Here is a 115,343-nt window from a genome sequence, read left to right on the forward strand (position 1 = left end):
GAAAAGAAGGTTAGCAAATCCTATTTTGACAAGGACGGAGCAGAAATCATTGTAGAAAACTTCGTCACTGGGGACATTATTTTAAACTATGAGGGTGTTACAAATATTTTTAAAAACAGAACGGAGTTCGTGGTTTATTATCTCAAGCACAAGGGCTACAATAACTGCAGGTTATTCTTTAATTCCCTGTCTATTCCATTTTTTGTGTCGAATGCGTTGCCTGCAGATGAAAATCGTAAATGCGATATTTTGTTTTGGCAGGAAACAATTGGTGGCGAAATCCCTGGAAATATGCAGCTGATTCTTGATAACAAGGTTGGCAGATGTAAGAGGATAGCAGTGCAAAACAGTGTTTCCTACGATAAGCTGAAAAAGCTTAGTGGCGCTGAAAAAATCATATTTAAGCTAGGTTACATCTATCCATTTGAAAAACCAAACCTGGGGAGAAAGGAAGCGTTGATTTGTACCAACACTGAAAACGTGGAAAAGCTAAAGGAGGTCGTTGCGGCACTGCCAGAAGTGAAGTTTCATGTGGCGGCCCTTACGGAAATGTCCCAAAAGCTTCTCAGCCACGAAAGATACGATAACGTTATCATGTATCCTAATATAAAAATGTCTACATTACACACTTTGTTTGTTCAATGCGATTATTATTTGGACATAAATCATGAGGGGGAAATTGTAAACGCAACGAGACAAGCTTTCATACAAAATCAGTTGATTTTAGCATTTAATGAAACATCTCACGGAGCTTTTTATACGGCACCTGAAAATCGCTTTGATTCTAAGGATTTTAGAAAACTGATATATCGCCTAAAAGATTTACTCAATGATAAAGATAAGTTGAAAAAAGCTGTTGAAAGCCAGCAAAAATGGGCGTTGACAGCGAATTCAGATGATTATGATATTAATTGAAAACGGAAACTAATGTCAGACAGTAGGGTTTTACATGAAAAGTGCACAAAAAACTCTACTGTTTTTTTATACTTTGTATAGTATTTTTTGTTTGATATGGTCTGTTAAGTGTGTTTAAATAGTAGAGGACCGTCTGAAACCCCGTTTAAAACAGCGGTCTGAAGAATAATGTTTTTATATAGTAGGAGGATTATGTAATGGCTAACAAATGGGTTTATATGTTTAGTGAAGGTGACATGTCTATGCGCAACCTTCTCGGCGGAAAGGGCGCAAACCTTGCAGAAATGACAAGTATTGGACTTCCTGTTCCACAGGGCTTCACAATTACTACAGAGGCTTGTACACAGTATTACGAGGATGGTCGTAAGATTAACGACGAAATCATGGCTCAGGCTATGGAAGGGGTTAAGAAAATGGAGGAAATCAACGGCAAGAAGTTCGGTGACCTCAAGAATCCACTTCTCGTTTCTGTTCGTTCAGGTGCTCGTGCATCTATGCCAGGTATGATGGATACAATCCTTAACCTCGGTCTTAATGATGAAGTAGTTGCAGCTATGATCGCTGGTAACCCAGATCCAGCTTTCGAGCGTTTCGTATATGATTCATACAGAAGATTTATTCAGATGTTCTCAGATGTAGTTATGGAAGTAGGTAAGAAGTACTTCGAGCAGCTCATCGATGAGATGAAGGAAAAGAAGGGTGTTAAGTTTGACGTAGACCTTACAGCTGCTGACCTTAAGGAACTTGCAGAGCAGTTCAAGGCAGAGTACAAGAAACAGCTTGGTTCTGATTTCCCTTCAGATCCAGTAGAGCAGTTAAAGCTCGCTATCGAGGCAGTATTCCGTTCATGGGACAACCCTCGTGCAAACGTTTACAGAAGAGATAACGATATCCCTTATTCATGGGGTACAGCAGTTAACGTAATGCCTATGGTATTCGGTAACTTAAATAACGAGTCTGGTACTGGTGTTGCATTCACTCGTGATCCAGCTACAGGCGAGAACAAGCTTATGGGTGAGTTCCTTGTTAACGCACAGGGCGAGGACGTAGTTGCTGGTGTTCGTACACCAATGCCAATCGCTGAGATGGAGCAGCAGTTCCCAGAAGCATACGCAGAGTTCATCAAGGTATGTGATACTCTTGAGAATCACTACCATGATATGCAGGATATGGAGTTCACAGTAGAGAACAAGAAGCTTTACATGCTCCAGTGCCGTAACGGTAAGAGAACAGCTCCAGCTGCTCTTAAGATTGCTTGCGACCTTGTTGATGAGGGACACAAGACTCCAGAAGAGGCTGTAGCAATGATCGACCCACGTAACCTTGACACACTTCTTCACCCACAGTTCGAACCAGCTGCTCTTAAGGCTGCAACTCCACTTGGCAAGGGTCTTGGTGCATCTCCAGGTGCTGCATGCGGTAAGGTTGTATTTACAGCTGATGACGCAGAGGCATGGGCTGCTAGAGGAGAGAAGGTAGTTCTTGTACGTCTTGAGACATCTCCAGAAGATATCACAGGTATGAAGGTTGCTCAGGGTATCCTTACAGTTCGTGGTGGTATGACATCACACGCTGCCGTTGTTGCTCGTGGTATGGGTACATGCTGTGTATCTGGTTGCGGCGACATCGCTATGGATGAGGAGAACAAGAAGTTCACTCTTGCAGGCACTACATTTACAGAGGGTTCTGAAATCTCTATCGATGGTACAACAGGTAACATCTACGCTGGTATCATCCCAACAGTTGATGCTACAATCGCTGGTGAGTTCGGCCGTGTAATGGCTTGGGCTGATCAGTTCAGAAGACTTAAGGTTAGAACAAATGCAGATACTCCAGCTGATGCTAAGAAGGCTAGAGAGCTTGGTGCAGAAGGTATCGGTCTTTGCCGTACAGAGCACATGTTCTTCGAGGCTGATAGAATCGCTGCATTCCGTGAGATGATCTGCTCAGATACAGAGGAAGAAAGAGAAGTTGCTCTTGATAAGATTCTTCCTTACCAGCAGGGAGACTTCAAGGCTCTTTACGAAGCACTTGAGGGATGCCCAGTTACAATCAGATTCCTTGATCCACCTCTTCACGAATTCGTTCCTACAGAGGATGCTGATATCGAGAAGCTTGCAAAGGCTAAGAATAAGTCAGTAGAGGAAATCAGAAACATCTGCGAGTCACTCCACGAGTTCAACCCAATGATGGGTCACAGAGGATGCCGTCTTGCAGTTACATATCCTTCAATTGCTAAGATGCAGACAAAGGCTGTTATTCGTGCAGCACTTGAAGTACAGAAGGCTCATCCAGATTGGAATGTTAAGCCTGAAATCATGATTCCACTTGTATGTGAGGTTAAGGAGCTTAAGTATGTTAAGGATATTGTTGTAGAGACAGCTGACGCTGAAATCGCTGCAGCAGGCGCTAAGCTCGAGTACGAAGTTGGTACAATGATCGAGATCCCACGTGCAGCTCTTACAGCTGACGAAATCGCTAAGGAAGCTGACTTCTTCTGCTTCGGTACAAACGACCTTACACAGATGACATTCGGATTCTCTCGTGATGATGCTGGTAAGTTCTTAAATGCTTACTATGACACAAAGATCTTCGAGAACGATCCATTTGCTAAGCTTGACCAGACAGGTGTTGGTAAGCTTATGGAGACAGCTATCAAGCTTGGTAAGCCAGTAAATCCAAACCTTCACGTAGGTATCTGCGGTGAGCACGGTGGAGACCCATCTTCAGTAGAGTTCTGCCACAAGATTGGTCTTGACTATGTAAGCTGCAGCCCATTTAGAGTTCCAATCGCCCGCCTCGCCGCTGCGCAAGCTGCAATAGCAAATAAGTAATACACAATTACTTGATAGTGTAGCATAATATGTATTTATAAAGCCCCAATGTTCCTGGATACAGGGATTTGGGGCTTTTTGTGTAGCGTTATTATCATAAATTACGGTAAAGATATGTAAATCTGATATTTATTCCGTAGAAAATAATTGGTTACATAGTAATATCGAATATTTAGAGGGGATATATTACCCGCAATAGTTTTCATTGTGGATTAAGATGGGAGAGATAATACACACAGTGGGATATTTTTAAAAATTCTTACGGAAAAAAATAATCAGTAGAGAGTATATTCCGTAAAATTAATGAAAAGGTAAGTTGGGGATGAGTTTGCAAAAGGGGGATTGCTTAATAGAGTAGTAGAAAAATGGATAAAAAATAGAAAAAATGCTGCATAGAATCCTGATAAAGAGAATTTGTTTCTATTAGAACAGATACTATATGAGATGCGTAAAGATGTGGGATTCACGTCATTCCTTTACCGTTAGGTCTTAGCAGGTGGAGGAATGGCGTATTTTTTGAAAAAATGTCGGTTCCGCAGGTCATATGTGTTATTCTTATTGTAGTTGGAATTGCAGGACTAAAACTTTTGGAAAAGGAATAATAAAACTATGGACTATCAATTACTACCTGTTGATGAAGCAGACTTACCGATATTTAAACATGACATGCAGGAAGCTTTTCAATTAGGAGCAGCTGCATGGGAAGAGAATTTGGATGAAGAAATTCTGCCAGAGTCACATATAAATAAATCATTGAGCGCTAAGGGCTCCATAGCATATAAAGCTGTTGTTGGTGGAGAACTTTTGGGCGGAGCCATTGTTGTGATTAATGGTGAGCACGGAGATTTGGATTTCCTTTATGTAAAGAGTGGAACACAAAGTAAAGGTATAGGCCGAATGATTTGGAATGCAATTGAAGAAAAGCATCCGGAGGTTATTCTTTGGGAGACTTGTACGCCTTATTTTGACACCAGAAATCTGCATTTCTATATTAATCGCTGTGGCTTTTCTGCAGTGGAGTTTTACAATCCAAAACACATTTCGCCAAATGCTCCAGAGGGAGATGATGGCTCGGATTTATTCTTTAGATTTGAGAAGAGGATGAAGTAGAACTGATTTAATTGATGATTCAAAGTGAATAATGAGGTGCGATTTTGCCAAACGAAAGTGGAACATGGATTATGTATGGTGTGGACTGGGATGATCCAGAATGCCTACATACAGTGGATGAAGCAATTGAATATATTAATGAAGTTGGTTTTTTGCCGCTTTTCAAGAATGATATTCCAGGATTTTCGCTAGAGGAACACACGGTTCCAGAGTACTGGTGGTCAGAAGACCCTGAAGTGGATCCTTGGGCGTGGCGTGAGATAATTGCCCGCCGTGGAGATGTAGCTTATGGCAAGTTTTTTGATAAGAAAGCAGGCTTTATTTCAAAAGAGTGGATGCCATACTTTGTGAATTATCGCAGGGATGGCTATGATTTTGATGCTCTTTGGGAAGATGGTAAGGCATCCTTGAGGCAGAAGAAAATCATGGATTTGTATGCCGAAGAACTGATGGATGAAGAGTACTATTCCAATGAGATAAAACAGAAAGCTGGCTTTGTAAAAGGCGGAGAGAAAGGCTTCGATGGAACCATTACATCTCTTCAAATGCAGATGTATTTGTGTATGAGGGATTTTCGCAGGCGTAAAAACAAAAAGGGTGATGAGTATGGCTGGCCAATTGCTGTTTATGCAACGCCAGAGCATCTATGGGGGTATGACTATGTGACTTCAGCATATAAGGAAGAACCGGATGATTCCGCAATGCGAATTTCCAAACATCTGATGGAGTTTTATCCAATAGCGACCACCGACCAGATTAACAATATCATCGGATTAAAACCAGGCCAGCGGAAGACGCCTGTTAAGATGGCAATACTATAGCTTGAACATACAATGGGCCAGTACATGGTGTACTGGTCTATTAGTATAATTATTTTTAGTAATGTATAGGTTTTCTCTGTTTGTCCCGTAATAAGTAATCGCCACTGAACTACAAGTTCAATGACAAGAGAGAGAGGATGGTTAATAATAGAACATAAAAGATTCCCTTTTGCGGTAATAATTTGGGATTGACTGGAAATCATGTTTTTGCGGTGCAGTATGTGTTGATGGAGGGAAAGATTATCTGCGACGTTGCGGTTATCTAGAGGACTACGAAGATTTGAGTGTAGTGGAGGAAGATAATTCGAAGTAGAGTTTATAAGCGTAAAACGATAGAATAAAAGTTAGATATATGAGGAGCTTATACAATGAAAAATGAAATAGTTTTATTTGAAACTAAGGATCAGGAGGTAAAGTTAGCTGTTTCTCTTGAAAATGATACAGCTTGGCTAAGCGCTAATCAAATGGCATTGCTTTTTGATAGAGATGAAAAAACTATTCGCAAGCATATTAATAATGTTTTTGCTGAGAATGAATTGAATAGAGAGAACAACACGCAAAAAATGCGTGTTGATGGGGTTAAACAAAAAGTTCCATTTTATACGTTGGATGTAATCATTTCGGTAGGATATAGAGTAAAGTCTCAGCGTGGAACTGAGTTTAGACAGTGGGCCAATAGAGTTTTGAAGCAATATATTCTTAAGGGCTATGCAATTAATGAAAAGAGGCTGGCAGCCTTAAATAAGACAGTGGAAATTCAGTCAAAGATTATTGCAAATACTTTGGAGCTTGAAGAAGCAGAAGTTTTAAGAGCAGTCAATCTATATACTGACGCGTTAGTTCTTTTAGACCAGTACGATCATCAGTCATTAAAGAAACCAAATGGAAACAAGCCTGTTTATCGAATCACATATGAAGATTGTAGAAATATGATTAATCATATGGAGGATAGTTTTAGTTCAGATGTATTTGGTGTTGAAAAAGAAACTGGAAAAGTAGAAGGTATTCTTGCGGCAGTATATCAAGATGTATTTGGTGGCGAGGTATATCCATCACTAGAAGAAAAGGCAGCAAATCTTTTGTACTTTATGATAAAGGATCATCCTTTTGCTGATGGATGTAAGAGAATAGCAGCATCGCTTTTTCTAGAGTTTTTGGACAAGAACGAAGCATTAATACGAGATGGGCAAAAAGTAATTAGCGATGGAGCGCTCGTTGCTATTACGCTTATGATTGCAGAATCAAATCCAGAAGAAAAAGATATTATGACAACATTAGTTATGAATTTATTGAAGCTGTAGATAAATTTGAATTCTCGTGATAAACCCTACTACCTGAGCTCAGAAAAATCGAGCTCAGGTAATATTTGTTTAGTATAGATTATATTCTGGAAGTATAGATGACTTGGAGGAGATTTTGATGAAATACTATATTAGTGATTTACATTTGTTTCATAATGCGGCTATTAGATTTGATAATCGACCATTTGACAATATTTCAACCATGCATGAATACATACATACAAATTGGAATAATAAAATAACAAATGGAGATACCGTTTATATTCTAGGGGATGTGAGTTTACGTGGTCAGAAGGATAATCTGATAGCTTATGTCTCAACTTTGAAAGGGCAAAAGGTTCTTGTTAAAGGAAATCATGATGATGTATCAGATTACAGATATCAGCAATTGTTTTCGGAAATATGTGATTACAAAGAAGTGCATGATTCATTTGATGGAAAAAATTATGACCTAGTGTTAAGCCATTATCCAATATTTAGTTGGAAAAATATGGGGCGAGGATGGATACATTTGTATGGTCACACCCATAATAGCATTGAGAATGAAATGTATCTGAAGGCACTTAGTGATATGAAGATTAAATGTGGTCATTTACATGACACTCATCCAGTGGCAATCAATGTAGGTTGCATGAAGCCATGGATGGGGTATGAACCTAGGACGTTAAGGGAGATTCTTGAGGGGATAAAATAATGTTTGTAGACAAAGGCTGATAGATAGCTATAGTAGATAAGTTCACCAAATGATAACAAGAGCCTAAAGCTAGAACTATCTCACTGAAAGTGTTAAACTAACACCAATTAGAAATAACTACACATATTGAACTAGAAGTGTAGTTTAATTTAAAGACAAGGGGGATTTGAAAATGGATGTAAAGGACATTATTACAAAAGTAGCGGGAAACAAGGAACTTTTAGACAAGTTTAAAGCTGCTGATGTTAAGCAAGCAAAGAAATTATTAGACAAAGCTGGTGTTAAGGTTGATGAATCTGATGTCAAGAAGGTCAAGGAAGCTCTTGCAGATGGAAAGCTTGATATGAAAGAAATCAAGGGTATTGCTGGTGGCCTTTTTAAATAACATTTGGGGGACGAGATGGAAGATTTGAAAGCAGGGGAATTAAACATGTCAGTATCTGCTGTTTGCAGAAATGAGCAAGGGGACAAGTATGCCTTTGTCACCTTTAACGATGGCGTTAGAACAGCTGAAGGAAAAATCCCTGACTGCAAAATAATTAAGAATGATGGTTTCGCAGAAATCGAAGTGCAGCAGCTGGAACGATATTTGAAGGAACATCTTACAGAGCTTAAAAAGATGGCTGCTTCTATTGATATATTTTCTGCTTTTAAGGGTGAATAAGTTAGAGAATCGAGAATAATGACAGACAAAACAATTGCTAGAATCAGAAAATTTACAGAAAAATATTGAAATTGAATCATAAAAATCGACAGTTTATGGGGGAGTATTATGATTTTTATAATTGAAGGCATAGTCTTATGTGCACTGTTTACCTTGATGGTTTACATCATGTCTAGAAATCCGATTAAGACATTGTACAACTATCCGCCGAAGATTCAGGAACGCGTAATGTCATTAGATGAATATAAGGACCAGGTTCCTACTCAGAAGAATAAGGTGGTAGCAAAGGTAGGTGCGTCACTTTTATTTGTGGTGATTCTTGCTTTGATCCTAAGATTTATCAATGGATATACAACGTTCTTGCAGGCATTTGGATATGGATTTTTGCTTTGGACTATCGTAAATGCGTATGATGCAATTGTGCTGGATATCATATGGTTTTGTCATGATCCGCAGTTCGTATTCAAAGGCACTGAGGACATGGTGGACGAGTATCACAACTATTGGTTCCATATCAAAGGATTTTTTATTGGCGAAGGGCTGGCGATAGTGGTGTGTGCCCTGGCGGGGGTAGTTGTATCACTGATGCCATATGACGGAATTGAGCAGACAGCAAACGTACCTGACACTGTAGAAGTGCAGGAGGCTATTATTGAAGAAGATTCAGAGGAAGAGATAGGGATGATATTACAAATTGATGGAAAAGAAATACCAGTTACTTGGGAAGATAATGCATCTGTGGATGCTTTGCGTGAACTTGCAGCTGATGGCCTGGAAATCCAGATGTCGATGTATGGTGGATTTGAGCAGGTGGGCTCTATCGGCCAGAGTATTGCCAGAGATGATAAGCAGACCACTACAAGTGCAGGTGATATTGTGCTCTATTCAGGCAATCAGATTGTTGTATTCTATGGCTCTAATTCATGGGCATACACCAGGCTTGGCAAAATCAATTTGTCAGAGGAAGAGCTGACAGAGTTATTAGGTAATGGGGACGTGACATTGAAATTAGCTCAATAAGAATGACGTGAAGCATAAAGCAGAATATGAAGAAATTATGCAAATTGGGAATACGTGATGAGAATTGAGACAGAACGATTGGAAATAACTGAAATGACCTTGGATATGGCCATGGATGTTCATAAGAATTCTTTGGATGAGGATATTCGGAGATTTGTGCCGGATGAAGTGTTTGAAACGGTTGATGACGCCAGGGAGACGATTGAGTTTATCATATCACAGTATGGTTCTACAGATGGTCCATTGGTTTATGCTGTTATAGCTAAATCAGAAAATCGGAATATCGGCTATGTGCAGTTGGTGCCAATCAGCGATGGAAAGTGGGAAATTGGCTATCATATTGCAAAAGCCTATACCAGAAACGGATATGCGACGGAAGCGGTAACGGCATTTCTTCCGGTGATAACAGATTATGTTGGCGTGACAGAAGTATATGGTATTCGTCTTCAGGAGAATATTGCATCTGGCCGTGTGCTGGAAAAATGTGGATTTGAAACCTTTTTTACAGGTGAGGGACCTTATCATGACGGTGTATTTCCAATTACTAAAAGTATTTGGAAGAAATTTTGAAGCAGGAACTTCCAAAACTAAAAAAGAAAGAGCTGGAGATAGTTCGTAAATACGTTAAAGAATATGAGGATGTTAGATAAATAGCAGGAGGCACTTCGGTGCCTCCTGTCTGATTACTTTACATATTCTGCAATGGCACGGCTGATAAATGCAGCAGTACCATCTCCACCGGCCTTATCGATGTTTGTTTTGAACTCGCCATCTGCAGAGTACATCTTACCAAGACCTGCAAGGATTTCATTGGTGCATTCATAAAAGTTTTTTGTGATGTAGTTCTGGATGTCCTTTACCATGGCCTGAGACTCGGCAGATTTAGGGTCAGAATCCTTAAGCTTGCCACATTTCTCGAATAGCTTCATGAAATCACCCCAAAGCTTTTTCTCATCATCCTTAGAACGAGAAGCTGACTTCTGTTCATATTCTGAAAAAGCCTTGCTGTCTCCCCATTGCTCTTTAGCTTTTCTTGTGTATTCTTCTAACTTACTAGTATCAAATGCTGTAAAATCCATAATATTATTTCCTCCGTTTTGTATTCCACGGGCGAAATCTATAAGGTCTTCCAGATGTTCCTTTTTCATTGTAAGAAGCTCAATCTGTTGTTCCAAGGCCTTTTTCTTATCAAAATCAGGTCGCGTAACAATTTCCTTAATTTCTTTTAACGGGAATTCCAGCTCTCTGAATAATAAAATCTGTTGCAAACGTTCCATTGCTGCATCGTCATACAGTCGATACCCTGATTCGGTGTACTCTGCCGGCTTTAATAGTCCAATCGAATCATAGTATTGCAGTGTGCGTATACTCACTCCTGCTAGTTTGCTTACTTCATTTACTGTCATCATTGTTTTTCCCTCCGTGGTAATTATACAATAAACTATGACGTAACGTTAGGGTCAACAGTTATTTTGAAATATTTTATTCGGGCCAAGCCCCCCGGCGCCAGACTGAGCTTGGTTCTTTTTGTGTGGGGCGGGCAGTGCCGGCGATGGTTTTGGAATTTGCACTGCCCTGAGCAGAGATTATTACAGCGCTACAGTGCTTTTGTTTGTTAGCGCTGTAACAAGATATTTCAAATTACAGTGCAGATGAGATTTTATTAAAAAAACTGTAATTAAAAATCGAGTATTACAGTATTGTGTTAGGAAACACAAATAATACTGTAATATCGAGAAAAGAATTACAGTATTATTTTTGATATTGAAAATCATACTGTAATCCTTACTGTATATTTACAGTGCAAATAACCGTTATGGGTGAAGAAGCAAAAATTTCAGAATTATATAAAGACTACTGGGATTATGTGATCGAGAAAAACATAGAAGGTCTCAGAAGTCTTATGTCTTCAGACTATTGTCTTTATCATATGACTGGTGTGAAGCAGTCTGCTGATGAATTTATCGAGGGATTAAAGAATGGTACCTTCAATTACTATTCAGCTGAGCATGATGACATTGTAGTAAGTGTTTATGGTGATGAGGCAACCATGATAGGAAAAAGTAGAGTAGTTGCTGCGGTTTACGGTGGAGGTAAGGGAAGCTGGAGATTGCAGGGCGACTTTACTCTTAGAAAAGAAAATGGAAACTGGAAGTTTACAAGTTCCAGAGCATCAACATATTAAGGAGGATTTAGACATTCTTGATTTTAAGCTTACAGATAAAGAAATGGCAGAAATCGCAAAGCTTGATAAGAATGAAAGATACTATCACAGAACGGATGAGCAGCTGGTTCAGTTTGCAGGATGGAAACCTGATTTTGAAAAATAAGATACATTTCATTTATAATATATACATAACCTGAAAAAAGTATTTAGAAACATTAGACGAATACTATCTTAGCGATTTAGAATTTAGATATGCAATGCTTGGAACAAGAAATATGGATTATGGACGAGCGTATGAAAATATAGTTGCATTAGAATTGCTTAGAAGGGGCTACGAGATTTATGTTGGTAAGCTGTATCAGAAGGAGATAAACTATGATTAAAATTTATGGATTACACACATGCCCATATTGTGACTTTCTACAGCCACAGATTCAAGGAAAAGAAGATCAGTATAAATACATTGATATAGGCCAGCATGTTCAGTATATGCACGAGTTCATGGATTTACGAGATAATCGCCCAGAGTTTGATCATTCAAAGGAGATTGGCGATATAGGAATCCCTTGTTTTGTATTCGAGGATGGTAGGGTCAGTCTTAATCCGGCTGATGCAGGGCTGGTTGAATATGATGGTGCATCTTCGTGTTCTATTGAGGATCATCTTGCTGGTAAAAAGGGTTGCTAATAATATAGAGGAGTATAAAATGCTCTTAGAATTCTTTATTTCGCAAAAAAAGAAAAATAGGTAGTATTCATTTGCCCAAGTGGGGATATATTTATAAAATATAATCAAGAAAACACAAAAGGACCTGGACAAAAGGTCAAGTGGATATTGATTATTAGGAGGATTTGCCATGACTTTTTTATTCTTTTTATTATTTTTAATTGTGTTTGGAAAGATGATTGGATTTGCCTTTAGGGCTACTTGGGGCCTGTTCAAAGTACTAATGTATATTGTATTTCTTCCTTTGATTTTAGTGGGAATGGTGTTTGGTGGTTTACTATACCTGGCATTTCCAATTTTGCTTATTGTTGGAATAGTTTCATTGGTTGCGACGGATTAAGTTTATCAGGAGAGAGTATGATATGAATGAAGTAGAAACAAGAGAAATCAGAGAAGCAATCGAGGCTGCGGATAATGCGTTAGTGCATCTTCGCTCAGCCAGAAAGTATCTGGATAGTGCAGGCAACTGGGGATTGCTAGATATGTTTGGCGGCGGATTGATTTCAGGAATAATGAAGCACAGCAAAATGGGTGATGCAGAGCGTGAGATTGATAACGCTAGGTATGCCCTCCAGAGATTTAGCAAAGAACTGAGAGATGTCAGCGGATATAGTTCTGTTCACATTAATGATTTTCTCACCTTTGCAGATTTCTTTTTTGATGGATTTGTAGCTGACATTCTGGTACAGTCGCAGATTAGTGATGGCAAGAAGCAGTGTGATGATGCTATCAGAAGAGTCGAGGGTATCAAAGCGGAGCTTCAGAATAAGTTAAGGTTCTAGTAATCAAAGGACACAAACATGGGACAGATAAACAGAGACGACATGCTGGAGCTGACACGCAGATTCACATCAGCTCGCAGCAACCTAGTTAGAATTGCAGGTGCGTATATAGATGAGGAAGGCTATATAGACGGCACATTTAATACAAGCTTCCTGAGTCTTAAGGGAGCGGAAAAGAACAGATGCCTGGATATCGCAAAGACGATACCATTTGCAAAGCCAAATGAGGAGTTGATTCAGTATAAAATCCCTGGGCTGGGGCCAGGTTCTATCTGGCAGATGATATATGCAATTCGTGAATGCGAATTGAAGAATGATGCTCTGATGCTAAATCTATACGAGCTGATTGCAGAGAAATATCCTAAGGGAAGACCCTATGCCATATATGTATACTATGGGGCTTACGATGTGCCAATCAAGGGCAGCGACAAGTCTTATCAGGATGAATCAGAAGAGGTTTATAAGTATCTGATAATGGCGATTTCCCCAGTGGATGAGGAGCAGGTGCCTCATTCGCCGGAGGCGGGATTCCTATATCCAGCATTTACAAATAGAAGCACAGATATAAATCATGTGAATTTCTATAGCCAGGATTATGAGGAAGCCAGAGAGCTGATGAAATTCTTAGATATTTTGTAGGGGGCCACTCGCTGACGCGAGCTTTGTTCGGTTAAACTCCGGAAAAGCTGCAAATAATACTGGAGCCATGCAAACCTCTAAAAAATGCATCCCAAATAGCAATTTTATAGATTTGGGATGAATGCTAATGGAGGCTATTTTGAACTTATGCAACCCAAATGTGATTTTTTTGATTTTGGGATGTATAGCTTTAGAGCGGATTATACAGAAATGCATCCCAAAGGCAATTTTGGGGATTTTGGGATGCATGAGTTATCAGATGATTTTCGGTACAATGCATCCCAAATGTAATTTTTGCTATTTGGGATGAAAAAGTATTTAACACTATGCAACCCAAATGTGGGTTTTTATTCTATGGGATGCATACCTATAAAAATTTAAATTTTTACAGTAATCAGGTTACATCCCAATGTTGATATTTTATTGCTGAGGATGCATTTTTAGCTACTTGCCGAGAAGAAATCGATAACTTCGGATTTGTAGACCTAATTGAATATTGAACTGTACATAGAGCAATTATCGAAAGATAAACTGCTCTTTATTGTTTCCATATTTTAATTGTCGTAAAGAATAAGTAATATCGTGGAATCGTAAATTGTAAATCGAAATGGTTGCATTTCGATTTACAATTTACGATTTTATTCTAACACCAAGAGAGTTTTTGGATATAATTAAATAACATGACAAAGAGTAGGACTTACAGATTAAAAATCTGTAGGTCCTTATTTTTGGAAAAATTTTTGGATTTTACCTTGCGCGATATAGCCTCACTGGAAAATTGGTAGCACCAATGCATTAACTATAAGATAAGAAAGGGAGGATAATGACTTATGGTAGTGCAAATCCGCACCAAAAACACATAACTTGACAAGAAACTAATCTATTCTGTGCAAATTTGTACCAATATGAACTTTCGAAAGCATCAACTTTGGTTGGTGCTTTCTTTTTTGAAAAGAAGTACAATACCCTTATACAAAACATAATTAAGGGGGCAATAATGACAGAAAAGATTAAAGTATTTAAGCACAACAGTATTTGTATAGATGTTGAAGGCAGGGCAGTTTATGTGGATCCATTTGAAATGGATGAAACACCACATGATGCTGCATTTATATTAGTTACCCATGACCATTATGATCACTTTTCGCCAGAAGCCATTGAAAAGGTCGCTAATAAGAATACAGTGTTAGTTGTTCCTGAAAAAATGAAAAGCAAGGCAGCTGAAGTTGCAGTAGTGGTGGGCAAGATTGAATATGTTAATCCTGGTGCAAGCTATGAAGTAGAAGGATTACAGTTTGAAACTGTTGCTGCGTACAATATTTTAAAACCATTTCATCCAAAGAGTGCTGGTTGGGTTGGCTACATCATTTCTGTAGATGGAAAACGTATTTACGTAGCGGGAGATACTGATGCTACTAAAGAGGCTAAAGCCGTAAACTGCGATATTGCCCTAGTGCCAGTTGGCGGAACTTATACTATGGATGCAAAGAAGGCAGCTGAACTAATCAATACAATTGCACCAGAAGTGGCTATTCCTGTTCATTATGGTCTGATAACTGGAACTTCTAAGAATGCGGGAGAAGAGTTTTCTAGGTTAGTAAAGTCGCCTGTAAAGGTTGAAGTAAGGATATAGGAGGGGCTTCATGAAATTCATTGATAAGGATAATGAGATTTTTAAGGAAGAGTAGAGGCTTATGTTTTTTATAATGGGAATTACTGATGGTCGCAAAGACTTTGATTTTAGTCAGACCGTAATATGCGATAGCTGTGGAAAGTACGGAAGATATCAGGTGTTCATGCTCTATACAGTCTTATCGCTTTTCTTTATACCTACATTCAAATGGAATAGAAGATATTATGTTCAGATGAGTTGTTGCGGTACAGTCTATGAACTTAATCCTGAGATAGGGAAGCGTATAGCTTCAGGAGAAGAGTATCAAATCAAACCACAGGATTTAACCAAAGTGAGTCAGGGCAGAGGTTTCTTTAAGCGTTGCAATAATTGTGGCTATGAGACGGCGGAAGATTTTGATTATTGCCCAAAGTGTGGTTTGAGGTTTTAGAGAGGAAATTGCTACAGAAGGATGACGAATAAAATAAGCCCCATAAATTTAGTGTTTATGCTATAATTTTACTAGCGTTTTACTCAATAAATTCACAGGGGAAAATATATTGGGAAAATTAGTAAGGGACAAGATTCCTCAGATAATTAAGGACGATGGGAAGCGCCCTATAATTAGGACTTTATCCACTGAGGAATACTTAAAGGAATTAGACATAAAACTTAATGAGGAAGTGGCAGAATACCAGGCGGACAAATCCATAGAGGAGATGGCCGATGTACTAGAGGTACTAAATGCTATATGTGTAGCTAGAGGCTATTCTTTAGAGGAGCTAGAAAAGGTTCGTAAAGAGAAGTGCGAAGCTAGAGGAGCTTTTAAAGAACGTATCTATTGGGAGGGTAATCGCTGATGGTTCTGCCTTATTCTGATGAACTTCATATAGAATATCTTAGTAGACTTTTTGATAATACCAGTGAATGCTACAAATTCTTCTGGTTCAAAGCAATCCTTGAAAAGGTAATTGCTGGCACCAATGAAATATCATTCGAAGAGCTTGTGGATGATATGATAGCGAATGCTTGGTATATGGTTACAGAGTACTGTCTGAACCTAGGGCCAAAGGACACACTGGAAGATGTTGTAAAGCTCATCCAAAAGAAAAATCCTAGCTTTAAATCTAGCATCAAAAAGTCCGACCTTTTAGCTTATCTATCCGAAACAAAAGATAAAGAAATCATTTCAAAGAAGAGGACATTGATACTCAATGTACCTTATCGTCTTCAGGCTCCTTTTATGCCAGGAATAAAAGGTAAGGCCTGGGATGTTCCAAAAGATAATCTTGTGGAAAATATTAATAATCACAGTCATATTATGTATTACTTCTTGGGAATTAATGGCCTGTCATCGCGAATTATTGTGAAGGATGAATGGGTTAACTATTTCGTGAAAAATCAAGAGATAATACGAGGCTGGCTGGAGTACAATATGATTCTCTATCTGCAAAGAAGAAATCCAAACGTGCCTGGCATAGCAGACAAATTATATCCACCACAGGAAAGAAAACTGGATGATGTTAAGAAATACTGGAAGCTGATTTTGACGGTTTCTCCAGAGCCAGTGAAGGAGATTTATGGCGAAACCATTCTTACTGCGAAGGATATTTCTATAGATCATTTTGTGCCATGGTCGTATGTGGCACATGATGAGATGTGGAATCTGAATCCTACCACGAAAAGCATCAACAGTTCGAAGAGCAATAATCTGCCAGACTGGAATACTTATTTTAAACGCCTGGCAATGCTAGAGTATCAGTCATACAGAATGATGCGCGAGCATGATGCGGTGCATAAAGAGTTTGAGAAATGCGCAAAGAAGCATTTCAATGATGATAGATTAAGATATCGTATATACGAATCAGATATCGAATACGAACGATTTGAAAAGGAACTGGAGGCTGTGATACTTCCGGTTTATAAGTCCGCTCAGAACTGTGGGTTCGGGGAGTGGAGGTATACGGAGAATGGCGTATTTTAATATATGGAGGTTTTTATATGAAATGGATTTATCTATTGATTGCCGGAGTGTTGGAAATCACCTGGGCTGTGGCAATGAAAATGTCTAACGGATTTACGGTATTGATTCCATCTATTATCACAGGAGTAGGTTACATAGCCAGCGCAGTGTTTTTAGCCATTGCTCTAAGACAATTGCCTTTGGGTACTGCCTATGCCATGTGGACTGGAATGGGAATACTTGGAACGACGCTGCTTGGCGTATTTCTTTTTCATGAAAAGCTGTCGGTTCCACAGGTCATATGTGTTATTCTTATTGTAGTTGGAATTGCAGGACTTAAGATTCTTGCAAAAGAATGAAGAGTAGGAGAAGAACATGTTTGAACTTATATTTTTTGTCCCGGTATTGATAGTTGCCGGTGTCTGGGGATTTTTTCTTTTGAATTTTGCTAAAAATAATCGAAGTATTCTGGATGATGACATCCTAAGCGCAAATGAAAAGCAGCGTAAAGAAGCTGAGAGCAGCATGCGCGTGATTCGACTGATGACACCTGTATTAGTAATCGTGGTGGCTATAGCTGTTATTTTTCTGGTGAATGCATATCATCCATTTATAAAAGTCAGTGTAGAAGGTGTAGCGCTGATTGCAGGGGGACTTTTCTCCACTTACCTGGGCTGGGCACTTGGGATGATTTTCAGAGGACTCAAGGATCAGATGAGTGAAAAAGATTCCAAACTCTGTTCAAGAGTATTTATGATTTCTTTTATGGGCACAGGGATTATTTTGGTTGCGAGTGGTGTCATAGCTTGCATTCCTCAGCTTGCAGCATATTTTTAAAGCATTGTTCTGATTCAGTCATCAGTAAGTAGTTTCTCAGCAATCTGAATCTCAAAAGTTTTATCAGGGTTCTGCTTACAAAGTCCCCATCTGGTTTTTGCTCTTTTATTTATGGCCCATGATACGATGACACCAGGAATGGTACAAAAATACAAATACCTTCACTCACGTTATGATTAATGGTGAACATGAAGATTTGGATTTCCTTTATGTGAAGAGTGGTACACAAAGTAAAGGAATAGGCCAAAGGATTTGGAATGCTATTGAAGAAAAGCATCCGGGCAGATATGACACTTCATTAGCAACCAATAGTTGCGTGTAATATGAATATCTTCTTACTATAATATTAGTAAAGGAGGGATTTCCATGAATACGAAAGATGTTTTGTTTGAGCTTAGAACAAAGAATAATATGTCTCAGGATGAGTTGGCTGAAAAGGTTTTTGTGACCCGTCAGGCAGTTTCACGTTGGGAAAATGGTGATACAGTCCCAAATACTGAGACCTTAAAATTGTTGTCTAATCTTTATAATGTTTCAATAAACACTCTGCTTGGTTCGCCCCACAAGCTGATATGTCAGTGTTGTGGTATGCCTTTGGAGGATTCCATTATCGGAAAAAACAAAGACGGCTCTTTGAATGAAGATTACTGTAAATGGTGCTATGCTGATGGGACTTATACTTACAGTGATATGAATACTCTTATTGAAGTATGCATTCCAAACATGGTTAATGAGAACTTTACAGAGGAGCAGGCTCGTGAATATTTGAAACAGGAACTGCCTAAGCTTGATTATTGGAAAAGATACGAAGAGCTTAGTGATGATGGACAGTTTGAGGAATTTAAAAACCAGTTGATAGAGGAGATTAATGATCTTCATATTGAAGGGCTGCCAAGGGTAGAAAAGCTGTATACACTGGTGGGCAGTTATGTTAATCTGGAATATCCATTGCCAAACGGGACAAAGGTGAAATTTTTAGACGATGGTGTAACTTATCTTGGAACCCAGCTTGAGTCAGAGTTTGGAGGAGATAGATGCTTCGGTATTCTTGCAAGTATGGATTTCATAATGGTTTGTACATATGAGGCAGAGGGGGCAAATCCAGAACTTGTTCTTTATAAGAAAAGATGATTAGAACAAATCTAAATAGAATAACCCAAAAGCAAAATCATAAAAGGACTGCAAAAAATCGCAGTCCTTTTTGCTTAGAAAATTTTTAAAATATTTTCTTTTTCATATATGAGATGTGATAAGCTAATAAGGTAATAATGCTAACAAGTTGCAGTTGGCAGAAGATTAGGAGGATAACCATGAGCATTACAGTAAATTTACGTTATAAAGGAAAAGATGGGGCTGCAAAAAGATTTGCGGAGGAGATGGTCAGCAGTGGAACTGTTGATAAAATTCGCAGTGAGGCAGGAAATCTCAGATATGAGTATTATCAGTCGCTGGATGACCCTGAGACAATACTTTTAATAGACAGCTGGGAGGACCAGGAATCAATAGATGTTCACCATGCGTCACCTATGATGAAAACAATTATGGAGCTTCGTGAAAAGTACGACCTTCACATGACTGTAGAAAGGTATAAATCAGATGACAGTATGCCTGAGAGTGACGCAGATTTTATAAGAAAATAAATGCAAATGAGGAGGAGTGATTTGATGGAAAAAATAGTACAGACAGCAGGAAGAAATCAGCTTGGAGAATTCGCACCAGAGTTCGCACATTTTAACGATGATGTGTTATTCGGCGAGAATTGGAATAATCAGGATATTGATCTAAAGACTAGAAGCATTATCACAGTTGTTGCTCTTATGGCTCAGGGAATCACCGACAGCAGCCTTAAGTATCACATTGAAAATGCAAAAAATCATGGCGTATCACAAAAGGAAATGGCAGCCGTTATTACCCATGTGGCATTTTATGCAGGCTGGCCTAAGGCGTGGGCAGTGTTTAATCTTGCCAAAGAAGTTTATGAATAAAAGTCAGGCCCGTAAAATCCTGGGATTGGATGGAACGGAAGATGAAAAGGAAGTAAAAAAGAAATATAGAAAGCTGATGCACGCCCATCATCCCGACAGCAGTGGGTCTGATGATAGCGAGGCTGCAGCCAAAATTAATACAGCCTACGAGCTGATTATGAAGGGCTTTGATGGACCCGAGCAGAAAAAATCTACCGTCAAAAGAAGTCCCAAGGCGAAGACTTGGAATGCTAAAGAAAATAAGAATGCATACTGCGTCCGCCCTATTTTTCATGAGGTGGAGGATTATGACGGAAATAGCATTGGCACCATCGAAATCGCTAGAGGAAAATATGTATGGTCAAAGGATGAGGAGTTTTCCTTATTCCTAAAGAGTCTCTATGAAACCAGCAAGGAGCTCTTGGATAACGTCAGACCATCACTTTTCTTTGAAGTGCCAGATGTTATCAAGCAAAAATATCTTGCGGACATCACTTATCTTTTGACGGGGCAGTTTATAGACAGTTCGCTGACGTTGAAGGAGCTGGGCGTTTTGGACATTGATGCTTACAAGATTGATGCTATGTTGGAGCTTGATACAAACGCCACCACACCAAAGGTGGGCAGCACTCTTTATCCAGCAGCCGTATCCAATCACAGATTGTACCTGAGAAACAAGAGCGGCCAGATTATCGGCTATCTCAGCTTCAAAGATGATAGACTTTACTATGTAATCATCCCGCTTTTAGAGCAGAAGAAGGCTCAGGTGAAGATGGTTGTTGCCGACAATTCGTTGAAATCCAGAACTAGAAAAAAGTATGTGGATTTGGATTTGTGGATTAGGCTTTTGGAAACTGAGACATCGGAAATAGAAAGTACTAATCGTAGGATAGATGAGTTGTTGAAGAAATATGCTAAGGAAGGATTATAGAGGAACCGCGCGTATAAAAAGTCTGTTACCGGGAGTTTTATACGCGAATTATATTATTAAAATTTGTTTGCGCATATAAGAATCATTTTATCTCTTAATTTTATATGCGCAAAATCAATAGAAACATGGAATTAGGGCTAATTTGCGCATATAATAAATGAAAAATATCTCATTTTATACGTGCGTCACTCCGGAATAGTGGTTTTTACGCGTATAAAAATAGGGTATTTCATCATTTTTATATGTAAAGCAATCAAATATTGACTTTACTAGGATGCTAGGTAAGGATGAATAGGGGGATTATAATATGTGGAAGATGGATTACGATGCAGCTGCATCACATTGGATAGCGCGAGATAAGGATTCTGTTCATATGGAGGAGGTAGCATTAAAGGAAAAAATAGAGGCTTTTATCGGCGGGCATAATACCTGTGCGCTGGCAACTGCTTCAAAGGAATCTGTGCGTAACACACCGATTGAATATAATTATGTGGATGGATGCTTTTATTTTTTCTCTGAAGGTGGATTAAAGTTTAAGGGACTGAAAGAGAATAAGAATGTGGGCATGGCCATTTTTGAACCTTACGGTGGATTTGGACAGCTGAAAAGCTTGCAGGTGCAGGGCGCCGCATCTATGGTGGAGCCTTTTTCAGAAGAGTATCTGAAGCTGATGGAGCACAAAAAGATTCCAGTGGAGGCTATGAAAAAATTGCCTCAGGCGATGAACCTGATTAAGGTGGTGCCAGTGGCTTACGACTATTTGGATTCTGATTTAAAGAAAGAGGGGTTTGGTAGTAGGCAGCATTTAATTAAAAAATGAAATACTAAAAAAGACAGAATCTAGCGATTTGAGGTATTATCTAATGATTGTTTATGATGGATTAAAAAGTGATTTTTTACACAGTTGTGAAAGCGATTCTATAGCGATAGAAATCGAAGAAAACATTCTTTCAAAAATGGGGAGACATACACCAAAGGCAGAATTTCGTTCATGGGAAAACTCTTTGAATTATATGTATAAGGTTTTGAATGATAACGAAATACCTAATGATGCCGGTATTGCTATAGAATTTAATATTCCGCAAACATCCAAGCGAGTTGACTTTATTATTTCTGGTTTTGATGAAGCCAATGAGCCTAATATGGTAATTGTTGAGCTTAAACAGTGGGAAGAGTTGAACGCTCTTGAAGGAGTAGATGCATTAGTTGAAACATATACTGGTGGAGCGGTTCGTAAAGTTGTGCATCCATCATATCAGGCATGGAGCTACGCTCAATTAATATTAGATTACAATGCATCAGTGCAGGATAGAAGAGTAAAGCTACATCCATGTGCTTGTTTGCATAATTATATAAGACATCCTAATGATCCATTGGATGAAAATCAATATCAGGATTATCTAGAGGAGGCACCTGCATTTACTAAAGGGCATGCTTCTGATTTGAGAAAATTCATCAAAAAATCGATAGTTCATGGTGATAATAAAGATATTCTTTATTTGGTTGACCACGGCAAAATCCGCCCATCCAAAAGCTTACAAAATGCGATTGCTTCAATGCTTAAAGGAAATCGTGAGTTTATTATGATTGATGAGCAGAAGGTTGCATATGAGGAAATTTTAAAGCTCTCATTACTTTCACAGAAAGATTACAAGAAGCGTACGATTATTGTTAAAGGTGGCCCTGGAACAGGTAAGTCTGTTATAGCAATTAATCTTCTTGCTGAGCTTACCGCAAGAGATCAAATGGTACAGTATGTTTCTAAGAATAGTGCGCCGAGACAGGTCTATTTGAAAAAACTTAAAGGTGTCATGCGAAAGAGCAGTGTAGATAATATGTTCAAAGGTTCTGGAACATATACTGAGACAGGGTTAAATGTTGCTCATACTTTGCTTGTTGATGAAGCACATCGTTTGAATGAAAAATCAGGCATGTTTCATAACATGGGAGAAAACCAAATTAAAGAAATCATTCATTCTGCTTATTGTAGTGTTTTCTTTATTGATGAAAGTCAACGAGTAACTATGGATGATATAGGCTCTGTAAAAGAAATAGAAAAATGGGCAGATGAGGAAGGCTCTGAAGTATCATATTTGGAGCTTCAATCTCAATTTAGATGTAATGGTTCAGATGGATATCTTGCATGGATTGATGATGTTTTAGATATTAGACAAACTGCTAATTATGATTTAGAGGGGATAGATTATGATATAAGGATTATGGATTCCCCTACTGAAATGTGGAAGCTTGTTAAGGATAAAAATGAACTAGCAAATCGTGCTAGAGTATTGGCCGGATATTGTTGGGACTGGCTCAAATCTGAACAGAATAATACCAATTATCACGATATAAAAATTGGTGATTTTGAAATGAGTTGGAACCTTGGAAGTGGAGAACCTTTTGCAGTGAGTGAAACATCGGTAAATGAGGCTGGATGTATACATACATCTCAAGGTTTGGAATTTGACTATGTAGGTGTAATTATCGGTGATGATTTGCGTTATGAAGATGGTAAAGTAGTAACTGATTTTACCAGAAGAGCACGAACTGATCAGTCGCTTAAAGGAATAAAAAAACTATACAAGGAAAATCCAGAATTAGCCAAAAAGCGTGCTGATGAGATAATAAAAAATACATATAGAACTTTACTCACTAGAGGAATGAAAGGGTGCTATATATATTGTACAGATAAAAATATGGAAGAATATTTGAAGAAAAGATTGGAGATTTGCGGTGAGAGACGAAACAATACAACGAATTAGAAAGTTCACTGAAGACCGAGACTGGGACCAGTTCCACGCTCCAGCGCACTTAGCAAAATCTATAGTTATAGAAGCGGCTGAGCTACTTGAGTGCTTCCAGTGGGATGATGATAAGTACGACGTGGAGCATGTTAAGGAAGAGCTTGCAGATGTTATGGTTTATTGCCAAAACTTAGCAGATAAGCTTGGCGTTGATCCTGATGAAATTATCAATAAGAAGATGGACCAGAATGAGGCTAAGTATCCAGTGGCAAAGGCAAAGGGGAAGGCTGATAAGTACGATAAATTGTAATCTATTTTATGGGCAAGTGTGTAGGTTTTAATTGCACCTTTGCACTGCAGAAGTGCAAATATTGCACCATACGGGATGTCGAGGTGCAATAATTGCACTTTTATATTTACGAAAAGTGCAAAACGATGGTATAATCTTTTTAGGAGGAATAGATTATGGTTGATTCTTTAAAAGAGATAAGACAATCAATAGGCTATACACAACGCCAGGCAGCTGATTATTTAAAAGTATCACTGCGCTCATACAAATCTTATGAAAATGAACCAGATAAGGCTAGTACGGTAAAATACATGTATCTAGTAGATACACTCGGAAAACTTAATACTATTGACGAGACTCATGGAATATTAGATTTAGATTCTATTAAAGATAAATGTGCAAAAGTCTTTAGTGATTATCAAATAGAGTATTGCTATCTTTTTGGTTCGTATGCAAAAGGAAAGGCTAAGGATGATAGTGATATAGATTTGCTTATTTCATCAACTGTGAAGGGGCTAAAATTCTATGGCTTAGTCGAAAAGTTGAATACGACCTTGAAGAAGAAAATTGATTTACTGGATATGAATCAGTTGGTGGCTAATCCAGAATTACTAAATGAAATATTAAAGGATGGAGTCAAAATATATGGATAATGTTAAATTTGATTCATATTATAAATGAAGCAAAGCAAGCCATTCTTATAGATTAGCTACAGGGGTTTTCTGTAGCACTTTTATTATGGGAGACATTAACATGAAATACATCATCAAGAAAATTCAAGAAGCCGACTTTGGCTGCGAGGAACGCCCAGGTGGCTGTGGAGCAATGGATTTAATTCGTATATGCGATAGCGAAGGGCGTGAGCTAGAAATGGAAGTGCCAGATGCAGACTTACTGGCACAGAACATAAACGAAGGTGATTGGGTATACTTCGACAAAGATAACAATATTTATAAGGAAATTTAGAACATGAACATTCAAATATTAGAGGAGGGTAAAACTATGAGCAGAAAAGATTTTGGGGCAAAACCACTTAGCTATCCACAGCCAGTGTGGATTATCGCAACTTATGATGAGAACGGTGTTCCTAACGCGATGAATGCGGCTTGGGGTGGCATCAGTGAAGCTAACGAGGTTTCGGTTTGCTTGTCGGTAGGACATAAGACTTGCAAGAATTTCGAGAAGACTGGCGCTTTCACAATCAGCATGGCTGACGCTGACCATGTGGCAGCATGCGATTATGTAGGTATCGCATCGGGCAACAAGGACGAGGACAAGTTTGCCAAGGCGCACTTTACAGCCACAAAGAGCGCCCGCGTGAACGCACCTATTATTAATGAGCTTGCTGTTTGCCTGGAATGCAAGGTAAAGAGCTTCGACCATGACAGCTGTATTCTAAAGGGCGAGATTGTCAATGTCAGCGTTGACGAATCGGCTCTTACAGATGGCAAAGTGGATGTCAGCAAGGTTAAGCCTATCACCTTTGACCCATTCAACAACACTTACCATGTGGTTGGCGAGAAGGTCGGCGATGCCTGGGGTAGCGGCAAGAGTTTGATGTAATTTTACAGAAGGATTGAACATGGATTTACAACGATTAGACGAACACCAAATAACAAAGCTCTATCAAGAGCACATGGTTATAGATTTCCCTAAGGATGAGCTAAAGCCACTGAAAATGATTTTGCAATCGGTGCAGGATGGCTTTTATGATTGCTTGGGACTTTTTGAAAAAGAAGAGATGGTAGGCTACACCTTTATGGTAAAGATAGAAAACAGCTATCTTATAGATTACATAGCGATTTTCCCAGAGCACAGAAATAAAGGCGTAGGCGCCAATCTTCTTACTTTAATAGATGATTATCTTGGCGATGCAGATAGAATCATAGGAGAGGTAGAAGACCCTGCCTATACAGATGATGAGGCGCAAAAAACTCTTCAGACCAGACGCTTGGGATTTTATCTACGCAACAATTGCTATGATACGGATTTGCGTGTGGAATGCTTTGGAGTCAAATACATCATCCTTGAAGCCGGCAAGAAAAAGTGCCGCAATAAGGATGATGTATGGGACTTATATTCACGATTCTATAAGAAATTTCTTACGGCCGAAAGATTCGAGAAAAATATTTGGCGAATATAATAGCAGAATATATAGAGCTGCAAAAAACTGAAAGTATGAACTTATAATGAACTTTGCGTTTGGAGACTAGATTGTGAATCCCGTTATGATAATATTGTATATGGCTTTAGTGCCCAATAATATTTACACGAGGAGAAACAGTATGAAAAATAAGGGAATTGCATTAATTATTTGCTCTATGCTATTACTTTCAGCATGTGGCGCAGATAAAGCTGATAATGCGCAGGAGACAAAAACAACCGAAACCCAGGCGACAGAAAACACAGCAGAAAATACCGCGGCAGGAGAAAAGATTTCAAACAAACTTTTTGAAATTACCATGCCTGCAGATTTAGAGGGCGTCTACGTATCGGATGTTAAGGATGATCAGATTACTATCTATCACAAAGAATCAAAAGATGCTGGTTTTGATGGAATGGTATTTACGATTTGGGCAAGACCACTTCCATCCGAATTTGCTGGTGGACCTTATACAAAAAAGGGCGAATTGACAGATGCAGATGGTAAGCGTTACGAAGTAGTACTTGGCCAAGCCACAGAAGTTCAGTGGGATTACGAAAAATATACCGAGATGCCAGATGACTTCCAAAAGTTGTATGATTCAACCGAGGACATTCTTGCTGGTATGACAGGCGTAGACGGTGCAACATTTGAATACCTTGCAGGTACAAAGGGCGAAGACCTTTATGGAAATATCATTTTAAATTATAAGAAGGCATTTGAAGAGGGTTGGGATGCAAATTTATTTGAACAGAATAGCATGAGCCCAGAATTTTATAGCCTTGGTCAGGATAGCCTTTCAAATATCGGCTTTGCATATTACGACACTGACAAAGATGGAATAGATGAACTTTTTGTTGGAAGTCTTATGGATGACGAGCTGAAGGGGTCTATTTACGACATATATACAATGGTTGACGGCCTTCCTACTCACGTAATTTCAGGTACAGCTAGAAATAGATTTTATATTTATGATGGCGGTATGATTGTAAATGAATACTCAAGCGGTGCGCTGGAAAATGGCAAGCTTGTTTATTGCCTGGAGCCAAATTCAACAGAAATGGTTTACCAATGGGGAACCAAGATTGATGCATACGAAAATGAAGATCAGCCTTGGTTTACAAGCTACACAGAGGATGAATGGGAAAACGTATCGGAAGATGAATTCCAGTCACGTGAGGCGGCATCAGAAGATTATACAAAGTTAGATTTCAAGCCTTTGTCAGAGCTTTAATTATGCCAACTCTTTCTTCCAGGCTACAGCGCCACATCTTGCACAACCGTATTTACGATAATTTCTTGTGAAACGACTATCGCGTTTACGATATATGGTGGCACCACAGTTTTCACAGGTAAAAATGTATTTGATGGCCATAGAATGTTGTGATGTATATTCTTCAACACCTTTTTCTGCACCGGTGGTAACGCGCTTGATGTTATAACCATAGACCTGATTCATAACTTCCGCGTAATACTTCCATCTGCCAGTATGCTTCATGCATCCTTTGCAGGTGTGAAGTATTTCGTGGATGATAGTTTCCTTGCAGGCCATTTCGGAGATTCTATCATCAATAAGTAGCTTCTCAGCAATCTGAATTTCAAAAGTCTTATCTGGATTTTGCTTGCAAAGTCCCCATCTTGTTTTAGCTCTTTTATTTATAGTCCATGTTACGATGACACCTGGCTTTATGCCGATGCGTGTCACTTCTTGTAGTGATTCATTTATTAGTTTCTCAAAGTTTTTCATGGGGATTATTTTAGCAGAGGCAGATAATTACTTCAAATCTAAACGCGCAAGTATTAAAATAGAAAGAAGTAGAAAGAAGTGAGAAGTTCACTATTTAGGAGGCAGAATGGATTTTAAAGGAGAATGGGCAAAAAGCAGGGATGAGCTGGTTCAGGCCATAAGGAGCCTAGGCTTTCCAGATGAGCTTGGAGAGCAGATTGCAAAGATGCTGGGTAGTCCAAAGGCAATGGAAAGGATGATGGCATATCTTTATAATGTAAAGCCTAATTCAGCCGAGCTTATAGTGGATGAGGCTCTTGCTATTTGTAGCGATATAGACAGATGGCGAGAAAAGAAGGCCAGCGAAGCCGCCAATGCCAAGTATAATGAAATGCTATACTTTGGGTTTGATTCGGATGAAGACTATGAATGATTTTTGTAGCTGGATATAATAAAAGAAATTCTTTATTTATTGATAATATAAAGATCGGGAGAAATGTATGGCCAACATTGAGGAAGTAAAACTTGGATTACAGACAGCATATATAGATGGAAATGTAGTCTCTAATCTTGCATATAGACCACAGTTTGTATCTAACAATTATAAAGAAGGAAAGAAGGTTATCTCATCCATAGAGGATGAGCTTTCTGCATGTGATAGTTTTCAAATAAGCGTCGCATTTATTACGATGGCTGGAATTGCACCATTACTTCAAATCCTAAAAGAACTTCAAGAGAAGAATATTCCGGGTAAAATCCTTACAACAAACTATCTTAACTTTAGCGAGCCTAAGGCTCTAAAAAAACTTAATGAATTTAGCAATATAGAAATTCGTATGTATGATGTGAATGCTGCTGAAGAAGGATTCCATACTAAAGGATATATCTTTAAGAAGGATGAAATATATAGAATAATAATTGGCAGTTCTAATATTACAAAGTTTGCCCTTACAAGTAACAAAGAGTGGAATACTAAAATCGTATCTACGGAACAGGGTGAAGTTGCGCAGGAGATAGTTGCGGAATTTAACGATTTATGGAATTCCCAGTATGCTTTGAATTTTGACGAGTTTTATGAAAACTATACACAAGCATATAAGATTGTTAAAGAGCAACAAAGGATTGCCAAACAAAATGAAGTTACATCAATTGAGAGTTATAAGTTAAAGCCAAATAGTATGCAGGTAGGCTTTATCACAAATCTTAAGAAGATTGTTGATGCTAATGAAAATCGTGCATTACTGATTTCTGCCACTGGAACTGGTAAGACCTACGCTTCAGCATTTGCTATGAGAGAAATGAGATTCAAAAGGGTTTTGTTTCTTGTTCATAGAGGACAACTAGCTAGACAGACAGAAAAATCATATAAGAGAATTTTTGGAAAAACTATTACAACAGGAATAATAGGTGCGGGACATTCTGTTGATGAAAATAAAGACAAAGACTATATATTTGCAATGATTCAGACTATGAGCAAGGATGAGTCACTTCAGCAATTTGCACCCGATGCCTTTGACTGCATAATATTTGATGAAGCTCATCACGCAGCTGCGGATTCATATAAGAAAGTTATGGATTATTTTACGCCTAGTTTATGGCTTGGAATGACAGCTACACCTGACAAAAGAGATGATAATATTGAGGGGCGTAATATATATGAAATCTTTAATTACCAAATTGCTTATGAAATAAGATTACAGCAGGCTATGGAAGAAAATCTTTTATGCCCATTTCATTATTTTGGAATAAAAGATATTTCTATCATTGGCGATGATGAATCTGCACATAGAGATTTTAGTGTTTTAACAAGTGATGAACGAGTTAAGCATATTATTGAGCAGACTCAGTATTATGGTTTCAGTGGTGATAAGGTAAAAGGATTAATCTTTTGCAGCGGAATAGAAGAGTCTAAAACGTTGTCTGCAAAGTTTAATCAGATGATTAATCCTGATACAGGGCGAAAATATAGAACTATCGCATTAAATGGTGATGCAAGTGAGGATGCGCGACAAGAGGCGTTTGAGAGATTGGCTATGGATGAGTCCGATGCCACAGAGGATATACAACCACTTGATTATATCTTTTCTTACGAAATCTTAAATGAAGGTGTAGATATTGTAGAAGTAAATCAGGTCGTAATGCTTCGCCCTACACAATCACCTATAGTGTTTATCCAACAGCTTGGACGAGGCCTTAGAAAAGCAGCGGGAAAGGAATACGTTGTAATTATTGATTTCATTGGAAATTATAATAATAACTTTATGATTCCGATAGCTCTTTCTGGTGACCGTACTTATAACAAGGATAATATTCGTAGATACGTTATGGAAGGTGGTAGAGTAATTCCAGGTGCGTCCACTGTTCATTTTGATGAGATAAGTAGAAAGAGAATCTTTGATTCTGTTGATAAAGCTAATTTTAGTGACATTAAGTTAATAAAAGAAAATTATACAAATTTAAAGAATAAACTTGGTCACATTCCAGCACTAAAAGATTTTGACGATTATGGTGAGATGGATGTGCTCAGAATATTTGATAATAATAGTTTAGGTTCCTATTATAAATTCTTGGTTAAGTACGAAAAGGAATATACAATACGTCTTTCCGATAAGGAAGAGAAGATGATTGAATTTGTTTCGAAAAAATTGGCAAATGGAAAGAGAATCCAGGAGCTTAGACTATTAAAACGTATGCTTGCATATATTAATAATGAGCCATTGAGACACCTTATGCATGGGTTGGCTGAAGATTTAAAGCATGATTATGGTAAAAATCTTTCAAAAGACCAAGCTGAAAACATAGTTAATGTAATGACCAATGAGTTTCCTTCTGGCTCAGGAAAGCAGACGTATTCTGATTGTGTTTTTCTGGAAAAGGATGAGTCTGATTATATGCCAAGTGCTTCTTTCATGGAAATGCTTAAGAATAAAGAGTTTTATAACATACTCAAAGAACTTATTGATTTTGGAATAAGTAGATATGAGAGGGACTACAGTAAGTCATATTTAGATACAGATCTTGTACTTTATCAGAAGTATACATATGAAGATGTTTGTAGATTGCTTAATTGGGAAAATAATGAGGTCCCAACAAATATTGGTGGATATAAATTTAATCAGAAAACAAATACTTTCCCTGTTTTTATAAATTATGAGAAAGATGATGACATAAGTGATACTACAAAGTATGAGGACCGTTTTACAAGTAATAAAACATTGATAGCAATATCGAAGTCAGGACGTAAAATTGCATCGAATGATGTTCAAAACTTTCTTAACAGTAAAGAACTTGGTATACGGGTTGAACTGTTTGTTAGAAAGAATAAAGATGACAAAGGTTCGAAGGAATTCTATTATTTAGGTCGAATGACACCTAGCGGTTATGCAAAAGAATTTACAATGGCTAACACGAAGAAAACTGCAGTTGAAATCGAATGGATATTAGATGAACCTGTTAGAGATGATGTATATGACTATATAGTGAGTGTTTAAAAGGAGAACTGTTTATGAAAACAATAAGAGTAGTTGCAGCAGTAATTAAAGCTGAGAATGAACAAAACAAACCAATAATCTTTGCTACTCAGCGAGGCTATGGAGATTACAAAGATGGCTGGGAATTTCCAGGCGGAAAAATAGAAGAAGGCGAGACTCCACAGGAAGCGCTTAAACGTGAAATCATGGAGGAGCTTGATACAGAAATTAGTGTTGGAGAGCTGATTGATACTATCGAGTACGATTATCCAACTTTCCACCTTTCAATGGACTGCTTCTGGTCAGAAATCGTTAGCGGAGATTTAGTCCTTAAAGAGCATGAGGCTGCAAAGTGGCTTACCAAGGAGCAACTTGGAGATGTTGACTGGCTTCCAGCCGATATTACATTGATTGATAAAATTGATGAAGCTATATAGTTATGTAGGGATTTTAAAATGAAAGAATTAGTAAGATACCACATGGTCTTCACTGGTCGTGTACAGGGAGTTGGATTTAGATATAAGGCAAATTATATTGCAGACCAATATCGCCTGACAGGGTACGTGAAAAATGAATACGATGGTTCAGTCACTGTAGAAATCCAGGGCTCAGAGCAGGAAATCTATATGTTTTTGAAATCCTTGGCAAATGATAGATACATTGATATTTATGATTTGAGGAAGGCAAAGATTCCTGTGGAAGAGGATGAGAGAGGATTTGTGGTGCAGTACTAAATTATGTGAGGTCATTATGGTAAAACAAATAGTAAAAGATCAAATCTTCCTACAACAAAAGAGCGAGCCAGCCACAGAGGCGGACGCCCAGGTGATTGTAGATTTGATGGACACATTAAAAGCAAATTTAGATAGATGCGTTGGCATGGCGGCGAATATGATTGGCGTGAAAAAGCAAATCATTGTGGTAGCGGCTGGGCCATTCGTCTTTCCAATGGTAAATCCTGTGATTACCAAAAAGAGCGGCAAATATGAGACCGAGGAAAGCTGCTTATCACTAGATGGCGTTAGGCCATGTGTCAGATACGACGAAATCGAAGTAGATTATCTGGACCAGAACTTCCAGCCTAAGCATGGAAGATATAGCGGATTTACAGCTCAGATTATTCAGCACGAAATTCAGCATTTCAGTGGAGAGCTGATTTAGCATAAGGAGGCGTAATTTTGCCCGTACTATTAGATTTATTATTAACCTTCGCTAAAATCGGTATGTTCACCTTTGGTGGAGGTTACGCCATGATTCCTCTTATCGAGAATACATGCGTGGAAAAGAAAAAGTGGATAACACATGATGAGATGATGACGGTTGTGGTAATTGCAGAGTCCACACCAGGACCAATTGCAATCAACTGCTCTACCTTCATTGGATACAAAAAAGGCAAATTGCCAGGCGCCATTGTTTCCACAATAGGGATGGTGCTGCCATCTTTCATAATCATTTATTTAATTTCAAGATTCTTGAATCAATTCCTTGAAATCACCTGGGTGGTAAATGCATTCAAGGGAATCAAAATCGCAGTAGGAATTCTTATCGTTGATGCGGCCATCAAAATGATTAAGAAAATGAAGAAGACACCAGTGCAGATTGTGCTGGTTAGCGTTTCAATCATTTTAATGCTCGCCATAAATCTGTTTGCACTTAACATCTCATCGATGGTATTAATGCTTGCATTTGCCATTGTGGGAGTGGGAGTGTTCGCTGTGGAAGATATTCTGAAAGGGGAGAGTACAAAGAGATGATATTTTTAGATCTTTTTATTGGCTTCCTTGAAGTAGGATTATTTTCATTTGGAGGTGCCTATGCAGCCATCCCTCTTATCAGGGATGTGGTAATGGCCCACGGTTGGCTGGATGATGATATGCTAGCCTACATGATTGCCATTAGCGAAAGCACCCCTGGGCCAATCATGGTAAACATGGCTACTTATGTGGGAAGTGAAAAGGGCGGAGTGCTAGGCGCGGCCATAGCTACAATAACCGTTGTGCTGCCAGCCTTTTTTATCATTCTGCTTATCATGGTAGTCATGAGCAAAATCCTTGAAAACAAATATGTAAAGGCTGGGCTTACTGGGCTAAAGGCCTGCATTATCGGAATCATCCTGGTAACTGGCCTTAGTATGATTGCAAATAACTGCGGATTAACAGATGCAGCCAATCCAGACATGTTGACCATTGGATTGACTATTGCTATCGCTTTTATCTACTTCGGCTCAAGGAAGTTTTTGAATAAATCTATTAATCCGATTTTGTTAATCTGTTTATCGGCAGTGGTTGGCGTTGTAGCCTATGGCTTGTAGCTTTGATTACCTACTAAAATGCTTCTCAGCAAATCCCATAGGCTGGACGCACTCCAGCGTGCCCACGTAATTATTATCTTTATCTCTGACAGCCATGTATCTAATCAGCACAGGCTGATTGTCGCGGCTGCTCCATACGTCAACGGAATTTCTATTTCCAGCGCGGAAATCTTCAATGATGGAACGCACCATAGGCTCGAACTTAGGTGGGTGGCAAGTGAAAACCTCTCTGTCTAATGCCATAAGCGGGCGTTTGAACAGCTTCATGTCGTCCCCGTCGTTGAAGTATTTATTGACATTGTTCACATCCACAAAAGTTAGCTCCATTGGAATGGTGTTTAGCATGGCATCCAGCTGAATTCCGGTAAGACTGCCGGAAGGAAGATTAATCACTTCCTCGCACTGAGCCATTTCAGCCATCTTTTTCTTAGGAGTAGCCTTTTCCCAGGCAGGGCGTTTTTCAATGAGGCACTGCTTGTAATCATCCAAATCTCTGGCAATATCCTGCCATTCTTCCTCAGTAAAATTCTTAGCGCAAAGAGGATAGATGATATTTTCTTCCTTATAAATCATTTCCTCGGCCTTTGTGACAACCGCATTCAGACGCTGATTCCAAGCCTCATCCTCTAAAAGAGATGGGAAATCCTTGGCGCTGTTAGATAGCACTTTCATCTCGTCACGAATCTCACCATCCACGGTCCACATAACATCTGTTGGCCCAGCAAATCTGTATTTTAGCTTAAGAAGAGGATACAGCAAATCACCCTTTTCGGCGTAATGAACAGCAATCTCTCTAGCCTTATCCAGCGTCTCCACCAGATTACCGCGAGTTTCCATGGCCTGGCGCAACTCGCCGAGTACCGCTAAAATCGCTTCATTTTCCAAAGCAAAAATATTAAGAGGATGATTTTCAATCTGCTTTAGGCTAAGGTACTGCTCATCAGCACCATCCTGCCTTTTCAGTGGCGCAGCCTTAATTCCAGAGCCGATTCCCATGCCGAAGCTTTCATTTTTTAGAGTCTCTTTTATGTTCTTTTCCATGCGTTCCATCCTTTACTATAAACGTGTCCTTGTCAAAATCTATTATTCCATCATCCCTCATTTTCGATAGCTCGCGGATCATTGCGCTGCGGTTCACCGACAAATATTCCGCCAAAGCCACTCGCGAAAGAGGGGAGCTTACATATTTTGATTTCTGCTCGAAAGCCAGCTGGGAGATGTAGGCTAACAGCTTTTCCCTGATGCTGCCCTTGGAGAGAATTTCTATCTTATTAATAAATTTCTGATTCTTACAACCCAGCAAATGAAACAGGTTTGTGACAATCTGCCCGTGAAAAGCACAGGCATTTGGACAGGTGTGAATGATGTTGGCAGCGGCCAAAAACAAAACCTTAGAATCTTGCGCGGCCTTGAATATAACCGATGAGGAAATATCCTTTTGCACCGCGAAGCTTTCGCCGAACAATTCCCCAGGCCCGTAGAAAGTGAACAGGGAGCTGTTGCCCCAAATATCTTCCTTTATCATATGAACGCTTCCGCTCAGCACAATCCCAACGTAGGGGATGCTGTCCGTTTCCATATAAATGGTCTGTTCCCTTTGGTAATCCTTTTTGAAGGAGCGGATGCATCCTAGCAGCTTGTCCAGGTCTGCCTCCTTAATGTTTTCAAAAAGCTCCACTTTGTTATAGCTGATTTCTTTTTCCATAGATTTCACCTTCCAATCATATACTACCTTAATCATACGATGGAAGGAGTTGCATTTGCAACTATTTTGACTTTGGGATTGGTATATAGTGCTTGCAGAATCAAAAAACACGTTTCAAAGGAGTCAAACAATGGAAAATAAGATGTTTTGTTATCAATGTCAGGAAACAGCTGGATGTGCAGGTTGCACAATGTCTGGCGTATGTGGAAAGAAGCCTGAGGTGGCCAATTTGCAGGATTTACTTGTATACGTAACAAAGGGAATTTCCGCAGTAACCACAGCACTTCGCGCTGAGGGCAAGGCCGTGGCAGAGGATGTTAATCATCTAATATCAGTGAACTTATTCACAACAATCACAAATGCAAACTTCGATTATGATGCCATAGCTGCAAAAATCGAAGAGACTCTTTCTATTAAAGAAGAGTTATTGGGCCAGCTTAGTGCTGAGGCTCGCGCTAATCTTCCAGAGGCTGCTATGTACAATGGCGCCAAGGCAGATTTTGACGAGAAGGCAAAAACAGTAGGCGTTCTTTCGACAGAAAATGAAGACATTCGTTCATTAAGAGAGCTCATTACCTACGGTCTCAAGGGACTTGCTGCATATTCAAAGCATGCAAATGCACTTCTTAAGGATAATGTGGAGGTGGATGCATTCCTTCAGAAGGCCCTCGCCGCAACTCTTGATGACAGTCTTTCTGTAGATGATTTGGTGGCCCTCACATTGGAAACTGGAAAATACGGTGTGGATGGAATGGCTCTTCTTGACGAGGCCAACACATCTGCCTACGGAAATCCTGAAATCACACAGGTTAACATCGGTGTAAGAAACAATCCAGGAATCCTTATTTCAGGTCATGACCTGAAGGATTTGGAGATGCTTTTGGAGCAGACCAAGGGCACAGGGGTTGATGTGTACACTCATTCTGAGATGTTGCCTGCCCATTATTATCCATTCTTCAAAAAGTACGATAACTTTGCTGGAAATTACGGAAACGCATGGTGGAAGCAGAAGGAGGAGTTTGCCAGCTTCAACGGCCCAATCCTTATGACTACAAACTGCATCGTTCCACCTGCTGATTCTTACAAGGATAGAATGTTCACAACTGGCGCGGCAGGTTACCCTGGCTGCAAGCACATCGACGGAAAATATGGTGAGGTAAAAGATTTTTCAGAAATCATCGAGATGGCAAAGAATTGCCAGGCACCAACAGAAATCGAAACCGGTACAATCACTGGCGGCTTCGCTCATGAGCAGGTATTCGCTTTAGCAGATAAAGTAGTTGACGCTGTAAAATCTGGCGCTATCAAGAAGTTCGTTGTAATGGCAGGCTGCGACGGCCGTGCTAAAAGCAGAAGCTATTATACAGAATTTGCCCAGGCCCTTCCAAAGGATACGGTCATCCTCACAGCAGGCTGCGCAAAGTACAAATACAACAAGCTTGATTTAGGCGACATCGGCGGAATCCCAAGAGTGTTAGACGCTGGTCAGTGCAACGATTCATATTCACTAGCCCTCATCGCCCTCAAGCTTAAGGAAGTATTCGAGCTGGATGACGTCAACGACCTTCCAATTGTTTACAACATTTCGTGGTACGAGCAGAAGGCGGTAATCGTTCTTCTTGCACTGCTTTATTTAGGCGTAAAGAACATCCATCTTGGACCAACACTTCCAGCATTTCTTTCGCCAAACGTGGCTAATGTGTTGGTTGAAAACTTCGGCATTGCCGGCATTACTAATGTTGAAGATGACATTAAGTCGTTGATTGGTTAGCACTAAGCTTGCTTGATTCCAGTAGAGGCCCAGAGTGGGCCTCTATTTTTGTTGTCATTGTTACTAAAAAATTCACAAAAACTCCCTTGACTTGGAGTTAGCTCCAAGGTGTATAGTGAAACCATGGAGGGCAAAGTCATGACAATTAAGGAAGTCTGTGAGAAATATAATTTAACAGCAGATACCCTAAGGTATTACGAAAGAGTTGGTGTAATTCCTGCGGTTTCCAGAACTGCCGGAGGTATCAGAGATTACACTGAAGTGGATCTTGGCTGGGTTGAGAATGCAGTTTGCATGCGTGATGCAGGTTTACCAGTTGAAATGCTGATTGAATACGTGAAGCTTTTTCAGGAGGGCGATTCTACAATCGACGCTAGAACTAATCTTCTAAAGGAAGCCAAAGAGCAAATCTTAGAGACTAGAAAAAAATATGATATGGCTCTTGAAAAACTAGAGTATAAGATTGGCCGCTACGAGGTGGCCCAGAAAACGGGAAAGTTAACATGGGAGTAAGGAGGAACGACAATGATAAATAAAGAAGAACTTACATTAGTGACAGAATGGGACAAGACATTCCCTAAGAGCAATAAGGTGGAGCATAGCAAGGTGACATTTGTGAATCGATATGGCATCACACTTGCGGCAGATATGTATGTGCCAAAGAATGCTACAGGAAAGCTTCCTGCCGTCGCAGTTTCAGGACCTTTTGGTGCAGTGAAGGAGCAGTGCTCTGGATTGTATGCCCAGGAGATGGCAGAAAGAGGTTTCCTTACAATTGCCTTCGATCCATCCTTCACAGGTGAGAGCGGTGGCAACGTTAGATACATGGCATCCCCTGACATCAATACAGAGGATTTTATGGCAGCAGTTGATTTCCTTTCACTTAATGAAAAAGTAGACCCTGAAAGAATCGGCATAATCGGTATTTGCGGCTGGGGTGGAATGGCCATCAACACAGCAGCTCTTGATACTAGAATCAAAGCTACAGCAGCAATGACTATGTACGATATGACAAGAGTAAATGCCAATGGATATTTTGATTCGGCAGATTCTGAGGAAGCCCGCTACGAGGCAAAGAAGGCTATGTGTGCTCAGCGTTTGGAAGATTTGAAAAATGGCGATTATAAGTTAGGCGGTGGAGTGGTAGATCCACTTCCAGAGGATGCACCATTCTTCGTGGCAGATTATTATGATTATTACAAGACTGAACGAGGCTATCACAAGCGTTCACTTAATTCCAACGGCGGTTGGAACGTAATCGGCTGCGAATCTTTCGTCAATCAGCCTATCCTCAAGTACTCTAACGAAATTAGAAGCGCAGTCCTCCTAGTTCATGGTGAAAAAGCCCATTCTTGCTATTTCTCAAAGGATGCTTATGCAAACATGATTAAGGACAGCAAATACACAGATAACAAGGAACTTATGCTCATCCCTGACGCAGTTCATACCGACTTGTATGACGGCGGCGAGAAGAAGGTTATCCCATTTGATAAGCTTGAAAGCTTCTTTATGGAGTATTTGAAGTAAGACAAATACCTACTAGCTACACAGAAAAAATCTTTCACAGATAGTAGTCAAAAATCAACTGACTACTATCTGTGATTAAAAGATAGTATCTAGATAGTAGCCATGCACAAATGCCTTACTATCTATAGTCATAAAAACTCTCACAGATAGTAACCCAGTCAACACCCGTTACTATCTGCAGGACTAAAAGTCTCAATAGGTAGTAACCTGCCGAGAAACCCTTACTATCTAAACGCCTAAAATCCCCCGCAGATAGTAGCCCACTAACAAAACACTACCTCCCAGCATTGCAAATTCTATTCTAGATAGTAGTCGATTCACAAAATCCCATCCCATTATCTAAAAATTTCATTAAATATTACAGATGTTACAAAAAAATTAAGAAAAAATTTTTTATTCATTGCAAAATAAGCATTTTTAGGGGTTCGGCAAGGGTGCTGTAGCACGCTAATTTAGTAGCGTTACAGCACATAATGCCACACTGCTATTTCGATGGAAAAATTGCCACAAAAATGACATATAGCCGTTGCTAGATGTCATTTTTTTTGTTAGACTACCGACCTTGTGAAAGAGAGGTAGTTATTTTTATGAGAGGATTCAATTCAAATGACATTCGATCGGGCCGCCTGGCCTGTAGTTTAACTTTAATCGCATCACTATTATTAATTAGATATTGCTACTGCTACATACGAAGCTACGCAATGCCACTTGAGGTAAACGAAACTCAGGTAGAAGAGACAATAACTATTGAAGACATTGAAATTATTAACGGAATGAATGAAGCTGCTGAAGAAATCATTGAAAGTGATAAGGCAGCATATGAAGAGGCTGAGGCAGCCCAGGAACAGGTTGAAAGAACTGAATATGATATACCAAGTAGTTTCGTAAATCCTGTAACTGGAAAGACCGTAAGCTATAAAGGTGGAAAAACCATCGAGCGCTCTAGCAGGATTACATATGGTGAGGCAGGCGAAATCAATAGATTAGCAACTCCTGACCAAGACGGTTTTATGAAATTGGATAACAGATATTTAATAGCTGTTGGTAGTAGATTTGATACTGAACCAGGCCAGTACATGGATTTGGTTCTTGAAAATGGTATGGTAATACAATGTATCATGGGTGACCTTAAAGCCGACCAGGATACAGATAGCACTAACACATTTACTTATCATTCTAGATGCTGCTCAGAGTTTATTATAGATAAAAATACAATACGTTCAGACATATATCAGCGTGGAAATGCCTCATTAAAAATGAGCATGTGGGACTCACCGGTAGTAACCATTGTTGTATATGAAGATTTTTACGAAGAGGCCTAAGGCCTCTTTTTAAATTTATTGCTAAATTATAACAATGAGGGTATAATAGCAAGAGTTTTTGTTTTGAAGGAGTATAACATGAGAATAGCAGTTACATATGAGAATGGTCAGGTGTTCCAGCATTTTGGACATACAGAACAGTTTAAGATTTACGAAGTAGAAGAGGGCAAGGTAGTATCATCCCAGGTTATCGGTTCTGACGGACAGGGACACGGTGCTTTAGCAGGTCTTCTTAGCAATAATTCAATCGATGTACTTATTTGCGGAGGCATTGGCGGTGGAGCTCAGGCTGCACTTACAGAACACGGTATTGAACTTTGCGCTGGCGCATCTGGAGATGTTGATGCAGCAGTAGAAGCATACCTTAAGGGTGAGCTTATCAACACAGGCGTTAACTGCGATCATCACGGTGAGGGCCATACATGTGGCGACCACGAAGAAGGTCACAGCTGTGGCGGTCACTCTGGTTGTGGCGGATGCCATTCTAAGCCTGCATTCGAGGGCAAGAACGTTGGCAAGACATGCCGTACACACTACAGAGGTACATTTAACGATGGTACACAGTTTGATTCATCATACGACAGAGGCGAACCACTTGAATTCGTTTGTGGTGCAGGCATGATGATTAAGGGCTTTGACAAGGCTGTAGCTAACATGGAAGTTGGCGAGAAGGTTGATGTTCATCTTATGCCAGAAGAAGCTTACGGAATGCGTGACGAGAACGCAGTCGTTACAATGGAAATTGCAGAGCTTCCAGGCTCAGAGGAGCTTGTTGAAGGTCAGCAGGTATATTTACAGGATCCATACGGCAGACCATTCCCTGTAAAGGTTGTGGCCAAGGATGATACTAACATTACTTTTGATGCTAATCATGAGATGGCAGGAAAAGAACTTAATTTCACAATTGAACTTGTAGAAGTAATCTAAAAAAAGACCTCTAATCCTTCGGGATTAGAGGTCTAACCATTTCTGTATTGCGACAGCTACACCGTCGTTATCATTGTATCCATCTCTGCAGGCAATCACTGCTTAATTCGTCAATCACTAGTTCTCCACATAATACACTCTTTTAGAGCTTCCAGAGGAATCGTCGCCTGTTTCTTTGGCTTCTTGTAAAAGAGCCTTAAAATCTGCGATATCGCGGCCGGAATCATAAGGTGTAACATATACGGCATATACTACATGATTATTGTCCGTATTTAGTATCATCGCCACATGGGCGTAGTACCGTTTTTCCTCCATAGTTCCGGTGTAGGTGTACAGAAATGTTTTGATGCCATCTATATAGGTAGTTTCTGATGACAGCCTTTTAGCATCTGGCACCATGGAAACAGCCAATTCATCAATCTTTTCGTACAGGACGGATTCACTTAGAAAGTAGGATACCCACAGATGGTCTAATGCTTCATTTCCTAATATAATAGTAGAATTTTCTGAAATGGTTAGTGATTCAGATTGCTCATAATTAGAAGGAATTGCAAAGGTTATGCCGCCAGTGCTATAGGATACAGCATCCTCCATGGATATAGAGGTTGAAGTTACCGCTTCAACTCCAGAATCTGCCGATGGGTTATTACCAGATTTTTTCGACAGTCTATAATATAGAAGAAAGACAATCAAAATAGATATAGCTATGATGACCAACAACATAATAGTAGCGAACCTAGAGTGAACTCTTTCATTATCTTCAAATACCTGTTTATTTACTGTATTACTCAATAGGATAATCCTCCTTTATATATAGTATATTTTCTTTGTAAATTATCAGTGAATAATCTGTGAAAACAAATTATTATCAGATAATATCTGATATATTTTAAATTAGCTTTATAGTCAATTTTCTTAATTGGAGGAGAACCTGAACGATGGATGGGACTAAGAAAAGGGGAACATTAAAAACTACATTAGTGGCAGTCATTCTTACTGCGGTAATCGTCACTGCAGGCATCATTACATTGTTTTCGATTTTTAATACAATCAAGACAAATAATGAATCCACAGAGGCTTACAGTTCTCGTTTATTGGAGGATGTAGAAAATCAGCTTAGATATGAGACTGAGGAAGCTATGAGTATCTGCCAGGTTATGTATGCCAGATATCAGGCAGGGGAAATGTCTCTAGAACAGGCTAAGAAGGAATCTGCAGATATTATCAGAGAGCTTCGTTATAACGAGGGTAATGGATATTTCTGGGTTGATACCTCTGAGGGTGTTAACGTTGTTCTTCTTGGACGTGATACAGAAGGTCAGTCACGTTGGGATTTAACAGATTCCAGCGGAAACAAATTCATCCAGCAGATGATTCAAAACGGTTTGCAAGAAGGCGGTGGATATACACATCTTATGTTTGCAAAGCCAAATGAAACAGAAGAACTTCCAAAGATTAACTATACAGCATACTATGAGCCATTCGACTGGGTAATGGGTACAGGTGTGTGGATTGATGATTTGGAGGCACTTGAGACGGAATTCGTTGCTCATCAGCACCAGGCTCTGATTGCAAGTGTGGTACAGACAATTATTGTTCTTATCGTACTTATAGCAGTAGGTGCGTTTATAGCCTTCTACTTTGGCTCAAGAATTACTCAGCCAATCGCTCTTGCTACAAATCAGATGGTAAGAATGTCCAACAGTGATTTTACCGAAACTGACGAAATAGCAGAGGTAAGAAAGCTTGTAACCCATAATAATGAAATCGGCGCTATTTCTGAAGCCCTTGATTTGATGCATTCTAATATAAGAAATCTTATGCTTCAGATTTCCGATACTACATCATCTGTTGCAGCAGCATCTGAAGAGCTTTCAGCATCAGCTACACAGTCGGCAGAAGCCAGTGAAATGGTTGCTACATCTTGTACAAATGTTGCAACATCCTGCTCAGGACAGATTAATGCGGTTTCAGGTGCTAGTAATGAAACAGATTCCTTCGTTACTAACATGGAGAACTTCAAGGAAGCTATCAATCGTTCAGGTGATATGATTAAGGCTACAAATGAAGCAGCTATCAATGGCGCTGCTGATATGACAAATGCAACTGAGATGATGAATACCATCAGAGAGTCAGTGGAAAATACAGCAAATGTTGTTGAGGACCTTGGCGAGAGTCTTAAGAGCATCGATGAATTCGTTGTTACTGTTGCAGAAATTGCCAGCCAGACTAACCTGCTTTCTCTTAACGCTTCAATCGAGGCTGCAAGAGCAGGTGAGATGGGTAAAGGCTTCGCAGTTGTTGCCAGCGAGATTTCAAAGCTTGCTGACGAATCTAACCAGGCAGCACAGAAGATTAACGAGCTTATTGCAGGTATCATGAAGAATTCTCAGGAAGCTGTTACAGCTATGCGTCAAGGCGCAGAAGAGGTTGTTAACGGTTCTGACCTTGTTAACGAGGCCGGTGAAACCTTTAACAACATCGTTAATATGGTTAACTCTATTTCAGAGGAATCAAACACAATGAGTTCTATCGTAGATCAGCTCTCAGGTGGAACAGATACAATTGCTAAGAACATACATGAAATCGAGCAGATGAGTATTGCAGTAGCAGATGAGACATCTAACGTTTCTGCAGCATCAGAGCAGCAGACAGCATCTTCTTATGAGGTTGCTCAGGCATCTGACAGATTGGCAGGAAATGCACAGGAGCTTCAGGACTTTGTTGCAAGATTCTCTCTATAATACTCCATTCTAAAAAAAACTAGACTAAGGAGCAAAAAGTATGGATTGGATTGGTGTTAATGTTTTCGTGTGCATATTGGGATTGGCGCTTTTGGCGGGGCTTCCGGCTTTCTTTGGCTGGAAGAACACTATGCAACAAACTAAGGAGCAGTATGCTAATACCTTAAAGGAGCTGGCCAAGCTTGATAAGCAGTACATGCCTCACACTAATCAGCTTAACAAAAATCTTAATACCATTAATTATTGGTTGAAGACAGGGAAGGACCCAACCGAATCCGATGAGGAAGCGGAGAAAGCTGAGAAGGAGGACAGATTTTTCAAAGGTCTGATGAATCCAGTGGAAGCCAAGAAATGGAAGGACGCAGTAAAAAAGGCTAAGCAGGAGGATTTGGAAGATTTGGATATTAAGTCCATCCGAGTGAATGAATTTGATGTGAAGGATATGGAACCATGTGATGTTGGACAGACAGATATGAAGTTCTATTATTCTGATGACTTTGGCGAAAACATTTACTATTGCATCAATCCTGACGCAGTATCAAAGCGATTATATAGGCATTTGGTATTTTTCACTACAGCCAGAACTACAAATATACCTCTTGTTTATCCATACAAATATGAGGGAGCACAGATGCTTTCTCTTTACACACATCCAGCCCAAACCGTATGGTTTTTACAGAACTGGAAGCTGATAAGAGAGGGCTTAGAGTCGGGTAAGATAGAAGTGCCAGAAATTGATGAATCCGTAACCGACGAATTTGATTTATAAATAATTAGAGCCAACAGGTAATGTAACCTGTTGGCTCGTTTTTTTAATTAACCTTCTACAGAGTAGTTAGGAGCTTCCTTTGTGATATGAATATCATGTGGATGAGATTCCTTAAGGGATGCAGCAGAAATCTTAACGAACTTGCCGCGCTCCTGAAGCTCTGGAATAGTAGGGCAACCACAGTAACCCATACCAGAACGGATACCACCGACAAGCTGGAAGATAACGTCCTCAAGGCTTCCCTTGTAAGCAACACGTCCTTCAACACCTTCTGGAACAAGCTTCTTGGCACCTTCCTGGAAGTAACGGTCCTTAGAACCATTCTCCATAGCTGCAAGACTTCCCATACCACGGTAAACCTTGTACTTACGTCCCTGATAAAGCTCGAATGAACCAGGAGCTTCGTCACAACCTGCGAACATTGAACCCATCATACATACTGAACCACCAGCAGCAAGAGCTTTTGTCATATCACCAGAATACTTGATACCACCATCAGCAATGATTGGAATACCGTATTCCTTAGCTGTCTCGTAGCATTCCATGATTGCAGAAATCTGAGGAACACCGATACCAGCAACAACACGTGTAGTACAGATAGAACCAGGTCCGATACCAACCTTAACAGCGTCAGCACCAGCCTCGATAAGAGCCTTTGTAGCAGCGCCTGTAGCGATGTTACCAGCGATAACCTGTAAATCAGGATAAGCAGCCTTAACTTTCTTAACTGCCTCGATGATGTTCTTTGAATGACCGTGAGCTGAGTCCATAACGATAACGTCAACCTGAGCGTTAACTAAAGCCTCAACACGCTCCATCATATTTCCTGTAATACCAACGCCGGCACCACAGAGAAGTCTTCCCTGATCATCCTTAGCAGCGTTAGGGTATTTAATCTGCTTTTCAATATCTTTAATAGTAATAAGACCCTTGAGCTTGAAGTTGTCATCAACAATAGGAAGCTTTTCTTTACGAGATCTACCAAGAATCTCTTTAGCTTCTTCTAATGAAATACCTTCCTTAGCTGTAACAAGGCCTTCTGAAGTCATTGATTCGCTTATTTTTTTAGAAAAGTCAGTTTCGAATTTAAGGTCACGATTAGTGATGATACCAATGAGTGTGCCGTCTTCCTTTGTAATAGGTACGCCAGAAATTCTGAATTTTGCCATTAATTCGTTTGCTTCTGCAAGAGTGTTGTCAGGTCCTAAGAAGAATGGGTCAGTGATAACGCCGTTCTCAGAACGTTTTACCTTGTCAACTTCTTCAGCCTGCTGTTCGATTGACATGTTCTTGTGGATAATACCAATTCCACCTTGACGAGCCATTGCGATTGCCATGCGGGATTCAGTAACTGTATCCATAGCGGCACTCATCATAGGAATGTTAAGCTTAATTTTTTTAGTAAGATTTGTGTGAAGATCAATAAGATTTGGAGTTACTTCCGAATACTGTGGAACCAGTAAGACGTCGTCGAAAGTAATGCCATCACCAATAATCGATGCCATAGGGGTAACCTCGCTTTCTTTGTTTGACAGTAAATTTTTTAAAATTATATTTAACAAAAAGGACTATGTCAATGAAAAGCTGAAAGATAAAAGTGACAATATTTTTGCAATAAACAGAGAATTTTTTGACATGTATACCGTGAGAAGACAAGTGTCCGCAACAGACGAAATATCAAGTGTAAAAGTACTCAAAAGTGGCGAGATTGTTAATTTTTTAGCAATATTATACAACAAAACAAAATTATTTAACAAATTTGTACTCGAAAATGAACAGAAAACCACCCTTGGTCAGTTGAAAAAATTTTTCAATAGTTCTATCATTAAACTACGACATTGTGGGACGGTCATCCGGTTTGTAAAAAATGCCCGTTCTAGTAACTATAAATGTCCTAGTTAATAAGGAGGATTTAGAAATGCCAAGAGCAAAACAGTCTATGGATGGAAACCAGGCTGCAGCACACGTAGCTTATGCATTTACAGATGTTGCTGCAATTTATCCTATTACACCATCCAGCCCAATGGCCGATTTCGTTGACCAGTGGTCAGCAGCAGGCCTAGAGAATATTTTTGGAAATCAGGTAAAGGTTGTAGAGATGGAGTCTGAGGCAGGTGCTGCAGGTGCCGTTCACGGTTCACTTGGTGCAGGTGCACTCACAACTACATTCACAGCTTCACAGGGTCTTCTTCTTATGATCCCTAATATGTACAAGATTGCTGCAGAGCAGCTTCCTTGTGTATTCGATGTATCAGCTCGTACAGTTGCTACACAGTCACTTAACATCTTTGGTGATCACTCAGATGTTTACGCTTGTCGTCAGACAGGTTTCGCTATGTTATGCGAGACAAATCCACAGGAAGTTATGGATCTTGCTCCAGTAGCTCACTTAGCTGCTATCGAGGGTAAGGTACCAGTTCTTAACTTCTTTGATGGTTTCCGTACTTCTCACGAAATCCAGAAGATCGAGAAGTGGGATTATGCAGATCTTAAAGAAATGGTTAACATGGATGCTGTTAACGAGTTCAGAGCACACGCTCTTAACCCAGAGCACCCAACAATGCGTGGTTCACACGAAAACGGAGACGTTTTCTTCCAGCATAGAGAAGCTTGCAACACAGCTTATGATAACTTCCCAGCAGTTGTTCAGAAGTACATGGACAAGGTTAACGCAAAGCTTGGTACAGATTACAAGCTTTTCAACTACTATGGTGCTGCTGACGCTGACAGAATCATCATCGCTATGGGTTCTATCAACGACGTTGCAGAAGAAGTTATCGATTACTTAAACGCACACGGAGAGAAGGTTGGTGTACTTAAGGTACGTCTTTACAGACCATGGTCTTCAGAGGCATTCCTTTCAGCACTTCCTAAGACAGTTAAGAAGATCGCTATCCTTGATAGAACAAAGGAGCCAGGTGCTCTTGCTGATCCTCTTTACCTTGATGTTGCTACAACACTTCGTGAAGCAGGTCTTAACGACATCGTTATCTGCGGTGGTAGATACGGTCTTGGTTCTAAGGATACTCCACCTTCATCAGTATTCGCTGTATACAAGGAATTAGAGAAGGATGCTCCAAAGAGCCGTTTCACAATCGGTATCGTTGATGATGTTACAAACCTTTCACTTCCAGAGGTTAAGCCAGCTCCTATTACATCAGCTCCTGGTACTAAGGAGTGCAAGTTCTGGGGTCTTGGTGGTGATGGTACTGTAGGTGCTAACAAGAACTCTACAAAGATCATCGGTGACCATACAGATAAGTACATCCAGGCATACTTCCAGTATGATTCAAAGAAGACTGGTGGTGTTACAATTTCTCACCTTCGTTTTGGTGATAACCCAATCAAGTCTCCTTACTATATTAACCAGGCTGACTTCGTTGCTTGCCACAACCCAGCATACGTTACACAGGGTATGAAGATGGTTCAGGATGTTAAGCCAGGCGGAGTATTCATGATCAACTGCCAGTGGTCAGATGAGGAGCTCGAGCAGCACCTTAACGCTGAGGCAAAGAAGTACATCGCTGACAACAACATTCAGCTTTACACAATTAACGCTATCGACAAGGCTATCGAAATCGGTATGGGTAAGCGTACAAACACAATCCTTCAGTCAGCTTTCTTCAAGCTTGCTGATGTAATGCCTATCGACCAGGCTGTTGAGTACATGAAGGCAGCTGCTAAGAAGTCATACGGCAAGAAGGGTGACGATGTTGTTCAGATGAACTACAACGCTATCGATGCCGGTGTTGATGCAGTACATAAGGTAAACGTTCCAGATTCATGGAAGAATCCTACTCCAGACGCTCCTAAGGCTGAGCTTGAGGGTCGTCCAGAGCTTGTTAAGATGGTTAAGAATCTCCTTGAGCCTATCTCTAAGATGGATGGTGATTCACTTCCAGTTTCTGCATTCACAGAGAACCCTAACGGACAGTTTGAGCTTGGTGCTTCTGCATACGAGAAGCGTGGTACAGCCGTAACAGTTCCTACATGGGATGAGACAAAGTGTATCCAGTGTAACCAGTGTGCGTTCGTATGTTCACATGCTACAATCCGTCCATTCCTTCTTACAGAGGATGAGGTTAAGGCAGCTCCAGCAAACATCAAGCTTGCTGATACAAAGCCAAAGGCTTCTGACCTTAAGTACACAATGTCAGTTTCTCCACTTGACTGTATGGGATGTGGTGAGTGTACAACTGTATGTCCAGTTGGTGCTATCACAATGGTTCCACAGGCAGAAGAAGCAGACGAGCAGCCAGTATTCAACTACTTAGTAGCTAATGTTGGACGTAAGGAAGCAGCAGGTTCTGACCTTACAGTTAAGGGCTCACAGTTCAATCAGCCACTCCTTGAGTTCTCAGGATCATGTGCAGGTTGTGCTGAGACTTCATACGCTAGACTTATTACACAGCTCTTTGGTGAGCATATGTATATTTCAAACGCTACAGGATGTTCTTCAATTTGGGGTGGTCCTGCAGCTACATCACCATTCACAGTAAACAAGGATTCTAAGAAGGGTCCAGCATGGTGTAACTCACTCTTCGAGGACAACGCTCAGCATGGTATGGGTATGGAAGTAGGACAGAAGTACTTACGTGACCGTGCTATCGAGGCTGCTTCAAAGGCAGCAGAGGCTGGTTCAGCTGATCTTAAGGCTGCATTCGCTAAGTTCGAAGAGACAGTTAACTCTACAAGAGAGAATGGCCCAGCAGCAGATGCTCTTATCGCTGCACTTGAGAAGGACGGCTCAGCAGATGCTAAGGCTGCACTTGCTCTTAAGGATTACCTCGCTAAGAAGTCTGTATGGATCTTCGGTGGTGACGGTTGGGCATACGATATCGGATTCGGCGGTCTTGATCACGTACTTGCATCTGGCGAGAACGTAAACGTTATGGTATTCGATACAGAGATGTACTCTAACACAGGTGGACAGGCATCTAAGGCTTCTAACATCGGTGAAGTTTGTCAGTTCGCTGCATCAGGTAAAGAGGTTTCTAAGAAGTCTCTTTCTGAAATCGCTATGTCATACGGTTATGTATATGTAGCACAGATCGCTCTTGGTGCTAACATGGCACAGGCTGTTAAGGTTCTTGCTGAAGCAGAAGCTTACAACGGCCCATCACTTATCATCGGATACGCTCCATGTGAGCTCCACGGTGTTAAGGGTGGTATGAACCACTGCCAGGATGAGATGAAGAAGGCTGTTGAAGCTGGTTACTGGAACCTCTTCTCATTCAACCCAGACCTTAAGAAGGAAGGAAAGAATCCATTCACACTTACTTCTAAGGAAGGTGACTACAGCAAGTATCAGGACTTCCTTGCAAACGAGACACGTTACTCACGTTTGAAGAAGGCATTCCCAGAGCGTGCTGATAGACTCTTCGCACTCAACGAGGAGACAGCTAAGGAGAGATATGCACATCTCAAGAAGCTTGTTGACTTATACTCATAAGATTGAGTAAATATAAGGCTCAGACCAAATGGTCTGAGCCTTTTTTATGTTGCGCTCTTGTGGTTGATTTGGTAAAATAATACTAAATGTAGTGGTACTAAATAAATTTTCAGGGAGGATTTTATGAAGTGTCCATTTTGTGGTAGCAATGATACCAGTGTAATCGATTCAAGACCGGCAGATGATAATACAAGCATTAGACGTCGTCGTTCATGTCCGGAGTGTGGTAAGCGCTTTACAACTTATGAAAAGGTAGAAACTATTCCGCTTATCGTTATAAAAAAAGATAATAATCGTGAGCCATACGACAGAACTAAAATTGAAAAGGGCGTTCTTATTGCATGCAGAAAACGACCGGTTTCTGCATCCCAGATTTCGAAGGTTGTTGATGAGATAGAAACTGAGATTTTCTCTCTCGAAGAAAAAGAAATACCTAGTACAAAAATTGGCGAAATAGTTATGGAACATCTTGAAACAGTAGATCCAGTTGCATATGTACGTTTCGCATCAGTTTATCGAGAGTTCAAGGATGTAAATACATTCATGGACGAATTAAAACGAGTTTTAGATAAATAATCTTAATTCGTTAGGGAGGGTTAAATATTTGCCTTTATTTACGATATAAATAATGAAGGTAAATATGGAGAGAGTTTTATGAATATATCAGGTATTCGCCCATCGACGGGGTTTTATGATCAAAATTTTACAAGAATTAACAGTGATTTCGGTTTGAATGTTAAGGGAACAGCAGGAATTGGGGATTCAGTAACAGAGGATAAGATATACACTGTTGATATTTCTGAAGACGCTATACAACAAGAGGCAAGAAAGGACCAGACCTTTGGTTCTTACGATTATGCCAGTCAATACAAGCCTGAAGAACATCAGCTAAAAGGAGTCGATAGTGACATTAGTAAGTTAGATGTTGAAAAGGCTATTAATGATATGAAAAAGGATACTGCTATCCATCGTTATCAGTACTTTGTGCACAACAAGAATTCAGTAGATGGATCTTTTGGAACAACAAGAGGTACTGAGGATTTTTCATTATAAATTTTTAAAAGTATACTAAGCCTGGGTCACTTGACCTGGGCTTTTTGTGGGGGCGTGGTTTTCATGCTCCTATTTTTGTGATAAAATCGACTCTATGAGTAAAAGAAATTTATATCCAACAGATTATGTAGATAGTACATATGCTATCGATTTTAAAAAATTATATGAGCAGGGCTACAGAGGAGTAATCTTTGATGTGGATAACACGCTTGTACCACATAATGCTCCTGCGGATGACAGAGCAAAGGCTCTTTTTAAGGAGTTACACGAAATAGGCTTTCAGGCCCTTCTTTTGTCTAACAACAAGGAGCCTCGTGTTAAGACATTTAAGGAGGCTGTTGAGTACTGTACTTATATTTATAAGGCAGGAAAACCAGGTGTAGCTGGCTACAAAAAGGCTATGGCACAGATGGGTACAGACGAAACAAACACCATCTTTGTAGGTGACCAGATTCTTACAGATGTATGGGGCGCAAACCGTGCCGGAATCCGTTCAGTAATGGTAAAGCCAGTTAAAAAGTGGCACGAGGAAATCCAAATCATCATAAAGAGATTCATAGAAGCCTTTATTTTACTTGGCTACAAGGTATATAAGACTTACGGAAAGGACATTAATAAGGTACCTCTTAAATAGAGGGGAAGGAGATAAAAATGAAGATTGTAATTGCAAATGACCATGCAGCAACAGATTTAAAATTCGAAATTAAGGAGTATATCGAAAGCCTTGGACATGAGGTAATCAACATCGGTACAGATTCACATGAAAGCTGTCATTACCCTGAATATGGTAAGAAGGCAGCAGATATGGTTGCTTCTGGTGAAGTAGATTGTGGTGTACTTATTTGTGGAACAGGCGTAGGTATTTCGCTTGCAGCAAACAAGGTAAAGGGAATCAGATGTGGAGTTTGCTCTGATACAGCAACAGCTCGTCTTATCAAGCAGCACAATAATGCTAACATGATTGCATTTGGAGCAAGAATTGTTGGTTCGGAACTGGCAAAGGATATCGTGAAATCCTTCTTAGAAGCTGAGTTTGAGGGTGGCGGAAGACATCAGCAGAGAATTGATATGATTTCAGCTATTGAAAATGGAGATTAAGTCTGATATAATTTGTCAGTCTGCGAAGTATTCGTACATAAAAGACTTTTTAGTCTACCTATATATATTTTAGAGGAGGATTATTAGTAAATGAACGTACAGGTAGAAAATCTTGAGAAGAACATGGCAAAGCTTACAATCACAGTTGATGCAGCTGAGCTAGAAAAGGCTATTACAAAGGCTTATAACAAGCAGAAGAACAGCATTTCTGTTCCTGGTTTTAGAAAGGGTAAGGTTCCTCAGCACATGATCGAGAAGATGTATGGAGCAGAGATTTTCTATGAGGACGCTGCTAATATCATCATGCAGGATACTTATCCAGCAGCTTATGATGAGTCTAAGCTTGATATCGTATCACAGCCTAAGATTGACATCACACAGCTTGAAAAGGGTAAGGATTTCATCTACACAGCAGAAGTTGCTGTTAAGCCAGAAGTTAAGCTTGGTAAGTACAAGGGCGTATCTGTAACAAAGGTTGATTCAAAGGTTACAGCTACAGAAGTTAACAACACAATCAAGGCTGAGCTTGAAAGAAACGCTCGCATGGTTGCAAAGACAGGTAAGGCATCTAAGGGTGATACAGCTACTATCGATTTCGAAGGCTTCATTGACGGTGTTGCATTCGAAGGTGGTAAGGGAGAGAACTATGATCTTGAACTTGGTTCAGGTTCATTCATTCCTGGTTTCGAAGATCAGCTTATCGGTCACAAGGCTGGTGAGGATGTTGAAGTTGAAGTTACATTCCCAGAGAACTATCAGGCAGAAGATCTTGCTGGTAAGCCAGCTGTATTCAAGTGCCACATCCACGAAGTAAAGGGTAAGGATGTTCCAAAGCTTGATGAGGAATATGTATCAGATCATACAGAGTTCGAAACAGTAGAAGAATACAAGGCTTCTGTTAAGGAACGTCTTGAGAACAATAAGAAGGCTGAAGGCCGTCGTGCACAGGAAGACGAAGCAATCGCTAAGATCGTTGAGGATTCAGAGATGGAAATCCCAGACGCTATGCTTGATTACCAGGTAGAGAACATGATCAACGATTTCGCTAACAACATGGCACAGCAGGGTCTTTCACTTCAGCAGTACATGCAGTTTACAGGCATGACAATGGATGCATTCCGTGATCAGGTTCGTCCAGATGCTCTTAACCGTACACAGTCTTCACTTGTACTTGAAGCTATTGCAAAGGCTGAGAAGATCGAAGCAACTGACGCTGATGTTGATGCTAAGCTTGAAGAGCTTTCTAAGCAGTACGGCATGGAACTTGAGCAAATCAAGAATCTTGTTGGCGAGAACGAGAAGGAGTCTATGAAGAAGGATATCGCTATCGAAAAGGCTATCCAGCTTATCATGGATAACGTTAAGGAAACAGCTAAGAAGAAGGCTACAAAGAAGGCTGAAGATGCAGAAGGCGCTGAAGCTGAAGAAAAGCCAGCTAAGAAGACTACAAAGAAGACAACAAAGAAAGCTTCTACAGAAGAGTAATAAGTGTTAAGATTTTATTAACTTTTTGTAAAATCAAAGACAGAGACTCTCAAAATATATATAATAAATATCGAAGTCACACACTAGCCTGGGCTTATGCTCGGGCTTAGTGTCTATTTAAAACACACTATATTTTTGCTACAGGAGGACAAAATAATGGCAACAATTCCTTATGTCATTGAACAGAATTCTCGCGGCGAGCGTTCTTATGATATTTATTCTAGATTATTAAAGGATCGTATTATTTTCTTAGGTGAGGAAGTTAACGAAACAACAGCATCTCTTACAGTTGCTCAGCTTCTTTTCCTTGAATCAGAGGATCCAAGCAAGGATATTCACCTTTACATCAATAGCCCAGGTGGTAGCGTAACAGCTGGTATGGCTATTTATGATACTATGCAGTACATCAAATGTGATGTTTCAACTATTTGTATTGGTATGGCAGCATCAATGGGTGCATTCCTTCTTGCAGGTGGTCAGAAGGGTAAGAGATTTGCTCTTCCAAACGCAGAGGTTATGATTCACCAGCCACTTGGCGGTGCTAAGGGACAGGCAACAGAAATCGAAATCGCTGCTAAGAACATCTTAAAGACAAGAGAAAAGTTAAACCGTATGCTTGCTGAAAACACAGGTAAGCCATACGAGCAGGTTTGTGCAGATACAGAGCGTGATCATTGGCTTGATGCTAAGGAAGCACTTGATTATGGTCTTATTGATGAAATTATTACAAAGAAAAATTAGTTAATATCCGATATATACTTTATAGGGGACTATTAATTAGAGAGTTTATGAGGTAATTATGGCAAGAAACGATGATAAAATTCGTTGCTCTTTCTGCGGAAAGACACAAAATCAGGTTCGCAAGCTTATCGCAGGCCCTAACGGGGCATTCATCTGTGATGAGTGTGTTGATATCTGCCAGGAAATAATTGTTGAGGAGCTAGAGGATTTTGGCCCACAGGAGGATTCAGATTCAATCGAAATCAACCTACAGAAGCCAGAGGATATGAAAGCATTCCTTGACGAATATGTTATCGGACAGGATGAAGCAAAGAAGGTTTTGTCAGTAGCTGTATACAATCACTACAAGCGTATCATGGCAAACCCAGATGATATTGATGTTGAGCTTCAGAAGAGTAACGTTCTTATGCTTGGCCCAACAGGTTCAGGTAAGACACTCCTTGCACAGACACTTGCTAGAGTGCTTGGTGTTCCATTTGCAATCGCAGATGCAACAACACTTACTGAGGCAGGATATGTTGGTGAGGACGTTGAAAACATCTTACTTAAGCTTATTCAGGCAGCAGATTTTGATATCAAGAAGGCAGAAATCGGAATTATCTATATTGATGAGATAGATAAAATTACAAAGAAGTCAGAAAATGTTTCAATCACTCGTGATGTTTCTGGTGAGGGTGTTCAGCAGGCACTTCTTAAGATTATAGAAGGAACTGTAGCTAATGTTCCACCACAGGGCGGACGTAAGCATCCACAGCAGGAAACAATTGCAATCGATACAAAGAACATCTTATTTATCTGTGGCGGCGCATTTGAAGGATTAGACAAAATCATTTCTCAGCGTACAGATGTTAGCCAAATCGGTTTTGGCGCTGATATTAAGGATAAGAACAAGCAGAAGGTAGATGATTTACTTCAGCAGGTTCTTCCTCAGGATTTCATCAAATTTGGTCTTATTCCAGAATTTATTGGCCGTGTGCCTATCAATGTATCTCTTAAAGAGCTTACAGAAGATGATATGATTAGAATCCTTAGAGAGCCTAAGAATTCACTTACAAAGCAGTACGAAGCTCTCTTTAAGATGGATGGCGTTAAGCTTCATTTCGATGACGATGCACTTCGTGAAATCGCTAAGAAGTCAATCGAAAGAAAGACAGGTGCTCGTGGTCTTCGTGCAATCGTAGAGAACGTTATGATGGATTACATGTATCATGTACCATCAGACGAATCAATTACAGAGATTACAGTTACTAAGGAAATGGTTGATGACAACTTGCTTCTTATTGACAAGGAAGACGAAGGCAGCGTTGTCTCAATCGAAGACAAGAAGGAAAAGAGTGCGTAATGGTTATCAGATCATGTAATCTTGAAACAGTATGTGGTCCTACATCAGATTTGCCTAAGAACGACCTTCCAGAGGTTGCTTTCGCAGGCAAATCTAACGTAGGTAAATCATCACTTATAAATGCGGTTATGAACCGCAAAGCTCTTGCAAGAGTATCAGCACAGCCGGGTAAGACTCAGACAATAAATTTCTACAATATTAACGATGAAATTTATGTAGTAGATTTGCCGGGCTATGGTTTTGCAAAGGCTTCTGAAAAGGAACGAGAAAGATGGGGGAAAATGATTGAAACATATCTGAACACATCAGATATGATTCGTGCAGTTTTCCTACTTGTTGATATAAGACATGCTCCATCTGCTAATGATAAACAGATGTATGAATGGATGGATTATGTTGGATACGACCCAATCGTTATTGCTACTAAGGCTGACAAAATTAAGCGTAGCCAGCTTGATAAGCAAATCAAAATTTTACGTGAGGGCTTAGGTGCCAGCAAGGAAACTATTATTGTTCCATTTTCGTCGCAGACTAAGCAGGGGCTCGACACAATCCAGGATTTTTTGGATCAGGTAATCGAAAACGAAGCTAGTCTGACAGACGTAGAGGACTTAGATTAATGAAAAATAAATTTTTATTTGTGCTGCTATTGCTTATATCAATTAGTGTTGTTAGCTTTTGCAGCACATTTTTTTATGTTAAATATAATAAAGAGGAAGTGGCAGAGGCGAATATGCTTGTTTTGACAAGCTGTAATCCGGTTTATCTTGCTACTGTTAATGTGGTAGGGGATATTGACGGAATAACTGTGGAAAACTTATCCCAGCCAACCACTGGATGTTTACATGACTACACACTTACAACAGAGGATATGAAGAATCTGGCCTCTGCTGATGTTTTAGTTGTAAATGGTGGTGGAATGGAAGGATATCTTGAGGATGTTATTGCAGCGTATCCAAATCTTACCATCATAGATACCTTCGAAGCTGTAGAGGATACATATCCTATTATTGCTGAAGAAGAACATGAAGATGAACACGAAGAAGAGCATGTTCATGGTGAAGAGGAAGAAGAGCATCATCATCACGGCGAATTCAACAGCCACATTTGGATGAGCGAAGATATTTATTCAGGTCAGATAATAGCTATTGCTGAAGGACTTGCAGGTATCGATGAAGGTCATGCTAAAGAATTCAAAGCTAATGCAAATAACTTTAATGATATTATGAAATCTCATATCGATAAGAGTGGACTTGATGAGATATTAGCTGGCGAGAATGTTGCAATTCTTCATGAGGCTTTCGCTTACACAGCACAGTCATTAGGAGCAAATGTTGTTGCTACTATGGATTTGGACGAAGAGCGTCAGGTTAGTGCTGGAGAGGTTAGCAGCTTTATTGATACAATTAACAAAAACAATGTAAAGGTTGTTTTTGCTGAATATGATTATGGCCATGCTATGGGTAAGCTTATTGAAGAACAGACCGATGCTAAGGTAGTATATCTAGAGACATTGGTTCATGGCACTTATGATGAGGACGATTATATCACGGTGCTTAGTAAAAACTATGCTTTAATTCAGAATAGTTTATAAGTAACACAAGCAAAGTAGGGAAAGACAAAACATGAAAAAAATAATTCCATGTGGATTCCACTGTATAAAAATTAAAGACTTGGGTGTCAGCTTCGGTGACCAGCAGGTATTAGAGAATATTAATCTGCACATTCACTGTGGACAGATTTCTGCTGTTATTGGTCGAAATGGAGCAGGCAAATCTACTTTTGTAAGAGCTATCCTTGATGAAGTTCCTCATACAGGAGAGATTTTGTTTAAAAACAAGATGGACAATACCATCCAGGGATTGCGTATAGGATATGTTCCACAGACAGTTAACATAGATAGAACAACACCACTTTCTGTATACGACATGTTCCAAAGCTTCACTGGCAAATTACCAATTCTTGTTAAAACTAAAAAAGAGCATGACCATGTAAAGGAAGCTTTAGCAGAGTTTGATGTTGAACATCTTATTGACCAGCCAGTTGGAACACTTTCAGGTGGTCAGCTCCAGAGGGTACTTCTTGCTATGGCTGTTCATGACACACCAAACCTGTTGCTTTTGGATGAGCCAGTTTCTGGAATTGATAAAAACGGTATGGATGCCTTCTATGAGAAGATGCAATATCTTAAGGAGACACACGACCTTGCAATCATCCTGGTAAGTCACGATTTGGATTACGTATATAAATATGCAGACAATGTTATTCTTATAGACAAAACTGTTACAGCAGCTGGAAAGCCAAAGCATGTATTTGAATCAGATGCATTCAAGAATGTCTTTGGAAAGGGCGCTACAGGTGAAGTGGAGGTGAATGCAAATGTTTAATGAAATGTTTTCTTACGCCTTCATGGTAAGAGCTACCATTGCAATCTTACTTATTTCACCTTTGTTTGGAATGGTCGGTACAATGATTGTCCAAAAAAGGATGGCTTATTTTAGTGATGCTTTAGGACATTCTGCCCTTACAGGTATTGCGGCAGGTGTTATTATGGGCATTGGCAACACTACAGTTTCCATGATAATCTTTGGTATATGCTTTGCCCTACTTCTAAATTATATCAGCCGAAAGGGCCTTAGCTCTTCAGATACACTGATTTCTGTTTTTGCCAGCTGCGCAACAGCACTTGGTTTGGCAATCTTATCTAGAGGTGGCAGCTTTGCTAATTATTCTGCCATATTAGTAGGAGATATTTTATCTATTACTTTCACAGAAATCATAGAGCTTATAGTTTTGTTTGGAATAATCCTGGTGTTCTGGTGCTTCAGCATTAACAGACTTACAGCTATCAGCATCCATGCTACATTGGCTAAAAGCCGAAGCATTTCAGTTAGAATTATGGAAGATGCATTTGCAGTGCTTATTGCGTTGCTTGTTATGCTTTCTATTAAATGGGTTGGTATCCTTTTGATAAATGCATTGCTTATTCTTCCAGCGGCCAGCAGTCGTAACATATCCGATAATTTTAGAGAATATACTTATTTCTCAATAATATTTAGTATTTTCTCTGGAATAGTAGGCTTGTTTGTGTCATATTTCACTGATATGGCAACAGGCCCAATGATTGTAATAATAGCTAGTGTGATCTATTTTGCCACATATATTTATGGAAAAGATAGATAAAAAAATCTAGACAGAATTTGATTTTGAGTATATAATGGCCTTACTATCAAAGTTAATTCGTTAGTCGATTCGGCTTTTTATTCCACGAAGTTATTATTAAGAATCATTAAGGAGATTTGAATGAGAGAAAAATATGAGAGCTTGTCAGTAACGATTTTACGCGATTTAGCAAAAGCTAGGGGCATAAAGGGTACATCTGCAATGAAAAAAGCCGATTTAGTAGAGGCTATGCTTGCTCAGGATGAAATTGATAAGCAAAATAGTGTTGAAAATGAGGAATCAGCTCCAAAGGTTGTTAAAGAAGAAAAGGTAGAAAAGGCTGAAAAAGCTGAAAAAGCTGTCAGAGCTGAAAGACCACGTAGGGGAGAAAAAACAGATCGTGCGGAAATCCCTACAGACATTCCACTTGATAATCTTATGCCTGCAAGTGGTATTTTAGAAGTTATGGGTGATGGATTCGGATTTATCCGTTGCGATAACTACATGCCAGGTACTGATGACGTTTATGTTTCTCAGTCTCAGATAAAGAAGTTTAATCTTAAGACAGGTGATATCATTGTTGGAAAGAAGCGTTTCAATAATCCAACAGATAAATTCGCTGCTCTTATGATTATCGATACAATCAATGGTTACACACCAGAAGCAGCTACAAGAAGACCTAATTTCGAAGATTTAACACCAATCTTCCCAAATGAAAGAATCAGATTAGAAAGACAGCGCAGCTCCGTAGCAATGCGTATTGTTGATTTAGTTAGCCCTATCGGTAAGGGACAGCGTGGTATGATTGTTTCTCAGCCTAAGGCTGGTAAAACAACTCTTTTAAAGGAAGTAGCTACATCAGTTAATTATTCACATCCAGATATGCATCTTATTATTCTTCTGATTGACGAACGTCCAGAAGAAGTTACAGATATGAAGGATACTATGAGAAACAGCAAGAATGTAGAAGTTATCTATTCTACATTTGATGAGAGTCCAGAGCATCACAAGCGTGTTTCAGAAATGGTTATCGAGCGCGCAAAGCGTCTTGTAGAGCATGGACAGGATGTTATGATTCTTTTGGATTCAATCACACGTCTTGCACGTGCATACAACCTTACAGTACAGCCATCTGGTCGTACTCTTTCAGGTGGTTTGGATCCAGCAGCTCTTCACATGCCAAAGAAGTTTTTTGGTGCAGCTAGAAACATGCGTGAAGGTGGCTCTCTTACAATCCTTGCTACAGCACTTGTAGATACAGGTTCTAAGATGGATGACGTTGTATTCGAGGAATTCAAGGGAACAGGTAACATGGAACTTATCCTCGATAGAAAGCTTTCAGAAAAGAGAATCTTCCCTGCAATCGATATTACAGGTTCAGGTACTCGTAGAGAAGACTTACTTCTTTCAAGAAAAGAGCTTGATGCCATGGAAATCATGCGCAAGGCAATTAATGGCGCAAGAAAAGAGGATGCCGTTGAGACAATCCTTAATATGTTTGCCCATACAAAGAATAATGATGAATATATCGATATGATTATTCGAAAGAGGGTAATTTAGCCCTTACTTAAAGTTTTAAAAGTGAGGAATATCATGGCAGAACCAAATTTAATATATAAAATTACTATACTAGAATTATTGCATCGTAGTGGTTTCCCACTTAGTAATAGTCAGATAACAGATTTCTTCTTAGAAGGAAATTTAACAGATTATTTTACAGCACAGCAAGCTATCAGTGATGATGAAGAGGCAAATTTAATTGTCTCAAAGACAAATCATAACAATACAACATATTCTATTACAGATGATGGACAAAAGACATTGGAGTTGTTCAAGGAAAAGATATCTCCAGCTTTGTCTAAGGATATTAACAAATACCTTAAGGTTAATTCTATCTCCATGAAGGAGGAGAATTCCTATAAGGCAACATATTTCAAGGCTGATAGAGGTGGATTTGTCGTACAGCTTCGTATTACAGAAAATGATATACCTACATTAGATTTAAGCTTCCACGTAGGTTCAAAGGAGCAGGCAGAAACACTTTGTAACAATTGGAAGGTTAAAAGCGATGAGGTTTACGCTTCAATAATGGATATACTTATGGGCTAATCGCCTAAGTATATACGGGGTGAGCTATGAAATCGGTGAAGACTAAAATGATGCTTTTAACAGTATCATTAGTGTTGTTTGTGGAAATAACATTATTAATAATAGTCGCATTTATGACAAGAGGTATCTTTGAAAAACAAGATACTGTCATATCTGCGGCTTATTTTTTTGTTCCATTTATCGTAGTTTTTATTTTAGGGCTGATATATGGTGCATTTGTTGCCAGGGGGCTAATTAGGGTTATTGATGAACAGACAAAGGCTGCCAATGCAGCAAACAAAGCAAAGAGTACGTTCCTTGCAAATATGTCTCATGAGGTTAGAACCCCAATTAACGCCATTCTTGGAATGGACGAAATGATTATAAGAGAAAGCAATGATGAGCAGATAGTAGAGTATGCCACTAATATTAAACAGGCAGGAAAATCTCTGTTGGCGCAGGTTAATGGGATTTTAGATTATTCCAAGCTTGAAGAAGGCAAGATGGAAATCTTTGATGTGGAGTACGATCTGGCCACAATGGTTAATACTCTTATCAGTAGTTCATCTACAAGGGCAAAGTCGAAAGGCCTTAATTTTAAGGTAAACATTGATGAAAATCTTCCTATGACATTACTTGGCGATGACGTAAGACTGGGGCAGATTATTGCAAATCTTCTTACAAATGCCGTGAAGTACACCGAGGCTGGTGAAGTGGGCTTGTCTATGGTGGAAAAAGGTAGAGACGACAGCGCTGTGGAAATAGAGGTTACAGTTAAGGATACTGGAAGAGGAATTCCAGAGGATGAAATAGAAAATTTATATGTTACCTTTAAAAGAATTGATGAGGAGCATAACAGAAATATCGAAGGAACTGGACTAGGAATTCCAATTGTTATAGATCTTTTGCACCTGATGGGTAGTGAGCTTGAAGTTAAAAGCACATACGGTGTTGGCTCCGCTTTTTCATTTGTCATTAAACAAGGCATTGTAAATAACGAACCTATAGGAGACTACAAAAAACGAATTAAACGAAGCTATAGAAGGCGCAATAAATATACCTTCCCTTCAATGCCGGAAGCTGAAATTTTGGTTGTAGATGATTATGAAATGAATCTGATGGTGGCAAAGAATCTGATGAAGGTGTATGACTTTGTTCCAGATATTGCGCAGTCAGGACGAGAGGCAATAACAAGAGCGGAAGAGAAGGAATATGATGTGATTTTCATGGATCACATGATGCCTGATTTAGATGGCTTGCAGACGCTTGATATTATAAAAGAGCGGGGCTATCTTGGTCCAAAGACTAAGGTAATTGCACTTACAGCAAATGCAATTGCTGGCGCAAAGGAATATTACATCTCAAAGGGCTTCGACGATTATCTTACAAAGCCAATAGATGCTGAAGCATTGGAAGATATGCTGCTTAAATATATGCCTAAGAGAAAGGTACTTAGTAAAGCAATAAGTGATGTTAAGCATGACAGGACATTAACATCAAACGATGATGAAAGACAGGCTCTTATAAAGATTTTTGTATCTACAATAGATGAAAGTGCAAAAAAGCTGGATGAGTTCAAGGAAAAATCAGATATAAAGAATTACACAATAAAGGTTCACGGACTAAAAAGTACAGCTCGTCTAATAGGAGAAATGTCTATTTCCAAAAAAGCAGAAGCTTTGGAAAAGGCAGGAAATGCTGGGGATTGGGATTATATCGAAAAGCATCATAAAGAGCTTATAGACGAATATCTAAGTATTAGAAATAGCTACGAGGGACAAAAGGCGGCGAAAAAGCCATTAGACCAAAGTGATTTAAAGGATGCGCTTTATTCTATTATAGAAATGGCAAATGTGTGTGATTTTACATCCACGGAAATGGTATTAAATACATTGGCAGATTACGAGATACCTGAGGGATTGGATGAAAAGCTTAAGGAAATCAGAGCACTTTTAGATAAGCTTGATTATGAGGCTGTGGCTAGCCTTGCAACACAAATGCTAGAAGGATAATTTGGAGGACTGACTATGGATTTATTTAAATCGCAGGCTGAGAAAAGCAAGGTTGCTATTGTAAGCTCTAAGGATAGCTTCTCTGTAATGGGAATCAAGAAAAAATTAGATGAAGCGGGCTATGAGGGAATCTCTGTAAGACCGAGCATATTTCAGCTTGAGGATGCAGTGGATGAGTCTGACCCAATTATTTATTATCTTGATGATGATATTTATACAGTTCGAGGCGAAGATTTTATGAAGGAGCTTAAAAATCTTTGCTTAGAGCAGCAGAGAATGGTAATATTGGTTGGAGCTAAGGCTGAATATGAAAGCGCCATGGAAATCATTCCAAAGTCGGCGATAGTGGATTGGTTCTCACGTCCGGTTGATATGGATGCATTGTTAAAAACAATCGAAAGTACTATTAATGGGGAAATAGCCCCTGCCAGAAGGCATCATATTTTGATCGTAGATGATGATGTGACCTACATGCGCATGATGCATGAATGGATGAAGGAACGCTACCAGATTACAATGCTGGATTCAGGAAGCAAGGCTATTCACTGGCTTATAGAAAATCAGGATGTGGATTTGATTTTGCTGGATTATGAGATGCCTTCTATGGACGGTCCTACAGTTTTTCGAATGCTAAAGGAAGATGCTGAGACTAGAAATATTCCTGTTATGTTCCTTACAGGCAAAAATGATAGAGATTTAGTTGTTAAAGCAGTGGATATGAGACCAGAGGATTATATCCTAAAAAGCATTCCTAAAAAGGATTTGATGGATAAATTGGAGGACTTCTTTAAGCGCTATAAGGAAAAAATGGTAAAATTGACAGAAAGTGATTAAGAATACTTGATATTTTAATATTGCCATGCTATACTAGTGAAGCTGTTAATCGGGATGAAATACGAGTACCTCGTATTTAAACGGCATTATTACTTACAGTTGGAAATTGTAAAGTTTATTAAGTGAGAGGTGAATAAGATGAGACAGGGTATCCATCCAGATTACTATCAGGCTACAGTTACTTGCAACTGCGGTAACACATTTGTAACAGGTTCTACAAAGGAGAGCATCCACGTAGAAATTTGCTCAAAGTGCCATCCATTCTACACAGGCCAGCAGAAAGCTACACAGGCTCGTGGACGTATTGACAAGTTCAATAAGAAGTACGGCATTGACGCAAAGTAGTTTGTTATTTGGACTCTTAAGGGTTGAGATTCGTCTCAGCCCTTTATTACGTTAAACGGAGAATAAAATGAAGTATTCGGGTATTGGTGGACAGGCAGTTATGGAAGGCGTTATGATGCGAAACGGTGATAAATACGCCGTGGCAGTCAGAAAGCCAGATAAGGACATAGTTGTCGAAGTTAAAAACACAAGAGATATTAATAATATATGGCACAAAATCCCAATCATAAGAGGCATGGTATCCTTTGTGGATTCACTTGTTATCGGGCTTAGTACTCTTATGTATTCTGCCAGCTTTTTTGAGGACGAAGACGAAGTCCCTAAATCTGAGCTTACAGAAGAGGAACTTAAAAAGCGTGAAAAGAAAGAAAAGGCAGAAATGGGTGGTACGCTTTTTGTATCCTTTGTTTTCGCTCTTGCAATCTTTTTTGCATTGCCATATTTTATATCACTAGGCTTAAACAGATTTGGTTTATCTTCAGTGGCTATTACATTTGTGGAAGGAATCATACGTATCGGTATTTTTATCGCTTATGTAGTCATCATTTCCAAAATGGAAGACATCAAACGTACATTTATGTATCATGGTGCTGAACACAAATGTATCAATTGTGTTGAAACAGGTTTACCACTTACAGTGGATAATGTTAGAAAATCTACCCGTTTTCACAAGAGATGTGGAACAAGCTTCATTTTTATTGTTTTTATAATTTCAGTTTTTGTTTTTATGTTTATAACCTTTGATAATGTTTGGCTTAAGCTTGTTTGCAGGCTTATTCTCATACCATTTATCGCAGGTATTTCCTACGAATTCATTAGACTTGCAGGCAGACATGATAACGGTATAGTTAATATTTTTTCAAAGCCAGGTTTATGGCTACAAAAGCTTACTGTTATGGAGCCAGATGATGATATGATAGAAGTTGGAATCACTTCTGTAGAGGCAGTTTTTGATTGGAAGGATTTCCAGGATAAAAATAAGGAGTGTTTTTCAAATGACATATAAGCAAGCACTAGAAAAGGGAACTAAATTATTAGAGTCAGAACGCATTATAGATGCTAAAATAGATGCTTGGTATCTGCTTGCATTTGTTAGTCAGCTTACCAAGGCTAAATATTTTCTTATTCAGAATGATGAAATCGACGAGCTTACTTTGTTCAAATACAAAGAAGCATTACTTAAAAGAGCAGAGCATGTTCCACTTCAGCACATTACTGGTGAGCAGGAGTTTATGGGTATATCCTTCTGGGTTAACGAGCATGTTCTTATTCCACGTCAGGACACAGAAACTCTTGTAGAGGAGGCTCTTAAGGTAACTCCTACTGGCAGTCATGTTTTAGATTTGTGTACTGGCAGCGGATGTGTTATTATCTCTCTTGTTGTTTTAGGACAGGGGATAACTGGAGCAGGAATTGATATTTCCGATGAAGCTCTTGCTGTTGCAAGGGATAATGGGAATAGACTGTGCAGCGGAAGAGTAGATTTTATCAAAGGAAATCTATGGAATCCAGTACTTGGTAAGTACAACACAATCGTTTCTAATCCACCATATATTAGAACAGCAGATATTAAGGATTTAGCAGAAGAAGTAAAAGATCACGAGCCATATATTGCTCTAGATGGAACAGAAGACGGCTTGTATTTCTATAGAGAAATAGTAGGTCATGCGGCAGAATATCTTGCCTCTGATGGCTGGCTATTAGTTGAAATAGGATATGATCAAGGGCCAGATGTATACGCGCTATTTGTGGAAAACGGCTTCAAGGATGTTGAGGTTGTTAAGGATTTGGCCGGAAATAATCGAGTAGTAAAAGGACATCTATAAACAGGAGGTTATTATGTTTGATAGATTAGAAGATTTAGTATTGAGATATGAAGAGGTTATGAACCTTTTATCAGAGCCAGATGTGGCTAATGATAATGCTAGATTCAGAAGCCTTATGAAGGAGCAGGCTGAGCTTGCACCTATCGTTGAAGCATACAAACAGTACAGCGCTCACAAGCAGAACATCGAAGATTCACTTGCCCTTCTTGAGGAAGAGTCAGATGAAGAAATGAAGGAGCTTGCTAAGGAAGAATTAAACGAGTCAAAGGCAGAGGTTGAAAGACTTGAGCAGGAGCTTAAGATTTTACTTCTTCCAAAAGACCCTAATGATGACAAGAACGTTATCGTAGAAATCCGTGCAGGTGCAGGTGGTGAAGAGGCAGCACTTTTTGCAGCTGAAATCTATCGTATGTACGTACATTACGTTGAATCACGTGGATGGAAGGTTGAGCTTCTTGAAGCAGATGAAACAGGTATCGGTGGTATGAAGAACATCGAATTCATGGTTAAGGGAACAGGGGCTTACTCAATCCTTAAATACGAATCTGGTGTACACCGTGTACAGCGTGTTCCAGAGACAGAATCTCAGGGACGTATCCAGACATCTACATGTTCAGTAGCAGTAATGCCTGAGGCAGAGGAAGTAGATGTTCAGATTGATGAAAAGGATATTCGTATCGACGTTATGCGTGCTTCTGGTAACGGTGGTCAGTGTGTCAACACAACAGATTCAGCTGTTCGTCTTACTCACTACCCAACAGGTATTGTTATCTACAGCCAGACTGAAAAGTCACAGCTTCAGAATAAGGAAAAGGCTTTCGCACTCTTACGTGCAAAGTTATACGATTTAGAGCTTCAGAAGCAGCAGGATGCTGAAGCAGCTGAGCGTCGTTCACAGATTGGTACTGGCGACAGAGCTGAAAAGATTCGTACATACAACTTCCCACAGGGACGTGTTACAGATCACAGAATCAACCTTACACTTTACAAGCTTGATAAGATTATGAATGGTGATATTCAGGAAATTCTTGATGCCCTTATTGCAGCAGATCAGGCTGCTAAGCTTGCAAAGATGAACGATAAATAAGATATATAAGTGGGTGGAATAATGAAGCAGATAATAAAGACAGCATTAATAGTTATTTTAGGAAATTTTGCATACGCACTTGCTGTTGCGTTCTTTATAGAGCCGTCAGGACTCATTACTGGCGGTGGAACAGGTCTGGCTTTGTTCTTCCACCGTATGTTTGGTTTTAAGACCGTACATGTTACATTTGTTATAAATACAGTTCTATTTTTTGTTGGCTGGCGCATCATGGGTCGCCGCTTTGCAGCCAACACATTACTCTCAACATTTTGTTTCCCAGTAGAATTACATATAGCCGAGCTTCTTGCAGTTAGGTTCCCACCAACAGACGATATAGTGCTTTGTACAGTTTTTGGTGGAATTATTATTGGAGCTAGCTTGGGAATTGTTATTCGTACTGGTGCATCTACAGGTGGAATGGACATACCACCTATCGTACTCAATAAATTCTTTGGAACTCCAATATCAGGTATGATGTGGGCATTTGATATATGCATACTTGTTTTACAGGCATTATTTGCCAAGCAGAATTTAGTGCTTTATGGCATTTTGATGGTCATTATTTATACTAATGTATTAGATAGAATGCTGATACTTGGTAAGGCAAAGACTCAGATAAAGGTTGTAAGTAAGAAGAGTGAAGAAATCAGAAGAGCAATTCTTCAGGATATTGATAGAGGTGTTACAGTTATGTACGGCCGAACAGGCTATCTTGGAAAGGATACAGAGATAAATCTTTCTATTGTTTCCACTAGAGAATTAGCCAAAACAGAGAAGCTGGTTCACGAAATTGACCCAGAGGCATTTATTATTGTAAGCCGCGTTTCAGAGGTAAAAGGTAGAGGCTTCACAGAACAGAAAAAATATTTGTAAATCTAGGGTTAATTTGCCAAATAGGGTTTACAAAATGGCGTTTTTTGTGTTATGGTTTCTATGGTATATTTCATATACAATTCGAACAATTAATTTCAAATTAAAGATTAAAGAAAGGAGAACAGCTATGGACAAATCAGACAGTCATGGGCGATTATGCTGCGACGAGGCATTTTCATACGGATATGTAGCTGTTCTTTTAGTATAAAGAGCTTAGTTTTCATGTGCGCTAGAGAATGTCATCGTCTTAACATGACATTCTTTTTTTATAGCAGGGTAAAAACATGGAAACAAAAGAGATTTTAGAGGATAACAAAATCCAAGAGATTATCGATTTGCTACGCTCTAATCTAGGTGCCGAGGCTTTAATGGAGGCTCTTGACGATTATCATGAGAATGATATTGCCGAAGCCTACGAGGACTTGGATACAGAGGATCGTAGAAGACTGTTCGGAATTCTAGGTGCCGAGCGTCTATCAGAAATTTTCCCTTATATTGAGGATGTAGGTGAATATTTAGCTGAAATTACACCAGAGCAGGCAGCTGATGTCTTAGAGAACATGGATGCTGATGATGCGGTTGATGCTTTGGAGGACATTGAAGACGAGGAACAAAGAGAGCAGTTAATTGCTTTGATGGATAAGGATGCATCTGCTGATGTACGTCTTATCAATTCCTATGATGAGGATGAAGTAGGTAGCATGATGACTACCAATTTCATCGTAATCAAGTCTAACTATACAGTAAAGCAGGCTATGCGTTCTTTGATTTCACAATCAAAGGATAATGATAATATCAACACCATTTACGTCGAAGACACAGAAAATAAATACTATGGTGCTATCGAGCTTAGAGATTTAATTCTTGCTCGTGATTACACACCACTTGATGACATTATCAGTCACAGCTATCCTAGTGTTAAGGCTGATGCCCTTATTTCAGACACTATCGAAGATTTAAAGGACTACGCAGAGGATTCAATTCCAGTTCTTAATCCTAACGAAGAAATCATCGGTGTTATTACATCTCAGGATATCATCGAAGCCGTTGATGATGAGATGGGTGAAGACTATGCTAAGTTGGCTGGTTTGACAGCAGAAGAGGATTTGAACGAAAGCTTACCTGAAAGTATAAGAAAGCGTATTCCTTGGCTGTTGCTTCTTCTTGGACTTGGACTTGTAACCAGTTCAGTAATCGGCATTTTCGATAAGGTTGTAGCATCAGTAGCTATCGTTGTAGTGTTCCAGTCACTTATTCTTGATATGGCTGGTAACGTTGGAACACAGTCACTGGCTGTTACCATTCGAGTACTTATGGATGAGGAAATATCAGGAATCGAAAAGGCTAAATTCGTTCTTAAGGAAATGCGTGTTGGTGGAACAAACGGTTTCATTTTAGGTGTACTTGCCTTGTTTTTTGTAGCACTTTATTTGCATGCAATGAAGGGGTACATTTGGGTAGCCGCATTTAAGGTTTCAGGAATCGTAGGATTTTCACTTTTTATTGCTATGATAGTATCAAGCTTCATTGGAACCATTATTCCAATTTTCTTCCACAAGATTAAAGTTGACCCAGCTGTAGCTTCTGGTCCACTTATCACTACTGTTAACGATTTAGTTGCAGTTATTACATATTACGGATTGGCTGGTTTATTGCTTGTAGGACATATTTAAGAATCTTTATAAACGGGGGTGCTTATGAAGGTATTAAACTTTGGTTCTCTTAACTTAGATTACACCTATAAGGTATCTCACATCGTTAGAGAGGGTGAGACAATCTTAGCAAATGACGTTAGCATGAATCTTGGCGGCAAGGGCTTCAATCAATCTGTTGCCTTAGCCAGAGCAGGGATTTCATGCTATCATGCAGGCTTGGTTGGTGAAGAGGGGCTAGAGTTTTATGATGCCTGTGAAACCTTCGGCATCAAAACTGACTACATTAAAACAGTTACAGGTAGATGTGGTCATACAGTTATTCAGGTGGATGATAATGGCCAGAACAGTATAGTGCTTTTTGGCGGAGCTAATCTGAAGAACTCAAAGGAATATGTTGATGAGGTCCTTAAGAATTTTGATACTGGGGATATCATTTTACTGCAAAACGAAATAAATGAATTGCCATACATAATAGATCAGGCATTTGCCAAGGGCATGACCATCGTCTTTAACCCATCACCTTATGATGACAGACTAGAAGAGTGCGATTTGGGCAAGGTTTCTGTATTCGTTTTAAATGAAACCGAAGGGCAGCAGATGACAGGAATGACAACACCAGCAACAATAGTGGCAGCGTTAGATGCATTCTTTTCAAATGCCAGAATAATGCTAACACTTGGTGAAGGGGGCTGCATATATCATCATGGAGACGAGGAATTATATCAGCCAGCATTTTCTGTTAAGGCTGTGGACACCACAGCGGCAGGAGATACTTTCACGGGATATTTTGTAGCAGGGTTATGTAGAAAGCAGCCGATGCGGGAAATATTACTTACTGCTTCTAAAGCAGCAGCTCTTACAGTTACTAAACCAGGAGCAGCTCAGTCCATCCCATTTATGTCTGAGGTAGAGCTATTTAATAATGATTGAAAAAGGCCTTCGGGCCTTTTTTTAGTGGTATTTTCAAAACGTTAGACAATATAACAATATAGGGTATTGAATTCACACAATATACATATAAATATACAAAATATTGTAGAACTTAAAGCTCGGTTAGGGTAAAATTATAGTATCAAAGTTAATAAAGGAGCGTGACCCATATGAAGAAAAACTACGTACTAGACACTAACATTTTGATTCATTGTCCTACAGCGCTTTTCGGTTTTGATGATAATAATGTTATTATCACAACCACTACTCTGCAGGAGCTTGATTCAAAGAAAACAGCCTATGCGGAGGTGGGCTATGGCGCCAGAGAGAGTATTCGAAATATTGAATCTGTTGAAGGTGATTATGCCAACGGGGTTACGATGCCAAATGGTGGTACCTTTATAATCGAAAAAGAATCTGAGTATGAAAAGCTGATTCCAGCAGAGTTCACACTTGATAGGCCTGACAATAGAATAATTAATTGTGTGCTAGGAATTTCAAAGAAATCTGAACTTGAAACAATACTTGTAACAAATGATATTTCTATGAGAATCAATGCCACAATGTGTGGCTGTGTTGTTCAGGGCTATCACAATGAAATGATTCTTGATAATGAAAACTATTCAGGCAGAATTGATATAACGCCTGAGGATATAGAAAGTCCATTTAACAAGGGCTTTATTGAAAACGAATTTGGTATTTGCAAAGAGGGAAGTAATTCTGCACTCTATACATTTAAGACTGATGGTTGGCATTTGCTTAAGGATAGAGATTATTACACACCATATTGTCAGCCAAGAAACGTAGGTCAAAGATTTGCTTTATATGCTCTTTTGGCCAGCCCAGATGAATTACCACTGGTTATTTTAAAGGGTAGTGCAGGTACAGCCAAAACCTTCTTGGCATTAGCCGCTGGTTTACAGGGCTATTATCACAATGGCTTTGATAGAATTATGATTACAAGAAGTAATACACTTTCAGATAACGACTTAGGATTTTTACCAGGCGATTTGGAAGAAAAGATGACTCCTCTTATCGCGCCATTTATGGATAACCTGCAGGTTCTTTTAAAGGGACAGAACGAGGAAAAAGAACAGATAAAAATGCAGATTGAGGATATGTTTGAAACAGGTATCATTGAAATCTGTTCACTTGCTTACATGAGAGGACGTTCATTAGTTAATTCATTCATCATAGTTGATGAAGCGCAGAACTGTACTATAGGTCAGATTCTTGAAATTATCACCCGTGCAGGTAAGGGCTCAAAGGTAGTGCTTTTAGGTGATCCAGATCAGATAGATTCACCAAAGCTAGACAGAAAGAATAATGGTCTTACCTTTGCTGCAGAAAGAATGAAGGGCTCAACCCTTTGTGCACAGATTACCTTTGAGGAAAGTGAAACTGTAAGAAGTGCACTTGCTGCGGAGGGCGCAAAACGACTGGTTGTTAAATAGCTTATTTTCTTATTTGTTATAATAAATCCTCCTTTCATCAGGATTCCCTATAGCTCGGGAATCCTGATCTTTTTTAGGAAAATGTAATTCTTATGATTCTTAAGAAATTGTAAAGAATTCTAAAATCTTTACTGTACTACTTGAAATAGTACGGAGTTTATGTATACTGAAAAATGAATTTAAATTGTTTTATTTTTTTGGAGGTTATGTAATGAAAAAAAGAATAGCAATTGCACTAGCTTTAACAATGGCACTTGCAGCCTGCATTGGTTGCGGTAAAAACGGAGAATCAGATAATAAAGATAAAATCATTAACAATACAAAAGAAGAAGGTTCTAACACTCAGACTGACAGTGAGGAAGCAGAAGTATCTGTACCTGAATACGCCATTACATCTGTTTCGGCAGATGGATATGATTATTTTGAGGGTAGCGTAGAATGCATTCAGATAACAGATGGAAAGCATGAAGCTTTAACTAAGGCTATTGATGATTTATTCTCTGGCAGAGTAACTCTTTTCAACGAAGGAGTCGATAGTCAGAACGACGAAGCAAAGCAGATGAATGAAGAGCAAAAAGAATATGCTGACGAGGAAGGCCTTGAGTATGAGCCTATGAAATATTCTGAGACTCAAACGGTTTCAGTAGTTCGTGCTGATGAGAATATCCTTAGCTTTGTAATTGATACATCATACTATAGTGGTGGTGCTCATGGCAGCTCATTGTTAGAAGGCTTTACCTTTGATGTTAATACAGGTGAGCAGCTTTCAATAAGCAATTATGGTGACGAAAGCAAGATTGCAGCTACATCAAAGGACTTTATTTTTAGCACAATAGAGGGTTCTGCTGATATTGCAAGAGATACACTATTTGATGATGATGTAACCTCATATAAGAGTGTAATTGAAGATTATTTCTCAGGGGATACTTTACCGGAGAATTATCTTGACCACACAGGTATCACCTTTATGTTCCAGCAGTATGATATAGCTCCTTATGCAGGCGGAATCGTTAGCTTTACAGTTCCTTATTCTGAGTTTGAAGACTTTAACGAAGCTTACCTTCCAGCAGAAGGATTCTATACAGAGGATTTATCAATTCAGGGCTTCAATGAGAAGTTCGATGTAAATAATGATGGCACTCTTGAGGATGTATGTCTTTTGAATTCTACTTCAGACGATGGTTCCTCTACATACGAGCTTAATGTTGGCGGCGCTACCGTTAGTCGTAAATTAGATGATTATGCTTATGCATCAGGTACATACATCCATGGCAAGGATGGTAACTATATTTTGGTTTCTGTAGAAGGCAAAGTCATTTTATTTGAGGTTTCTAAGGGCATTAGAGAGCTTGGTTACATTGAAACAGACAAGAGCGTAAAGGAAATCAATAACGGTGAAATAGTTCTTGCAGAAATCTCCTATGAAAACGGAGGCATTCAGTGGGGCGAAAGCGAAACTCACAAATATTCTAAGGCAGGATTAGAATAAAATAAATTTTCAATATAATTTTATCTTCAATAGCGTAACACCCTTTTTTCATATTTATGTGGTATATTGACCGTGATATGTGAATATAATCAACAAATATTGACGGGTTAAGCTTATGAATAAGATTGAAGGTAGAAAATATTATATGAGAATACTATTAATTAGTATTCTTGGGGGAGTAGTAGTAAATGTAGGATTGGGGTTTATTACTGATCTATTTGGACTACCTTTATATTTAGATACTATTGGAACTATAGGAGTTGCTAGCGTTGCTGGCGTTTTACCTGCTCTTATAGTTGCAGTATGTACAAATATTGTTTGTGGATTTTATAATCAAGCAACCATATATTTTTCTATAATAAGCATCTTAATAGCAATCATTGCTGGCTCATGGCTTCCTAAGAAAAAACAGGACAGACCAGTTCCAGTAATGGTTACAGTGCTTGTTTTCGCCTTGATAAGTGGCATAATTGGGGCAAGCATTGAAATCATATTGTTTGGAAGTCCCCGATTTAGCCTAATGGCTCGTTTCTCTGATTATTTAACATCTAATTTTATACCAAACTATAATTTTAATTTCATTGTATCGCATATATTGCTAGATATTTTTGACAAAGGCTTATGTGTATTAGTTGCAGTAGGAGTAGTTGGTTTATTGCCAGATGAAGCCTGTGCCAATATTTATAATCTTTGCTGGAAGCAGACACCTATAAGCAAGCAACAATTAAATGATCACGCAAACACAAATCCAAAGAGCGGACGTTTGCAAAAGAGAATTACAGTATTATTGCTTACAGCTGCACTTATTATTACTTTTCTTTTAGTATGGATTAGCTTGAGTATATTCTGGGATTTTGTAACCCACACTGTAGGTACAAGCAGGGCAGAAAACATTTATATGATGAAGCAGTATCTTATAAGAGTGGTTCTGATTTTTTCTGGGTATTTTATTTTCGTTCTATACACTGGTGTATGGATTGCGAAATATTATCTAGTATACCCAATGAATGCGATTGCGTCATGTACCAATAACTTCATGTCTATCGATAACAACGAAAATATCTTAAAAGAAAATGTTGAAAACATGAAGTATATAAATATTAAGACTAACGATGAGCTTGAATATCTGTACAACGTAATCTGTAAAATGGCAGAGGATTCGTATACACAGATGACTGATCTTAAATACCAATCTAAAGCTATTAACCAGATGCAAACTGGTCTTATTATTACAATGGCAGACATGGTTGAAAACCGTGACAAGGATACCGGCCATCACATCCAAAAGACTGCAGATTACGTAAGAATAATTGTGGAGGGACTAAAGGCTAAGGGCTATTATGCAGACAAAATCACTCCTAAATATATCTCTGACGTTGTGTTATCAGCGCCTTTGCATGATATTGGAAAGATTAATATTCCTGATGCTATTTTGAATAAACCTGGAAAGCTTACTGATGAAGAATTTGCAATAATGAAGACCCATGCGGAGGATGGTAGAAAGATTATAGAAAGAGCTATAACTGTTGTTCAAGGTGAGAACTATCTGAAGGAAGCCAGAAATATGGCAGGCTATCATCATGAAAAGTGGGATGGAACAGGCTATCCAGAGGGCTTAAAGGGACAGGTAATCCCTCTTTCAGCAAGAATAATGGCTGTGGCAGATGTTTTTGATGCATTGTCATCAAAAAGAGTTTATAAGGACGCAATGCCTTTTGAGGACGCCCTTGCAATTCTACAAAAAGATGCTGGAACACATTTTGATCCTAAATGTGTAGAAGTATTTATTGATGCTAAGGATGAAGTACGTAAGGTAATGGAAAAATACAAGGATTAAACAAAAGGGTAATTAGTTATGATGGAATTTTTGCAACAATTTCAATTGAGCGTAATGCTGTTTTTTAGTGGCGCTTGTGGAGTGTTGATTATCCTTACACAATCAACAAAAACTCTAACTAAGCGCAGAAAAGCAGCATTACTATACATGCAGATATCAGCGATGATACTTTTGATTGCTGATAGATTCGCTTATCTATATCGCGGCGATGAAAGCCAAACTGGCTATTGGATGGTACGAGTATGCAATTTTTTGGTATATCTACTGTCTTTAACGCTGGCCCATGCATTTAATCAATATTTAATGGAATTATATCGAAATGAAGTCCACCTTGCTAAGCTTCCAAAACGCTTTGCCATAGGAGAGACTTTATTTACACTTGGCGTAATTTTTCTTGGAATTTCGCAGATAACAGGTTGGTACTATACGTTTGATTCATCTAACAGATATCAAAGAGGACCATTTATTGTATTAGCATATATATTCCCGCTATCTATGATAGCACTCCAGTTTTCCGTTAATGTTCAATACAGAAAAAGGATTCGTAGGCGTACTTACGTGCCTCTACTTCTTTTTACTGTACTTCCATTTATAGCATGTGTACTACAATTTTTTTTATACGGCTTATCCCTTACAAACATTACCATGGTCGGCATGGTAGTGCAGCTTTACTTCTCTGAAATTCTTAACATGAATGATTTGCAGGATGCAAAGATTGCAGCAGAGAAGGCCAATACAGCTAAATCCAGATTCTTATCTAATATTTCCCATGAAATCCGTACTCCAATCAACACTATCATGGGAATGAATGAAATGATTTTAAGGGAGGAGCATGAGGCTGTTCCTGAAGCATACTATAACAACATTATGAAGCATGCCAGGGATATAGAATTTGCTTCAGAATCACTTTTATCGCTAATCAATGATGTCCTTGATATATCGCAGATAGAATCGGGAAAAATGCGATTAGTGGAGCAAGAATATGATGTGGAAGAATTTTTAAGAGACATTATTAACATGCTTCGCGTTAGAAGTAACGATAAGGAAATTCGATTTGATGTTGATATCGATGAGACTCTTCCAAGACGCTTATTCGGCGACATGGGAAAGGTTAAGCAAATCGTACTTAATCTTTTGACAAATGCCCTAAAATATACAGATGAAGGCAGATTTGACCTAAAGGTAAAGGTACTTGGCAAGGATGAGGATAGTGTTACAATTCAGTACTCAGTAACTGACACAGGCCAAGGTATAAAGGAAGAGGATATGAAGTACCTTTTCAATGCATTTGAAAGTCTTGAAGAGGTGAAAAATAGTAATATTCAGGGAACAGGTTTGGGACTTGATATTTCAAAGCATTTTGCAGATTTGATGAATGGTGAGCTTACTTGCGAAAGTGAGTATGGCAAAGGCTCTACCTTCACATTTATAGTAAGACAGATTGTTGTAGACCCAACAGAAATCGGATTCTTTGAGGAAAAGGTTGAGGAGACTGAAAAGGGACCATATATTCCTAGATTTGTAGCTCCTGATATTAGCATTCTGGTGGTTGATGACAATCCAATGAATCTGGCTGTAATCAAAGGCTTGTTGGCAAACACAAAGATGTACATTGTTACTGCGGATTCCGGTGAGGAGTGCTTGGTGAAACTGGAGGAAAGCCAGTACAACTTGGTTTTACTTGACCACATGATGCCTGGAATGGATGGCTTGGAAACCTGCAGACGAATCAGAGAAAAATATCCAGACCTTCCGGTAATCGCACTTACAGCTAACTACATTGCAAACGGAAAGGAATACTATATTTCAAAGGGCTTCACAGGATATTTGCCAAAGCCTGTTGATGGTCAGACACTTGAAAACATTATTCGTCTATATCTACCTGATGATGCAGTTATGGATTCTGATGTGGATGCAGTGGCAGAATTTATAAGGCTGCCGCATGGCTATGAATGGCTAAATGATGTAGATGGAATCAATGTTGATGACGGCATCAAATATAGTGGCGGCGCAGAGAGCTTTGTATTTTCATTAAAGCTGTTTTTCGATACAATAGAAGAGAACTCAGAAGTTCTAAATAAAGCTTTTTCAGAAGGCGATATTAAGCTATTCACTATAAAGGTTCACGCACTGAAAAGTTCAGCTAGAATCATCGGTGCTCACGACCTTTCAGAAAAGGCAAAATGGCTGGAAGATGCAGGAAAGAAAAATGATGTAAATTATATCAATGACCATTTCCAAGAAATGCTGGCTGAATATAAAAGCTATGCTGATAGGCTAGCAAAATTTAATCCTTCTGTTGATAATTCAAACAAGGAACCAATCCCAGAGGATGAACTTATGGGGGCGATAGAGGCATTGAAGGAATTAGTGCCTCAAATGGATTTTGATTCAGTTGAAATGGTTGTAAATGATGTAATGGAATACAAATTGCCAGATGAAGAGGAACAGCTCTTTACCGAATTGGCAAAAGCTCTACGAACATTTAACTGGGACAAAATGGAAGAATTGCTAAAGGACAAATAACAGGTTGGAGGATACTATGGAACAGAACAAGATAATGATTATTGGGGCGAAAGAATCATTCATCATAAGAGTTCTTTTAAAGAAGCTAAAGGATGTGGATATCGAGGCATTTTTTGTAACCCTAAATTTAGATGATATTCATGACCACTGGGAGGAGACAGAATTAGTTACCTTCTACATGGAAAAGGAAGACAGATTTACTGATGACATTCGTACATTCCTGGTAGATAAAATGGAGGATGATGATAAACAAATTGTCCTTATAGGGGACCCTGTAGATACTAATGAGGTTGCAGCGAGTATTCCTTCACAATTGATTTATAAGATTCTATCAAGACCACTTGTGTATGATGACTATATTGACTGTATAAACATTTTTAATAAACAGGCTGCGTCAGATGAACTAAAGCGAAGTATTTTGATTGTTGATGATGATCCAAACTATATGAGTCTTGTTCGTGAGTGGCTAAAGGATTCTTACAAGGTTTCTATGGCTACATCTGGACTTCGTGCCATCAAATGGCTGGGCAGTAACAACACTGTGGATTTGATTCTGCTTGATTATGAGATGCCGGTTACTGATGGCCCACAGGTGCTTGAGATGCTTAGGGCTGATGACGACACTAAGAACATCCCTGTAATGTTCTTAACAGGAAGAGATGATAAGGAAAGCGTAATGGCTGTTCTTGCTCTTAATCCACAGGGATATTTTTTGAAAACTATAGGTAAGGATGAGCTTTTAAATAAGCTTAAGGTTTTCTTTATGGGGTAATGAAGCTTTATCAGTAGATTAATGTTAATGGGTTTTACAATTCTTTTATAAATTGCTATGGGAAAAAACAGATGTAGAGTATGTGCGCTTATTGCATTAATATTTGCATTTGCTGTTTCGCCAGCTAATGCAAGCTTTGCTAAGGAAGCCACAGCTATAGAGGGGAAAGTAAACATTGGCGGAGGTTATGCTGCAACGAAACAGCTTGATAATATGGGCTACTATGCTCAAATTTATGATGCCAAAAATGGGCTTCCTACATCTGAGGCTAATTTCATTCTAGGAGCTTCAGATGGCTATATCTGGATTGGCGGATACAGTGGAATAATCAGATATGATGGCTCTTCCTTTGCCAGGTTCACTGACACAGAAGGGTTAACCAGTGGCAGAGGGCTTTTTGAGGACTCCCAAGGCAGAATATGGGTAGGAACAAATGATAATGGAGTAGTGTATTTTAATACTTTTAGAGAACCTATTCATCTTACTACAGATATAGGGCTGCCTTCATCATCTATCCGTACATTTGCCGAGGATAAAGCAGGAAATGTCTTTATAGGTACCACTGAGGGAATAGCTTATGTTGATACAGAGGATAATCTGCTTAAGCTTGATGATGACAGAATTAATAGTGAACGAATCTTAAGGATGGATTCTGGCAGTGATGGCACTATTTATGGCTACACTAAAACAGGAGCTGTCTTTTCTATAAATGATTGTAAGCTTTCTTCTTATTTTGCATGGGGAGAATTGGGAGAGGGCGACATTTCTAATATTTACGCAGACAGACAAAATAACGGAAAAGTTTATATTGGTACCAAATCCGACAGATTGTACTATGGAACCTACGGAGATGAATTGGCAGATATGGAGGAAATCTCTGTAGCTCCATTAAATACAATCAAGTGGATTATGTATGCCTGCAATAGAGTCTGGGTGGCATCTGAAAGCCAGTTTGGATATCTTGATACAGATGGCAGGTTTAATGTGATAGAGGATGTGCCCCTTGATAGCGGCATCGAAATGATGACAGCAGATTATCAAGGCAATATTTGGATTGCTTCTTCACGCCAAGGTGTTATGAAGCTGGTTGCAAATAATTTTAAAAATGTAACAGCATCAGCAGGAATAGATGATGTTGTAGTTAATTCCACATGTATTTACAAGGATTCATTGTATGTTGGAACAAATACAGGGCTTTTGTTCTTACAGGATAAAACGACTTTAGTGGAAACAGATTTAACCAGATATATTGGTGACGCTAAGGTTAGGGATGTTGCAAAGGATTCAAATGGTAATCTGTGGATTTCTACCTTTACCAATAGGCTTGGGGTAGTTTGTCAAAAGGCTGATGGAACTATAGTAGAGTTTACAAGAGCTGAAGGATTGCCTAGCAACGAAGTAAGATGTACAGACGAAGCAGAGGATGGCACAATCGTAGTTGCCACCAATGGTGGAATGGCTGTTATTAAGGACTTTAAGGTGGTAAAAAGTATTGATAGCAGCTCTGGTATCAAAAATACAGTTTTCTTAGATTTGCAGGCTGGCAAAGAGGGTGAAGTTTATATTGCCACAGATGGCGATGGAATTTATGTGGTAAAGGGTGATTACATTACCCAAATTGGAAAAGAAGATGGCCTTACCAGTGATGTTATTAATAGAATCAAGTGGGACGAAAAGAGACAGCTTTATTGGATAATCACATCTAACAGCATTGAATATATGAAGGATGGCAAAATTACCCATGTAAGCACATTCCCTTATAATAACAACGATAATATTTTCTATGACGATAATGATGGCTTGTGGGTATTGGCATCAAATGGTATTTATCTGGTTAAGGCAGAGGAAATGCTTAAGGATGATGTTAAGGATTACAAGCTGTTTACCCTTGCAAATGGTCTTACCAGTATGCCTATTCTATCAGAGTACAGCGATATAGATGAGGATGGTAATCTATATATTTCTGGAATGACAGGGGTTTCTTTAGTCAATATCAATAAGTACATGAATAAGAATATTAATGTTAAGACTGGAGTTACTAGTATTTCCTGTGATGATGTTTTCATCGCTCCTGACTTAGAAGGAGTCTACACTATCCCTGCAGCTACAACACGTATACAGATTACCCCAGCAGTGCTGGATTATTCCATGACCAATCCTCTTGTCAGGGTATATTTGGAAAACAGTGTGGATTCGGGCTTTACTGTCCATAAGGAAGATATATCAATGCTGGAATTCACCAGTATGAGATATGGCAATTACATACTCCACATCCAGGTTTTGGATGAGTCCACATCCGAGGTTCTTAGCGATGATACCTATCAAATAGTAAAGCAGCCAACATTCTTCGAGCTTACAGTTGTAAGAGTTATTCTTTTAATTCTTCTTGCATTGTTTGCAGGTATTGTTGTTTGGCGTGTAATGACCTGGACCGTTATTCGTAGACAGTATATTGAGATTCAGCAGGCTAAGGATGAAGCAGTGCGTGCTAACAGCGCTAAGAGCCGTTTCCTTGCAAATATTTCTCATGAGATTCGTACCCCTATCAACACTATTATGGGTATGGACGAAATGATTCTCAGGGAGAATCCAGAAGGGGTTCCAAGGCCATATCTTATGAGTGTTATTAATAATGCCATGGATATTCGTACAGCAGCTGAGTCTCTTCTTAGTCTTATAAATGAGATACTTGATATTTCAAAGATTGAATCTGGCAAGATGCATTTGGTTGAGCAGGACTACGAGCCTGAGACCCAGCTTCGTGCAATCATTACCATGATTAGAGTCAGAAGCGAGCAGAAGAATTTAAGCTTTGATGTTAACATTGATGAGAATGTCCCAAAGGTTCTATATGGCGATGGAGGCAAGGTTAAGCAGATAGTATTAAATCTTCTAACTAATGCTGTTAAATATACTGAAAAGGGTGGCTTTACACTAACAGTTTTGGTTGAAAGTATTGTTGATGATATCTGCGATGTTAGAATATCAGTTAAAGATACAGGTATAGGTGTTAGAACCGAGGATTTGGAGAAGTTGTTTACTGCATATGAGCGCTTAGATGAAAAGAAGAACAGCGGAATTCAAGGTACAGGCTTAGGACTTGATATCTCACGAAGATTTGCAGAGCTCATGGGCGGAAAGCTATGGTGCGAAAGTGTATACGGCGAAGGTTCAGAGTTTATATTTACCTTCAAACAAAAGATTACTGACCCTACTCCTATTGGCAAATTTAAGGAGAGAATCGAGGAGGCTCCACCTGGATTCTACGCACCACAGTTTATAGCACCTAATGCAAGGATTCTTGTAGTAGACGACAATCCAATGAATCTAAATGTAATCAAAGGATTGCTAAAGCCTACTCAGATTAATATTACAACAGCAGCAAGTGGTGAAGAATGCCTAGCAATCCTTGAAAAAGAAAAGTTCCATATAGTGCTGTTAGATCACCTGATGCCGGGCATGGACGGTATTGAAACAATGGGCAAGATAAAGGCCTTGTATCCTAATCTTCCTGTATACGCCCTTACTGCAAATGCTATGCCTGATGCTGAGCAGTTCTACAAAACAAACGGCTTCTTAGGTTATATAGCAAAGCCTATTGATAGTAAATTCCTTGAGGCTACTATCATGAAGCATATTGGGAATAAAATTATCAAAAAGCCTGCAAGTGAGCAGGTTCAAAACGAACCTCAGGAATTGCCAGCGTACTTACAGTGGGTTAAGGAAGTAGATGCCATTGTGCTGGAGGATGGTATTAGAAACAGTGGTGGAATTGCTGTGTACGAGCATAGCTTAGTTGATTTCTACGATACTATCGATATGAATGCAGACACTATAGAAAAGGCTTTAAATGATAATGATATCAGGCTATACACTGTAAAGGTTCATGCCCTTAAATCTTCTGCAAGAATAGTAGGTGCCATGGAGCTGTCATCCTTAGCAGAGCAGCTAGAGGAAGCGGGCAAAAAGGAAGATTTAACCTTCATCAACAGCAATACACCTAAGCTTTTATCTGACTACAGAAGCTTTAAGGAAATCCTTTCAAGAGTTAAGACTGGTGAGGAAGCTTCTGATTCTGATGCAGCTAAGTCACCTATTGATGCTGACGAACTATCAAGCGCCTACGAAGTCTTGGCAGAGCTTGTATCACAGATGGATTACGACGGCGCCGAAATGGTAATTAAAGAGGTAATGTCATACAAGCTCCCCGACGCCGATGCAGCTAAGTTCAAGGATTTGCAAAAGTACCTAAAGCTCTTCGACTGGGATAAAATGGAAGAGATACTCGGCTAGTTTTATAATTAGCGCTAAGCAGCGCCCCACCTGTGCCGGTGGGGCGCTATTAAAATGCCCCTATTAAACTTGAGGATTTTTTGATATAATACAGTAGTTTAATAGGCAATAAATTAGTTTTATATAGATTAGGAGGCAGCATGAGAATAGGTACAGGTTATGATGTACATAAGCTTGTGGAAGGCCGAGATTTGATTATAGGTGGTGTGAAGATTGAGCATACACTTGGGTTACTTGGTCATTCTGATGCGGATGTACTTTTACATGCAATAGCGGATGCTGTGCTTGGTGCAGCAGGATTAAAGGATATAGGGGCTCATTTCCCAGATACAGACCCTAAATACAAGGGCGCTGATTCCATGAAGCTTTTGGAACAGGTTAGAGAGCTTGTTATGGATGAAGGTTATGTGGTAGGCAATGTAGATGCTACAGTTATAGCCCAGGCTCCAAAGCTTCGCCCTTATATAGAAAAGATGGAAGAAAACGTAGCCAAGTGTCTTGGGATTGATGTAAGTCAGGTTAACATTAAGGCTACTACCGAGGAACACTTAGGCTTTACAGGCCGCGAGGAGGGCATTAGCTCCCAGGCAGTCTGTTTGCTTTACGAGTTTTATGACGGTAGCAACGTAGTATTTGATAGCGGCCGTAGCTGTGAAGGCTGTCCCGGCTGCGCCCGTAAATAAATTATATAAGGTTATTAAGTGAGCAGATTATAGGGTTTTTAAATATGTTTTTCGCAGAGCGCAAGCGTGTCGTTGAATAATATATTTAAAAACCCTATAAGATGCGGACTAAAGGAATGGAGAATAACAATGGCAAATAAATTTACATTTTACAATACTTTAGACAGACAGGTTGAGGAGTTTCACTCTAGAGAAGAGGGAAAGGTTAGCATGTACACATGCGGCCCTACAGTATATCATTTCGCACACATAGGAAATATCCGTACATACATCATGCAGGACGTTTTACTTAAGTCTTTGGAATATGCAGGCTACGAGGTAAAGCGTGTTATGAACATCACTGATGTAGGACATCTTTCTTCAGATGCAGATACAGGTGAGGATAAGATGGTTGCTGGCGCAAAGCGTGAGCACAAGACAGTTATGGAGATTGCAAAGTTCTATACAGATGCATTCTTCAAGGATTTTGATGCAGTTGGAAATAAGCGCCCAGATGTGGTTGAGCCTGCAACTAACTGTATACCAGAGTTTATTCACATGGTAGAGGTTCTTCTTGAGAAGGGCTATGCTTACGTTGCTGGAGGTAATGTATATTTTGATACTAGCAAGCTTGATGATTATTATGTATTTTCATCATCAGTCGAAAAGGAAGCACTTGAAGTAGGTGTTCGTGATGATGTAGAAGAGGACGTTAACAAAAAGAACAAGACTGATTTTGTCCTTTGGTTTACAAAGTCTAAGTTTGAAGACCAGGCTCTTAAGTGGGATAGCCCATGGGGGGTTGGTTACCCAGGATGGCATATTGAGTGCTCATGTATTTCAATGAAGCACTTAGGAGAATACATTGATATTCACTGCGGTGGTGTAGATAATATCTTCCCACATCACACAAATGAAATCGCACAGTCAGAGGCTTACCTTGGCCATGAGTGGTGCAAGTACTGGTTCCACAGCAACCATCTTAACGACCAGTCAGGTAAGATGTCAAAGTCAAAGGGCGCAATCCTTACTGTTTCTGTTCTTCAGGAAAAGGGATACGACCCACTAGTTTATAGATTTTTCTGCTTACAGTCGCATTATCGTAAGCCACTTGTATTTTCTTACGACAATTTGGACAATGCAGCACAGGCATACAACAAGCTTATTAAGCGTGTGGCAGAGCTTAAGGCTGAAGGTGCAGTTGATGAGACAGTTAAGGCTGATTACGAAGCAAAGTTCTTAGAGGCAGTTTCTAACGACCTTAACACATCTATGGCTGTGACTATCCTTTATGATGCATTAAAGGCAGACACAAATGACGCTACAAAGCTTGCTTTAGTAGAAAGCTTTGATAAGGTGCTTTCACTTGATTTAGTTGGTCATGCAAAGGCACTTGCTGATGCTACATCATCAGTAGATGCTGAGCTTGAAGCATATATTAACGACGCTATCGCTCGCCGTGCAGCAGCTAAGAAGGCAAAGGATTTTGCTACAGCTGATGCAATCCGTGATGAGCTTTTAGCCAAAGGTGTTGAAATCAAAGATACTCGTGAGGGAGTAGTATGGCATTTGGTTTAAATGAATATTTGAACGACAAATTTAATATTGAGGCAAAGGATATTCGTACATATTCGCCACTTACCTTAGCGTACATTGGCGATTCTATCTATGATTTGGTTATTCGCTCAATACTTGTAAACAAGGGCAACACCCCTGTAAACAAGCTCCACCAGAGAGCTAGCCAGGTAGTTAAGGCTCAGACACAGGCTGCCATGATTTTGGCGCTTATGGACGAGCTTACTGATGAGGAAAAGGATTGGTATCGACGAGGCCGCAATTCCAAGCCTCATACCAAGGCCAAAAACGCTAGTACCATGGACTATCTGGAGGCCACAGGCTTCGAAGCCGTAATGGGATATCTCTACCTAACCGGCGACATGGACCGTATATGCGAATTAGTTAATCGTGGAATCGAACTGATAGGTCTCGATATTTTGGATTAGTAACTATAGTAAGTTTATTTAGAAAGAGTAAGGCAGTTTCAATAAATTACAGGACAGTATTCAGATAACAATGTATTAGATTTCTGAATGAGACATAAGTCGAATGAAGAATTCTAATTATTGTTAGCATAGAATACTGTATAAATACTTGGATAACTGCCGTAGGTTTTAGAATGGAAGAAAGTAGAATTGTAGAAGGTCGTAATGCAGTATTAGAGGCCTTCAGAAGTGGAAAGACAATTGACAAGCTGTTTGTTTTGGAAGGTTGCAAGGACGGCCCAATCCAGACAATTCTTAGAGAAGCTAAAAAGAGCAAGGATACAGTTATAAGCTTCGTTAAGAAGGAACGCTTAGACCAGCTTTCAGAAACAGGAAAGCATCAGGGCGTTCTAGCTTATGCTGCAAGCTACGATTATGTTGAGCTTGATGAAATCATGGCTCGTGCCAAGGAAAAGGGTGAAGCTCCATTCCTTATTATCTTAGACAATATCGAGGATCCACATAACCTTGGTGCAATCATTCGTACTGCAAATCAGGTTGGCGCTCACGGTGTTGTTATTCCAAAGCACAGAGCAGTTGGCCTTACAGCTACAGTAGCAAAGGCATCGGCAGGAGCTATCAACTATACTCCAGTTGCAAAGGTTACAAACATTTCTAAGACTATGGAAGAGCTTAAAGAGCAGGGCATGTGGTTTGTATGCGCTGATATGGGTGGCACTACAATGTACGACCTTAATCTTACTGGCTCTATTGGTCTTGTAATTGGTAACGAAGGCCATGGTGTTTCTGATTTAGTAAAGAAGAACTGTGACATGGTAGCATCTATTCCTATGTATGGTGATATCGATTCACTTAACGCATCTGTTGCATGTGGTGTTTTAGCATACGAGGTTGTTAGACAAAGAATAAATAGTGCTAAGTAGAGGATTCTATGGATTCAAATTTACAGTATTTGGATTATTCAGATGAAGAATTAGTAAAAAAGTATCAGGATGGCGATCAAGCCATCCTTAACTTTATTTGCGAAAAATATAAGCCATTGGTTTTGAAAAATTCCAAGAAATATTTCCTTGTTGGCGGAGAAAATGAAGATTTAATCCAAGAAGGAATGATTGGACTTTTTAGTGCTATAGGTGACTATGATACCTCCTCTGAGGTAACCTTTTTCCATTTTGCCCAAATGTGTATTGACAGGCAGATGATTAAGGCTATAGAGGCTAGCAATAGAAAAAAGCATTCACCACTGAATGCTTATGTTTCCTTGTATGATGAGGGCGGAGAGGAGCTGGAAGAACCAATATATTTAGCTGATGATCCTGCCAAAATAGTTATTGAAGCAGAAGAGAACATGGATTTAATCGACAGATTAAAGCAGGCTCTTTCCAAGATGGAAAATCAGGTATTCGACCTATATATGCAGGATTTGGACTATAAAGAAATAGCCCTAAGGCTTGGAAAAACAGAAAAATCTATAGATAATACTTTGACTCGTATTAAAGCAAAAGCCAAAAATCTGTAGTATGCCTATTTTATTGAATTGTGAATTATATTAAGCACCTGGTTTAGTTCGTTAGCGTTTATCTGGCCAGGAGCAGAGGCTTTTTCAATAGCTCCAAATGTAATTGCAGAGCCGAAGGCTTCCCCGCTTAATCTGCTTATAAGCCCAGTTGATGCCATTGACATGGTAACTACTGGCTGGTGGGCGTAATTACTTACCATTTCTTCTGTGGCAAAAAGGAGAGTTATAACATCCTTTTGGCTGTTTGGCATAACAGCTATTTTTAAAATATCAGCGCCAAGGTCTTGCATTTTGCAAAGGCGCTTAATTATCTCATCCTTATCAGGAGTTTTTTCAAAATCGTGATTAGACACAATAACTTTAATATCATTTGAATGGGCGTTAAAAAGAATATCCTTTACCACGTCATCACCAGTGAAAAGCTCCACATCGATTAGGTCGATGAGCTTTGTAGCAATAACCTCATTGCTAAGCCTTGCGTAGGCTTCTTTATGGATAGATTTCTCCCCACCTTCTGTAGCTGTACGGAAAGTAAATAAAATAGGTGTGTTGTCTAAAATGTTACGTAATTCTTCTAGAACAGCTTTTACCTTTTCAAATTCAAAAACATCATCAAACCAATCAGCTCGCCATTCAACTATATCGCAAGGAACATCTTTTAGCTTCTTAGCTGATGCTATAATTTCATCCTTTGTGGTGGCTACTATAGGAACACAAATCTTTGGTATACCTTCACCTATATTTACGTTTTTTACTGTTACAGTATTCATAACTTAATTCCCTTCAATTTATAAGTGTCATTTATTATCAAATAGTGTATCATAATCATCAAAAGAGCAAAAGGAGAATGCTATGGAAAGCGTAAAAGCATTAAGAAATGGTAAATCATTCGACTACAACATAGTTCTTATTGGGTTTATGGGGACAGGAAAATCCACAATTGCTGAGTGCTTAAGTAATTGCTTTGATATGAAAAAGGTCGAGATGGACCAGGAGATAGTGAACAGAGAGGGAATGTCCATAGCAGATATTTTCAGCGTTCACGGGGAAGAATATTTTAGAGATGCTGAAACAAATCTATTGAAGGAAATGCAGTCTGAAAAAAATGTTGTAATATCTTGCGGTGGAGGCACTCCGCTTAGAGATGTGAACGTTCAAGAGATGAAGAAAAACGGAAAAGTAGTGCTTCTTACTGCAAAACCAGAAACCATATATGAGCGTGTAAAGGACGATCATGACAGACCGCTTCTTGAAAATAATAAGAGTGCAAAGTTTATAGAGGATATGCTTTTGAAACGACAGGATAAATATTTGGCAGCAGCCGATATAATCGTGGAAACTGATGGAAAAAGCAAGCTAGAAATATGCAAGGATATAGTATCTGCACTTACAGCACTTGAAAAATAAAAGTAAAGTCTGGGTGTTATCTCAATGGATAACACTCAGGCTTTCTGTTTTTATATACGGCAAATTCTTTAAAGCCGCAATCTTCAAGTAAATCTGGAAGTCGGGCAAAATCGGCTGCTACATCTTCTGGTGTGTGGGCATCAGCACCAAGAGTAATAAGCTTTCCGCCCAGTTCATGGTATCGTTTGATGATTGATGGTGCAGGATTTGGGGCATTCATTCCTTTTCTGAATGCAGCTGTGTTTATTTCTAATGCCTTATCAAGCTTTACGATTCTTTCCAAAATAGCATCGATTATTTCAGCATAAGGAAGGTGAGAATTGTGCTTTACTTGCTCAGATGGAGCATATCTAAAGGCGTAATCCAAATGACCAAGAGTATCAAAGTTGGTGAAAGCTGTGATATTTTCAAGAATGCATTCGTAGTATCTTTGTAAGAGCTTTTTTTCATCGTCTCTTTCCCAAAAGCTTTCAAAGTAAGGATCCCACCCATCAACTATATGAGTGCTTCCAATGATGAAATCATAAGGTCTGTCAGAAGCGGCTTTGTTGCATCTGTCAGCAACATGTGGCTGTATGCCTATCTCAAGGCCAGTCAATATGGTGAAATCTTTTGTTGAATTTTCATCTGAAAGAGCCTTAATAGTAGGATAGTAGTCACTAAGATTAAGGTCGAAAAAACCATACTGTTTTGGATAATCAATATCTAAGTGGTCGGTAAAGGTGATACCTGATAATCCTTTTGATTTTGCAGAATTAATCATATCAAGTGGATTGGCATCAGAATCACCTGAAAAGTTACAGTGCATATGATTGTCCCAAAGCATATTTGCCTCCTGAATAAAATTTTTAAATTTTTCCTAATTCTATCACAGGCCTTGATTTAAAACTAGTTTCGAGCCTATTATTGGGAAGAGTTTGAGAAAAATTTAACAATATTTCATTTTGGGGTTGAAATCTATTTAGACATTGTATAAAATGAAGTGCATAAGGGCGCTTTTGTGGCGACCTAAGAAAATTTTAAAAGAATCTTTAGGAGGATTTAAAAAATGGCAGTAAGAGTAGCAATTAACGGTTTTGGCCGTATCGGACGTCTTGCATTCCGTCAGATGTTCGGCGCAGAAGGTTACGAAGTAGTAGCAATCAACGACTTAACTAGCCCAAAGATGTTAGCACATCTTTTAAAGTATGATTCATCACAGGGAAAGTACGAGCATGCAGCTGAGGTTTCTTACACAGATGATTCAATCATCGTTTGCGGTAAGGAAATCAAGATTTATGCATTCCCAGATGCAAACAATTGCCCATGGGGTGACCTTAAGGTTGACGTAGTTCTTGAGTGCTCAGGATTCTACACATCAAAGGAAAAGGCACAGGCTCATATCAACGCTGGTGCTAGAAAGGTTGTTATCTCTGCTCCTGCAGGAAACGATCTTCCTACAATCGTTTACAATACAAACCATGAGACACTTAAGGCTTCTGATACAATCATCTCAGCAGCTTCATGTACAACAAACTGCTTAGCACCTATGGCTGACGCACTTAACAAGTACGCTCCAATCCAGTCTGGTATCATGGTAACAATTCACGCTTACACAGGTGATCAGATGACACTTGATGGCCCACAGAGAAAGGGTGATCTTCGTCGTTCACGTGCAGCAGCAGTTAACATCGTTCCTAACTCAACAGGTGCAGCAAAGGCTATCGGTCTTGTTATCCCTGAGCTTAACGGAAAGCTTATCGGATCTGCTCAGCGTGTTCCTACACCAACAGGTTCTACAACAATCCTTACAGCAGTTGTAAACAAGAAGGACGTTACAGTTGAAGCTATCAACGCAGCTATGAAGGCAGCTTCAAACGAGTCATTCGGTTACAACGAGGATGAAATCGTTTCTTCTGATATCGTAGGTATGAGATTTGGTTCTCTCTTCGATGCTACACAGACAATGGTTTCTAAGATCTCTGATGACCAGTATGAGGTACAGGTTGTTTCTTGGTATGATAACGAGAACAGCTACACATCTCAGATGGTTCGTACAATTAAGTACTTCTCAGAGTTAGCTTAATTCGTTTTTACGAAATACGACTTTAAAAGGGTCCGGTCCTATTGGACCGCGGCCCTTTTTTTTGAATAATGGAGGATTTAAAAATGGCATTAAACAAAAAGACAGTTGATGACATCAACGTAAAGGGTCGCCGTGTTCTTGTTCGTTGCGACTTCAACGTACCACTTAAGGGTGGAGTAATTACAGATGAGACTCGTATTAACGCAGCTCTTCCAACAATCAAGAAGCTTATCGCTGATGGTGGAAAGGTTATCCTTTGCTCACATCTTGGAAAGGTTAAGAATGGTCCTAACGAGGGCGAGTCACTTGCACCAGTTGCAAAGAGCCTTTCAGAGAAGCTTGGTAAGGAAGTAAACTTCGTTTCAGATTACAACGTAACAGGTGAGGCTGCTACAGCTGCTGTTAACGCTATGAACGAAGGTGATGTTGTTCTTCTTCAGAATACTCGTTTCAGAGGCGAAGAGGAGACAAAGAACGGTGAGGCATTCTCTAAGGAGCTTGCTGATCTTGCTGATGATTATGTATGCGATGCTTTCGGTTCATCACACAGAGCTCACGCTTCTGTAGCTGGTGTTACAAAGTTCATCTCAGCTAAGGGTGGTTCTAACGTAGTTGGATACCTTATGCAGAAGGAAATCGATTTCCTTGGAAACGCTGTAGAGAACCCAGTACATCCATTCGTAGCAATCCTTGGTGGTGCTAAGGTTGCTGATAAGCTTAACGTAATCAATAACCTTCTTGAGAAGTGCGATACACTTATCATCGGTGGTGGTATGGCATTCACATTCCTTAAGGCTATGGGATATGAAATCGGTACATCACTTTGCGACGATACAAAGCTTGATTACTGCAAGGATATGCTTGCAAAGGCTAAGGATATGGGTAAGGAAATCCTTCTCCCACTTGACTCTGTTACAATCAGTTCATTCCCTGATCCTATCGATGCTCCAGTTGAGACTAAGACATTCATGAACGAGGATATGCCAGCTGATCAGATGGGTTGCGATATCGGACCTAAGACAGTAGAGCTTTACGCTAGCAAAGTTAAGTCTGCTAAGACAGTTCTTTGGAACGGACCAATGGGTCTTTTCGAGAACCCAGCACTTGCTGCAGGTACAAAGGCAGTTGCTCAGGCACTTGCTGATACAGATGCTACAACAATCATCGGTGGTGGTGATTCAGCAGCAGCTGTTAACCAGCTTGGTTTCGCTGACAAGATGAGCCACATCTCTACAGGTGGTGGAGCATCTCTTGAGTTCCTTGAGGGTAAGGAGCTTCCTGGCGTTTACGCAGCAGACGATAAGTAAATCGTAAAGGCGATATATTTTTATTATTAAAATAATTTTAAATAGCCATGAGTCAGAAATTTAGCAAATACTCTCAAAAGACCTTGATGAGCCATCCCTACTTAGATGGCACGAAAGTGGCATCTTACGTAGGGCAATGAGCGAATAAGAGCGAAAGCGTGTCTGTGAGAGTGTTTGATAAATTGATGGCGAAATGGCGAGAGAAGAGGTAAATTATGGCAAGAAGAAGAATTATTGCCGGCAACTGGAAGATGAACATGACACCTTCTGAGGCTGTAAAGCTTGTTGCTGAGCTTAAGGATTTAGTAAAGAACGATGATGTAGACGTAGTTTACTGCGTACCTGCAATCGACATCGTTCCTGTAGTAGAGGCTGTAAAGGGCACAAACGTTAACGTTGGTGCTGAGAACTTCTACATTGAAGATAAGGGTGCTTTCACAGGTGAAATCTCAGCTCCTATGCTTGTAGATGCTGGTGTTAAGTACGTTATCATGGGTCACTCTGAGAGACGTGACATCTTTGGTGAGAATGATATCCTCATCAACGCAAAGGTTAAGAAGGCATTCGCTGCTGGTCTTACACCAATCCTTTGCTGTGGCGAGTCACTTGCACTTCGCAAGGCTGGCACATACAAGGAGTGGATTGAGCGTCAGATTACTTGGGATCTTTCAGGCGTTACAGCTGACCAGGTTAAGAATCTTGTTATCGCTTATGAGCCAATCTGGGCTATCGGTACAGGTGAGACAGCAACAGCTGATCAGGCTGAAGAAGTTTGTGGATTCATCCGTGAGCTTATCGCTAAGCTTTATGATGGAGCTACAGCAGAGGCTGTTCGTATTCAGTACGGCGGTTCTATGAACGCTTCAAATGCAGCTGAGCTTCTTAGCAAGCCAAACATCGATGGTGGTCTTATCGGTGGTGCTTCACTTAAGCCAGATTTCGGCAAGATTGTTAATGCTTAATAGACTATAAAAAACTCCTAAAGTTTTTATAAATGCATCAGTTTTCTGATGCATTTTTTTTATTTAAATAAGGGCATTTTTATGATATAATTTGCGCTGATGGACTTATGTGTCTATGGAGGATTTTATGAAGCGTAATATTCAGCTATTTTTAATATTATGTATGTGTTCCTTAGCATTATCTGCTTGTAAAAACAAAGAAGAAAAAGTAGATGATAATGACACTACTGAGCAGGTAGCACTTGACGATGTTGAGGTAGAAGATTACACAGTTCTTAACTATAACGAACTTGAGGTTTTAGCTTACGAAGGCGATACAGATGCCATGGTAATGCTTGGACGTATGCTTGAATATGGTGCTGATGATGTTAAACAAAGCTTTACAGAAGCAATTTCTTGGTATCAAATGGCATCTGATTCGGGTAATATAGATGGTACATGTGCTTTAGGTTATTTTTACTTAACAGGTACAGGCGTTGATAAGGACTTGGATAAGGCTTTAGAACTGTTTGATTCAGCTATAGAAGGCGGTTCAGCTAACGCATACGTCGGTAAAGCAAGAGTTCTTCTAGAACAGCTTGATATAGAGCAGTCTGTAGATGAAGATTCTATTACAAACACTGCAAACAATGATAATTCAGAAGCTGATTCAGAAGATGATGAAGCAGTTATTCCAGAAGAAGAAAAAAACATCTATGATTTATTCTATAAAGCACAAATCTCAGGAGATGTGGATGGCGCTTATTATCTTGGCTATGCATACGAAAACGGCATTGGAATTGCAGTAGATTACAAAAAAGCATTTGATTATTATTCTCGTGCAGCTAAATATAACAGCACAGATTTAGCTGATCAGAACGCAATAAACAAAGCAAATGTTGCTCTTGGTCTTTTATATGTAAAGGGCGAAGGCGTAGATGCTGACAGTGAGCAGGCGATAACATTTTTTGAGACAGCTTCAAATAATAACTATGCAAAGGGAAGTTATTATTTAGGTCAGATATATGAAAACGCAGTTGGCGTTGACAGAGATTATGAAAAAGCCATGGAATATTATCTTATGGCAGCTGATTTAGATTATGCACCAGCGCTTAATCAAATCGGTTATATGTATTACAATGGATATGGTGTGGATGTAGATTTTGCATCTGCAGTTTATTATCAAAAGCTTGCAGCTTTGCAGGGTTATGCAATAGCTCAGGTTAATCTTGGTTTTCTATATGAAAACGGATACGGGGTAGAGAGGAATTTGGAAACAGCTTTATCGTATTATGAAATGGCTGCTGATTCGGGTTATGAAGGAGCAATGGAGGCTGTTGTCCGAGTAAAGGCGCAGATCAATGAAGAAATGTAACTATTTATGCTTAGTTATACTTTACGTTAGCGTATTTTTGCTTAATGGATGCGGTAAAAAAATCACAGAGGTTGATACAGTTCACTTAGAAGAGAACCAACCGCAAAAAATCGAAATAGTAGATTTGTCAGATGCTTGGGATACAATCCTTAACAACAGCACTAACGAATTTATTGGAGGTCATCCTGTAGATGAATCATTTCTTGGAATGGTCACTGCAGATTATGGCGAAGAGGTTATCGAAGAAATAGCTAGCTATGCTAATTTCGATACACCAGATATCTGGTATCAGCTTACAGGTAAGAGTATTCATGTCTTATGGTATGAATATTGTGATTTAACAGGACTTCAGCAGTACAACTTTGACAAGACATATGTCTTAGATAAGCAGATTGATGGTGATATAGTTTTAGATTTCACAGGTGATGTATCATTTGCCAATGGAATTGCCACCACTAATTATATGGATCATCAAATGAATGGCATATATGATTGTTTTTCTCAAGATCTTTTGGATGAAATGCAATCAGCTGACATTTTGATGATAAATAATGAATTTTGCTATTCAGATAGAGGCACAGCTCTTGCAGGAAAAGCATACACCTTTAGAGCTAATCCTAACAGAGTATCACTTTTGAGTGATTTGGGTGCAGATATCGTTAGTGTTGCCAATAATCATGTATATGATTACGATGAGATTGGCTTTTTAGATACGCTTGATACTTTAGCAAAGGCTAATATGCCTTATGTTGGAGCAGGTGTTAATTTAGAAGAGGCAAGAAAGCCAGTTTACTTTATTATAGGAGGCAGAAAAATAGCTATTGTTGCTGCCACCCAGATAGAGCGAACATTAAACTATACAAAAGAAGCAACAGGAGTATCTCCTGGTGTTATGAAATGTTTACATCCAGAGGCTTTTTGTGAAACAATCAAAGAGGCTAAGGCTAATGCAGATTATGTTATAGTTTTCCCTCATTGGGGAACAGAAGGAAATGCCTATCATGGTGGTGATCAGGTAGCGCTTGCAAGGGTATTTGTTGAAGCAGGTGCTGATGCTATTATTGGCGGACACACCCACTGCCTTCAGTCAGTGGAATACATTGATAATGTCCCTGTTTTTTACAGCCTTGGTAATTATTGGTTTGCAACCACAGGAAACATGCCATCAACATATGACACTGGTTTGGCACAAATAAGAATTACACCTGAAGGGAATATTGAATCCAAATTCATCCCATGTCAGTTTAATGCTGGAGTTACCAGCATGCTTAATTCGGAAGATATAGCATATAGCAATATCATAGATAGCCTTAATAAAATGTCGATTTCTGCTGTTATCGACGGGGCGGGCAATATTAATAAAAAATAAATAGTTTTTCTAGCAATGCTAGATAATAAGGAGGAATTACTATGAGTAAGAAACCTGTAGTACTTATGGTTCTTGATGGATATGGTCTTAACGACAATCCAAAGGGAAATGCCATTGCAATGGCAAAGACACCTGTTATGGACAAGCTTATGGCTGAATGCCCTTACGTGGCAGGACAAGCTTCTGGAATGTTTGTTGGACTTCCTGATGGTCAGATGGGTAACTCAGAGGTTGGACACATGAACATCGGTGCCGGCCGTATCATATACCAGGATTTAACACGTATCACTAAGGCAATTAGCGATGGTGAATTCTTCGAGAACAAGGTTTTACTTGAAGCTATCGAAAATGCTAAAAAGACTGGCGGAGATATTCATCTTTGGGGTCTTCTTTCAGACGGTGGTGTTCATAGCCACATCGAGCACCTTTACGGAATGCTTGAAATGTGTAAGAAGAACGGTCTTACAAATGTTTTCGTTCACGCTTTCCTTGATGGACGTGATACTCCACCAGCATCTGGTAAGGATTTCTTAGCAACACTTCAGTCGAAGATGGATGAAATCGGAGTTGGTGCTATTGCATCTCTTTCTGGTCGTTACTACGCAATGGACCGTGATAACAACTGGGACCGCGTTGAGAAGGCTTACAATTCCTTAGTTAAGGGCGAAGGCGTTCTTGCAACTTCAGTTCAGGATGCTATGCAGGCTTCTTATGATGATGGAGTTACTGATGAGTTCGTTCTTCCAACAGTTATCACTGATGCAGAAGGCAAGCCACTTTCACTTGTTAAGAATGGCGACTCAGTTGTATTCTTTAACTTCCGTCCAGACCGAGCTCGTGAAATTACTAGAGCATTCTGTGATGACAAGTTTACAGGATTCGATAGAGAATTCCTTGATTTATACTATGCTTGCTTTAAGGATTACGACGAGACAATCCCTAACAAGCACATCGCTTTCGAAAAGGAGAGCATTACAAATACATTCGGCGAGTTCTTAGCTAACAATGGTAAGAAGCAGTTAAGACTTGCAGAAACTGAAAAATACGCACACGTTACATTCTTCTTCAACGGTGGTGTTGAAGAGCCTAATAAGGACGAAGAAAGAATCCTTGTTAATTCACCAAAGGATGTAGCTACATATGACCTTAAGCCTGAAATGTCGGCACCAGAGGTTGGAGCAAAGCTTGTTGAAGCTATTAAGTCTGACAAGTACGATGTAATCGTTATTAACTTTGCTAACCCAGATATGGTTGGTCATACTGGCGTTATAGATGCAGCTGTTGCAGCTGTAGAGCGTGTTGACTCACTTGTAGGAGATGCCGTAGAAGCAATCAAAGAAAAGGATGGAGCATTATTCATCTGTGCTGATCACGGTAATGCTGAGAAGATGATTGATTATGAGACAGGAGAGCCACACACAGCTCACACAACAAATCCTGTTCCATTTATCTTAGTTAACTATGATAGTGACTACACACTCCGTGAGGGCGGCGCACTTTGTGACATCGCTCCTACACTTATCGAGATCATGGGTCTTGAACAGCCAAAGGAGATGACCGGTAAGTCATTATTAATTAAGAAATAAATAGCAATTGCTATTTAAATAAACTAAATAAAAAGAGAGAGGATTTGATTATGAAACCAATTAAAGAAGGAAAAGTAAGAGAAGTATACGATAATGGAGATAGCATTATCATGGTGGCAACAGATCGTATATCTGCATTCGATGTCATTCTTAAGAACAAGATTGTAAACAAGGGTGCAGTGCTTACCCAGATGTCTAAGTTCTGGTTCGATTTAACCAGCGACATCGTTCCAAATCACATGCTTTCAACTGATGTAAAAGACATGCCTGAGTTTTTCCAAAACGAAGAATACAAAGGTAAGTCAATGATGTGCAAGAAGCTTAAGATGCTTCCAATAGAGTGCATCGTCAGAGGTTACATCACAGGCTCTGGCTGGGCTAGCTACAAGGAGAACGGTACAGTTTGTGGCATAAAGCTTCCAGCAGGATTAAAGGAATCTGATAAATTACCTGAGCCTATTTACACTCCTTCTACTAAAGCAGAAATTGGTGATCATGATGAAAATATCTCTTTCGAACGTTCCATAGAGGTTCTTGAAAAGGAATTTCCTGGTCATGGTGAAGAGTACGCCAAGGCTCTTCGCGATAACACAATAGCTCTTTACAAGAAATGTGCTGACTATGCTCTTACAAAGGGCATCATCATTGCAGATACAAAGTTCGAGTTTGGTCTTGATGAGGATGGCAATGTAGTTCTTGCAGACGAAATGCTTACTCCAGATAGCTCACGCTTCTGGCCACTTGAAGGTTACGAAGCAGGACATGGTCAGCCATCATTTGATAAGCAGTTTGTACGTGATTGGCTTAAGGCTAATCCAGATTCTGACTATCTTCTTCCACAGGATGTTATCGATAAGACAATCGATAAGTACTTGGAAGCTTACAAACTACTTACTGGCAAAGCACTCGAAGTGTAAAGCATTTTGGTAAATATATTGAGCTAAATAAAACAAGAATTTTGAGAGTACAGTGAAAACGATGAAAAATTCTTGTTTTATTTGGCGGTATGTATTAGGAGATTTTATGACAGATTTGAATGTAAAGGACATGCCATGGGACGATTTGCATGAGGAGTGCGGCGTCTTTGCCATGTATGATTTTGACGGTGGGGATGTTGCCTCCTCTATTTATTATGGCCTTTTTGCCTTACAGCATAGAGGACAGGAAAGCTGCGGTATAGCAGTATCAGACACAAACGGACCAAAAAGAAATTTCTCTTTAAATAAAGGAATGGGACTTGTAAATGAAGTCTTTGATCAGGATATCTTAGAAAGCATGCATGGTGATATCGGTGTAGGACACACCAGATATTCCACAGCAGGCTCATCTACAAGGGAGAATGCTCAGCCACTTGTTATTTCCTACCTTAAGGGAATTCTTGGAATGGCTCACAACGGAAACCTTATCAATGCCGAAGAGCTTCGTGATGAGCTTTCAAGAACAGGAGCTATTTTCCAAACTACCATAGATTCAGAAACTATAGCATATCTGATTGCAAGAGAGAGACTAAACAGCGCCACAGTTGAGGAAGCTGTTGTTAGAGCATGCGATAAGATTAAGGGTGCATATTCACTTGTTGTTATGAGCCCAAGAAAGCTTATTGCTGTTCGCGATTCTCAGGGATTTAGACCTCTTTGCATCGGAAAAAGAGACAATGCCTATGTGGTTGCCTCTGAAACCTGCGCATTAGACACTGTTGGTGCAACATACATCAGAGATGTGGAGCCTGGAGAGATGATTACAATCTCACCTGAGTTTGGCATTAAATCTGATAAGAGCAGATGTGTTGATAAGAGCAAGCACGGACGCTGCATCTTTGAATACATTTATTTTGCCAGACCAGACAGTATCATTGACGGACAATCTGTTTACGAGTCACGTATCAGAGCTGGCCGTTTCTTAGCACAGGATTTTCCTGTAGATGCTGATTTAGTTGTTGGCGTACCAGAATCTGGTAACGCCGCTGCCCAGGGATATTCATTGGAATCTGGCATTCCATACGGAACCGCCTTCGTTAAAAACAGCTATGTTGGACGTACCTTCATTAAACCAAAGCAGGCTAGTCGCCAGTCATCAGTACAGGTCAAGCTAAATGCATTGCGTGAGGTGGTAAAGGGCAAGCGAATTATTATGATTGATGATTCCATCGTTCGTGGCACCACATCTGACCGCATTGTAAAAATGCTTCGTGATGCAGGCGCCACAGAGGTTCATGTACGTATATCATCACCACCATTCTTGTGGCCATGCTATTTTGGTACAGATGTTCCATGTCGTGAGCAACTAATCGCATACAATCACTCCGTTGAGGAAATCAAAGATATTATCGGAGCTGATTCGTTAGCATACCTTGATTTCAAGCGTTTACCTCAGATGGTAGATGGCCTTGAAATTTGCCATGGCTGCTTCGATGGCACCTACCCTATGGACCCACCAACCACAGATATCCGTGGTGAATACGAAAAGTAAGGAGAATAATATGAGTACAGATAGATACACAAGCCCACTTTCAGAGAGATATGCTAGCAAGGAGATGCAGTACATCTTCAGTCAGGATAAGAAGTTTTCAACATGGCGCAGATTATGGATTGCCCTTGCAGAAACAGAGATGGAGCTTGGACTTTCACAGGATGGAAAGCCAGTTATCACTCAGGATATGATTGATGAGATGAAGCAACATATCGAAGATATTAACTACGATGTAGCTGTAGCCCGTGAGAAGGAAGTAAGACATGATGTAATGAGCCATGTTTACGCTTATGGTAAGCAGTGTCCAAAGGCTGCTGGTATTATTCACCTTGGTGCAACCAGCTGCTATGTTGGTGATAACACAGATATTATTATCATGCGTGATGCACTTCTTCTTATCCGAAAGAAGCTTGTAAATGTTATTGCAGAGCTTGCAAACTTTGCTGACAAATACAAGAACCAGCCAACACTTGCATTTACACATTTCCAGCCAGCACAGCCTACTACAGTAGGTAAGCGTGCAACACTTTGGCTTAACGAATTCGTTATGGACCTTGAGGACCTTGACTATGTTCTTTCAACTCTTAAGCTTTTAGGTTCTAAGGGTACTACAGGTACACAGGCAAGCTTCCTTGAGCTTTTCAACGGTGACAATGATACAATCGACAAGATTGACCCAATGATTGCAGAAAAGATGGGATTTAAGGCCTGCTATCCAGTTTCGGGTCAGACATATTCCAGAAAGGTTGATACAAGAGTTTGTAACATCCTTGCAGGAATTGCAGCAAGTGCTCACAAGATGTCAAATGATATCAGATTATTACAGCACCTTAAGGAAGTTGAGGAGCCATTTGAGAAGAGCCAGATTGGTTCATCAGCTATGGCTTACAAGCGTAACCCTATGAGATCAGAGCGTATCGCATCACTTTCTCGTTACGTTATGATTGATGCTCTTAACCCAGCTATCACATCAGCTACTCAGTGGTTCGAGCGCACTCTTGACGATTCAGCTAACAAGCGTCTTTCTATCGCAGAAGGCTTCTTAGCAACAGATGGTGTACTTGACCTTTGCTTAAATGTTGTTGATGGTCTTGTTGTTTACGATAAGGTTATTACAAAGCGCCTTATGTCTGAGCTTCCATTTATGGCTACAGAAAATATCATGATGGATGCTGTAAAGCTTGGTGGAAACAGACAGGAGCTTCACGAAAAGATTCGTACACTTTCTATGGAGGCAGGCAAGAACGTTAAGGTAGAAGGTAAGGAGAATAACCTTCTTGAGCTTATAGCTGCAGATGATCAGTTCCCAATGGGACTTGAGGAGCTTGAAGCTACTATGGAGCCTAGCCGCTATGTTGGACGTAGCCCACGTCAGGTTGAGGTATACTTGCGTGATGTGATTAACCCAATCCTTGAAGCAAACAAAGATATTCTTGGTATAAAGGCTGAGATTAACGTCTAATTTAATATTATTGCTAATAGAGCGCCCTATCTATACGATAGGGCGTTTTTTGTTCACAGATATTTAAAAATAGAGAATTATAATAAAAATTGTTACGTGTAGGACATTCATTAGGCGAGGTGTTTTTATGAAAAAAATATATGCGGGGTTATTAAGTGGATTGCTTGGATTAAGCATTTGCATTAGTGGTTGTGGCAAGACAAGTGAAGATAGCGTGCAAGAAGATACATCCGCTCAGGGGGAGAATCAGTCTATTACTCTTCTAAATATTAAGGGTGAAATTCAGTCTCAGCTTGAAGCTTTGGCATCTGTTTATGAAACAGAAACAGGGGTAAAGGTTAATGTTATTGGTGTGCCTGCAGGTGTTGATGCTCAGGCCACATTGAAGGGATATTATTTATCAGACCAGATGCCAGATATTATTGCGTGCGAAGCAGCCAGCTTTGCTAACTGGGAAGGACTGCTTGTGGATATGAGCGACCAGGAATGGGCAGGCAGAACAGATGCATCCTATGTGGATCCTACATATGGAACAATCGGCTTCCCTTATACTACGGAAGCTATAGGTCTTGCTTATAATGCAGACATTCTTAACAGGGCTGGAGTTGATCCTGCATCTATAACTAGTCTTGAAGCAATGCAGGCAGCCTTTGAAACCATCAATGCTAATAAGGAGGCCTTAGGGCTTACCGCAGTAGTTGATTATTGCGCTGAACCTGTCAATGTAGGATGGTCCAGTGGTAACCATATTTTTGGCGCTTATTTGGATTCGGGCTTGGCAAGAGATGATACTACTTATATAGATTTATTGAATAATGAAAAGAAGGTTGATGATGCAAGATTTGATAATTACGCAAGAATGATAGGTCTGTTTAATCAGTATTCAGACCCTGCCATTGCTACATCAGGAACCTATGATGAACAGTTATTAGGCTTTGCTTTAGGTAAATATGCATTTATTACTCAGGGCTCATGGATTGGAGCAGCTTTAACAGGAAGCAATTTATCAGATTATGAGGCTGCAGGAAGCTTTGAGGTTGGAATGGTTCCATATGCATTTGAAGATGGCATGAACACCATTTTGACATCAGCACCATCATGGTGGGCTGTATCAAAGGAAGGCAACGTGGAAGCCGCAGAGGCATTTCTTCAGTGGTGTTCTGAGGATGCAGGCCAGAAAATACTGGTAGAAGATGCAGGCTGTGTAAGCCCATTTACCGATTGCAGTTATGTAGCTTCAGACCCATTTGCAAAAACAGTATCTGATTATATTTCACAGGGAAAGACATCTAACTGGCACTGGATGGGTATGGCAGAAGGATTAGGAAATAGTGAAGGTGGTCTTTGTTATTGTTTCTATAGATATGCAAATGGTGAACTTGACGCCGCAGGCTTTAAGAGCGAAATAAATCGAACAATTGAAGAATGGTATGCAAAATTGTAGCGGGGAGGATAGGATTATGAAAAACAAAGCAGACAATGGGGTTTCACCAATCAATTCAATTGTAGTTAGAATATCAGCCCTAAATATAGGTATGTTGGTAGCCTTTTTGGTGGTTATGATTTTTATCATGCGAGCAATGACAACATCCACCACCAGCAGTATTGATATGTTTGGTTCTATGATGTCCCTTACATCTCATGAAGCGGCTTTAAAAACTGATGTAATGTCTTTATACGACCAGGTTACAGGATATATTGCATCTGATGCTACAGAGACAAAAGAAGCTCTGTTACCACAAATCGAAATTGCAGAGCAGAAAATTGAAGATGATATTAGCCAGCTAAATGAAGACTTTGCTCAGTACGATAATGAAAGAGCCACAAATCAGCTTCAGGAAATATCTGGTCAGTATGAAAGAATGATAGAACTAATAGATGCTGCTATAGCTAAATGTGACTCTGGGGATCAGACTAACGCATACAGAATTCTTTTTGATAAAGCAGAGATTCAAAAGGTTGCAATAATCCACTCGACAGAGGTTTTAGATGAAGCCATTTCTGATTCAGCAGAGGATACCAGTAAGTTGATGAATGAGCTGATGAATCAGGGAAAAATAATAGCTGCTATTGGTGCAGTAATTATCATCGTTCTCATCGTTTTGAATTTCCTTGTTAGCTACTTTAGTATCGTTGTCAAAGTTAAAGACATTAGTAAGGAAGTTAACGAAATTATTGATAACATCGAAAAGGGACGTGGTGACCTTACAGCTAGAATAGAAACCAAGACAAAATCAGAGCTTAGCTATATTACAAATGGTATCAACCATTTCATCGAGACTTTACAGGGAATTATGAAGGATGTAAAGGATGGTACAGTTGTACTTACAGCTAGTTCAGAAGAAGTTAGTTCACAACTGAGAATTGCAGATGACAATGTAACCAGCTCGTCAGCAGCATTAGAGCAGCTTTCAGCTAATATGGAATCGGTTGTTGGAATTCTTGACTCTATTAACGAGAGAGTCGAGGATGTTAAGGTTGCAGCTCAGAAGATTACAGATCAGGCAGAATCTGGTTCTAGTACAGCTAACGAAATTAAGCAGGAGGCCGATGACCTTCAGGTTAAGGTTAACACGAAAAAATCTGATGTTGGCGAAAAAATGGCAGCTCTTTCAGATACTCTTGAAAAGTCAGTTAAGGACTCTGAAAAGGTTAGTCAGATTAGCGATTTGACAAATGATATTTTGGATATTGCAAGCCAGACAAATCTCCTTGCACTGAATGCCTCTATCGAAGCAGCCAGAGCAGGTGAGGCAGGAAAGGGCTTTGCTGTTGTTGCAGATGAGATTAGTGCACTTGCAGCAAACTCTCGTCAGACAGCAGCTACAATTCAGGATATCGCCAATGAGGTAACATCAGCTGTAAATACACTTGCAGATAACGCAAAGGATGTATTGGAGTTTATCAACGGCACTGTTATTGGTGATTATGATGAGTTCGTTGATACAGGTGAGAAATATGGACATACTGCAGAAGTAATGAATGAAATGCTTACAGAGTTTACTGAAAAGGCAGATGGCCTAAATGAAATCATGAAGGCTATGGTAGAATCAGTTGAAACAATCACTCAATCTGTACAGGAAAGTTCAGTTGCTATAAATATGAGTGCTGAAAATTCAGCAGAGATTGTGACAGGTATTAAGAAGATATTTAAGGCAATGGATAAGAATACTGAGGTAGCAGAACAACTTAACGATACAACACAAAAATTTACTTCTCTGTAAAAACAGTTGCCTGCAATGTGATACTATTTTAAAATAAAAAAGGCAGTGGGGAGTGTGCATTGCGCACTCCCTTAATTATTTAGATGGGTAATGTAATGAAAAGATTCAGAATAATTTCAGTAGTATTAGTCGCAGTACTAATCGCATTTATATTTGTAGTTCTTCACATGAACAAAAATATCGGGGAAGATATAAGCTCTGATATGGCGTATGATAAATACACTATAAACTTTCTTGATGTATTTGATACCAGCACAGATATCACTGGCTTTGCGGCATCTCAAAATGATTTCAATAAAGAAGCTAATTTAATAAAGGAACAGCTTACATATTATAATAATCTTTATGACATTTATAATGATTATGATGGATTAAACAACATCAAAACAATCAATGACAATGCTGGAATACAGGCTGTAGAGGTTGGACCTGAAATCATTGACCTATTGGAATTTGGTAAGGATATGTATGACCTTACTGATGGCAATGTTAATATCGCTATGGGTTCGGTTCTTAGGATTTGGCACGAATATCGTGAATACGGTATTGCTAATCCTTCAAATGCAAGCTTGCCAGAATTAGCTGAGCTAGAAGCTGCTAAAGAGCATACAGATATTAATAAGGTTATTATCGATAAAGAAGCTATGACTGTGTATCTTGAGGACGCTGATATGTCTCTTGATGTGGGAAGTATCGCAAAGGGATATGCCGTGCAGCAGGTCCTTGAATACTGTAGAAATGAAGGAATGAATAATATTCTTTTTAGCGTTGGAGGAAATATAGCAGGACTTGGTGGCAGAGTTGATGGAACTAATTTTAAAATAGCAATTCAAAATCCAAATCTTGAAAGCGCTGATCCTTATATCGAAAGAGTTGAAATAGAGGATGGACAGTGTGTGGTATCTTCTGGTGATTACCAACGTTATTACGAGGTGGATGGAAAAAGATACTGTCATATAATTAATCCAGACACACTATATCCACCCGAAACATTTGCAGGAGTATCTATCCTTACTGATGATTCAGCGAAAGCAGATGCACTGTCAACAGCACTTTTTAATATGACATTAGAGGAAGGACAAAAGTTTATAGAATCCCTGGATAACGTTGAGGCTATGTGGGTTTACCATGATGGCACAGTAGCTTATTCAAAACATTTCAAGGATTATGTTATAGACTAAATTATTATGAAGAAGAATGATATTATATTGATAATTTGCATATTGGTGGTAGCTGGACTAGTAATTGCTATGACTAGATTCACAAATCAAACTAAGAATGGTGATGAGGCAGTAGCAGTAGTGACTATCGACGGAATTGAATATGCCAGATATCCACTTGATAAAGATGTAACTGAAACAATCGAAATCTCGGATAATAATTATAATGTCATAAGCATTCACGATGGCCAATGTGAAATATCAGATGCCAGCTGCCCAGATCAGATATGTGTTTATCACAATCCGATAGAAAACAATGGGCAAACTATAGTATGCCTCCCAAACAGGCTTGTGGTAACCATAGAAAACGGATCTGATAACGATATAGATGGGGCTACATATTAGGAGGTCACATGAACACTAAAAAAGTTGCTTATTTAGGATTATTTATAGCTCTTGCATTTGTGCTTTCCTATGTGGAGTTTTTGCTACCCCTTAGTATAGGTATTCCAGGTGCTAAAATTGGTCTTGCCAATTTAGTAGTTATGGTTGCACTTTATACAATTGGTAATAAAAATGCATTTTTGCTTTCTTTAGTTCGTGTCATTCTTGTAGGACTTACCTTCGGTAATCTTGCAATGATGATATATTCCATGGCTGGTGCAATGCTTTCCTTTTTGGTAATGATAATTGCCAAGAGAACAAAGCTCTTTTCTATAACTGGAGTCAGTGTTTTAGGCGGTGTATTCCACAATGTTGGGCAGATACTAGTAGCTATGCTTGTACTAGATACAGCAAGTCTTATTTATTATTTACCATTTCTTATTGTAATTGGAACAATTTCAGGTATAGTAATTGGTGTTATATCCGGTATGATAACCGCTAGGGTTGGAAGACTGTTTGATATAAAATAATGTGATAGTTTTTTAGAAAACTTTATTGCATTAAAGTGGTGAATGATGTAAAATCTGTACTAGATTTTTTATCTGAACTACAGAATCTGAAAGGAGATATTGTAATGAAATTTAAAAGTAGTTATTTACAGCGCGTTTATGACGGACTTGAGTCAAGAAACGCAGAACAGAAGGAATTCCTTCAGGCAGTTAGCGAGGTTTTAGAGTCTTTAGAGCCAGTTGTTGCTGCTAATCCTAAGCTTGAGGAGCTTGGCGTTATTGAACGTATCGTTGAGCCAGAGCGTATTATCCAGTTCAGAGTATCATGGGTAGATGACCAGGGCAAGGTTCAGGTCAACCGTGGATACAGAGTTCAGTTTAATTCAGCCATCGGACCATACAAGGGAGGTCTTAGACTTCACCCTTCAGTAAATTTATCAGTTATTAAGTTCTTAGGCTTCGAGCAAATCTTTAAGAACTCACTTACAACACTTCCTATCGGTGGTGGTAAGGGTGGTTCTGATTTCGATCCTAAGGGTAAATCAGATATGGAAATCATGAGATTCTGTCAGTCATTTATGACAGAGCTTGCTAAGCATATTGGTGCTGATACTGATGTACCTGCTGGTGATATCGGTGTTGGTGCTCGCGAAATCGGTTACATGTACGGTCAGTACAAGAGACTTCGCAACGAATTCACAGGTGTACTTACAGGTAAGGGATTATCTTACGGTGGTTCTTTAGCTCGTACACAGGCTACAGGTTACGGCGTATGCTACTTCACACAGGAAATGCTTAAGTCTGCAAAGAATGATTCATTCAAGGGTAAGACAGTAGCAGTTTCAGGTGCTGGTAACGTTGCAATCTACGCTATCGAAAAGGCATATCAGCTTGGCGCTAAGCCAGTTACATGTTCAGATTCTACAGGCTGGATTTATGATCCAGAAGGAATCGATCTTGAACTTCTTAAGGAAGTTAAGGAAGTTAAGAGAGCTCGTCTTACTGAGTACGCTGCAGCTCGTCCATCAGCTGAGTACCACGAGAAGAAGAACGGTGAGCACGGTGTATGGCAGTACAAGGTAGACATTGCTCTTCCATGTGCTACACAAAACGAGCTTAACGAAGAAGATGCTAAGATGCTTATCGCTAACGGTGTAACAGCAGTAGCAGAAGGTGCTAACATGCCTTCTACACCAGAAGCAGTTGCAGCATTCCAGGCTGCTGGCGTGCTCTTTGGACCAGCTAAGGCTGCTAACGCAGGTGGTGTTGCTACATCTGCACTTGAGATGTCACAGAACTCTGAGAGACTCCACTGGACATTTGAGGAAGTTGATTCTAAGCTTAAGGGAATCATGGAAGGAATCTTCCACGCTTGTGATGATGCTTCTAAGAAGTACGGAATGGAAGGCAACTATGTTGCAGGCGCTAACATCGCAGGCTTCGAGAAGGTTGCTGACGCCATGATGGCACAGGGTATTGCGTATTAATTAAATGACGAAAATCTCCTGTTACGGCAACAAGCATTATATTTCTACGCTCGACAACATGTCTCGCTTAAGAAATACAATAGCTTGTTACCTACAGGAGATTTTCTGTTTTTCTAAGTATAAAAAGAGCTAGCTATGAGAAATTATAGCTAGCTCTTTGCTTTACGGTTTAATCTACAACGCGGTCTTCGATAGGAATGTATTTCTTATGTGGACATACAGTCATATAGGCTGGTCTCATAATCTTACCCTTGTGGCAAACCTCTTCCATTCTATGTGCACTCCAGCCGGCGATACGTGCTATGGCAAATATTGGAGTGAATAACTCGCTTGGAATACCAAGCATCTGATAAACAAATCCTGAATAGAAATCCACGTTTGGTGAAACACCCTTATAAATCTTTCGCTCCTCAGCGATAATCTTTGGTGCAAGCTTTGCGACTGTTTCGTAAAGGTTGTATTCCTTTTCCATACCCTTTTCAACAGCAAGCTTTTCCACGAAAGAGTGGAAGGTAAGAGCACGAGGATCTGATATAGAATAAATAGCATGTCCCATACCATAAATAAGGCCCTGTCTATCGAAGGCTTCTCCATGAAGTAGGGCGCGTAAATATTCGCTAACCTCTTCTTCATCATCCCAATCCTTTAAAACGGATTTCATTTCTTCGAACATCTTAACAACCTTAATATTTGCACCACCGTGCTTAGGGCCCTTAAGAGAACCTAATGCTGCAGCAATAGCAGCGTATGTATCTGTACCAGAAGATGAAACCAGGTGAGTGGTAAATGTAGAGTTGTTACCACCACCATGCTCCATATGAAGGATTAAAGCTACATCTAAAAGCTTGGCTTCAAGTGGAGTAAATTTACTGTCTGGTCTTAAGCAATGTAATATGTTTTCTGCTGTAGAATAATCAGGTCTAGGTTGATGAATGATGAGCGATGCATCATTATAGTAATAATCGTAAGCAGCATAACTGTAAACTGAAAGCAGAGGGAAGCAGGCAATAAGCTGTAAGCACTGTCTAAGTACGTTTGGCTCAGATGTATCATCCGCTCTGTCATCATTGGAATATAGAGCAAGAACTGATCTTGCAAGAGAGTTCATCATATCCTTTGATGGACTTTTCATAATCATATCTCTAACAAAGTTTGGTGGAAGAGAACGATAATTTGCTAAAAGAGTTTTGAATTCTTCAAGCTGTTCCGCAGTAGGAAGAGTTCCAAATAATAAAAGGTAAGTACACTCTTCGAAACCGAAGTGTTGTTCTAATGGAATGTTCTTAACTAAATCCTGAACATTGTAGCCTCTATAAAAAAGCTGACCATCGCAAGGCACTTCTTTGCCATCAACAAATTTCTTAGAATTAACTTCTGAAATTTCAGTGATACCAACAAGAACACCTTTACCATTTAAGTCACGCAAACCACGTTTTACGTCGTAGGTGGTATATAATTCGGGGTCTATATATGAGGATTTTTTAGAAAGCTCCGCAAGCTTTTCTAGCTCTGGAGTGATTTCGCTGAAGTTTTCGATTGCCATAACAAATTTCCTCCTTTAACACACTAAAGTGATTTAAAGTATGTTACCATAAACAGTGTAATTGCACAAGTTTTATAGCTGATTATTGTATAAATGTGAAAACAATTTTTTGTTTAAACGATTGACTTTAAAATGTCGAAAAATTAAAATGATACTTAGCGAAAATTAGTTTATACTACCAAATTTGGATTAGAGTGAACTAATAAATAAAAATAGAAAAGTGAGGTATGACAAGATGGCTAATGTTGATTTAACTAAGTATGGCATCACAGGAACAACTAGTATTGTGCATAATCCTTCATATGAGGATCTCTATAAGGCAGAGATGAATCCTTCATTAGAGGGTTATGAGAAAGGTAAAGAGACAGAGCTTGGTGCTGTTAATGTTATGACAGGTATCTATACAGGTCGTTCACCTAAGGACAAGTTTATCGTAGTAGATAAGAATTCTGAGAACACTGTATGGTGGACTTCTGAGGAGTATCCAAATGATAACCACAGAATGAGCGAAGAGACATGGGCAGCAGTTAAGGAAATCGCTAAGAAAGAGCTTTCAAATAAAGATCTTTATGTAGTAGATGCATTCTGCGGTGCTAACAAGGACAGCCGTATGGCAGTTCGTTTCATCGTTGAGGTTGCTTGGCAGGCTCACTTTGTATCAAATATGTTTATTAAGCCTACAGCAGAAGAGCTTGCAAACTTCGAGCCAGATTTCATAGTTTACAACGCTTCTAAGGCTAAGGTAGAAAACTACAAGGAGCTTGGTCTTAACTCTGAGACTTGCGTAGCTTTCAATATCACATCTCGCGAGCAGGTTATCATCAACACATGGTACGGCGGAGAGATGAAGAAGGGTATGTTCTCAATGATGAACTACTTCCTTCCACTTAAGGGTATGGCTTCAATGCACTGCTCAGCTAACTGCGATATGGATGGAAAGCACACAGCAATCTTCTTTGGTCTTTCTGGAACAGGTAAGACTACACTTTCTACAGATCCAAAGCGTCGTCTTATCGGTGATGATGAGCACGGCTGGGATGATAACGGCGTATTCAACTTCGAAGGTGGTTGCTATGCAAAGGTTATCGGTCTTGATAAGGAATCTGAGCCAGATATCTACAATGCAATCAAGAGAGATGCTCTTCTTGAGAACGTAACAGTAGCTGCTGATGGCAAGATTGATTTTGATGACAAGAGCGTTACAGAGAACACTCGTGTATCTTATCCAATCGAGCACATCAACAACATTGCAGCTGAGGTAAATAAGGTTTCTGCTGGCCCTGACGCTGAAAACGTAATCTTCCTTTCAGCTGATGCATTTGGAGTACTTCCTCCAGTATCAATCCTTACACCAGAGCAGACAAAGTACTACTTCCTTTCTGGCTTCACAGCTAAGCTTGCTGGTACAGAAAGAGGTATCACAGAGCCTACACCTACATTCTCTGCTTGCTTCGGTCAGGCATTCCTTGAGCTTCATCCTACAAAGTACGCTGAGGAGCTTGTTAAGAAGATGGAGAAGTCTGGAGCAAAGGCTTACCTTGTTAACACAGGATGGAACGGAACAGGAAAGAGAATCACAATTAAGGATACAAGAGGTATCATCGATGCTATCCTTTCTGGTGATATCAAGAAGGCTCCAACAAAGACAATTCCTATGTTCAACTTTGAAGTTCCTACAGAGCTTCCAGGAGTAGATCCTAAGATTCTTGATCCTAGAGATACATATGCTAACGCTTCTGAGTGGGAAGAGAAGGCTAAGGATCTTGCTGCTAGATTCAACAAGAACTTTGTTAAGTACACTACAAACGAAGCTGGTAAGGCACTTGTTTCTGCAGGTCCACAGTTATAATTTGTAATCTAATTAACGGTTTTAAAGCCCGAAGTGATAAAGACACTTTGGGCTTTATTTGGTAAAAAATGGTTCTTTATTTTATCACAATTATGTAGTAGTATAATTGCAGGTAGTAAATATACCGAGTTTTGGCCTAACCTGGGATGTACGATTTAACTTATCCTTTTTGAACCTACATTTACTTTAAACGGAATGCCTATATTTCTAGTTGGCTGTCAGGCCTTCATTACGCAGAGGAAGACAAAAGATTAGTTGCGGCGATCCACCTAGCTAGAGCTAGGAGTCAATTGATAGGCCCGGCACCTCCGGGTTAGGTTTTGAATGAAATCTATAGGAAGCGCATTAAGCGCTTCTTTTTTTGTTTAATAAAAACTAACCCTCTTTAAGTTGCCTTTCGAATTTGGTAGAATTAGAAACTGAGGAGATTTTTTTATGTGGACTTTTTTAGGTTATGGAAAAACTTATTTAGATAAATGCGGAAGAGATAACATCGGAGCTTACGCTGCACAGACTGCGTATTTTATGATTATGTCAGCTATTCCTGTTATGATGCTTCTTGTTTGGGCGGCAGGCTATGTGCCATCCATAAATGAATACATGAATGAAATAATTTATGATGTTCTGCCAGATACTTTTTCGCCATACATAGCAAGATTTATGGGCCTTATTACACAGGCCTCAGTTGGAATGATTTCCATTTCTATTATCATGGCTATTTGGGCATCTGGAAAAGCCTTCCAGAATCTTATGGTAGGCCTTAATCAGGTAAACAAAATCGAAGAAACCAGAAATTGGTTTTTAAGAAGATTCAAAGCAATTTTTTACACGCTGATTTTGCTATCTGTTATCATTGTAATCATGCTGATGCTTGTATTTACCCAGAAGTTGCAGTACTATGCTAAAAACTATTATGGCTTTCTGGCCTATGTAGTTGGTATCAGACCATTATTTAGATGGCTGTTTGTATTCATATTTCTAGTTATCGTATTTACGTTTTTATTTACGGTGCTTCCTAACAAGCATCTTACATTTTTTAGTCAGCTTCCTGGTGGATTTATATGTGCCACTAGCTGGTATATTTTCAGTTTGATTCTTGCAATATGGGTAAAGATTTTTAATACATATTCTATGTATGGTGCCTTTGCTACCATGATGATGTTTATGTTTTGGTTGTACTTTTGTATGTATTTCATGCTGATGGCAGCAGAAGCAAATGTCTTTTTTGCGGAAGCTTTTGGTCTTGCATGGAAGAAATTTATCGAAAGAATCAAACAGAAGCATCATATAAAGTGGACTGAAAATAATTAGCGTGATATACTAGTTTGAGCTGAAAAGCAATTAACAGGTTTATTATTAGAAAGAAGTTTTATGTTAGTAAAAGATTTTGATTACGAGCTTCCTGAGGAGCTCATCGCTCAGGACCCTCTAGAAAAAAGAAGCAATTCAAGACTTATGGTTTTGGATAAGAATACAGGTGAGACAATTCATAAGCATTTCTATGATATTAAGGAATACCTTAAGCCAGGAGATTGTCTGGTTATCAATAACACAAAGGTTATCCCAGCAAGATTATACGGTGCCAGAGTTGGTACTGGTGGAAAAGTAGAAATTCTCCTATTAAGAAGAATCAGTGACAATCAGTGGGAATGTCTGGTTAAGCCAGGTAAGAAGGCTCGCCCAGGTATGGAAATCTCATTTGGTGATGGACTTTTAATGGGTAAAATCGTCGATATTGTTGACGAAGGAAACAGAATTATAGAATTTAGCTATGATGGCATCTTTGAAGAGATTCTTGATAAGCTTGGAGAAATGCCACTTCCACCATATATTACTCATAAGCTTCAAGATAGAGACAGATATCAGACTGTTTATGCAAAATATGATGGTTCAGCTGCAGCACCAACTGCTGGCTTACATTTTACACCAGAGCTTCTTGAAGAAATTAAAGCTATGGGTGTCAGAATCGCAGAGGTTACTCTTCATGTAGGTCTTGGTACATTCAGACCTGTTAAGGAAGAGGAGGTTCTTGACCACCACATGCATGCAGAATATTACATTCTTAACCAGGAGGCCTGCGATATCATTAACGATACAAAGGCTAAGGGCGGAAGAGTTATTTCTGTTGGTACTACTAGTACTCGTACCTTGGAATCAGCTGCCGAAGCTGGCAAGCCACTTGTTCCAAAGAGCGGATGGACTCAGATTTTTATATACCCAGGCTATGAGTTTAAGGTTATTGATGGACTGATTACTAATTTCCATTTACCACAGTCTACATTGATTATGCTTGTATCAGCCCTTGCAGGTAGAGAACATGTTCTTGCTGCCTATGAAGAGGCTGTTAAAGAAAGATACAGATTCTTCTCCTTTGGAGATGCAATGTTGATTACAGAATTATAGATTTATGTTTAGGGAGGAAGCCATGTTAGATATTATATCTGAATTGAGCACTAAGTTTGAGGCAGAGCTTCAGAATATCAAGAATTCTGAAGAACTTGAAAATATTCGTGTTTCATACTTAGGTAAGAAGGGCAGTGTTACAGCTGCTATGAAGGAAATGGGCAAGCTTTCTGCAGAAGAAAAGAAAGAGTTTGGCCAGAAGATTAACGTTCTTAAAAACACAGTTGCTGAAAAAATAGCTGAGAAGAAGGAAGAGATTGCTGCACTTGAGCTTCAGAAGGAAATTGATAAGGTTCCTGAATTTGATATTTCACTTCCAGAGCATTTTGATCAGGGTAGCTTTCATCCAATCACACTTGTACAGCGTCAGTGCGAGACTATTTTTAAGTCTATGGGCTTTACAGTAGAGGATTATAGCGAGGTTGTTACTGATTACGAATGCTTCGAATCAGTTAACATCCCTAAATATCACCCTGCAAGAGATATGCAGGATACATATTATCTTGAAAATGGACAGCTTCTTAAGTCTCAGACTACAGCTGCTCAGAACGCTATTTACAAGAAATATCGTAAGCAGTTACTTGAAGATGGTACTCCAATTAAGGCTATCTTCCCAGGTCGTTGCTTCAGAAACGAAGCTACAGATGCTTGTCACGAGAACACATTCTTCCAGATGGAAGGTGTTATGGTAGGTAAGGATATTTCTATATCAAACCTTATCTACTTCATGAAGACTATGCTTTCAGAAGTATTTAGAAGAGACATTAAGGTAAGACTTCGTCCAGGTTTCTTCCCATTCGTGGAGCCAGGCTTCGAGCTTGATATCAACTGCCTTAACTGTGGCGGTAAGGGATGTCCTTCATGTAAGCACTCTGGATGGCTTGAGCTTTGCCCATGTGGAATGGTTCATCCTAAGGTTCTTGAAGAGGGCGGTATCGACCCTGACAAATATACAGGTTTTGCTTTCGGACTTGGTCTTACAAGACTTGCAATGATGAAATACGGAATAAAAGACATTCGTGACCTGAACAGCGGAAATCTTTCAAGCCTTGCTCAGTTCACAGATGATGAACAATAAGGGAGGACGCGGTAATGTTTATTTCAATGAATTGGATCTCTGATTTCGTTGACCTTGAAGGTCTCGACAAGATGGAGCTTATAGCTAAGTTCTCTCTTGCAACAGCAGAGGTTGAAAACGATATTTTCCACAAAGGTGAGGATTTATCTGGAGTAGTTGTTGCTGAAATCAAATCAGTAGAGGAACACCCAGAATCTAAGAAGCTTCATCTTTTAAAGGTAGACGCTGGCGATGGTAAGCTTACAGATGTTGTCTGTGGTGCACCAAACGTTCGCGTTGGCATGAAGACAGCATTTGCTAAGGTAGGAGCACAGCTTGGTGATATCACAATCGCTCCAAGACCACTTGCTGGATATGATTCTTTTGGAATGTGCTGTTCTGAAAAGGAAATCGGAATTTCTGATAACAACGACGGTATCATGGACATCACTGAGGATGTAGCAAATGGTACTGATATTAAGGATTTATACGAAATCGATGATATTATCTTCGAAGTAGATAACAAATCACTTACAAACCGTCCTGACCTTTGGGGACACTACGGAATTGCTAGAGAGTTCGCTACAATCGCAAAGCGTCCTCTTAAGGAACTTCCTACACTTGATTTAAGCAAGTACGATAACCTTGAAAAGGTTGACCTTAAAATCGAGGATGAGCTTTGCCAGAGATATTCATCTCTTAAGGTAGAGAACATCGAAAAGAATGTTGCACCAATGAATATGCGTATTCGTTTATTCTACTGCGGCATGAGAGGAATCA

112 protein-coding genes, 1 other RNA gene and 2 pseudogenes (2 of these 115 running past the window's edge) are annotated in these 115,343 nt (G+C 39.4%); 106 read left to right on the forward strand and 9 right to left on the reverse strand.

Annotation, left to right across the window (positions count from 1 at the left end):
• From gtfB to G611_RS15155, 11 genes are all read left to right on the forward strand, one after another.
• A protein-coding gene (gtfB, locus tag G611_RS0104025) for an accessory Sec system glycosylation chaperone GtfB (RefSeq protein WP_081656960.1) crosses the window boundary here: on the forward strand, window positions 1-915 show its 3' portion. It extends 426 nt beyond the left edge of the window; 915 of the gene's 1,341 nt are visible here — the last part of the coding sequence; the start codon falls outside the window, past its left edge; the stop codon is at window positions 913-915.
• A 197-nt stretch (window positions 916-1,112) separates the two neighbouring features.
• The gene (gene ppdK, locus G611_RS0104030; protein ID WP_028242541.1) at window positions 1,113-3,749 is read left to right on the forward strand and encodes a pyruvate, phosphate dikinase; all 2,637 of its coding nucleotides are present in this window, start codon (window positions 1,113-1,115) and stop codon (window positions 3,747-3,749) included.
• A gap of 609 nt (window positions 3,750-4,358) precedes the next feature.
• Window positions 4,359-4,859, forward strand: coding sequence for a GNAT family N-acetyltransferase (locus tag G611_RS0104035; RefSeq protein WP_028242542.1), 501 nt, complete (start codon window positions 4,359-4,361; stop codon window positions 4,857-4,859).
• Between the two features lie 44 nt (window positions 4,860-4,903).
• Window positions 4,904-5,680: a hypothetical protein gene (locus G611_RS13795; protein ID WP_051195051.1), complete on the forward strand. Its 777-nt coding sequence runs from the start codon at window positions 4,904-4,906 to the stop codon at window positions 5,678-5,680.
• 187 nt (window positions 5,681-5,867) lie between these two features.
• Window positions 5,868-5,993, forward strand: coding sequence for a DUF7695 domain-containing protein (locus G611_RS16065; RefSeq protein WP_420329228.1), 126 nt, complete (start codon window positions 5,868-5,870; stop codon window positions 5,991-5,993).
• 55 nt (window positions 5,994-6,048) lie between these two features.
• A complete protein-coding gene (gene rhuM, locus G611_RS0104045; protein ID WP_028242543.1) occupies window positions 6,049-6,981 on the forward strand; it encodes a RhuM family protein in 933 nt (310 codons plus the stop codon).
• 118 nt (window positions 6,982-7,099) lie between these two features.
• On the forward strand, window positions 7,100-7,675 hold the full coding sequence (locus G611_RS13800; RefSeq protein WP_036948073.1) for a metallophosphoesterase family protein: 576 nt from the start codon (window positions 7,100-7,102) through the stop codon (window positions 7,673-7,675).
• Window positions 7,676-7,847: 172 nt separating this feature from the next.
• Entirely contained in the window at window positions 7,848-8,060 is a 213-nt protein-coding gene (locus G611_RS0104055) for a hypothetical protein (protein ID WP_028242544.1), read from the forward strand.
• A 15-nt stretch (window positions 8,061-8,075) separates the two neighbouring features.
• Window positions 8,076-8,339 (forward strand): hypothetical protein, encoded by a 264-nt coding sequence (locus tag G611_RS13805; protein ID WP_036948076.1) that lies wholly within the window; start codon window positions 8,076-8,078, stop codon window positions 8,337-8,339.
• Between the two features lie 108 nt (window positions 8,340-8,447).
• The gene (locus tag G611_RS15950) at window positions 8,448-9,359 is read left to right on the forward strand and encodes a cyclophilin-like fold protein (protein ID WP_242824254.1); all 912 of its coding nucleotides are present in this window, start codon (window positions 8,448-8,450) and stop codon (window positions 9,357-9,359) included.
• Between the two features lie 57 nt (window positions 9,360-9,416).
• The gene (locus tag G611_RS15155; RefSeq protein WP_051195052.1) at window positions 9,417-9,929 is read left to right on the forward strand and encodes a GNAT family N-acetyltransferase; all 513 of its coding nucleotides are present in this window, start codon (window positions 9,417-9,419) and stop codon (window positions 9,927-9,929) included.
• Window positions 9,930-10,042: 113 nt separating this feature from the next.
• Here G611_RS15155 and G611_RS0104085 read toward each other — a convergent pair whose 3' ends face one another.
• On the reverse strand, window positions 10,043-10,768 hold the full coding sequence (locus G611_RS0104085; protein ID WP_028242545.1) for a MerR family transcriptional regulator: 726 nt from the start codon (window positions 10,766-10,768) through the stop codon (window positions 10,043-10,045).
• 407 nt (window positions 10,769-11,175) lie between these two features.
• Between G611_RS0104085 and G611_RS0104090 the strand changes: the two genes are divergently transcribed.
• The 25 genes and pseudogenes from G611_RS0104090 to G611_RS0104215 all read left to right on the forward strand — a co-directional run bounded on the left by G611_RS0104090 (window position 11,176) and on the right by G611_RS0104215 (window position 27,390).
• On the forward strand, window positions 11,176-11,544 hold the full coding sequence (locus G611_RS0104090) for a nuclear transport factor 2 family protein (protein ID WP_028242546.1): 369 nt from the start codon (window positions 11,176-11,178) through the stop codon (window positions 11,542-11,544).
• Window positions 11,501-11,689 (forward strand): hypothetical protein, encoded by a 189-nt coding sequence (locus tag G611_RS0104095; RefSeq protein WP_028242547.1) that lies wholly within the window; start codon window positions 11,501-11,503, stop codon window positions 11,687-11,689. The genes G611_RS0104090 and G611_RS0104095 overlap by 44 nt, the downstream gene beginning before the upstream one ends.
• Window positions 11,690-11,723: 34 nt before the next feature.
• Window positions 11,724-11,903, forward strand: a pseudogene (locus G611_RS15575) (ATP-binding protein); the annotation flags it as partial.
• Window positions 11,902-12,213, forward strand: a complete 312-nt coding sequence (locus G611_RS0104105; protein WP_028242548.1) for a hypothetical protein — start codon at window positions 11,902-11,904, stop codon at window positions 12,211-12,213. The pseudogene G611_RS15575 and the gene G611_RS0104105, both read left to right, overlap by 2 nt.
• 169 nt (window positions 12,214-12,382) lie before the next feature.
• On the forward strand, window positions 12,383-12,592 hold the full coding sequence (locus G611_RS0104110) for a hypothetical protein (RefSeq protein WP_028242549.1): 210 nt from the start codon (window positions 12,383-12,385) through the stop codon (window positions 12,590-12,592).
• A gap of 22 nt (window positions 12,593-12,614) precedes the next feature.
• Window positions 12,615-13,034, forward strand: a complete 420-nt coding sequence (locus G611_RS0104115) for a hypothetical protein (RefSeq protein WP_015549234.1) — start codon at window positions 12,615-12,617, stop codon at window positions 13,032-13,034.
• Window positions 13,035-13,052: 18 nt separating this feature from the next.
• Complete coding sequence (locus G611_RS0104120) at window positions 13,053-13,673, forward strand: DUF4317 family protein (protein WP_028242550.1); 621 nt, start codon at window positions 13,053-13,055, stop codon at window positions 13,671-13,673.
• Window positions 13,674-14,670: 997 nt separating this feature from the next.
• Window positions 14,671-15,306 carry an MBL fold metallo-hydrolase gene (locus G611_RS0104130; RefSeq protein WP_028242551.1) on the forward strand — a complete coding sequence of 212 codons (636 nt, stop codon included), beginning with the start codon at window positions 14,671-14,673 and terminating at the stop codon, window positions 15,304-15,306.
• Window positions 15,307-15,367: 61 nt separating this feature from the next.
• Window positions 15,368-15,736: a zinc ribbon domain-containing protein gene (locus tag G611_RS0104135; protein ID WP_028242552.1), complete on the forward strand. Its 369-nt coding sequence runs from the start codon at window positions 15,368-15,370 to the stop codon at window positions 15,734-15,736.
• A 109-nt stretch (window positions 15,737-15,845) separates the two neighbouring features.
• Window positions 15,846-16,145 (forward strand): nucleoside triphosphate pyrophosphohydrolase, encoded by a 300-nt coding sequence (locus tag G611_RS0104140; RefSeq protein WP_242824255.1) that lies wholly within the window; start codon window positions 15,846-15,848, stop codon window positions 16,143-16,145.
• Window positions 16,145-17,269 (forward strand): HNH endonuclease domain-containing protein, encoded by a 1,125-nt coding sequence (locus tag G611_RS15160; RefSeq protein ID WP_028242554.1) that lies wholly within the window; start codon window positions 16,145-16,147, stop codon window positions 17,267-17,269. The genes G611_RS0104140 and G611_RS15160 overlap by 1 nt, the downstream gene beginning before the upstream one ends.
• A gap of 17 nt (window positions 17,270-17,286) precedes the next feature.
• On the forward strand, window positions 17,287-17,607 hold the full coding sequence (locus G611_RS0104150; protein ID WP_028242555.1) for a DMT family transporter: 321 nt from the start codon (window positions 17,287-17,289) through the stop codon (window positions 17,605-17,607).
• 16 nt (window positions 17,608-17,623) lie between these two features.
• Window positions 17,624-18,085, forward strand: coding sequence for a hypothetical protein (locus tag G611_RS0104155; protein ID WP_028242556.1), 462 nt, complete (start codon window positions 17,624-17,626; stop codon window positions 18,083-18,085).
• Between the two features lie 366 nt (window positions 18,086-18,451).
• Window positions 18,452-19,216 carry a zinc ribbon domain-containing protein gene (locus G611_RS0104160; RefSeq protein ID WP_028242557.1) on the forward strand — a complete coding sequence of 255 codons (765 nt, stop codon included), beginning with the start codon at window positions 18,452-18,454 and terminating at the stop codon, window positions 19,214-19,216.
• A 179-nt stretch (window positions 19,217-19,395) separates the two neighbouring features.
• Window positions 19,396-19,725: a putative quinol monooxygenase gene (locus G611_RS0104165; RefSeq protein ID WP_028242558.1), complete on the forward strand. Its 330-nt coding sequence runs from the start codon at window positions 19,396-19,398 to the stop codon at window positions 19,723-19,725.
• 24 nt (window positions 19,726-19,749) lie between these two features.
• A pseudogene (locus G611_RS0104170) lies at window positions 19,750-20,067 on the forward strand (carboxymuconolactone decarboxylase family protein); the annotation flags it as partial.
• Window positions 20,063-20,980 (forward strand): J domain-containing protein, encoded by a 918-nt coding sequence (locus tag G611_RS13825; protein ID WP_036948081.1) that lies wholly within the window; start codon window positions 20,063-20,065, stop codon window positions 20,978-20,980. The pseudogene G611_RS0104170 and the gene G611_RS13825, both read left to right, overlap by 5 nt.
• Before the next feature lie 307 nt (window positions 20,981-21,287).
• Window positions 21,288-21,800 (forward strand): pyridoxamine 5'-phosphate oxidase family protein, encoded by a 513-nt coding sequence (locus tag G611_RS0104180; RefSeq protein WP_028242560.1) that lies wholly within the window; start codon window positions 21,288-21,290, stop codon window positions 21,798-21,800.
• A gap of 43 nt (window positions 21,801-21,843) precedes the next feature.
• Window positions 21,844-23,742, forward strand: coding sequence for a DUF2075 domain-containing protein (locus tag G611_RS0104185; protein ID WP_028242561.1), 1,899 nt, complete (start codon window positions 21,844-21,846; stop codon window positions 23,740-23,742).
• Window positions 23,714-24,034, forward strand: coding sequence for a nucleotide pyrophosphohydrolase (locus G611_RS0104190; RefSeq protein WP_028242562.1), 321 nt, complete (start codon window positions 23,714-23,716; stop codon window positions 24,032-24,034). The genes G611_RS0104185 and G611_RS0104190 overlap by 29 nt, the downstream gene beginning before the upstream one ends.
• Before the next feature lie 155 nt (window positions 24,035-24,189).
• On the forward strand, window positions 24,190-24,666 hold the full coding sequence (locus G611_RS0104195; RefSeq protein ID WP_028242563.1) for a nucleotidyltransferase domain-containing protein: 477 nt from the start codon (window positions 24,190-24,192) through the stop codon (window positions 24,664-24,666).
• Window positions 24,667-24,766: 100 nt separating this feature from the next.
• Entirely contained in the window at window positions 24,767-24,979 is a 213-nt protein-coding gene (locus G611_RS0104200) for a hypothetical protein (protein WP_028242564.1), read from the forward strand.
• A 36-nt stretch (window positions 24,980-25,015) separates the two neighbouring features.
• Window positions 25,016-25,576, forward strand: coding sequence for a flavin reductase family protein (locus G611_RS0104205; RefSeq protein ID WP_028242565.1), 561 nt, complete (start codon window positions 25,016-25,018; stop codon window positions 25,574-25,576).
• A gap of 19 nt (window positions 25,577-25,595) precedes the next feature.
• Window positions 25,596-26,156 carry a GNAT family N-acetyltransferase gene (locus G611_RS13830; protein WP_051195053.1) on the forward strand — a complete coding sequence of 187 codons (561 nt, stop codon included), beginning with the start codon at window positions 25,596-25,598 and terminating at the stop codon, window positions 26,154-26,156.
• A 142-nt stretch (window positions 26,157-26,298) separates the two neighbouring features.
• Complete coding sequence (locus G611_RS0104215; RefSeq protein WP_028242566.1) at window positions 26,299-27,390, forward strand: hypothetical protein; 1,092 nt, start codon at window positions 26,299-26,301, stop codon at window positions 27,388-27,390.
• Here the strand turns inward: G611_RS0104215 and G611_RS15165 are convergent, their stop codons facing one another.
• Window positions 27,391-27,903 carry a SprT-like domain-containing protein gene (locus G611_RS15165; RefSeq protein WP_051195054.1) on the reverse strand — a complete coding sequence of 171 codons (513 nt, stop codon included), beginning with the start codon at window positions 27,901-27,903 and terminating at the stop codon, window positions 27,391-27,393.
• Window positions 27,904-28,009: 106 nt separating this feature from the next.
• Between G611_RS15165 and G611_RS0104225 the strand changes: the two genes are divergently transcribed.
• The 7 genes from G611_RS0104225 (at window position 28,010) to G611_RS0104255 (ending at window position 33,663) form a co-directional block, all read left to right on the forward strand.
• Window positions 28,010-28,315: a hypothetical protein gene (locus G611_RS0104225; protein WP_028242568.1), complete on the forward strand. Its 306-nt coding sequence runs from the start codon at window positions 28,010-28,012 to the stop codon at window positions 28,313-28,315.
• A gap of 67 nt (window positions 28,316-28,382) precedes the next feature.
• Window positions 28,383-31,373 (forward strand): DUF3427 domain-containing protein, encoded by a 2,991-nt coding sequence (locus G611_RS0104230; RefSeq protein ID WP_028242569.1) that lies wholly within the window; start codon window positions 28,383-28,385, stop codon window positions 31,371-31,373.
• A 14-nt stretch (window positions 31,374-31,387) separates the two neighbouring features.
• Entirely contained in the window at window positions 31,388-31,789 is a 402-nt protein-coding gene (locus G611_RS0104235) for a (deoxy)nucleoside triphosphate pyrophosphohydrolase (RefSeq protein WP_028242570.1), read from the forward strand.
• Window positions 31,790-31,807: 18 nt separating this feature from the next.
• Window positions 31,808-32,086: an acylphosphatase gene (locus G611_RS0104240; RefSeq protein WP_028242571.1), complete on the forward strand. Its 279-nt coding sequence runs from the start codon at window positions 31,808-31,810 to the stop codon at window positions 32,084-32,086.
• A gap of 16 nt (window positions 32,087-32,102) precedes the next feature.
• A complete protein-coding gene (locus G611_RS0104245) occupies window positions 32,103-32,513 on the forward strand; it encodes a peptide deformylase (RefSeq protein ID WP_028242572.1) in 411 nt (136 codons plus the stop codon).
• A 17-nt stretch (window positions 32,514-32,530) separates the two neighbouring features.
• Window positions 32,531-33,106 carry a chromate transporter gene (locus G611_RS0104250; protein WP_028242573.1) on the forward strand — a complete coding sequence of 192 codons (576 nt, stop codon included), beginning with the start codon at window positions 32,531-32,533 and terminating at the stop codon, window positions 33,104-33,106.
• Window positions 33,103-33,663: a chromate transporter gene (locus G611_RS0104255; RefSeq protein ID WP_028242574.1), complete on the forward strand. Its 561-nt coding sequence runs from the start codon at window positions 33,103-33,105 to the stop codon at window positions 33,661-33,663. The genes G611_RS0104250 and G611_RS0104255 overlap by 4 nt, the downstream gene beginning before the upstream one ends.
• Window positions 33,664-33,669: 6 nt before the next feature.
• Here G611_RS0104255 and G611_RS0104260 read toward each other — a convergent pair whose 3' ends face one another.
• Together G611_RS0104260 and G611_RS0104265 are read right to left on the reverse strand one after the other, a co-directional pair.
• Window positions 33,670-34,704 carry a PAS domain-containing protein gene (locus G611_RS0104260; protein ID WP_051195055.1) on the reverse strand — a complete coding sequence of 345 codons (1,035 nt, stop codon included), beginning with the start codon at window positions 34,702-34,704 and terminating at the stop codon, window positions 33,670-33,672.
• The gene (locus G611_RS0104265) at window positions 34,670-35,368 is read right to left on the reverse strand and encodes a Crp/Fnr family transcriptional regulator (protein WP_028242576.1); all 699 of its coding nucleotides are present in this window, start codon (window positions 35,366-35,368) and stop codon (window positions 34,670-34,672) included. The genes G611_RS0104260 and G611_RS0104265 overlap by 35 nt, the downstream gene beginning before the upstream one ends.
• 130 nt (window positions 35,369-35,498) lie before the next feature.
• Here G611_RS0104265 and hcp point away from each other — a divergent pair, with 130 nt between their 5' ends.
• The 5 genes from hcp (at window position 35,499) to G611_RS0104290 (ending at window position 40,915) form a co-directional block, all read left to right on the forward strand.
• Window positions 35,499-37,139 carry a hydroxylamine reductase gene (gene hcp / locus G611_RS0104270; RefSeq protein ID WP_028242577.1) on the forward strand — a complete coding sequence of 547 codons (1,641 nt, stop codon included), beginning with the start codon at window positions 35,499-35,501 and terminating at the stop codon, window positions 37,137-37,139.
• A 138-nt stretch (window positions 37,140-37,277) separates the two neighbouring features.
• Window positions 37,278-37,652, forward strand: coding sequence for a MerR family transcriptional regulator (locus G611_RS0104275; protein ID WP_028242578.1), 375 nt, complete (start codon window positions 37,278-37,280; stop codon window positions 37,650-37,652).
• A 12-nt stretch (window positions 37,653-37,664) separates the two neighbouring features.
• Window positions 37,665-38,666, forward strand: a complete 1,002-nt coding sequence (locus G611_RS0104280; protein WP_028242579.1) for an alpha/beta hydrolase — start codon at window positions 37,665-37,667, stop codon at window positions 38,664-38,666.
• Between the two features lie 587 nt (window positions 38,667-39,253).
• Window positions 39,254-39,988 carry a hypothetical protein gene (locus G611_RS0104285; RefSeq protein WP_155942242.1) on the forward strand — a complete coding sequence of 245 codons (735 nt, stop codon included), beginning with the start codon at window positions 39,254-39,256 and terminating at the stop codon, window positions 39,986-39,988.
• 78 nt (window positions 39,989-40,066) lie between these two features.
• Window positions 40,067-40,915 (forward strand): FKBP-type peptidyl-prolyl cis-trans isomerase, encoded by an 849-nt coding sequence (locus G611_RS0104290; RefSeq protein WP_028242581.1) that lies wholly within the window; start codon window positions 40,067-40,069, stop codon window positions 40,913-40,915.
• A 117-nt stretch (window positions 40,916-41,032) separates the two neighbouring features.
• Here G611_RS0104290 and G611_RS0104295 read toward each other — a convergent pair whose 3' ends face one another.
• Window positions 41,033-41,707, reverse strand: a complete 675-nt coding sequence (locus G611_RS0104295) for a hypothetical protein (protein WP_028242582.1) — start codon at window positions 41,705-41,707, stop codon at window positions 41,033-41,035.
• Between the two features lie 146 nt (window positions 41,708-41,853).
• Between G611_RS0104295 and G611_RS0104300 the strand changes: the two genes are divergently transcribed.
• The gene (locus G611_RS0104300) at window positions 41,854-43,659 is read left to right on the forward strand and encodes a methyl-accepting chemotaxis protein (protein ID WP_028242583.1); all 1,806 of its coding nucleotides are present in this window, start codon (window positions 41,854-41,856) and stop codon (window positions 43,657-43,659) included.
• 40 nt (window positions 43,660-43,699) lie between these two features.
• Window positions 43,700-44,428: a hypothetical protein gene (locus G611_RS0104305; protein ID WP_028242584.1), complete on the forward strand. Its 729-nt coding sequence runs from the start codon at window positions 43,700-43,702 to the stop codon at window positions 44,426-44,428.
• A 47-nt stretch (window positions 44,429-44,475) separates the two neighbouring features.
• Here the strand turns inward: G611_RS0104305 and guaB are convergent, their stop codons facing one another.
• The gene (gene guaB, locus G611_RS0104310) at window positions 44,476-45,933 is read right to left on the reverse strand and encodes an IMP dehydrogenase (protein WP_028242585.1); all 1,458 of its coding nucleotides are present in this window, start codon (window positions 45,931-45,933) and stop codon (window positions 44,476-44,478) included.
• Window positions 45,934-46,346: 413 nt separating this feature from the next.
• Between guaB and nifJ the strand changes: the two genes are divergently transcribed.
• The 34 genes from nifJ to G611_RS0104490 all read left to right on the forward strand — a co-directional run bounded on the left by nifJ (window position 46,347) and on the right by G611_RS0104490 (window position 86,966).
• Window positions 46,347-49,880 (forward strand): pyruvate:ferredoxin (flavodoxin) oxidoreductase, encoded by a 3,534-nt coding sequence (gene nifJ / locus G611_RS0104320; protein ID WP_028242587.1) that lies wholly within the window; start codon window positions 46,347-46,349, stop codon window positions 49,878-49,880.
• Between the two features lie 123 nt (window positions 49,881-50,003).
• A complete protein-coding gene (nrdR, locus tag G611_RS0104325) occupies window positions 50,004-50,456 on the forward strand; it encodes a transcriptional regulator NrdR (protein WP_028242588.1) in 453 nt (150 codons plus the stop codon).
• Window positions 50,457-50,534: 78 nt separating this feature from the next.
• Window positions 50,535-50,933, forward strand: a complete 399-nt coding sequence (locus tag G611_RS0104330; RefSeq protein ID WP_028242589.1) for a hypothetical protein — start codon at window positions 50,535-50,537, stop codon at window positions 50,931-50,933.
• A 94-nt stretch (window positions 50,934-51,027) separates the two neighbouring features.
• Window positions 51,028-51,567 (forward strand): YqeG family HAD IIIA-type phosphatase, encoded by a 540-nt coding sequence (locus tag G611_RS0104335; protein WP_028242590.1) that lies wholly within the window; start codon window positions 51,028-51,030, stop codon window positions 51,565-51,567.
• A 17-nt stretch (window positions 51,568-51,584) separates the two neighbouring features.
• Window positions 51,585-52,031, forward strand: coding sequence for a ribose 5-phosphate isomerase B (gene rpiB, locus G611_RS0104340; protein WP_028242591.1), 447 nt, complete (start codon window positions 51,585-51,587; stop codon window positions 52,029-52,031).
• Between the two features lie 90 nt (window positions 52,032-52,121).
• A complete protein-coding gene (gene tig / locus G611_RS13840) occupies window positions 52,122-53,516 on the forward strand; it encodes a trigger factor (protein ID WP_051195056.1) in 1,395 nt (464 codons plus the stop codon).
• Window positions 53,517-53,672: 156 nt separating this feature from the next.
• The gene (clpP, locus tag G611_RS0104350) at window positions 53,673-54,257 is read left to right on the forward strand and encodes an ATP-dependent Clp endopeptidase proteolytic subunit ClpP (protein ID WP_028242592.1); all 585 of its coding nucleotides are present in this window, start codon (window positions 53,673-53,675) and stop codon (window positions 54,255-54,257) included.
• Window positions 54,258-54,315: 58 nt separating this feature from the next.
• Window positions 54,316-55,599: an ATP-dependent Clp protease ATP-binding subunit ClpX gene (gene clpX, locus G611_RS0104355; RefSeq protein WP_028242593.1), complete on the forward strand. Its 1,284-nt coding sequence runs from the start codon at window positions 54,316-54,318 to the stop codon at window positions 55,597-55,599.
• Window positions 55,599-56,219 carry a ribosome biogenesis GTP-binding protein YihA/YsxC gene (yihA, locus tag G611_RS0104360; RefSeq protein ID WP_028242594.1) on the forward strand — a complete coding sequence of 207 codons (621 nt, stop codon included), beginning with the start codon at window positions 55,599-55,601 and terminating at the stop codon, window positions 56,217-56,219. Before clpX ends, yihA begins: the two co-directional genes overlap by 1 nt.
• Window positions 56,219-57,193 carry a metal ABC transporter substrate-binding protein gene (locus G611_RS0104365; protein WP_028242595.1) on the forward strand — a complete coding sequence of 325 codons (975 nt, stop codon included), beginning with the start codon at window positions 56,219-56,221 and terminating at the stop codon, window positions 57,191-57,193. The genes yihA and G611_RS0104365 overlap by 1 nt, the downstream gene beginning before the upstream one ends.
• A gap of 31 nt (window positions 57,194-57,224) precedes the next feature.
• Window positions 57,225-57,986: a metal ABC transporter ATP-binding protein gene (locus tag G611_RS0104370; RefSeq protein WP_028242596.1), complete on the forward strand. Its 762-nt coding sequence runs from the start codon at window positions 57,225-57,227 to the stop codon at window positions 57,984-57,986.
• Window positions 57,979-58,782 (forward strand): metal ABC transporter permease, encoded by an 804-nt coding sequence (locus G611_RS0104375; RefSeq protein ID WP_051195057.1) that lies wholly within the window; start codon window positions 57,979-57,981, stop codon window positions 58,780-58,782. The genes G611_RS0104370 and G611_RS0104375 overlap by 8 nt, the downstream gene beginning before the upstream one ends.
• A gap of 120 nt (window positions 58,783-58,902) precedes the next feature.
• Window positions 58,903-60,321 carry a transcription termination factor Rho gene (rho, locus tag G611_RS0104380; RefSeq protein ID WP_028242598.1) on the forward strand — a complete coding sequence of 473 codons (1,419 nt, stop codon included), beginning with the start codon at window positions 58,903-58,905 and terminating at the stop codon, window positions 60,319-60,321.
• Between the two features lie 33 nt (window positions 60,322-60,354).
• Entirely contained in the window at window positions 60,355-60,870 is a 516-nt protein-coding gene (locus G611_RS0104385; protein ID WP_028242599.1) for a DUF4364 family protein, read from the forward strand.
• 26 nt (window positions 60,871-60,896) lie between these two features.
• Window positions 60,897-62,861, forward strand: a complete 1,965-nt coding sequence (locus tag G611_RS13845; RefSeq protein WP_081656962.1) for a response regulator — start codon at window positions 60,897-60,899, stop codon at window positions 62,859-62,861.
• Window positions 62,862-62,876: 15 nt separating this feature from the next.
• Window positions 62,877-63,695, forward strand: a complete 819-nt coding sequence (locus G611_RS0104395) for a response regulator (protein WP_028242600.1) — start codon at window positions 62,877-62,879, stop codon at window positions 63,693-63,695.
• Between the two features lie 138 nt (window positions 63,696-63,833).
• Complete coding sequence (rpmE, locus tag G611_RS0104400; protein WP_015550865.1) at window positions 63,834-64,040, forward strand: 50S ribosomal protein L31; 207 nt, start codon at window positions 63,834-63,836, stop codon at window positions 64,038-64,040.
• Window positions 64,041-64,107: 67 nt separating this feature from the next.
• Window positions 64,108-65,046 carry a DUF1385 domain-containing protein gene (locus tag G611_RS0104405; protein WP_028242601.1) on the forward strand — a complete coding sequence of 313 codons (939 nt, stop codon included), beginning with the start codon at window positions 64,108-64,110 and terminating at the stop codon, window positions 65,044-65,046.
• Window positions 65,036-65,866, forward strand: coding sequence for a peptide chain release factor N(5)-glutamine methyltransferase (gene prmC, locus G611_RS0104410; RefSeq protein WP_028242602.1), 831 nt, complete (start codon window positions 65,036-65,038; stop codon window positions 65,864-65,866). Before G611_RS0104405 ends, prmC begins: the two co-directional genes overlap by 11 nt.
• A 13-nt stretch (window positions 65,867-65,879) precedes the next feature.
• Entirely contained in the window at window positions 65,880-66,953 is a 1,074-nt protein-coding gene (prfA, locus tag G611_RS0104415) for a peptide chain release factor 1 (protein WP_028242603.1), read from the forward strand.
• 21 nt (window positions 66,954-66,974) lie between these two features.
• On the forward strand, window positions 66,975-67,826 hold the full coding sequence (locus G611_RS0104420; RefSeq protein ID WP_028242604.1) for a YitT family protein: 852 nt from the start codon (window positions 66,975-66,977) through the stop codon (window positions 67,824-67,826).
• Between the two features lie 284 nt (window positions 67,827-68,110).
• Complete coding sequence (gene mgtE / locus G611_RS0104430; protein ID WP_028242605.1) at window positions 68,111-69,499, forward strand: magnesium transporter; 1,389 nt, start codon at window positions 68,111-68,113, stop codon at window positions 69,497-69,499.
• A 24-nt stretch (window positions 69,500-69,523) separates the two neighbouring features.
• A complete protein-coding gene (locus G611_RS0104435; protein WP_028242606.1) occupies window positions 69,524-70,411 on the forward strand; it encodes a ribokinase in 888 nt (295 codons plus the stop codon).
• Window positions 70,412-70,581: 170 nt separating this feature from the next.
• Window positions 70,582-71,865, forward strand: a complete 1,284-nt coding sequence (locus tag G611_RS0104440; protein ID WP_028242607.1) for a PhoH family protein — start codon at window positions 70,582-70,584, stop codon at window positions 71,863-71,865.
• 211 nt (window positions 71,866-72,076) lie between these two features.
• Window positions 72,077-73,354 carry a DUF3298 and DUF4163 domain-containing protein gene (locus G611_RS0104445; protein WP_028242608.1) on the forward strand — a complete coding sequence of 426 codons (1,278 nt, stop codon included), beginning with the start codon at window positions 72,077-72,079 and terminating at the stop codon, window positions 73,352-73,354.
• A gap of 115 nt (window positions 73,355-73,469) precedes the next feature.
• On the forward strand, window positions 73,470-75,191 hold the full coding sequence (locus tag G611_RS15170) for an HD-GYP domain-containing protein (protein WP_051195059.1): 1,722 nt from the start codon (window positions 73,470-73,472) through the stop codon (window positions 75,189-75,191).
• A gap of 162 nt (window positions 75,192-75,353) precedes the next feature.
• A complete protein-coding gene (locus G611_RS13855; RefSeq protein WP_207636286.1) occupies window positions 75,354-77,717 on the forward strand; it encodes a response regulator in 2,364 nt (787 codons plus the stop codon).
• A gap of 16 nt (window positions 77,718-77,733) precedes the next feature.
• Window positions 77,734-78,489 carry a response regulator gene (locus G611_RS15175; RefSeq protein WP_051195061.1) on the forward strand — a complete coding sequence of 252 codons (756 nt, stop codon included), beginning with the start codon at window positions 77,734-77,736 and terminating at the stop codon, window positions 78,487-78,489.
• A gap of 57 nt (window positions 78,490-78,546) precedes the next feature.
• Window positions 78,547-82,782 carry an ATP-binding protein gene (locus tag G611_RS13865; protein WP_051195062.1) on the forward strand — a complete coding sequence of 1,412 codons (4,236 nt, stop codon included), beginning with the start codon at window positions 78,547-78,549 and terminating at the stop codon, window positions 82,780-82,782.
• A gap of 140 nt (window positions 82,783-82,922) precedes the next feature.
• Window positions 82,923-83,465 (forward strand): 2-C-methyl-D-erythritol 2,4-cyclodiphosphate synthase, encoded by a 543-nt coding sequence (gene ispF / locus G611_RS0104470; RefSeq protein WP_028242609.1) that lies wholly within the window; start codon window positions 82,923-82,925, stop codon window positions 83,463-83,465.
• Between the two features lie 129 nt (window positions 83,466-83,594).
• A complete protein-coding gene (gene cysS, locus G611_RS0104475) occupies window positions 83,595-85,022 on the forward strand; it encodes a cysteine--tRNA ligase (RefSeq protein ID WP_028242610.1) in 1,428 nt (475 codons plus the stop codon).
• The gene (locus tag G611_RS0104480) at window positions 85,007-85,447 is read left to right on the forward strand and encodes a Mini-ribonuclease 3 (RefSeq protein ID WP_028242611.1); all 441 of its coding nucleotides are present in this window, start codon (window positions 85,007-85,009) and stop codon (window positions 85,445-85,447) included. Before cysS ends, G611_RS0104480 begins: the two co-directional genes overlap by 16 nt.
• Before the next feature lie 173 nt (window positions 85,448-85,620).
• Entirely contained in the window at window positions 85,621-86,370 is a 750-nt protein-coding gene (gene rlmB, locus G611_RS0104485; protein WP_028242612.1) for a 23S rRNA (guanosine(2251)-2'-O)-methyltransferase RlmB, read from the forward strand.
• Window positions 86,371-86,378: 8 nt separating this feature from the next.
• Entirely contained in the window at window positions 86,379-86,966 is a 588-nt protein-coding gene (locus tag G611_RS0104490; RefSeq protein ID WP_028242613.1) for a sigma-70 family RNA polymerase sigma factor, read from the forward strand.
• Window positions 86,967-86,971: 5 nt separating this feature from the next.
• Here the strand turns inward: G611_RS0104490 and aroD are convergent, their stop codons facing one another.
• The gene (gene aroD, locus G611_RS0104495; RefSeq protein ID WP_028242614.1) at window positions 86,972-87,736 is read right to left on the reverse strand and encodes a type I 3-dehydroquinate dehydratase; all 765 of its coding nucleotides are present in this window, start codon (window positions 87,734-87,736) and stop codon (window positions 86,972-86,974) included.
• 82 nt (window positions 87,737-87,818) lie between these two features.
• Between aroD and G611_RS13870 the strand changes: the two genes are divergently transcribed.
• Window positions 87,819-88,373 (forward strand): shikimate kinase, encoded by a 555-nt coding sequence (locus G611_RS13870; RefSeq protein ID WP_051195063.1) that lies wholly within the window; start codon window positions 87,819-87,821, stop codon window positions 88,371-88,373.
• Between the two features lie 16 nt (window positions 88,374-88,389).
• Here the strand turns inward: G611_RS13870 and G611_RS0104505 are convergent, their stop codons facing one another.
• On the reverse strand, window positions 88,390-89,199 hold the full coding sequence (locus G611_RS0104505; RefSeq protein ID WP_028242615.1) for a histidinol-phosphatase HisJ family protein: 810 nt from the start codon (window positions 89,197-89,199) through the stop codon (window positions 88,390-88,392).
• Between the two features lie 222 nt (window positions 89,200-89,421).
• On the opposite strand from G611_RS0104505, the gene gap reads away from it, so the two are divergent.
• From gap to gdhA, 15 genes are all read left to right on the forward strand, one after another.
• Window positions 89,422-90,438 carry a type I glyceraldehyde-3-phosphate dehydrogenase gene (gap, locus tag G611_RS0104510; RefSeq protein ID WP_028242616.1) on the forward strand — a complete coding sequence of 339 codons (1,017 nt, stop codon included), beginning with the start codon at window positions 89,422-89,424 and terminating at the stop codon, window positions 90,436-90,438.
• An 83-nt stretch (window positions 90,439-90,521) separates the two neighbouring features.
• Window positions 90,522-91,745 carry a phosphoglycerate kinase gene (locus tag G611_RS0104515; RefSeq protein WP_028242617.1) on the forward strand — a complete coding sequence of 408 codons (1,224 nt, stop codon included), beginning with the start codon at window positions 90,522-90,524 and terminating at the stop codon, window positions 91,743-91,745.
• 215 nt (window positions 91,746-91,960) lie between these two features.
• Window positions 91,961-92,707: a triose-phosphate isomerase gene (gene tpiA / locus G611_RS0104520; protein WP_028242618.1), complete on the forward strand. Its 747-nt coding sequence runs from the start codon at window positions 91,961-91,963 to the stop codon at window positions 92,705-92,707.
• Between the two features lie 127 nt (window positions 92,708-92,834).
• Window positions 92,835-94,061 carry a tetratricopeptide repeat protein gene (locus G611_RS0104525; protein WP_028242619.1) on the forward strand — a complete coding sequence of 409 codons (1,227 nt, stop codon included), beginning with the start codon at window positions 92,835-92,837 and terminating at the stop codon, window positions 94,059-94,061.
• Window positions 94,048-95,430: a CapA family protein gene (locus tag G611_RS13875; RefSeq protein ID WP_051195064.1), complete on the forward strand. Its 1,383-nt coding sequence runs from the start codon at window positions 94,048-94,050 to the stop codon at window positions 95,428-95,430. Before G611_RS0104525 ends, G611_RS13875 begins: the two co-directional genes overlap by 14 nt.
• A gap of 41 nt (window positions 95,431-95,471) precedes the next feature.
• Window positions 95,472-97,016, forward strand: coding sequence for a 2,3-bisphosphoglycerate-independent phosphoglycerate mutase (gene gpmI, locus G611_RS0104535; protein WP_028242620.1), 1,545 nt, complete (start codon window positions 95,472-95,474; stop codon window positions 97,014-97,016).
• A 50-nt stretch (window positions 97,017-97,066) separates the two neighbouring features.
• On the forward strand, window positions 97,067-97,933 hold the full coding sequence (locus tag G611_RS0104540; RefSeq protein WP_028242621.1) for a phosphoribosylaminoimidazolesuccinocarboxamide synthase: 867 nt from the start codon (window positions 97,067-97,069) through the stop codon (window positions 97,931-97,933).
• A gap of 106 nt (window positions 97,934-98,039) precedes the next feature.
• A complete protein-coding gene (gene purF / locus G611_RS0104545) occupies window positions 98,040-99,485 on the forward strand; it encodes an amidophosphoribosyltransferase (protein ID WP_028242622.1) in 1,446 nt (481 codons plus the stop codon).
• A 10-nt stretch (window positions 99,486-99,495) separates the two neighbouring features.
• Window positions 99,496-100,947 (forward strand): adenylosuccinate lyase, encoded by a 1,452-nt coding sequence (gene purB, locus G611_RS0104550; RefSeq protein WP_028242623.1) that lies wholly within the window; start codon window positions 99,496-99,498, stop codon window positions 100,945-100,947.
• A gap of 127 nt (window positions 100,948-101,074) precedes the next feature.
• Entirely contained in the window at window positions 101,075-102,391 is a 1,317-nt protein-coding gene (locus G611_RS0104555) for an ABC transporter substrate-binding protein (RefSeq protein WP_028242624.1), read from the forward strand.
• A gap of 16 nt (window positions 102,392-102,407) precedes the next feature.
• The gene (locus G611_RS0104560) at window positions 102,408-104,171 is read left to right on the forward strand and encodes a methyl-accepting chemotaxis protein (protein ID WP_028242625.1); all 1,764 of its coding nucleotides are present in this window, start codon (window positions 102,408-102,410) and stop codon (window positions 104,169-104,171) included.
• A 95-nt stretch (window positions 104,172-104,266) separates the two neighbouring features.
• The gene (locus tag G611_RS0104565; protein ID WP_028242626.1) at window positions 104,267-105,352 is read left to right on the forward strand and encodes an FAD:protein FMN transferase; all 1,086 of its coding nucleotides are present in this window, start codon (window positions 104,267-104,269) and stop codon (window positions 105,350-105,352) included.
• A gap of 6 nt (window positions 105,353-105,358) precedes the next feature.
• On the forward strand, window positions 105,359-105,736 hold the full coding sequence (locus G611_RS0104570) for a NusG domain II-containing protein (protein WP_028242627.1): 378 nt from the start codon (window positions 105,359-105,361) through the stop codon (window positions 105,734-105,736).
• Between the two features lie 8 nt (window positions 105,737-105,744).
• Window positions 105,745-106,245 (forward strand): Gx transporter family protein, encoded by a 501-nt coding sequence (locus tag G611_RS0104575; RefSeq protein WP_036948098.1) that lies wholly within the window; start codon window positions 105,745-105,747, stop codon window positions 106,243-106,245.
• A 104-nt stretch (window positions 106,246-106,349) separates the two neighbouring features.
• Window positions 106,350-107,711, forward strand: a complete 1,362-nt coding sequence (gene gdhA / locus G611_RS0104580; protein ID WP_028242629.1) for an NADP-specific glutamate dehydrogenase — start codon at window positions 106,350-106,352, stop codon at window positions 107,709-107,711.
• A 169-nt stretch (window positions 107,712-107,880) separates the two neighbouring features.
• On the opposite strand, the gene G611_RS0104585 is transcribed toward gdhA, so the two are convergent.
• A complete protein-coding gene (locus G611_RS0104585) occupies window positions 107,881-109,254 on the reverse strand; it encodes a citrate/2-methylcitrate synthase (RefSeq protein WP_028242630.1) in 1,374 nt (457 codons plus the stop codon).
• Window positions 109,255-109,489: 235 nt separating this feature from the next.
• Between G611_RS0104585 and pckA the strand changes: the two genes are divergently transcribed.
• The 6 genes from pckA to pheT form a co-directional block, all read left to right on the forward strand.
• Complete coding sequence (gene pckA, locus G611_RS0104590; RefSeq protein ID WP_028242631.1) at window positions 109,490-111,103, forward strand: phosphoenolpyruvate carboxykinase (ATP); 1,614 nt, start codon at window positions 109,490-109,492, stop codon at window positions 111,101-111,103.
• A 135-nt stretch (window positions 111,104-111,238) separates the two neighbouring features.
• Window positions 111,239-111,422, forward strand: a non-coding RNA gene (ssrS, locus tag G611_RS15580) — 6S RNA.
• Between the two features lie 116 nt (window positions 111,423-111,538).
• The gene (locus G611_RS0104595; protein ID WP_028242632.1) at window positions 111,539-112,414 is read left to right on the forward strand and encodes a YihY/virulence factor BrkB family protein; all 876 of its coding nucleotides are present in this window, start codon (window positions 111,539-111,541) and stop codon (window positions 112,412-112,414) included.
• A gap of 60 nt (window positions 112,415-112,474) precedes the next feature.
• A complete protein-coding gene (gene queA, locus G611_RS0104600; protein WP_028242633.1) occupies window positions 112,475-113,506 on the forward strand; it encodes a tRNA preQ1(34) S-adenosylmethionine ribosyltransferase-isomerase QueA in 1,032 nt (343 codons plus the stop codon).
• Between the two features lie 22 nt (window positions 113,507-113,528).
• Entirely contained in the window at window positions 113,529-114,584 is a 1,056-nt protein-coding gene (gene pheS / locus G611_RS0104605; protein WP_028242634.1) for a phenylalanine--tRNA ligase subunit alpha, read from the forward strand.
• A 14-nt stretch (window positions 114,585-114,598) separates the two neighbouring features.
• On the forward strand, window positions 114,599-115,343 hold the beginning of the coding sequence (gene pheT / locus G611_RS0104610) for a phenylalanine--tRNA ligase subunit beta (protein ID WP_028242635.1). 1,616 nt of this gene lie beyond the right edge of the window; only the first 745 of its 2,361 coding nucleotides appear in the window; its start codon is at window positions 114,599-114,601; its stop codon lies beyond the right edge, outside the window.

Origin of the sequence: Pseudobutyrivibrio ruminis AD2017 (assembly GCF_000424305.1) — a bacterium.
Taxonomy (GTDB): Bacteria; Bacillota; Clostridia; order Lachnospirales; family Lachnospiraceae; genus Pseudobutyrivibrio; species Pseudobutyrivibrio ruminis_B.

Excerpts from the sequence above, each read along its gene's own strand:
- G611_RS0104205 (WP_028242565.1), top strand. The coding sequence starts at position 25,016 with ATGAGCAGAAAAGATTTTGGGGCAAAACCACTTAGCTATCCACAGCCA.
- purF (WP_028242622.1), top strand. The coding sequence starts at position 98,040 with ATGACAGATTTGAATGTAAAGGACATGCCATGGGACGATTTGCATGAG.
- cysS (WP_028242610.1), top strand. The coding sequence starts at position 83,595 with ATGGCAAATAAATTTACATTTTACAATACTTTAGACAGACAGGTTGAG.
- G611_RS0104505 (WP_028242615.1), bottom strand. The coding sequence starts at position 89,199 with ATGCTTTGGGACAATCATATGCACTGTAACTTTTCAGGTGATTCTGAT.
- G611_RS0104150 (WP_028242555.1), top strand. The coding sequence starts at position 17,287 with ATGAAATGGATTTATCTATTGATTGCCGGAGTGTTGGAAATCACCTGG.
- G611_RS0104490 (WP_028242613.1), top strand. The coding sequence starts at position 86,379 with ATGGATTCAAATTTACAGTATTTGGATTATTCAGATGAAGAATTAGTA.
- G611_RS0104085 (WP_028242545.1), bottom strand. The coding sequence starts at position 10,768 with ATGATGACAGTAAATGAAGTAAGCAAACTAGCAGGAGTGAGTATACGC.
- G611_RS0104185 (WP_028242561.1), top strand. The coding sequence starts at position 21,844 with ATGATTGTTTATGATGGATTAAAAAGTGATTTTTTACACAGTTGTGAA.
- G611_RS0104385 (WP_028242599.1), top strand. The coding sequence starts at position 60,355 with ATGGCAGAACCAAATTTAATATATAAAATTACTATACTAGAATTATTG.
- gpmI (WP_028242620.1), top strand. The coding sequence starts at position 95,472 with ATGAGTAAGAAACCTGTAGTACTTATGGTTCTTGATGGATATGGTCTT.
- ispF (WP_028242609.1), top strand. The coding sequence starts at position 82,923 with ATGAGAATAGGTACAGGTTATGATGTACATAAGCTTGTGGAAGGCCGA.
- G611_RS0104275 (WP_028242578.1), top strand. The coding sequence starts at position 37,278 with ATGACAATTAAGGAAGTCTGTGAGAAATATAATTTAACAGCAGATACC.
- G611_RS0104300 (WP_028242583.1), top strand. The coding sequence starts at position 41,854 with ATGGATGGGACTAAGAAAAGGGGAACATTAAAAACTACATTAGTGGCA.
- G611_RS15155 (WP_051195052.1), top strand. The coding sequence starts at position 9,417 with ATGAGAATTGAGACAGAACGATTGGAAATAACTGAAATGACCTTGGAT.
- G611_RS0104265 (WP_028242576.1), bottom strand. The coding sequence starts at position 35,368 with ATGGAAAAAGAAATCAGCTATAACAAAGTGGAGCTTTTTGAAAACATT.
- G611_RS0104160 (WP_028242557.1), top strand. The coding sequence starts at position 18,452 with ATGAATACGAAAGATGTTTTGTTTGAGCTTAGAACAAAGAATAATATG.
- G611_RS0104055 (WP_028242544.1), top strand. The coding sequence starts at position 7,848 with ATGGATGTAAAGGACATTATTACAAAAGTAGCGGGAAACAAGGAACTT.
- G611_RS0104540 (WP_028242621.1), top strand. The coding sequence starts at position 97,067 with ATGAAACCAATTAAAGAAGGAAAAGTAAGAGAAGTATACGATAATGGA.
- guaB (WP_028242585.1), bottom strand. The coding sequence starts at position 45,933 with ATGGCATCGATTATTGGTGATGGCATTACTTTCGACGACGTCTTACTG.
- G611_RS0104120 (WP_028242550.1), top strand. The coding sequence starts at position 13,053 with ATGGGACAGATAAACAGAGACGACATGCTGGAGCTGACACGCAGATTC.
- G611_RS0104555 (WP_028242624.1), top strand. The coding sequence starts at position 101,075 with ATGAAAAAAATATATGCGGGGTTATTAAGTGGATTGCTTGGATTAAGC.
- G611_RS0104255 (WP_028242574.1), top strand. The coding sequence starts at position 33,103 with ATGATATTTTTAGATCTTTTTATTGGCTTCCTTGAAGTAGGATTATTT.
- G611_RS15950 (WP_242824254.1), top strand. The coding sequence starts at position 8,448 with ATGATTTTTATAATTGAAGGCATAGTCTTATGTGCACTGTTTACCTTG.
- G611_RS13845 (WP_081656962.1), top strand. The coding sequence starts at position 60,897 with ATGAAATCGGTGAAGACTAAAATGATGCTTTTAACAGTATCATTAGTG.
- prfA (WP_028242603.1), top strand. The coding sequence starts at position 65,880 with ATGTTTGATAGATTAGAAGATTTAGTATTGAGATATGAAGAGGTTATG.
- G611_RS0104595 (WP_028242632.1), top strand. The coding sequence starts at position 111,539 with ATGTGGACTTTTTTAGGTTATGGAAAAACTTATTTAGATAAATGCGGA.
- G611_RS15170 (WP_051195059.1), top strand. The coding sequence starts at position 73,470 with ATGAATAAGATTGAAGGTAGAAAATATTATATGAGAATACTATTAATT.
- G611_RS0104290 (WP_028242581.1), top strand. The coding sequence starts at position 40,067 with ATGAGAATAGCAGTTACATATGAGAATGGTCAGGTGTTCCAGCATTTT.
- G611_RS0104525 (WP_028242619.1), top strand. The coding sequence starts at position 92,835 with ATGAAGCGTAATATTCAGCTATTTTTAATATTATGTATGTGTTCCTTA.
- G611_RS0104575 (WP_036948098.1), top strand. The coding sequence starts at position 105,745 with ATGAACACTAAAAAAGTTGCTTATTTAGGATTATTTATAGCTCTTGCA.
- G611_RS0104245 (WP_028242572.1), top strand. The coding sequence starts at position 32,103 with ATGGTAAAACAAATAGTAAAAGATCAAATCTTCCTACAACAAAAGAGC.
- G611_RS0104130 (WP_028242551.1), top strand. The coding sequence starts at position 14,671 with ATGACAGAAAAGATTAAAGTATTTAAGCACAACAGTATTTGTATAGAT.
- rpmE (WP_015550865.1), top strand. The coding sequence starts at position 63,834 with ATGAGACAGGGTATCCATCCAGATTACTATCAGGCTACAGTTACTTGC.
- G611_RS0104215 (WP_028242566.1), top strand. The coding sequence starts at position 26,299 with ATGAAAAATAAGGGAATTGCATTAATTATTTGCTCTATGCTATTACTT.
- G611_RS0104225 (WP_028242568.1), top strand. The coding sequence starts at position 28,010 with ATGGATTTTAAAGGAGAATGGGCAAAAAGCAGGGATGAGCTGGTTCAG.
- G611_RS15165 (WP_051195054.1), bottom strand. The coding sequence starts at position 27,903 with ATGAAAAACTTTGAGAAACTAATAAATGAATCACTACAAGAAGTGACA.
- gdhA (WP_028242629.1), top strand. The coding sequence starts at position 106,350 with ATGAAATTTAAAAGTAGTTATTTACAGCGCGTTTATGACGGACTTGAG.
- rpiB (WP_028242591.1), top strand. The coding sequence starts at position 51,585 with ATGAAGATTGTAATTGCAAATGACCATGCAGCAACAGATTTAAAATTC.
- pckA (WP_028242631.1), top strand. The coding sequence starts at position 109,490 with ATGGCTAATGTTGATTTAACTAAGTATGGCATCACAGGAACAACTAGT.
- tig (WP_051195056.1), top strand. The coding sequence starts at position 52,122 with ATGAACGTACAGGTAGAAAATCTTGAGAAGAACATGGCAAAGCTTACA.
- ppdK (WP_028242541.1), top strand. The coding sequence starts at position 1,113 with ATGGCTAACAAATGGGTTTATATGTTTAGTGAAGGTGACATGTCTATG.
- G611_RS0104095 (WP_028242547.1), top strand. The coding sequence starts at position 11,501 with ATGGAAACTGGAAGTTTACAAGTTCCAGAGCATCAACATATTAAGGAG.
- G611_RS15175 (WP_051195061.1), top strand. The coding sequence starts at position 77,734 with ATGGAACAGAACAAGATAATGATTATTGGGGCGAAAGAATCATTCATC.
- G611_RS0104585 (WP_028242630.1), bottom strand. The coding sequence starts at position 109,254 with ATGGCAATCGAAAACTTCAGCGAAATCACTCCAGAGCTAGAAAAGCTT.
- G611_RS0104570 (WP_028242627.1), top strand. The coding sequence starts at position 105,359 with ATGAAGAAGAATGATATTATATTGATAATTTGCATATTGGTGGTAGCT.
- G611_RS0104135 (WP_028242552.1), top strand. The coding sequence starts at position 15,368 with ATGTTTTTTATAATGGGAATTACTGATGGTCGCAAAGACTTTGATTTT.
- nrdR (WP_028242588.1), top strand. The coding sequence starts at position 50,004 with ATGAAGTGTCCATTTTGTGGTAGCAATGATACCAGTGTAATCGATTCA.
- hcp (WP_028242577.1), top strand. The coding sequence starts at position 35,499 with ATGGAAAATAAGATGTTTTGTTATCAATGTCAGGAAACAGCTGGATGT.
- G611_RS13875 (WP_051195064.1), top strand. The coding sequence starts at position 94,048 with ATGAAGAAATGTAACTATTTATGCTTAGTTATACTTTACGTTAGCGTA.
- G611_RS0104105 (WP_028242548.1), top strand. The coding sequence starts at position 11,902 with ATGATTAAAATTTATGGATTACACACATGCCCATATTGTGACTTTCTA.
- G611_RS0104155 (WP_028242556.1), top strand. The coding sequence starts at position 17,624 with ATGTTTGAACTTATATTTTTTGTCCCGGTATTGATAGTTGCCGGTGTC.
- G611_RS0104195 (WP_028242563.1), top strand. The coding sequence starts at position 24,190 with ATGGTTGATTCTTTAAAAGAGATAAGACAATCAATAGGCTATACACAA.
- G611_RS0104565 (WP_028242626.1), top strand. The coding sequence starts at position 104,267 with ATGAAAAGATTCAGAATAATTTCAGTAGTATTAGTCGCAGTACTAATC.
- G611_RS0104365 (WP_028242595.1), top strand. The coding sequence starts at position 56,219 with ATGAAAAATAAATTTTTATTTGTGCTGCTATTGCTTATATCAATTAGT.
- G611_RS0104335 (WP_028242590.1), top strand. The coding sequence starts at position 51,028 with ATGAGTAAAAGAAATTTATATCCAACAGATTATGTAGATAGTACATAT.
- aroD (WP_028242614.1), bottom strand. The coding sequence starts at position 87,736 with ATGAATACTGTAACAGTAAAAAACGTAAATATAGGTGAAGGTATACCA.
- G611_RS15160 (WP_028242554.1), top strand. The coding sequence starts at position 16,145 with ATGGTTCTGCCTTATTCTGATGAACTTCATATAGAATATCTTAGTAGA.
- G611_RS13865 (WP_051195062.1), top strand. The coding sequence starts at position 78,547 with ATGGGAAAAAACAGATGTAGAGTATGTGCGCTTATTGCATTAATATTT.
- G611_RS13800 (WP_036948073.1), top strand. The coding sequence starts at position 7,100 with ATGAAATACTATATTAGTGATTTACATTTGTTTCATAATGCGGCTATT.
- G611_RS0104280 (WP_028242579.1), top strand. The coding sequence starts at position 37,665 with ATGATAAATAAAGAAGAACTTACATTAGTGACAGAATGGGACAAGACA.
- G611_RS0104440 (WP_028242607.1), top strand. The coding sequence starts at position 70,582 with ATGAAGAAAAACTACGTACTAGACACTAACATTTTGATTCATTGTCCT.
- G611_RS0104560 (WP_028242625.1), top strand. The coding sequence starts at position 102,408 with ATGAAAAACAAAGCAGACAATGGGGTTTCACCAATCAATTCAATTGTA.
- G611_RS13825 (WP_036948081.1), top strand. The coding sequence starts at position 20,063 with ATGAATAAAAGTCAGGCCCGTAAAATCCTGGGATTGGATGGAACGGAA.
- G611_RS0104480 (WP_028242611.1), top strand. The coding sequence starts at position 85,007 with ATGGCATTTGGTTTAAATGAATATTTGAACGACAAATTTAATATTGAG.
- G611_RS0104435 (WP_028242606.1), top strand. The coding sequence starts at position 69,524 with ATGAAGGTATTAAACTTTGGTTCTCTTAACTTAGATTACACCTATAAG.
- G611_RS0104515 (WP_028242617.1), top strand. The coding sequence starts at position 90,522 with ATGGCATTAAACAAAAAGACAGTTGATGACATCAACGTAAAGGGTCGC.
- G611_RS13830 (WP_051195053.1), top strand. The coding sequence starts at position 25,596 with ATGGATTTACAACGATTAGACGAACACCAAATAACAAAGCTCTATCAA.
- G611_RS0104420 (WP_028242604.1), top strand. The coding sequence starts at position 66,975 with ATGAAGCAGATAATAAAGACAGCATTAATAGTTATTTTAGGAAATTTT.
- G611_RS0104200 (WP_028242564.1), top strand. The coding sequence starts at position 24,767 with ATGAAATACATCATCAAGAAAATTCAAGAAGCCGACTTTGGCTGCGAG.
- G611_RS0104260 (WP_051195055.1), bottom strand. The coding sequence starts at position 34,704 with ATGGAAAAGAACATAAAAGAGACTCTAAAAAATGAAAGCTTCGGCATG.
- G611_RS0104110 (WP_028242549.1), top strand. The coding sequence starts at position 12,383 with ATGACTTTTTTATTCTTTTTATTATTTTTAATTGTGTTTGGAAAGATG.
- G611_RS0104395 (WP_028242600.1), top strand. The coding sequence starts at position 62,877 with ATGGATTTATTTAAATCGCAGGCTGAGAAAAGCAAGGTTGCTATTGTA.
- gap (WP_028242616.1), top strand. The coding sequence starts at position 89,422 with ATGGCAGTAAGAGTAGCAATTAACGGTTTTGGCCGTATCGGACGTCTT.
- G611_RS13870 (WP_051195063.1), top strand. The coding sequence starts at position 87,819 with ATGGAAAGCGTAAAAGCATTAAGAAATGGTAAATCATTCGACTACAAC.
- clpP (WP_028242592.1), top strand. The coding sequence starts at position 53,673 with ATGGCAACAATTCCTTATGTCATTGAACAGAATTCTCGCGGCGAGCGT.
- purB (WP_028242623.1), top strand. The coding sequence starts at position 99,496 with ATGAGTACAGATAGATACACAAGCCCACTTTCAGAGAGATATGCTAGC.
- G611_RS0104180 (WP_028242560.1), top strand. The coding sequence starts at position 21,288 with ATGTGGAAGATGGATTACGATGCAGCTGCATCACATTGGATAGCGCGA.
- G611_RS0104375 (WP_051195057.1), top strand. The coding sequence starts at position 57,979 with ATGTTTAATGAAATGTTTTCTTACGCCTTCATGGTAAGAGCTACCATT.
- mgtE (WP_028242605.1), top strand. The coding sequence starts at position 68,111 with ATGGAAACAAAAGAGATTTTAGAGGATAACAAAATCCAAGAGATTATC.
- G611_RS0104305 (WP_028242584.1), top strand. The coding sequence starts at position 43,700 with ATGGATTGGATTGGTGTTAATGTTTTCGTGTGCATATTGGGATTGGCG.
- G611_RS0104090 (WP_028242546.1), top strand. The coding sequence starts at position 11,176 with ATGGGTGAAGAAGCAAAAATTTCAGAATTATATAAAGACTACTGGGAT.
- G611_RS0104240 (WP_028242571.1), top strand. The coding sequence starts at position 31,808 with ATGAAAGAATTAGTAAGATACCACATGGTCTTCACTGGTCGTGTACAG.
- G611_RS0104285 (WP_155942242.1), top strand. The coding sequence starts at position 39,254 with ATGAGAGGATTCAATTCAAATGACATTCGATCGGGCCGCCTGGCCTGT.
- G611_RS0104165 (WP_028242558.1), top strand. The coding sequence starts at position 19,396 with ATGAGCATTACAGTAAATTTACGTTATAAAGGAAAAGATGGGGCTGCA.
- G611_RS0104230 (WP_028242569.1), top strand. The coding sequence starts at position 28,383 with ATGGCCAACATTGAGGAAGTAAAACTTGGATTACAGACAGCATATATA.
- queA (WP_028242633.1), top strand. The coding sequence starts at position 112,475 with ATGTTAGTAAAAGATTTTGATTACGAGCTTCCTGAGGAGCTCATCGCT.
- rlmB (WP_028242612.1), top strand. The coding sequence starts at position 85,621 with ATGGAAGAAAGTAGAATTGTAGAAGGTCGTAATGCAGTATTAGAGGCC.
- G611_RS0104235 (WP_028242570.1), top strand. The coding sequence starts at position 31,388 with ATGAAAACAATAAGAGTAGTTGCAGCAGTAATTAAAGCTGAGAATGAA.
- clpX (WP_028242593.1), top strand. The coding sequence starts at position 54,316 with ATGGCAAGAAACGATGATAAAATTCGTTGCTCTTTCTGCGGAAAGACA.
- G611_RS0104115 (WP_015549234.1), top strand. The coding sequence starts at position 12,615 with ATGAATGAAGTAGAAACAAGAGAAATCAGAGAAGCAATCGAGGCTGCG.
- pheS (WP_028242634.1), top strand. The coding sequence starts at position 113,529 with ATGTTAGATATTATATCTGAATTGAGCACTAAGTTTGAGGCAGAGCTT.
- G611_RS13855 (WP_207636286.1), top strand. The coding sequence starts at position 75,354 with ATGATACTTTTGATTGCTGATAGATTCGCTTATCTATATCGCGGCGAT.
- G611_RS0104370 (WP_028242596.1), top strand. The coding sequence starts at position 57,225 with ATGAAAAAAATAATTCCATGTGGATTCCACTGTATAAAAATTAAAGAC.
- G611_RS0104035 (WP_028242542.1), top strand. The coding sequence starts at position 4,359 with ATGGACTATCAATTACTACCTGTTGATGAAGCAGACTTACCGATATTT.
- rho (WP_028242598.1), top strand. The coding sequence starts at position 58,903 with ATGAGAGAAAAATATGAGAGCTTGTCAGTAACGATTTTACGCGATTTA.
- rhuM (WP_028242543.1), top strand. The coding sequence starts at position 6,049 with ATGAAAAATGAAATAGTTTTATTTGAAACTAAGGATCAGGAGGTAAAG.
- G611_RS0104405 (WP_028242601.1), top strand. The coding sequence starts at position 64,108 with ATGAAGTATTCGGGTATTGGTGGACAGGCAGTTATGGAAGGCGTTATG.
- G611_RS0104445 (WP_028242608.1), top strand. The coding sequence starts at position 72,077 with ATGAAAAAAAGAATAGCAATTGCACTAGCTTTAACAATGGCACTTGCA.
- nifJ (WP_028242587.1), top strand. The coding sequence starts at position 46,347 with ATGCCAAGAGCAAAACAGTCTATGGATGGAAACCAGGCTGCAGCACAC.
- G611_RS13805 (WP_036948076.1), top strand. The coding sequence starts at position 8,076 with ATGGAAGATTTGAAAGCAGGGGAATTAAACATGTCAGTATCTGCTGTT.
- G611_RS0104330 (WP_028242589.1), top strand. The coding sequence starts at position 50,535 with ATGAATATATCAGGTATTCGCCCATCGACGGGGTTTTATGATCAAAAT.
- yihA (WP_028242594.1), top strand. The coding sequence starts at position 55,599 with ATGGTTATCAGATCATGTAATCTTGAAACAGTATGTGGTCCTACATCA.
- tpiA (WP_028242618.1), top strand. The coding sequence starts at position 91,961 with ATGGCAAGAAGAAGAATTATTGCCGGCAACTGGAAGATGAACATGACA.
- prmC (WP_028242602.1), top strand. The coding sequence starts at position 65,036 with ATGACATATAAGCAAGCACTAGAAAAGGGAACTAAATTATTAGAGTCA.